At 60.4% G+C, this 114487-nt stretch carries 104 protein-coding genes, 1 other RNA gene, 1 pseudogene and 1 riboswitch (2 of these 107 cut by a window edge); of the genes and pseudogenes, 51 read left to right on the top strand and 55 right to left on the bottom strand.

All coding sequences use genetic code 11. From position 1 onward, the window contains the following. The 6 genes in view from E3O56_RS21795 to cobO are tightly spaced (each overlapping or abutting the next) and all read right to left on the bottom strand, a layout consistent with a single transcriptional unit that may run on beyond the window. Window positions 1-128, bottom strand: the 5' end (the start) of a protein-coding gene (locus E3O56_RS21795; protein ID WP_248128972.1) for a cobyric acid synthase. 1324 nt of this gene lie to the left of the window's left edge; the window shows 128 of its 1452 coding nt (coding positions 1-128); it begins with the start codon at window positions 126-128; its stop codon lies beyond the left edge, outside the window. Further along, a complete protein-coding gene (gene cobD / locus E3O56_RS21800) occupies window positions 125-1114 on the bottom strand; it encodes a threonine-phosphate decarboxylase CobD (RefSeq protein WP_248128973.1) in 990 nt (329 codons plus the stop codon). The genes E3O56_RS21795 and cobD overlap by 4 nt, the downstream gene beginning before the upstream one ends. Further along, window positions 1107-2015, bottom strand: a complete 909-nt coding sequence (cbiB, locus tag E3O56_RS21805) for an adenosylcobinamide-phosphate synthase CbiB (protein ID WP_248128974.1) — start codon at window positions 2013-2015, stop codon at window positions 1107-1109. Before cbiB ends, cobD begins: the two co-directional genes overlap by 8 nt. Then, the gene (gene bluB / locus E3O56_RS21810) at window positions 2012-2662 is read right to left on the bottom strand and encodes a 5,6-dimethylbenzimidazole synthase (RefSeq protein WP_103733668.1); all 651 of its coding nucleotides are present in this window, start codon (window positions 2660-2662) and stop codon (window positions 2012-2014) included. Before bluB ends, cbiB begins: the two co-directional genes overlap by 4 nt. Beyond that, window positions 2659-4050 (bottom strand): cobyrinate a,c-diamide synthase, encoded by a 1392-nt coding sequence (locus E3O56_RS21815; protein ID WP_248128975.1) that lies wholly within the window; start codon window positions 4048-4050, stop codon window positions 2659-2661. The genes bluB and E3O56_RS21815 overlap by 4 nt, the downstream gene beginning before the upstream one ends. Next, entirely contained in the window at window positions 4047-4658 is a 612-nt protein-coding gene (cobO, locus tag E3O56_RS21820; protein WP_005790169.1) for a cob(I)yrinic acid a,c-diamide adenosyltransferase, read from the bottom strand. Before cobO ends, E3O56_RS21815 begins: the two co-directional genes overlap by 4 nt. 78 nt (window positions 4659-4736) lie before the next feature. Further along, window positions 4737-4983: riboswitch (cobalamin riboswitch) on the bottom strand. Between the two features lie 99 nt (window positions 4984-5082). Here cobO and E3O56_RS21825 point away from each other — a divergent pair. Next, complete coding sequence (locus E3O56_RS21825; RefSeq protein ID WP_248128976.1) at window positions 5083-6396, top strand: sorbosone dehydrogenase family protein; 1314 nt, start codon at window positions 5083-5085, stop codon at window positions 6394-6396. Window positions 6397-6527: 131 nt separating this feature from the next. Here E3O56_RS21825 and E3O56_RS21830 read toward each other — a convergent pair whose 3' ends face one another. From E3O56_RS21830 to E3O56_RS21850, 5 genes are all read right to left on the bottom strand, one after another. Further along, window positions 6528-7067 (bottom strand): C40 family peptidase, encoded by a 540-nt coding sequence (locus tag E3O56_RS21830; protein ID WP_005790173.1) that lies wholly within the window; start codon window positions 7065-7067, stop codon window positions 6528-6530. Window positions 7068-7211: 144 nt separating this feature from the next. Continuing rightward, window positions 7212-7841, bottom strand: a complete 630-nt coding sequence (locus E3O56_RS21835) for an NlpC/P60 family protein (RefSeq protein WP_005790175.1) — start codon at window positions 7839-7841, stop codon at window positions 7212-7214. A 209-nt stretch (window positions 7842-8050) separates the two neighbouring features. After that, the gene (gene hda / locus E3O56_RS21840) at window positions 8051-8755 is read right to left on the bottom strand and encodes a DnaA regulatory inactivator Hda (RefSeq protein WP_027603798.1); all 705 of its coding nucleotides are present in this window, start codon (window positions 8753-8755) and stop codon (window positions 8051-8053) included. A 202-nt stretch (window positions 8756-8957) separates the two neighbouring features. Then, window positions 8958-10031 carry an AI-2E family transporter gene (locus E3O56_RS21845; RefSeq protein WP_005790179.1) on the bottom strand — a complete coding sequence of 358 codons (1074 nt, stop codon included), beginning with the start codon at window positions 10029-10031 and terminating at the stop codon, window positions 8958-8960. Between the two features lie 55 nt (window positions 10032-10086). Continuing rightward, the gene (locus E3O56_RS21850) at window positions 10087-11127 is read right to left on the bottom strand and encodes a DUF2066 domain-containing protein (protein WP_103733666.1); all 1041 of its coding nucleotides are present in this window, start codon (window positions 11125-11127) and stop codon (window positions 10087-10089) included. Between the two features lie 355 nt (window positions 11128-11482). On the opposite strand from E3O56_RS21850, the gene purM reads away from it, so the two are divergent. The 7 genes from purM to E3O56_RS21885 all read left to right on the top strand — a co-directional run bounded on the left by purM (window position 11483) and on the right by E3O56_RS21885 (window position 19912). Next, window positions 11483-12541: a phosphoribosylformylglycinamidine cyclo-ligase gene (gene purM, locus E3O56_RS21855; protein ID WP_005790182.1), complete on the top strand. Its 1059-nt coding sequence runs from the start codon at window positions 11483-11485 to the stop codon at window positions 12539-12541. Next, on the top strand, window positions 12541-13191 hold the full coding sequence (gene purN / locus E3O56_RS21860) for a phosphoribosylglycinamide formyltransferase (RefSeq protein WP_032880020.1): 651 nt from the start codon (window positions 12541-12543) through the stop codon (window positions 13189-13191). The genes purM and purN overlap by 1 nt, the downstream gene beginning before the upstream one ends. Window positions 13192-13199: 8 nt before the next feature. Further along, window positions 13200-13913, top strand: a complete 714-nt coding sequence (locus E3O56_RS21865) for a DUF3108 domain-containing protein (protein ID WP_032880017.1) — start codon at window positions 13200-13202, stop codon at window positions 13911-13913. 378 nt (window positions 13914-14291) lie between these two features. Beyond that, window positions 14292-14480: a hypothetical protein gene (locus E3O56_RS21870; RefSeq protein WP_003193064.1), complete on the top strand. Its 189-nt coding sequence runs from the start codon at window positions 14292-14294 to the stop codon at window positions 14478-14480. 188 nt (window positions 14481-14668) lie between these two features. Beyond that, window positions 14669-16594, top strand: coding sequence for an IucA/IucC family protein (locus E3O56_RS21875; RefSeq protein WP_248128977.1), 1926 nt, complete (start codon window positions 14669-14671; stop codon window positions 16592-16594). Then, entirely contained in the window at window positions 16584-17810 is a 1227-nt protein-coding gene (locus E3O56_RS21880) for an MFS transporter (RefSeq protein ID WP_078821993.1), read from the top strand. The genes E3O56_RS21875 and E3O56_RS21880 overlap by 11 nt, the downstream gene beginning before the upstream one ends. Next, the gene (locus E3O56_RS21885; protein ID WP_078821994.1) at window positions 17807-19912 is read left to right on the top strand and encodes a TonB-dependent receptor; all 2106 of its coding nucleotides are present in this window, start codon (window positions 17807-17809) and stop codon (window positions 19910-19912) included. The genes E3O56_RS21880 and E3O56_RS21885 overlap by 4 nt, the downstream gene beginning before the upstream one ends. Window positions 19913-19978: 66 nt before the next feature. On the opposite strand, the gene E3O56_RS21890 is transcribed toward E3O56_RS21885, so the two are convergent. From E3O56_RS21890 to E3O56_RS21920, 7 genes are all read right to left on the bottom strand, one after another. Then, window positions 19979-20524 carry a DUF2058 domain-containing protein gene (locus tag E3O56_RS21890; RefSeq protein ID WP_014719402.1) on the bottom strand — a complete coding sequence of 182 codons (546 nt, stop codon included), beginning with the start codon at window positions 20522-20524 and terminating at the stop codon, window positions 19979-19981. A 25-nt stretch (window positions 20525-20549) separates the two neighbouring features. After that, window positions 20550-21383, bottom strand: a complete 834-nt coding sequence (mazG, locus tag E3O56_RS21895; RefSeq protein WP_032880011.1) for a nucleoside triphosphate pyrophosphohydrolase — start codon at window positions 21381-21383, stop codon at window positions 20550-20552. Window positions 21384-21537: 154 nt separating this feature from the next. Next, on the bottom strand, window positions 21538-23781 hold the full coding sequence (gene relA, locus E3O56_RS21900; RefSeq protein ID WP_032880009.1) for a GTP diphosphokinase: 2244 nt from the start codon (window positions 23779-23781) through the stop codon (window positions 21538-21540). A 121-nt stretch (window positions 23782-23902) separates the two neighbouring features. After that, complete coding sequence (gene rlmD, locus E3O56_RS21905; RefSeq protein ID WP_032880008.1) at window positions 23903-25255, bottom strand: 23S rRNA (uracil(1939)-C(5))-methyltransferase RlmD; 1353 nt, start codon at window positions 25253-25255, stop codon at window positions 23903-23905. Further along, window positions 25255-26157, bottom strand: coding sequence for a cysteine synthase CysM (gene cysM / locus E3O56_RS21910; protein WP_003193080.1), 903 nt, complete (start codon window positions 26155-26157; stop codon window positions 25255-25257). The genes rlmD and cysM overlap by 1 nt, the downstream gene beginning before the upstream one ends. 154 nt (window positions 26158-26311) lie before the next feature. After that, entirely contained in the window at window positions 26312-26917 is a 606-nt protein-coding gene (locus E3O56_RS21915) for a DTW domain-containing protein (protein ID WP_032880007.1), read from the bottom strand. 7 nt (window positions 26918-26924) lie between these two features. Next, a complete protein-coding gene (locus E3O56_RS21920; protein ID WP_005790200.1) occupies window positions 26925-27818 on the bottom strand; it encodes a LysR family transcriptional regulator in 894 nt (297 codons plus the stop codon). A 149-nt stretch (window positions 27819-27967) separates the two neighbouring features. Between E3O56_RS21920 and speB the strand changes: the two genes are divergently transcribed. Together speB and E3O56_RS21930 are read left to right on the top strand one after the other, a co-directional pair. After that, entirely contained in the window at window positions 27968-28918 is a 951-nt protein-coding gene (gene speB / locus E3O56_RS21925; RefSeq protein ID WP_032880005.1) for an agmatinase, read from the top strand. Between the two features lie 131 nt (window positions 28919-29049). Beyond that, window positions 29050-30432: a sodium:solute symporter gene (locus tag E3O56_RS21930; protein WP_103733661.1), complete on the top strand. Its 1383-nt coding sequence runs from the start codon at window positions 29050-29052 to the stop codon at window positions 30430-30432. A gap of 187 nt (window positions 30433-30619) precedes the next feature. Here E3O56_RS21930 and E3O56_RS26820 read toward each other — a convergent pair whose 3' ends face one another. Continuing rightward, window positions 30620-30742 carry a PA1414 family protein gene (locus E3O56_RS26820; RefSeq protein WP_003193089.1) on the bottom strand — a complete coding sequence of 41 codons (123 nt, stop codon included), beginning with the start codon at window positions 30740-30742 and terminating at the stop codon, window positions 30620-30622. 142 nt (window positions 30743-30884) lie between these two features. Beyond that, window positions 30885-31778, bottom strand: coding sequence for a LysR family transcriptional regulator (locus tag E3O56_RS21935; protein WP_032880001.1), 894 nt, complete (start codon window positions 31776-31778; stop codon window positions 30885-30887). A 104-nt stretch (window positions 31779-31882) separates the two neighbouring features. Here E3O56_RS21935 and E3O56_RS21940 point away from each other — a divergent pair, with 104 nt between their 5' ends. Next, window positions 31883-33061 carry an MFS transporter gene (locus tag E3O56_RS21940; protein ID WP_148852754.1) on the top strand — a complete coding sequence of 393 codons (1179 nt, stop codon included), beginning with the start codon at window positions 31883-31885 and terminating at the stop codon, window positions 33059-33061. On the opposite strand, the gene E3O56_RS21945 is transcribed toward E3O56_RS21940, so the two are convergent. Together E3O56_RS21945 and E3O56_RS21950 are read right to left on the bottom strand one after the other, a co-directional pair. Next, window positions 33005-33403, bottom strand: a complete 399-nt coding sequence (locus E3O56_RS21945; RefSeq protein ID WP_032879998.1) for a DUF2177 family protein — start codon at window positions 33401-33403, stop codon at window positions 33005-33007. The genes E3O56_RS21940 and E3O56_RS21945 overlap by 57 nt on opposite strands. A gap of 112 nt (window positions 33404-33515) precedes the next feature. Next, on the bottom strand, window positions 33516-34352 hold the full coding sequence (locus E3O56_RS21950) for a S1-like domain-containing RNA-binding protein (protein ID WP_019820451.1): 837 nt from the start codon (window positions 34350-34352) through the stop codon (window positions 33516-33518). Window positions 34353-34674: 322 nt separating this feature from the next. On the opposite strand from E3O56_RS21950, the gene E3O56_RS21955 reads away from it, so the two are divergent. From E3O56_RS21955 to E3O56_RS21965, 3 genes are all read left to right on the top strand, one after another. Continuing rightward, window positions 34675-34854 carry a hypothetical protein gene (locus E3O56_RS21955; RefSeq protein ID WP_003193095.1) on the top strand — a complete coding sequence of 60 codons (180 nt, stop codon included), beginning with the start codon at window positions 34675-34677 and terminating at the stop codon, window positions 34852-34854. A 213-nt stretch (window positions 34855-35067) separates the two neighbouring features. After that, window positions 35068-35790, top strand: a complete 723-nt coding sequence (locus E3O56_RS21960; protein ID WP_248128978.1) for a TorF family putative porin — start codon at window positions 35068-35070, stop codon at window positions 35788-35790. A 66-nt stretch (window positions 35791-35856) separates the two neighbouring features. Next, window positions 35857-36726 carry a DUF6279 family lipoprotein gene (locus E3O56_RS21965; protein ID WP_078822002.1) on the top strand — a complete coding sequence of 290 codons (870 nt, stop codon included), beginning with the start codon at window positions 35857-35859 and terminating at the stop codon, window positions 36724-36726. Between the two features lie 39 nt (window positions 36727-36765). Here the strand turns inward: E3O56_RS21965 and E3O56_RS21970 are convergent, their stop codons facing one another. Then, entirely contained in the window at window positions 36766-37167 is a 402-nt protein-coding gene (locus E3O56_RS21970; protein WP_103733656.1) for a transcriptional regulator, read from the bottom strand. A 154-nt stretch (window positions 37168-37321) separates the two neighbouring features. On the opposite strand from E3O56_RS21970, the gene E3O56_RS21975 reads away from it, so the two are divergent. Continuing rightward, complete coding sequence (locus tag E3O56_RS21975; protein ID WP_032879994.1) at window positions 37322-37597, top strand: hypothetical protein; 276 nt, start codon at window positions 37322-37324, stop codon at window positions 37595-37597. 47 nt (window positions 37598-37644) lie between these two features. On the opposite strand, the gene E3O56_RS21980 is transcribed toward E3O56_RS21975, so the two are convergent. Beyond that, window positions 37645-38991: a DEAD/DEAH box helicase gene (locus E3O56_RS21980; RefSeq protein ID WP_005790219.1), complete on the bottom strand. Its 1347-nt coding sequence runs from the start codon at window positions 38989-38991 to the stop codon at window positions 37645-37647. 192 nt (window positions 38992-39183) lie between these two features. Here E3O56_RS21980 and E3O56_RS21985 point away from each other — a divergent pair, with 192 nt between their 5' ends. Beyond that, entirely contained in the window at window positions 39184-40476 is a 1293-nt protein-coding gene (locus tag E3O56_RS21985) for a mechanosensitive ion channel family protein (RefSeq protein ID WP_103733655.1), read from the top strand. A gap of 16 nt (window positions 40477-40492) precedes the next feature. Here E3O56_RS21985 and E3O56_RS21990 read toward each other — a convergent pair whose 3' ends face one another. Continuing rightward, window positions 40493-41059, bottom strand: coding sequence for a TetR/AcrR family transcriptional regulator (locus E3O56_RS21990; RefSeq protein WP_078822015.1), 567 nt, complete (start codon window positions 41057-41059; stop codon window positions 40493-40495). Window positions 41060-41186: 127 nt separating this feature from the next. Between E3O56_RS21990 and E3O56_RS21995 the strand changes: the two genes are divergently transcribed. Both E3O56_RS21995 and E3O56_RS22000 read left to right on the top strand, forming a co-directional pair. Beyond that, on the top strand, window positions 41187-41975 hold the full coding sequence (locus E3O56_RS21995) for an SDR family oxidoreductase (protein WP_103733654.1): 789 nt from the start codon (window positions 41187-41189) through the stop codon (window positions 41973-41975). Between the two features lie 63 nt (window positions 41976-42038). After that, a complete protein-coding gene (locus E3O56_RS22000; RefSeq protein ID WP_248128979.1) occupies window positions 42039-43070 on the top strand; it encodes an NADP-dependent oxidoreductase in 1032 nt (343 codons plus the stop codon). Here the strand turns inward: E3O56_RS22000 and E3O56_RS22005 are convergent. The 3 genes from E3O56_RS22005 to E3O56_RS22015 all read right to left on the bottom strand — a co-directional run bounded on the left by E3O56_RS22005 (window position 43024) and on the right by E3O56_RS22015 (window position 45165). Beyond that, window positions 43024-43896 (bottom strand): carboxylate/amino acid/amine transporter, encoded by an 873-nt coding sequence (locus E3O56_RS22005; protein ID WP_005790229.1) that lies wholly within the window; start codon window positions 43894-43896, stop codon window positions 43024-43026. The two genes, E3O56_RS22000 and E3O56_RS22005, sit on opposite strands and share 47 nt — an antisense overlap. Before the next feature lie 203 nt (window positions 43897-44099). After that, window positions 44100-44699, bottom strand: coding sequence for an FMN-dependent NADH-azoreductase (locus E3O56_RS22010; protein WP_103733652.1), 600 nt, complete (start codon window positions 44697-44699; stop codon window positions 44100-44102). A gap of 151 nt (window positions 44700-44850) precedes the next feature. Then, the gene (locus tag E3O56_RS22015) at window positions 44851-45165 is read right to left on the bottom strand and encodes a hypothetical protein (RefSeq protein WP_032879985.1); all 315 of its coding nucleotides are present in this window, start codon (window positions 45163-45165) and stop codon (window positions 44851-44853) included. Window positions 45166-45214: 49 nt separating this feature from the next. Between E3O56_RS22015 and E3O56_RS22020 the strand changes: the two genes are divergently transcribed. The 5 genes from E3O56_RS22020 (at window position 45215) to aqpZ (ending at window position 50314) form a co-directional block, all read left to right on the top strand. Continuing rightward, window positions 45215-46138, top strand: coding sequence for a LysR family transcriptional regulator (locus E3O56_RS22020; protein ID WP_005790234.1), 924 nt, complete (start codon window positions 45215-45217; stop codon window positions 46136-46138). Window positions 46139-46152: 14 nt separating this feature from the next. Further along, window positions 46153-46956: an alpha/beta hydrolase gene (locus tag E3O56_RS22025; protein WP_248128980.1), complete on the top strand. Its 804-nt coding sequence runs from the start codon at window positions 46153-46155 to the stop codon at window positions 46954-46956. Between the two features lie 3 nt (window positions 46957-46959). Further along, window positions 46960-47523 carry a peptidylprolyl isomerase gene (locus E3O56_RS22030; RefSeq protein WP_032879982.1) on the top strand — a complete coding sequence of 188 codons (564 nt, stop codon included), beginning with the start codon at window positions 46960-46962 and terminating at the stop codon, window positions 47521-47523. Window positions 47524-47605: 82 nt separating this feature from the next. Continuing rightward, window positions 47606-49438: an ABC transporter ATP-binding protein gene (locus E3O56_RS22035; protein ID WP_032879980.1), complete on the top strand. Its 1833-nt coding sequence runs from the start codon at window positions 47606-47608 to the stop codon at window positions 49436-49438. 174 nt (window positions 49439-49612) lie between these two features. Then, window positions 49613-50314 carry an aquaporin Z gene (gene aqpZ / locus E3O56_RS22040; protein WP_005790241.1) on the top strand — a complete coding sequence of 234 codons (702 nt, stop codon included), beginning with the start codon at window positions 49613-49615 and terminating at the stop codon, window positions 50312-50314. A 118-nt stretch (window positions 50315-50432) separates the two neighbouring features. Here aqpZ and E3O56_RS22045 read toward each other — a convergent pair whose 3' ends face one another. Next, a complete protein-coding gene (locus E3O56_RS22045) occupies window positions 50433-51566 on the bottom strand; it encodes a GNAT family N-acetyltransferase (RefSeq protein ID WP_103733650.1) in 1134 nt (377 codons plus the stop codon). A 284-nt stretch (window positions 51567-51850) separates the two neighbouring features. Here E3O56_RS22045 and E3O56_RS22050 point away from each other — a divergent pair, with 284 nt between their 5' ends. Then, window positions 51851-53173, top strand: a complete 1323-nt coding sequence (locus E3O56_RS22050; RefSeq protein WP_005790244.1) for a putative porin — start codon at window positions 51851-51853, stop codon at window positions 53171-53173. A gap of 35 nt (window positions 53174-53208) precedes the next feature. On the opposite strand, the gene E3O56_RS22055 is transcribed toward E3O56_RS22050, so the two are convergent. From E3O56_RS22055 to aceK, 5 genes are all read right to left on the bottom strand, one after another. Then, a complete protein-coding gene (locus tag E3O56_RS22055) occupies window positions 53209-53442 on the bottom strand; it encodes a zf-HC2 domain-containing protein (protein WP_032879977.1) in 234 nt (77 codons plus the stop codon). Then, entirely contained in the window at window positions 53436-54050 is a 615-nt protein-coding gene (locus E3O56_RS22060; protein ID WP_005790248.1) for an RNA polymerase sigma factor, read from the bottom strand. Before E3O56_RS22060 ends, E3O56_RS22055 begins: the two co-directional genes overlap by 7 nt. 123 nt (window positions 54051-54173) lie before the next feature. Then, window positions 54174-55295 carry a beta-ketoacyl-ACP synthase III gene (locus tag E3O56_RS22065; protein WP_005790250.1) on the bottom strand — a complete coding sequence of 374 codons (1122 nt, stop codon included), beginning with the start codon at window positions 55293-55295 and terminating at the stop codon, window positions 54174-54176. A gap of 252 nt (window positions 55296-55547) precedes the next feature. After that, entirely contained in the window at window positions 55548-59459 is a 3912-nt protein-coding gene (gene hrpA / locus E3O56_RS22070) for an ATP-dependent RNA helicase HrpA (RefSeq protein ID WP_248128981.1), read from the bottom strand. Between the two features lie 178 nt (window positions 59460-59637). Then, entirely contained in the window at window positions 59638-61347 is a 1710-nt protein-coding gene (gene aceK / locus E3O56_RS22075) for a bifunctional isocitrate dehydrogenase kinase/phosphatase (protein ID WP_248128982.1), read from the bottom strand. Window positions 61348-61500: 153 nt separating this feature from the next. Between aceK and E3O56_RS22080 the strand changes: the two genes are divergently transcribed. After that, window positions 61501-62385, top strand: a complete 885-nt coding sequence (locus E3O56_RS22080) for a DMT family transporter (protein WP_032879973.1) — start codon at window positions 61501-61503, stop codon at window positions 62383-62385. A gap of 89 nt (window positions 62386-62474) precedes the next feature. On the opposite strand, the gene E3O56_RS22085 is transcribed toward E3O56_RS22080, so the two are convergent. Then, the gene (locus tag E3O56_RS22085; RefSeq protein ID WP_248128983.1) at window positions 62475-63335 is read right to left on the bottom strand and encodes a DMT family transporter; all 861 of its coding nucleotides are present in this window, start codon (window positions 63333-63335) and stop codon (window positions 62475-62477) included. Between the two features lie 421 nt (window positions 63336-63756). Here E3O56_RS22085 and E3O56_RS22090 point away from each other — a divergent pair, with 421 nt between their 5' ends. Both E3O56_RS22090 and E3O56_RS22095 read left to right on the top strand, forming a co-directional pair. Beyond that, the gene (locus E3O56_RS22090) at window positions 63757-64548 is read left to right on the top strand and encodes a CPBP family intramembrane glutamic endopeptidase (protein ID WP_078822027.1); all 792 of its coding nucleotides are present in this window, start codon (window positions 63757-63759) and stop codon (window positions 64546-64548) included. 151 nt (window positions 64549-64699) lie between these two features. Further along, window positions 64700-66265 (top strand): PAS domain-containing methyl-accepting chemotaxis protein, encoded by a 1566-nt coding sequence (locus E3O56_RS22095; RefSeq protein ID WP_032879969.1) that lies wholly within the window; start codon window positions 64700-64702, stop codon window positions 66263-66265. Window positions 66266-66367: 102 nt separating this feature from the next. On the opposite strand, the gene E3O56_RS22100 is transcribed toward E3O56_RS22095, so the two are convergent. Next, window positions 66368-67060 (bottom strand): alpha/beta family hydrolase, encoded by a 693-nt coding sequence (locus E3O56_RS22100; protein WP_248128984.1) that lies wholly within the window; start codon window positions 67058-67060, stop codon window positions 66368-66370. Between the two features lie 79 nt (window positions 67061-67139). On the opposite strand from E3O56_RS22100, the gene ccoN (E3O56_RS22105) reads away from it, so the two are divergent. From ccoN (E3O56_RS22105) to E3O56_RS22145, 9 genes and pseudogenes are all read left to right on the top strand, one after another. Continuing rightward, window positions 67140-68564: a cytochrome-c oxidase, cbb3-type subunit I gene (gene ccoN, locus E3O56_RS22105; protein ID WP_005790268.1), complete on the top strand. Its 1425-nt coding sequence runs from the start codon at window positions 67140-67142 to the stop codon at window positions 68562-68564. Window positions 68565-68574: 10 nt separating this feature from the next. Then, window positions 68575-69183 carry a cytochrome-c oxidase, cbb3-type subunit II gene (gene ccoO, locus E3O56_RS22110; RefSeq protein ID WP_003193159.1) on the top strand — a complete coding sequence of 203 codons (609 nt, stop codon included), beginning with the start codon at window positions 68575-68577 and terminating at the stop codon, window positions 69181-69183. A 3-nt stretch (window positions 69184-69186) separates the two neighbouring features. Then, a complete protein-coding gene (locus tag E3O56_RS22115; RefSeq protein ID WP_032879966.1) occupies window positions 69187-69387 on the top strand; it encodes a CcoQ/FixQ family Cbb3-type cytochrome c oxidase assembly chaperone in 201 nt (66 codons plus the stop codon). Beyond that, complete coding sequence (gene ccoP, locus E3O56_RS22120; protein ID WP_248091999.1) at window positions 69384-70331, top strand: cytochrome-c oxidase, cbb3-type subunit III; 948 nt, start codon at window positions 69384-69386, stop codon at window positions 70329-70331. The genes E3O56_RS22115 and ccoP (E3O56_RS22120) overlap by 4 nt, the downstream gene beginning before the upstream one ends. Before the next feature lie 417 nt (window positions 70332-70748). Beyond that, window positions 70749-72191, top strand: a complete 1443-nt coding sequence (ccoN, locus tag E3O56_RS22125) for a cytochrome-c oxidase, cbb3-type subunit I (RefSeq protein ID WP_078822029.1) — start codon at window positions 70749-70751, stop codon at window positions 72189-72191. Then, the gene (gene ccoO / locus E3O56_RS22130) at window positions 72191-72799 is read left to right on the top strand and encodes a cytochrome-c oxidase, cbb3-type subunit II (RefSeq protein WP_003193167.1); all 609 of its coding nucleotides are present in this window, start codon (window positions 72191-72193) and stop codon (window positions 72797-72799) included. The genes ccoN (E3O56_RS22125) and ccoO (E3O56_RS22130) overlap by 1 nt, the downstream gene beginning before the upstream one ends. A gap of 5 nt (window positions 72800-72804) precedes the next feature. Continuing rightward, entirely contained in the window at window positions 72805-72990 is a 186-nt protein-coding gene (locus tag E3O56_RS22135) for a CcoQ/FixQ family Cbb3-type cytochrome c oxidase assembly chaperone (protein WP_005790274.1), read from the top strand. Then, complete coding sequence (gene ccoP, locus E3O56_RS22140; RefSeq protein ID WP_005790276.1) at window positions 72987-73964, top strand: cytochrome-c oxidase, cbb3-type subunit III; 978 nt, start codon at window positions 72987-72989, stop codon at window positions 73962-73964. Before E3O56_RS22135 ends, ccoP (E3O56_RS22140) begins: the two co-directional genes overlap by 4 nt. A 65-nt stretch (window positions 73965-74029) precedes the next feature. Then, a pseudogene (locus E3O56_RS22145) lies at window positions 74030-74143 on the top strand (VapC toxin family PIN domain ribonuclease); the annotation flags it as partial. Between the two features lie 95 nt (window positions 74144-74238). On the opposite strand, the gene E3O56_RS22150 reads toward E3O56_RS22145, so the two are convergent. Beyond that, a complete protein-coding gene (locus tag E3O56_RS22150) occupies window positions 74239-74736 on the bottom strand; it encodes a hypothetical protein (protein ID WP_146097863.1) in 498 nt (165 codons plus the stop codon). A 569-nt stretch (window positions 74737-75305) separates the two neighbouring features. On the opposite strand from E3O56_RS22150, the gene ccoG reads away from it, so the two are divergent. From ccoG to hemN, 6 genes are all read left to right on the top strand, one after another. Next, window positions 75306-76721 carry a cytochrome c oxidase accessory protein CcoG gene (ccoG, locus tag E3O56_RS22155; RefSeq protein WP_032879961.1) on the top strand — a complete coding sequence of 472 codons (1416 nt, stop codon included), beginning with the start codon at window positions 75306-75308 and terminating at the stop codon, window positions 76719-76721. Between the two features lie 15 nt (window positions 76722-76736). Beyond that, window positions 76737-77276 (top strand): FixH family protein, encoded by a 540-nt coding sequence (locus E3O56_RS22160; protein WP_032879960.1) that lies wholly within the window; start codon window positions 76737-76739, stop codon window positions 77274-77276. An 8-nt stretch (window positions 77277-77284) separates the two neighbouring features. Beyond that, window positions 77285-79735 (top strand): heavy metal translocating P-type ATPase, encoded by a 2451-nt coding sequence (locus tag E3O56_RS22165; RefSeq protein WP_248128985.1) that lies wholly within the window; start codon window positions 77285-77287, stop codon window positions 79733-79735. Between the two features lie 22 nt (window positions 79736-79757). After that, window positions 79758-79970 (top strand): cbb3-type cytochrome oxidase assembly protein CcoS, encoded by a 213-nt coding sequence (gene ccoS, locus E3O56_RS22170; protein ID WP_248128986.1) that lies wholly within the window; start codon window positions 79758-79760, stop codon window positions 79968-79970. After that, entirely contained in the window at window positions 79963-80646 is a 684-nt protein-coding gene (locus E3O56_RS22175; protein WP_248128987.1) for a sulfite exporter TauE/SafE family protein, read from the top strand. The genes ccoS and E3O56_RS22175 overlap by 8 nt, the downstream gene beginning before the upstream one ends. 103 nt (window positions 80647-80749) lie before the next feature. Next, window positions 80750-82132 (top strand): oxygen-independent coproporphyrinogen III oxidase, encoded by a 1383-nt coding sequence (gene hemN / locus E3O56_RS22180; RefSeq protein ID WP_032879955.1) that lies wholly within the window; start codon window positions 80750-80752, stop codon window positions 82130-82132. 6 nt (window positions 82133-82138) lie between these two features. On the opposite strand, the gene E3O56_RS22185 is transcribed toward hemN, so the two are convergent. Beyond that, on the bottom strand, window positions 82139-82600 hold the full coding sequence (locus tag E3O56_RS22185) for a hypothetical protein (protein WP_032879954.1): 462 nt from the start codon (window positions 82598-82600) through the stop codon (window positions 82139-82141). A 155-nt stretch (window positions 82601-82755) separates the two neighbouring features. Here E3O56_RS22185 and fnr point away from each other — a divergent pair, with 155 nt between their 5' ends. Both fnr and E3O56_RS22195 read left to right on the top strand, forming a co-directional pair. Beyond that, window positions 82756-83490, top strand: coding sequence for a fumarate/nitrate reduction transcriptional regulator Fnr (fnr, locus tag E3O56_RS22190; RefSeq protein WP_005790290.1), 735 nt, complete (start codon window positions 82756-82758; stop codon window positions 83488-83490). Between the two features lie 78 nt (window positions 83491-83568). Beyond that, entirely contained in the window at window positions 83569-84117 is a 549-nt protein-coding gene (locus E3O56_RS22195) for an adenine phosphoribosyltransferase (RefSeq protein ID WP_005790291.1), read from the top strand. A 109-nt stretch (window positions 84118-84226) separates the two neighbouring features. Here E3O56_RS22195 and E3O56_RS22200 read toward each other — a convergent pair whose 3' ends face one another. The 6 genes from E3O56_RS22200 to E3O56_RS22225 all read right to left on the bottom strand — a co-directional run bounded on the left by E3O56_RS22200 (window position 84227) and on the right by E3O56_RS22225 (window position 90884). Continuing rightward, window positions 84227-85375, bottom strand: coding sequence for an acyl-CoA dehydrogenase family protein (locus E3O56_RS22200; RefSeq protein ID WP_228308824.1), 1149 nt, complete (start codon window positions 85373-85375; stop codon window positions 84227-84229). Window positions 85376-85573: 198 nt separating this feature from the next. Then, window positions 85574-86176: a recombination mediator RecR gene (gene recR / locus E3O56_RS22205; protein ID WP_005790294.1), complete on the bottom strand. Its 603-nt coding sequence runs from the start codon at window positions 86174-86176 to the stop codon at window positions 85574-85576. Between the two features lie 66 nt (window positions 86177-86242). Further along, on the bottom strand, window positions 86243-87277 hold the full coding sequence (locus E3O56_RS22210; protein ID WP_032879952.1) for an NADP-dependent oxidoreductase: 1035 nt from the start codon (window positions 87275-87277) through the stop codon (window positions 86243-86245). Window positions 87278-87416: 139 nt separating this feature from the next. Further along, on the bottom strand, window positions 87417-87755 hold the full coding sequence (locus E3O56_RS22215; protein ID WP_003193199.1) for a YbaB/EbfC family nucleoid-associated protein: 339 nt from the start codon (window positions 87753-87755) through the stop codon (window positions 87417-87419). 43 nt (window positions 87756-87798) lie between these two features. Then, a complete protein-coding gene (gene dnaX, locus E3O56_RS22220) occupies window positions 87799-89865 on the bottom strand; it encodes a DNA polymerase III subunit gamma/tau (protein ID WP_032879951.1) in 2067 nt (688 codons plus the stop codon). A gap of 77 nt (window positions 89866-89942) precedes the next feature. Further along, window positions 89943-90884: a DMT family transporter gene (locus tag E3O56_RS22225; RefSeq protein WP_103733639.1), complete on the bottom strand. Its 942-nt coding sequence runs from the start codon at window positions 90882-90884 to the stop codon at window positions 89943-89945. Window positions 90885-90983: 99 nt separating this feature from the next. On the opposite strand from E3O56_RS22225, the gene E3O56_RS22230 reads away from it, so the two are divergent. Next, window positions 90984-91847 carry a LysR substrate-binding domain-containing protein gene (locus E3O56_RS22230; RefSeq protein ID WP_223018109.1) on the top strand — a complete coding sequence of 288 codons (864 nt, stop codon included), beginning with the start codon at window positions 90984-90986 and terminating at the stop codon, window positions 91845-91847. 113 nt (window positions 91848-91960) lie between these two features. On the opposite strand, the gene E3O56_RS22235 is transcribed toward E3O56_RS22230, so the two are convergent. From E3O56_RS22235 to E3O56_RS22275, 9 genes are all read right to left on the bottom strand, one after another. Next, on the bottom strand, window positions 91961-92551 hold the full coding sequence (locus tag E3O56_RS22235) for a hypothetical protein (RefSeq protein ID WP_078822042.1): 591 nt from the start codon (window positions 92549-92551) through the stop codon (window positions 91961-91963). 1 nt (window position 92552) lies between these two features. Continuing rightward, entirely contained in the window at window positions 92553-93599 is a 1047-nt protein-coding gene (locus tag E3O56_RS22240; RefSeq protein ID WP_032879947.1) for an N-acetylmuramidase family protein, read from the bottom strand. 158 nt (window positions 93600-93757) lie between these two features. Next, window positions 93758-95719 carry an AAA family ATPase gene (locus E3O56_RS22245; RefSeq protein WP_223018107.1) on the bottom strand — a complete coding sequence of 654 codons (1962 nt, stop codon included), beginning with the start codon at window positions 95717-95719 and terminating at the stop codon, window positions 93758-93760. A gap of 150 nt (window positions 95720-95869) precedes the next feature. After that, window positions 95870-95966, bottom strand: an RNA gene (ffs, locus tag E3O56_RS22250) — signal recognition particle sRNA small type. Between the two features lie 135 nt (window positions 95967-96101). Continuing rightward, a complete protein-coding gene (locus E3O56_RS22255; protein ID WP_248128988.1) occupies window positions 96102-97268 on the bottom strand; it encodes a putative zinc-binding metallopeptidase in 1167 nt (388 codons plus the stop codon). A gap of 117 nt (window positions 97269-97385) precedes the next feature. Next, the gene (gene ligA / locus E3O56_RS22260) at window positions 97386-99752 is read right to left on the bottom strand and encodes an NAD-dependent DNA ligase LigA (RefSeq protein WP_248128989.1); all 2367 of its coding nucleotides are present in this window, start codon (window positions 99750-99752) and stop codon (window positions 97386-97388) included. Between the two features lie 87 nt (window positions 99753-99839). Beyond that, the gene (zipA, locus tag E3O56_RS22265; RefSeq protein WP_005790323.1) at window positions 99840-100703 is read right to left on the bottom strand and encodes a cell division protein ZipA; all 864 of its coding nucleotides are present in this window, start codon (window positions 100701-100703) and stop codon (window positions 99840-99842) included. Between the two features lie 259 nt (window positions 100704-100962). Beyond that, window positions 100963-104451 (bottom strand): chromosome segregation protein SMC, encoded by a 3489-nt coding sequence (gene smc, locus E3O56_RS22270; RefSeq protein ID WP_248128990.1) that lies wholly within the window; start codon window positions 104449-104451, stop codon window positions 100963-100965. Between the two features lie 2 nt (window positions 104452-104453). Continuing rightward, window positions 104454-105113: a GntR family transcriptional regulator gene (locus tag E3O56_RS22275; protein ID WP_005790326.1), complete on the bottom strand. Its 660-nt coding sequence runs from the start codon at window positions 105111-105113 to the stop codon at window positions 104454-104456. Between the two features lie 280 nt (window positions 105114-105393). On the opposite strand from E3O56_RS22275, the gene xdhA reads away from it, so the two are divergent. The 4 genes from xdhA to guaD all read left to right on the top strand — a co-directional run bounded on the left by xdhA (window position 105394) and on the right by guaD (window position 111512). Then, window positions 105394-106842: a xanthine dehydrogenase small subunit gene (xdhA, locus tag E3O56_RS22280; protein WP_248128991.1), complete on the top strand. Its 1449-nt coding sequence runs from the start codon at window positions 105394-105396 to the stop codon at window positions 106840-106842. Beyond that, window positions 106835-109234: a xanthine dehydrogenase molybdopterin binding subunit gene (xdhB, locus tag E3O56_RS22285; RefSeq protein WP_248128992.1), complete on the top strand. Its 2400-nt coding sequence runs from the start codon at window positions 106835-106837 to the stop codon at window positions 109232-109234. Before xdhA ends, xdhB begins: the two co-directional genes overlap by 8 nt. Window positions 109235-109357: 123 nt before the next feature. Next, complete coding sequence (xdhC, locus tag E3O56_RS22290) at window positions 109358-110200, top strand: xanthine dehydrogenase accessory protein XdhC (RefSeq protein WP_103733630.1); 843 nt, start codon at window positions 109358-109360, stop codon at window positions 110198-110200. Between the two features lie 7 nt (window positions 110201-110207). Continuing rightward, the gene (gene guaD, locus E3O56_RS22295; RefSeq protein WP_248128993.1) at window positions 110208-111512 is read left to right on the top strand and encodes a guanine deaminase; all 1305 of its coding nucleotides are present in this window, start codon (window positions 110208-110210) and stop codon (window positions 111510-111512) included. Between the two features lie 153 nt (window positions 111513-111665). Here guaD and E3O56_RS22300 read toward each other — a convergent pair whose 3' ends face one another. Beyond that, a complete protein-coding gene (locus E3O56_RS22300) occupies window positions 111666-112430 on the bottom strand; it encodes a GntR family transcriptional regulator (protein ID WP_005790335.1) in 765 nt (254 codons plus the stop codon). A gap of 244 nt (window positions 112431-112674) precedes the next feature. Here E3O56_RS22300 and E3O56_RS22305 point away from each other — a divergent pair, with 244 nt between their 5' ends. Then, complete coding sequence (locus tag E3O56_RS22305) at window positions 112675-113865, top strand: benzoate/H(+) symporter BenE family transporter (RefSeq protein WP_032879937.1); 1191 nt, start codon at window positions 112675-112677, stop codon at window positions 113863-113865. A gap of 37 nt (window positions 113866-113902) precedes the next feature. On the opposite strand, the gene E3O56_RS22310 is transcribed toward E3O56_RS22305, so the two are convergent. Beyond that, the gene (locus E3O56_RS22310; protein WP_003193255.1) at window positions 113903-114247 is read right to left on the bottom strand and encodes a YggL family protein; all 345 of its coding nucleotides are present in this window, start codon (window positions 114245-114247) and stop codon (window positions 113903-113905) included. Window positions 114248-114483: 236 nt separating this feature from the next. Between E3O56_RS22310 and dacB the strand changes: the two genes are divergently transcribed. After that, window positions 114484-114487, top strand: partial view of a D-alanyl-D-alanine carboxypeptidase/D-alanyl-D-alanine-endopeptidase gene (gene dacB / locus E3O56_RS22315; RefSeq protein ID WP_005790339.1) — the start only. The gene runs 1457 nt beyond the window's last position; only the first 4 of its 1461 coding nucleotides appear in the window; its start codon is at window positions 114484-114486; the stop codon falls past the right edge of the window.

Genomic DNA, 114487 nt, shown 5'->3' on the forward strand with positions numbered 1-114487 from the left:
AGCGCCATGTTCTGCGGCTTGAACGGCACCACCGCAACACCCTGGCGCACCAGCCAACGGCATAGCGCGGTCACCAGGGTACTCTTGCCGGCGTCGGAGGTTGTGCCCTGCACCATCAGTGTACTCATGTGGCTTCCTTGTATGCGGCCAAAGCCTCGTCCAGCCGCAACCAGTCGGCTTCGGTGTCGGGCAAGCCGAAACGTACGCTGCTGTCGTGCACAAACAGGCGCAGCAGGATGCCGCGCTGGGCCATGAATTCGTGCAGGCGCTCGGCATGAGGCGTGATCAACCACTGGAACAATGCGCAGCCGCCGTGAGGTTGAAAGCCTCTGCGCTCAAGCAGTTCGAACAAGCGCTGGCCCGCTTCGACGCATCGATTGCGCTGGCGGGTGTGCCCATCCGTATCGCGCAGGCACACTTGGCCCAATACCCGCGTCGGCCCGCTGACTGCCCAGGGCCCGACCTGTTCGGCCAGCAACTTGAGCAACTTGCGTTCGGCCAGCACAAAGCCCAGGCGTACACCCGCCAGGCCGAAAAACTTGCCGAACGAGCGCAGTACGATCAGACCGACCTGATCTGCATGGCTCGCCAGGCTTGAATCAGGGGTCACGTCCATAAACGCTTCGTCCACCACCAGCCAGCCACCGCGCTGGACCAGCCGCGCGTGCCAGTCCAGCAAGCGTTGCGGGGGCAGGCTCAGGCCCGTGGGGTTGTTGGGGTTGACCACCACCAGCACATCGAGGCTGTCGAGAAAGAAGTCGACCTCCTGCTCCTGCACTTCACGCACCACATAACCGGCGCGGCGCCAGGCTTCGGCGTGCTCGGCATAGCAAGGCGAAAGCACGCCGACCTTGCCGGAGCGGCGCAGGCGCGGCAGTAACTGGATCGCGGCCTGGGAGCCCGGCACCGGTAACAACTGGGCGGCGCCGTAATACTCGCAGGCGGCCTTCTCCAGGCCGTCATCGGTTTCCGGCAAGCGGGCCCAGGCACGCAGCGGGATCTCGGGAATCGGCCACGGCCAGGGCGCCAGGCCACTGGACAGATCAAGCCAATCCGCTTCGGCAATCCCGTACTCAATCGCGGCCTTTCGCAGCCGACCACCGTGTTCAAGCATAGATTTGCGCCCCTACGCACAAGACCAGCAGCCACAACCATACGCCGCGCTGCACCAAGTGCCAGCCACGATCAATGGAGTCGGCATCGGCCGGCGGGCCTTCGCCCAACTGCGGGCGCTGATGCACCTCGCCGTGATAAATCGCTGCGCCACCGAGTTCGACGCCCAACGCACCGGCACCGGCAGCCATCACCGGACCGGCGTTAGGGCTGTCCCACGTCGGGCCCTGGGTTCGCCAGCATTTGAGAGACCGGCGGGTTTTGCCCAATAGCGCGTAGGTCAAGGCCACCAGCCGCGCAGGAATGTAGTTGAGCACATCGTCGATCTTTGCAGCCGCCCAGCCAAAACGCTTAAAGCGCTCGTTGCGATAGCCCCACATGGCGTCGAGGGTGTTGCTCAGGCGATAAAGCACCACGCCTGGCACGCCCGCCACCACAAACCAGAACAATGCGGCGAATACCGCATCGCTGCCGTTCTCCAGCACCGACTCGGTTGCGGCGCGCGCAACTTCGGTGCGGTCCAGTTCGCTGGTCTGGCGACTGACCAGGTAACTCACGCGTTTGCGTGCCTCATCCAGATCATCGCTGCGCAGGGCCTGGGCCACCGGCGTCACATGCTCGCCCAGGCTGCGCATGCCCAAGGCGCAGTACAACGCCAGGATTTCCAGGAGCCAGCCGATATATGGCGCCCACGATAACGCGGTGGCCAGCAAGGTCAGGGGCACTACTGCGATAAACCACGCGGTCACGCCATGGCTGCGCCAGCCACGCCCACCGCTATTGAAACGCTGCTCGATGCGCCCGGCGAAGTTGCCGAACGCCACCAGCGGATGCCAGCGCCTGGGTTCACCCAGCAGCGCATCCAGCGCCACCGCAGCGACACACAGCAAGGCCACACTCATTGACTCACTCCCCACTTGTTTTCATACAGCATGTCACTCAGCGGCCGCGGCTCGGTCCAGCCTTCGAGCTGCAACATCGGTGCCGGGTAGAACTCAGCCACCGGCCCCAGGCACAGTACGGCCAGGGGTTTCGCGCCGGCTGGCAAGCCCAGCAGTTCGGCCAACGCCAGGGGTTCGAACAGCGACACCCAGCCCATGCCCAGGCCTTCCACGCGCGCCGCCAGCCACAGGTTCTGGATTGCGCAAGATAGAGACGCCATGTCCATTTCCGGCAAGGTGCGGCGCCCGAAGATGTGGCGCTCGCGATCATCCATCAGTGCAGCCACCAGCACCTCGGCGCAGTCGCTGATGCCTTCGACCTTGAGCTTCATGAAGTCATCGGAGCGCTCGCCCAGGGCCTGCGCGGTGCGCGCGCGCTCTTCTTCCACCAACTGTTGAATCTGCCTGCGCAATGAACGGTCGCTGATGCGGATAAAACGCCACGGTTGCATCAGGCCTACACTGGGTGCCTGGTGCGCAGCCTGGAGCAGGCGGTGCAACAGTTCCGGGGCGACGCTGCCGCCGGTGAAGTGGCGCATGTCGCGGCGTTCGGCGATGGCGCGGTAAACGGCCTGGCGGTCGGCCTCGGGGAAGGCGTTGTCAGTCATGGCCTCATCGGGGGCAAGCCCCCTCCCACATTGGATTGGGTTTCAACTCGGTCAACTGTGGGAGCTGGCTTGCCTGCGATAGCGGTCTCAAGGTCTGGCGCGAACAACGCGGCCACCGCGCCAGGATTCGACGGAAAATAAAAGTGCACGTAGGAAGCGGTCAGCCGCCCTTGTCGGTAAACCGCTTCAGCCCCGCGCCCGCCGTTGGGGCTCAGGCCACGGGCGATCGGCGCCAATGCGGTGCTGGTCAAGGAGTGGTGATAAGTGTGCCCGCGCAACGTGCCTTCCGGCAATTCGACACTTTGCAGGGCCAGTGCCGCGAGTTTCTTTTGCATCACCGCATCGCCTGGCAGCACGCCAACCAGTTCGGCTCGGGCGCCCTCTACATCCGTCAGCGAATCGAGCAGATAGAGCATGCCGCCACATTCGGCGAGCAGTGGCTTGCCGGCGGCGTGATGAGCACGGATGGCCTCCAGCATCGAGGTGTTTGCCGACAGCGCCTGGTGGTGCAGTTCCGGATACCCGCCTGGCAGGTAAAGGCTGTCTGCCTGCGGCAGTTGGCGATCATGGATAGGTGAAAAAAACTCAAGCTCGGCCCCCATGGCCCGCAGCAAATCCAGGCTGGCGCCATAGGTAAATGCAAAGGCTTCGTCACGGGCGACGGCGATACGCACACCGGCAAGTAACGGTTCGGCCTTGATCACTTCGGGCGCGGCAAAGGTCACGGGCGGCGGCAGGGCCACTTCGCAGCTACTGCCCAATGCCTGGGCGGCAGCATCCAGGCGTACATCGAGGTCATTGAGTTCGCTGGCTTGCACCAGGCCCAGGTGGCGACTAGGCAGTTCGATACCGGTCTCGCGGGATAACGCGCCGTACCAACGCAAGCCCTCCGTGAGGCTGCCTTCGAGCAACTGGGCATGGCGCAAGGTGCCGACACGGTTGGCCAGCACGCCGGCGAACGGCAGGTCGGGCTGATAGCGCGCAAGGCCCAGGGCCAGGGCACCAAAGGTCTGGGCCATGGCAGTCCCGTCGATCACCCCCAGCACTGGCACGCCGAAGTGCCGCGCCAGGTCGGCGCTGGAGGGGGTACCGTCGAACAGCCCCATCACGCCTTCGATCAGGATCAAGTCGGCCTCCCCCGCCGCTTCCCACAGCAGACGACGACTTTCCTGCTCGCCCACCATCCACATGTCCAATTGATACACCGGCGCACCGCTGGCGCGCTCGTGGATCATCGGGTCGAGAAAGTCCGGCCCGCATTTGAACACGCGCACCTTGCGCCCCAGGTTGCGATGCAAACGGGCCAGCGCAGCGGTGACCGTGGTTTTGCCTTGGCCGGACGCCGGAGCGGCGATCAAGAAGGCTGGGCATTGGCGGGGCTGATTCAAAGTTCAACGCCCTTCTGTGCCTTGATACCGGCCTGGAACGCGTGCTTGAGCATGCCCATTTCGGTGACGGTGTCGCCCATTTCGATCAATTCAGGCTTGGCACCACGGCCAGTGACCACCACATGCTGCATCGGCGGGCGGGCTTGCAGGTCGCTTAGCACCTGGTCCAGGTCGAGGTAGCCGTGCTTGAGAGCGATGTTCAGTTCATCCAGCACCACCAGGCCAATGGAAGGGTCATTGAGCATTGCCCGGGACACCGCCCAGGCTGCTTCGGCGGCGGCGATATCGCGTTGACGATCCTGGGTTTCCCAGGTGAAGCCTTCGCCCATGACGTGGAAGCGAACTTGCTCGGGGAAGCGCCGGAAGAACAGCTCTTCACCTGTGCTGTTGCGGCCCTTGATGAACTGCACCACACCGCACTGCATGCCATGGCCCATGGCGCGGGCCAACATGCCGAAGGCCGAACTGCTCTTGCCTTTGCCGTTGCCGGTCAATACCAGCAACAAGCCGCACTCATTCGGCGAATTGGCGATGCGCTCGTCGATCACGGCTTTTTTGCGCAACATGCGCGCCAGGTGGCGTTCGTCGCGGTCGGGGGAATCGGTCATGGCAGCTCTCCGTTGGGGCTGGACAAAAACGGCGGGCAGGAAAAAGAAAAAACAGACAGCCAAGCATCGCCCACCGTGATGCTGTTGAATGTTCAAGGCCGGTCTCCGGACTCATGAGTGGCGCGTCTTGTCGAAGCAGCCGAGGGCGCGCCTTCCCATATCGCGGGCGATACAGTGGCAAACAGCACCGTCTTGACTCATTTACCGTTGCGGGGGCAGCGCCGGAATCGCGGCAGCACTGTGTACAAGTGCGCTCGCTCACCGGCTTCCCTGTTTCACCCTGTCGACGCGCACGCCACAGAGCACCTGGAACAAGCCGCGAAGGTTAGTGGGTTGGGGGTGGAGCGTCAATTAAAGCTGGCCTTGTACTTGAACCATCCGTACAGCGTGCTTCTCTACCCTTACAGGTATCAAGGAGAAAACCATGCCTAAAACCCGACTGGCCTTACTGATCATGCTCACCGGCAGCCTCGCCGCCTGCGGCGAAAGCTCCACCTTGCAAGTCTCCGATGGCACCGGGCCCTCGCCCAAACTGCCGGAGCCGAACAAGACGCTGATTCCCACCGTCAACATCGCCCCGGCGATCGGTTGGCCTGAAGGCGCCAAGCCAACGGCTGCCGCCGGCACCCAAGTGGCCGCATTCGCCGAGGGCCTGGAGCATCCACGCTGGCTCTACGTACTGCCCAACGGCGACGTGTTGGTGGCCGAGACCAATGCGCCACCCAAGCCAGACGACACCAAAGGCGTGCGGGGTTGGGTGATGGAAAAAGTCATGGGCCGCGCCGGTGCCGGTGTGCCGAGCCCGAACCGCATTACGTTGTTGCGCGATGCCGATCATGACGGCGTGGCCGAAACGCGTACAGTATTTCTGCAAAATCTGAATTCGCCGTTTGGCATGACACTGGTGGGCAACGACCTGTACGTGGCGGACTCGGACAAGTTGCTGCGTTTTCCTTATCAGCCAGGTGAAACTGCAATCACATCCCAAGGCACCACAGTCGTGGATTTGCCAGGCGGCCCCTTGAACCACCACTGGACGAAAAACGTGGTGGCCAGCAAGGATGGCAGCAAGCTGTATGTAAGCGTCGGCTCCAACAGCAACGTTGGCGAAAACGGCCTGGACGTCGAGCAAGGCCGAGCTGCAATCTGGGAAGTCGATCGCGCCACCGGCCAACACCGCATTTTTGCCTCCGGTCTGCGTAACCCCAATGGCATGGCCTGGGAACCACAGAGCGGCAAGCTGTGGACGGCGGTCAATGAGCGCGATGAAATCGGCAGCGACCTGGTGCCGGACTACATCACCTCGGTCAAGGATGGCGGCTTCTATGGCTGGCCCTTCAGCTATTACGGCCAGCATGTGGATGTTCGCGTCACGCCGCAAAACCTGGACTTGGTTGCCAAAGCCATCGCGCCAGACTACGCGGTAGGCCCGCACACCGCTTCACTGGGGCTGACCTTCGCCGAGGGCAGCAAGTTGCCTGCGCAATTCAGCAACGGCGCGTTTATCGGCCAGCATGGTTCGTGGAATCGCAAGCCGCACAGTGGCTACAAGGTGATTTTTGTGCCGTTTGAAGGGGGCCAGCCGAAAGGACAGCCGGTGGATGTGCTGACGGGGTTTCTCAACAGCGACGAGAAAGCCATGGGCCGGCCGGTGGGCGTGGTGATTGATCAGCAGGGTGATTTGCTGGTGGCTGATGATGTGGGCAATAAGGTGTGGCGGGTTTCTGCAGCCAAGTAACCCATCTCAAGAGCATTGCAAATAATGTGGGAGGGGGCTTGCCCCCGATTGCGGTCTGTCAGCTGAGTATGTGCCGACTGTTACACCACTATCGGGGGCAAGCCCCCTCCCACACTGGATCTATGTACGACTCAAGGGTTGCGTGCCAGATTCCCCGGTAAAACCCGCTTGGCACTCAGGTAGGCATTCTGCCAATACGCTTTGGATAGCGTGTCGAGCTTAACCGTACCGCCGGTTTGCGGCGCATGCACAAAGCGCCCTTCCCCGACATAGATTCCCGCATGGCTGACCCGTGAACCACCGCCTGTGGCGAAGAACAGCAAGTCACCGGTTTGCAGGTTCTGCTCGCTGACGTCCTGGCCACGCATCACGATCAGTTCGCGGGTGGTGCGCGGCAGGGAAATGCCGGCGGCGTCGCGGAACACAAAGCCGATCAGGCCACTGCAATCAAACCCCGAATCCGGTGTGTTGCCGCCCCAGCGATAAGGCGTGCCGACCAGGCCCAGCGCACGGAAGAGCACGTCTTCGGCAGCAGGCGAAAAATTCTGGGTGGCGTAGTTGAATACCGGCTTGGGCTTGACCGCTACAGGCGCGGGCGGCGGTGGACGGCTGGCGCAGGCGCTGAGCAGCGCGGCGCAAACAATGAGCATCAGGCGGGCCGAGGTCGACATGTGCAGAACAATCCTGGTCTGGATGCGGCTTTCGCTGCCGAACGTTGAAAACCAGAACGCGCAAGCAAAGCTCGCGCGAACGGATAACAACAATGTCCAGGGATTCTAGCGCTTACACGTCAAACTTCAAGTATCACTTTAACTTTACTTACTAGCGGTAACCGTAGTCGGGGCCATGGCGAGTGCGCGCTTGGCTTCGATGAAGGTTTTGCTCCAGTAGCTGTCGCCCAGGTTATCGACCCGAACACCACCGCTGCGGCGGCTGCTGGAGTGGATAAACTGGTTATCGCCCAGGTAGATACCGGCGTGGCTGACACGACCACGACCACTGGTACTAAAGAAAAGCAGATCGCCCGGCTTGAGGTTGTTGCGTGCGACCAACGGTGCATCCACGTTGATCATTTCGCGGGTGGAGCGAGGCAGGTTCATGCCAGCTTCTTCACGAAACAGATAACCGATGAAACCGCTGCAATCGAAACCGGCTTCAGAGGTGCCGCCAAAACGGTAACGAGTACCGATCAGGGACTTGCCGCGTTCAAGAATGCTGTCGGCCAGAAGGGGCAGCTGGTAAGGCTTGCTGTCTGAAAACTCGGCGAGTTCTTTTTCGGTTGCCATCTCTTCTTCATAAACAGAAGCAGACTGTGCAGCAACGAACTTGGCCTGATTTTGAACCTGTGGTTTGGGCTGTTCTGCCACCTGTTGAGGGTGGGAGGCGCAACCAAACAATAGGGTAACGAGTGCGAGAGGCACGAGGGGTGCGAAGCGATTTAGCATGGGCACGACCGTGGCTGATGTGTAAAGAAGCCGAGACTATGCCCTCTATCACATCGATTTGCAAATTCAATCGTGATCTATGTGACTTATTGTTTGGACTATGCCATCTAAGCCGTAATTCCATTTATCACTGCACTTGCGTGGCCCGCTGGGCTCAAACGCAGGTTTTCTGGCGCCCGTAAAATGCCGATTAGTGGCAAATCAACGCCTTACCAACCCAGCGTTTCTTTCAGAAAAGGAATCGTCAATTTTCTTTGCGCCTGCAACGAAGCCTGGTCAAGCTGCTCAAGCAAATCGAACAGCGCGCTCATGCTGCGGGTGCCACGAGTCAGGATAAAGTGCCCGACTTCGTCGGTCAGGTGCAGGCCACGTCGGGAAGCACGCAGCTGCAGGGCACGCAACTTGTCCTCATCGGACAACGGGCGCATCTGGAAGATCAACGCCAGGGTCAGGCGCGACTTGAGGTCGGCCAGCTTCACCGGCAGCTCACGAGGCGATGTGGAAGCGGCGATCAGCAAACGACGACCGCTGTCGCGCAGGCGGTTGAACAGGTGAAACAGCGCTTCTTCCCAATCCGCCTTGCCGGCCACCGCCTGCAAGTCGTCTAGGCACACCAGTTCGTATTGCTCAAGGTTGTCGAAGATGCCGATGCCGCGGTCCATCAACTCGGCCAGGGGCAAATACACTGCCGGCTCGCCCATCTGTTCGAAACGCAGGCACGCGGCCTGCAACAGGTGGGTACGCCCCACGCCATGCTTGCCCCACAGATAGATCAGGCTTTCAGTCCACCCGGCGTCGGCTTCGCAAAGCCGCTCCACATAGCCGAGTGCAGCGGCATTGGCGCCTGGGTAGTAATTGATAAAGGTAGCGTCATCACGCAGACGCACACCTAGGGGCAGCTGAATCGGTTTCATGCTGACTGAACGGCTCCCATCGAACCGTTAGTGGCCTCTGTGTAAAGTTTGCAAAGTTTATACCCGTGACGCCGGGTGCACAATGCAGCAGACCACAAGCAAAATCAAAGGTTTGCGTTAACTTGGCGGTTTCACGCGGATTGTTTGACGCACCACCGCCAGAAACAACAAACCCGGCCTTGGCCGGGTTGTGACATTGCGATTACAACTCGGGCTCATCAACGCCCGTATACACGTCCGAATCCTTGTACAAGTCGTGAACATGACGCACCAGCACCATGATCACCGCCGCCACCGGCAGCGCCAGCAGAATGCCGGTAAACCCGAACAACTCGCCACCCGCCAGGATCGCAAAGATCACCGCCACCGGGTGCAGGCCAATCCGATCGCCTACCAGCAACGGCGTAAGTACCATGCCTTCCAATGCCTGGCCGACCATGAACACCGCGACAATCCCCAGCATTGGGTAGAGGTCGCCGCCAAACTGGAACAGTCCGGCCACCAGCGCCGCACCGATACCAATCACAAAGCCCATATACGGCACGATGGCTGCCAGGCCTGCGATCAAGCCGATCAACAGCCCCAGCTCCAGACCGATGGCCATCAAGCCAGCTGCGTAGATCACCCCCAACGCCAGCATCACCAGCAACTGACCGCGAACGAATGCCCCCAGTACTTCATGGCATTCTGCAGCAAGGGAGACGATGCGTTCTTCACGGTCACGGGGCAGCAGGCTGCGGATCTTGGCCATCATGATGTCCCAATCACGCAGCAGGTAAAACGCCACCACCGGGATCAGCACCAGGTTGGTCAACCAGCCGATCAGCGCCAGGCTCGAAGCGGTTGCCTGGCTGAGCACCACCGTGACGATATCGGTGGTCTTGTCCATATGCTCGCTGATGGCCGCCTTGACCTTGTCGAACTTCCAGAACCCATCCGCCAACCCGAACTTGGACTGGGCCCACGGCATTGCCGTGTGCTGCAACCAGTCGAGCATCTGCGGCGCCAGCTCGTAGAGGCGAAACAGCTGCTTGGCCAGCATCGGCACCAGTATCAACACCAGCGCCGTGATAATCAGCGTGAACAGTGCGAACACCGTGACCACGCCCAAAGTACGCGACATACCGGCTTTTTCCAGGCGATCCACCACGGGATCGAACAGATAGGCGAGCAACAGCGCCACCAGAAACGGCGTCAGGATCGAATGCAGCAAGAACACAAAACCGCACAGCAGGACTATCCCGCCAAGCCACACCCAACGACGCGTATCCGCCATAAACCACTCCATCTATTATCGACGCCCTTCTTCTATATAGAAGAAGGAGCACTATTTACCAACGAAACCGCAGTTGCGCCTGAGGCTCAGGTACAGCAGCCGGTTGCGTGCCATCGACCACAGGTTGCTGGGCCGGGGTTTCACCTGCGGGAATTTCCTGCAACTTGGCCAGGCTCAATTGGGTACGCAGCTGCTCGGCACTGCCGTTGACGCGATACACAATGCGATTGCCGTCCACTAACTGCGGCTGACCGCCAAAGGGCTCCAGCAACCGGCCCAGGGCGGCGTAGCGCTCCAGGTTCATGCCTTGCACTTCCAGCAACTGCTCGCTGCTCACGCCAGGCTTGACCGCAAAGCGCGGCGCCAGCTTTTGGCTGACCTCCAGCAATACAGCATCTGCCAGTGCGGCAGTATCAGCGCCTTGGACGGTACCTTGCTCAGACTTATCGCCCAGCCACAGACGCCATTTGGCCTGCCACTGACTACCTTCCTGGCGCGCATGCACAGCCAGCAACGCATCGGCTCCGTAGCGCTCGGAGGCTGCACGCAAGGGCGCAGCGTCCGCGCTTTCCAGATTCGGTGCAGTGGCAACCACTTGCTCATCCAGGTCGCCCAGCGGCAGGCGCAACGGCAAGCCACGGTGTTGCGCGGCGCGGCGCAGTGTCTGGGCAACCGCCTGGCCATCGCCGACCAGGCTGCTGCCTTCGGTGGAATCGTTCAGCCACCAACCGAGAATCGACGGCCGATTACTGCCCCAGATCGACAGGCCGGCATCACGCAAGGCGCGGTCGGTGCTGACCGGGTCGAAGTCCACTTGCAGGCTCTCGGGCGGGCCCGCGTCGTAGCCATATTGGGTGATGATTTGTTGCGGGTCCTTGCGGATTGCCGCCAGGCCCGGGCCATCGGCGGCCTTGGCGTCGCCGGTGAGGCGAATCACCAGAGTCTGCACGGCGCGCTGGGTGGCCTGGTCACGCTCCTGGGGCGACTGGCTGCTGACCGGTTCGAGCACTTGATAGAGGCCATTGAGGGTTTCGGCATGACTCGCCAGGCTGACCAACGACAAACAGCCCACAAAGAAGAATTTACACAGACGCATGGAAGATTCCCGAACGACAAATTTAGCGGCTGGAACAGACCGCGTGAATCGGTTTAGCCAGGCTGTGACCACAGCACCCGGCAAAACATTCACAGGGCCTCGGTAAGTTTTTGTACTGTCATAAAGATAGCGGGTTCAAGGCTATACCTTAATACGCCGCTTGGCAGAGCCGATCAGCATTTTTTAACCGGCTTTTTTAATCTATATGGCCCTGCCCGTCGGCCCGAGGATGGCCGCTGCCCTTCAAGCCTGATAAAATCGCGCGCCTTCGCAGACCGTCAACGGCAGCGGCCTTTTTAAAAAGCGCCCGCCCGCTCGGTCGTTACCCCTGAATCCCCCCCTAAAGGCCTGGATCATGAGCAAGCAACCCTCCCTGAGCTACAAGGACGCCGGTGTAGACATCGACGCCGGTGAAGCATTGGTCGAACGCATCAAGAGCGTCGCCAAGCGCACTGCGCGCCCTGAAGTCATGGGCGGCCTGGGCGGTTTTGGCGCCCTCTGCGAAATCCCGGCCGGCTACAAGCAGCCTGTACTGGTGTCCGGCACCGACGGCGTAGGCACCAAGCTGCGCCTGGCCCTGAACCTGAACAAGCACGACAGCATCGGCATCGACCTGGTTGCCATGTGCGTCAACGACCTGGTGGTGTGCGGCGCCGAGCCGTTGTTCTTCCTCGACTACTACGCCACCGGCAAGCTCAATGTCGAAACCGCAACCCAGGTGGTCACCGGCATCGGCGCCGGCTGCGAACTGTCGGGGTGCTCGCTGGTCGGCGGCGAAACCGCTGAAATGCCAGGCATGTACGAAGGCGAAGACTACGACCTGGCCGGTTTCTGCGTCGGCGTCGTGGAAAAAGCCGAGATCATCGACGGCTCCAAAGTGGCTGCCGGCGACGCCCTGCTCGCCCTGCCATCGTCCGGCCCGCACTCCAACGGTTACTCGCTGATCCGCAAGATCATCGAAGTGTCCGGCGCCGACATCGAGAACATCCAGCTCGACGGCAAGCCTCTGACCGACCTGCTGATGGCCCCGACCCGCATTTACGTCAAGCCACTGCTCAAGCTGATCAAGGACACCGGCGCCGTCAAGGCCATGGCCCACATCACCGGCGGCGGTCTGCTGGACAACATCCCGCGCGTCCTGCCAAAAGGCGCCCAGGCGATTGTCGACGTGGCCAGCTGGCAGCGCCCGGCAGTCTTCGATTGGCTGCAAGAGAAAGGCAACGTCAACGAAACCGAGATGCACCGCGTGCTGAACTGCGGCGTGGGCATGGTCATCTGCGTGGCGCAAGAGCACGTTGAAACCGCGCTGAACGTATTGCGTGAAGCCGGCGAGCAACCTTGGGTCATCGGCCAGATCGCCACTGCTCCAGAAGGCGCAGCCCAGGTTGAACTGAAGAACCTTAAGGCGCACTGATGCCTGCAACCTGTGATGTCGTGGTGCTGCTCTCCGGCACCGGCAGTAACTTGCAGGCCCTGATCGATAGCACGCGCAGCGGCGACAGCCCGGTGCGCATCGCTGCGGTGATTTCCAACCGCAGCGACGCCTACGGCCTGCAACGCGCCAGGGACGCGGGTATCGACACCCGCTCGCTGGATCACAAGGCGTTCGACGGCCGCGAGGCCTTCGACCGCGCCCTGGTCGAACTGATCGACGCCTTCAAACCCAAGCTCGTCGTGCTTGCCGGCTTCATGCGCATCCTCAGTGCTGATTTCGTGCGGCACTACGAAGGGCGCCTGCTCAATATCCACCCTTCCCTGCTGCCCAAGTACAAAGGCATGCACACCCATCAGCGCGCCCTCGACGCCGGCGACAGCGAGCATGGCTGCAGCGTGCACTTTGTCACCGAGGAACTCGATGGCGGGCCTCTGGTCGTACAGGCAGTGGTTCCGGTAGAGTCAGGCGACTCGGCGCAGACGCTTGCGCAACGGGTTCATACCCAGGAACACAGGATTTACCCGCTGGCTGTTCGCTGGTTTGCCGAGGGACGGTTGATTCTTGGTGACCAGGGTGCATTATTGGACGGTCAGTTACTCGCGGCCAGCGGCCACTTGATTCGAACCTAGGAGATTTTATGCGTCGCGCCCTGCTCTTCGCTTTTGCGCTGTTCGCTTTGCCTGCCGTACAAGCGGCAGACCTTCACCCTTTCTCCGTCAGCTACACCGCCGACTGGAAGCAACTGCCCATGAGTGGTTCGGCTGAACGCAGCCTGACCAAAAACGGCGACGGCACCTGGACCTTGAACTTCAAGGCCTCGATGATGATTGCCAGCCTGACTGAAACCAGCGTGATCCTGTTCGACAAGGACACCCTGCAACCCAAGAGCTACAGCTTCGAGCGCGGCGGTTTGGGCAAGGCTAAGAAGATCAACCTGGATTTCGACCAGGCGAACAAGAAAATCACCGGCTTTGAAAACAAGGATCCGGTCAACGTCACCCTCGAAAGCGGCATGCTCGACAAGTCCACGTATCAGCTCGCCCTTCAGCGCGACGTGGCTGCCGGCAAGAAGAGCATGAGCTACCGAGTGGCCGAAGGTACTGATGTCGATACCTATGACTTCCGTGTGATTGGCCCGGAAAAGGTTCAGACCAAGGTAGGCTCCATTGACGCGATCAAGGTTGAACGCGTACGTGATCCCTCCCAGAGCAAGCGCATCACGCAGATGTGGTTTGCCAAGGACCAGGGCGGCATTCTGGTTGCCCTGCGCCAGGTTGAGACCGACGGCAAGGAATACAACATCATGCTGCAGGATGGCACCGTTGACGGTAAGGCCGTCAAAGGCAGCTGATTGCGCTGATGAGCTGGAAGAGAGCCTCGCTGAATGCGGGGCTTTTTTTTGCCTGGAAATTTTACTGTGAAGCTTATGACGCTATCGGGAGCACGCCCCCTCCCACAGTGGAATGCATTTCAAATGTGGGAGGGGGCTTGCTCCCGATAGCGGTGGTAGGGCCGACAAAGGTCTTATTGCTAGAAGCAAACATGAAACTTTTGTCATAAAACTCATGCCCCTGCGACCGAATGCCACGGGTTTAGCGGCCTGCGCGATTGTTGCGTTTTCTGCAATGAATTATTGCGCGCAAAATCAGTTTACTTAGCAAGCTAACAAATAATATAACAGAGGCCTGCGACGACTTGCCGCAGATCAACCAGAGATTGGAGCAAGCAGATGACTGTAAAAGTAACTGAACGCGACGATGAGCATATGTCCCACGAGGCGGTAGGCCACGGGATTCACATCTGGGATGTCCATCAGCAAGACGTATTGGTCGGCATGTTTCACAACGAGAGCGATGCCCACAATTATAAAAACGAGCTTGAAACTCTCGAATTGCAACGCCAGGCGAAAAGCTCCTGAAACTCTGAAATCAAGTCGACGCCCGGCCCACGCAGCCGGGCCGTCTACATCAAAAACCGCGCTTTTCGAGCGCGGTTTTTTTGTCAAAAATTCGATATGAATTAATGTAACAAAAGCACACACAAATAATGATTCTCGATATCATTCATGCGCCTTTCATTCAGGCTCACGATCAGGGAATCAATTAGATGCACGGAAATAGCAGGAAGCCGGAAAACGCGTTACTGGAACGCTGGAGCGAAGCGCTTGCCACTGCGCAATTCCAGGCCAGCCACATCAGCCTCGACGACTTGGTCAATACGCTGGCACCTGCCGCTGAACGTAGCTTCCAACGCCTGATCCAAGCATTGTTTCGTGAAAGCCTGCTGGACCCCAGCACCCTCATTTACGACGAACATGGGCAATGCTCGCTGACACTGCCTTGTCAGGCTCGCCTGCGCTTTGATCATTTGCGTCCTGGCCGCATGGCCAGCTGGGACCTGCGTGGCAAAGTCATCCTGTTGCGCGAAGGTCAGCCCGACCAGAAGATCCAGTTCCCATCACAGTTGTTGACGTTGCTTAACGCCAGCCTCACGTCACCTGCCGACCTGGAAGTGCTCAACCGCCTCAATGCCGAGATCGACGACAGCTTCATCAACGACACCTTGTGCCTCGCTTTCCATGAGCAATGGACGCTCAAGCTGCATGCGTCCATGGACCCAGTACATCAAGGCAACCTGCTGAGTCATCTCAAGCACGGTGCAGGCACGATCAATCCGACATCCATACTTGAGCAGTGGGGAACATTGGGGCACCCGTGGCACCCCAACTACAAGACCAAGCTGGGCCTGGGTACCAGCCAAGTCATCGACTATTCGCCGGAGTTCGAAGCACGCTTCCCCGTGCTGCTGTGCGCGCTGCATCGCCAGTTTGCCCATGTCGAAACGTTGGCCGGGACGGCGGATTACTGGCAGTGGTGGAGCAGTCACTTTCCACACGCGGCGCAGCAATTAACCGCGACACTTCAAGCACAAGGCCTTGAAGCAGGCGATTATCTGCCGGTGCCTGCCCATCCCTGGCAGGCACGTCAGGAGCTGCCCCAGCTGTTCGCCGATGCAATCGGCGACAAGCTGCTGGTGCTGACCGATATCGTCGCGTTTACCGCCCACCCCACCATGTCATTCAGGACCGTATTGCCTGACGGGCGTTGCGATGCGCCCATGGTCAAACTGCCGGTGTCGCTGCGCCTGACCAGCGTGCAGCGCACCGTCTCACCGCGCTCGGCGCGCATGGGCCCACGGATCAGTCACCTGCTGCTGACCATCCTGGAGCGCGAGCCTGCGATTCAGAAAATCCTCAGCATCGTTCCCGAGCGTATCGGTGTGCATTTCAAGCCCCAACCGGCCAATGACGAGCACTCCCGCCACCTGGCGGTGCTCTATCGCGACAATCCCCAGAGCCAGCTCAAGCCCGGGGAAATGGCCGTACCGGTGGGCAGCCTGTTTGCCATTGATCAACACGGCCAGCCGCTGCTGCGCCAATGGGTGCGCCTGAGCCAAGGCAAAGACGATGCGGCGGCCATGCTCGCGTTCTTCCATGAGTACGCGGCGATCAGTGTGCCGGCGCTGCTGGGCATGTATTTGCGTTACGGCGTCGCTTTCGAGGCCCATCAGCAGAACTCCTTCATGGTCATGACTGCAGATGGGCAATTGAGCCGCCTGCTGTTGCGCGATTTCGGCGATATCCGTATCGACCGCAAGACCTTGCACGCCCACGGCCTGGACGTCGAACTACACGACCCGAAGATGACGCTGTACGACGACGCAGGTTTCGTACGGGACAAACTGCTGCACACCGTATTCATGTGCCATCTGGGTGAGTTGATCCTGCTTGCTGCGCGCCACTTCGACATCCCCCAGGCGCTGCTCTGGAATGAACTGTCGGCACAGGTCAGCCAGTGTTTCGACAACCTGCGCTCACAGGTTGAACCGCAACGCTGGGCAGCCGAGCGCGAAGCACTGCTGGAGCAACCGTGGCCGGCCAAGTCGTTCATGCGCATGCGCCTGCTGGAGAGTCATGCCGATATCGTCGGACGCCTGCCCAACCCGTTGAGCGCGGCCGCCAATGCCGACTAACAACACAGCGCTGCGGCTGCTGGTGGTGATTCAGTTGGTGTCGATGGGGGCGATGGAGATGAGCGGGCCGTTTTGGCCGCTGCAAATCCAGAAGCTGCTGGGCGTCGCCAATGCCCAGTACACCGGCCTGCTGTCTTCGCTGGTATATGCTGGGCCGATGATGGCAGCGATGATCCTCACACCCATGTGGGGGAAACTGGGCGACCGTACCGGCCATAAGCCGATGATCATCCGGGCGTTGCTGGCATTGGCGGTGTGCCAGGCGCTGGCTGCGATGACGCCCGATCCGTGGTGGCTGGTGGTCATCCGCGTGGTGCAAGGTGCATTGGCCGGTTTCATTGCAGCTGCCCAAGCCTACGCGCTGGCCTGCTGCGGTGAGAGTGGACGCGGGCACATTCTTGCGCGGCTGCAATCAGCCACCGCCGTAGGCTCCCTGGCCGGGCCGGTATTGGGCGGCTGGCTGATGGACATATCCGGTTTCGCATTGCTGTGCTACAGCGCCACCGCCGTCTGCCTGTTGTGCGCGATAATCAGCGCGTTCTTGCCCAGCGATTCACCACGATCCAGACCTGCCCGCCCATCGAAGCCTGTCGCACTGCCCAAAGGCTGGCTGGGCGCAATGTTGGGAATCATCGTATTGATCCAGGCGGCCAGGATGATGCCGCAACCGTTTTACGCCTTATATGTTGCCGAGGTTTTGCAGGCACCCGCGTGGCTGATCGGCGCCAGCTATGGCGCCAGCGCCTTGACCCTGGCACTGTCCGCGCCGTTATGGGGCCGCCTGTTCGATCGACATCAACCAGCGCATACGCTGCGCATCATCGAGTGGGTCACCTGGGCGTGCGCGCTCACACTGGCCGGCACGGCGCTGGCCAGTGAGTGGTTGGGGTTCATCGCCAGCCGGCTGCTATGGGGCGTGTGGCAGGGTGCTTTATTGCCCGTGGCCTACACGCTGATCGCCAATACCGTAGCGTCCAGCCAGCAGGGTTTCGCCCTGGGCATGGGCAACAGCGCCGCCAAAGCAGGTGCGCTGTGCGGCGCATTGATAGGCGGTATCGGCATGGGATGGGTGGGCCTGGCGCACAGCTTCTGGCTGGTCGCACTGACCTACGCATTGGCCGCCGTGAGTATCCGCGCCATCCGTTCATGTACGCGAGCGCCTGAGACATCCGATTTTTCTGTCAATACTTCTAATAACTCTGAGACAAATCCATGAACACATCGCAATTGGCCGTTCTGCTGCCGCTTCTCGGCTCGATCAGTGCCCCCGCCTGGGCCGAACAGACAGAGCCGACCAGCCTGCAGTTGCAAGCGACCGTGGTGTCGGCGACGCGCAATGAAACCAGCATCGCGCAGATTCCAGGCTCCGTGCAGGTCATCAACGAAGAACAGATCCGCCAGCAAACGGGCGCGGGGCGTCGGGTCGCAGATATCCTCGGCCAACTGGTGCCTGGCATTGCGCCTTCCAGCGGCGGCATGAGCAACTTCGGCCAAACGCTTCGCGGGCGTAATACCCTGATCCTGATCGATGGGGTTTCACAAAACGCCACGCGCGATAACTTCCGCCAGCTCAACAGCGTGGCACCGGAAAGCATCGAGCGCATCGAAGTGATCTCCGGCGCCAGCAGCGTCTACGGCGCAGGCGCATCGGGCGGCATCATCAACATCATCACCAAGCGCAACAAGGGTGAGGACCTGGCCTTCAGCAGCAAGATCGGCATGACCGCCGGCAATAACTTCAGCCACAAGGGGTTCGCTTACGAGGCGTTCCAAAGCGCTACCGGGCGCAAGGGTCCAGTGGACTGGTATCTGTCGGGCAATACCGTGCAGCGCAACGACCAGTTCGACGGTAACGGCAAGCGCATTCCCCAGGATACGTCCCAGGGCAGCAACATGGACACCGACACCTACGACCTGCAAGGTCGCTTCGGCTACGAGCTCGATGACGACAAGAAGATCAGCCTGTCGCTGCAAGACTATAAAGACGAACAAGACACCCGCTACACCAAGAACCCGCGCATCACCAGCAACGCAGTCGCGGTAAAAGGCCTGGACCTGGGCGACCAGCCCTACACCCATAACCAGGCGGTCAACCTTAACTACGCCGATAAGGATTTCTACGGCCAGGGCCTGCAGGTCGAAAGTTACTGGCGGCGGGCCGACGCCCTGTTCTTCCCGGACCTGTCCCGGGGTCGGGCAGGCGTGTCCGACAACAACAGCGTGCAGGATGTCTATGGCCTGCGTGCGGCGATCGATACGCAGATGCCGGACATCGGCCCGGCAACCGGCAACCTGGTGTGGGGGGCTGACTATGATCATGAAACCTCACGCCAGCGTGGCGACCAATACCGGGTCAATGGCCTGAGCTACAGCAAAACCGGGACCACGTTCGAACTGGGCCCGGATATTGAGACCACCACCAAAGCCATCTTTGGTCAGCTGTCCTACGACATCGATGACTGGACCTTACGCGGTGGAATACGTCGCGAGTGGATTGAGAGCAAAGTCTCCGACAGCATCGCCTACGGCGAAATCGTCCAGACCGGCAACCGCGCCACACTGCCCGGCGGCACGCTCAAATACGATGACACGCTGTATAACCTCGGGGCGGTGTATCACCTGACCGAAAACCAGGACGTGTTCGTCAACTTCAGCCAGGGCTTTTCCCTGCCGGATATCCAGCGCTTCCTGCGTGACGTGAACAGCAAATACGATATTCAGGACCTCAATGCCCAGGCTCTGAAAGTCGACAGTTACGAGCTGGGCTGGCGTGGCGACTGGGACAAGTGGCAGGCCAGTGTCACCGCGTATGAAAACACCTCGGATGTCACGCAGTTCTACGATGCCAACGACCGTGTATTGCGCCTGATCAATCAGAAAGAACGCGTGCGCGGTGCCGAAACCAGCCTGACTTATAACGTCAACGACCAGTGGTCCGTCGGCGGTACTTACGCTTACGCCAAGGGCGAGACCCAGCAGAACGGCAAATGGATCGACCTGCCCGCCACGCGTATTTCCCCCGCCAAGACCACCGCTTTTGTCGGCTATCAGCGTGACGACTACAGCCTGCGCTTGCAGGGGATGCGCCTGGCCGACTATGACGCGGCGGCCAAGGACAACAACGGTCGCGATATCCAGGGCTATACCTTGGTTGACCTGCTGGGCTCGGTAAGGCTACCGGTAGGTCGCCTCGAAGGTGCGGTGTACAACCTTACCAACCGCAACTACCAGAACATGTTCGCCCAGGCCAATGCCCGCGCACCGTACCCGAATGCCGAGGGCCGTACCTTCAGCCTGAGTTACGCAGTGGATTGGTAACCGGCTGACGCTGCACGCTTAAAACACAAACCCCGCCTTTTGGCGGGGTTTGTCGTTTCTAGCGGCTTACCACATCAGATCGTCAGGGATCTGGTAGGCAGCGTACGGATCATCCTCATCCGGCACCTGGCTTTCGGTGAGGATGTTGAGCTGCACGATGCGCTCCGGTGCACGTTCCTGGATCTTGAGCGCCGCTTCACGCGGGATCACCTCGTAGCCGCCACCGTGGTGCACGATCGCCAGAGAGCCGTTGCTCAGCTTGTTGCGCATCAAGGTGTTGACCGAGAGGCGCTTGACCTTCTTGTCATCGACAAAGTTGTAGTAGTCCTCGGTGGTCAACTTGGGCAGGCGCGAGGTTTCGATCAACTGCTTGACCTGGGCGGTACGCGCCTTGGCTTCGGCTTTTTCCTGCTGCTGGCGGTTGAGCTCCTGGTCACGCTTGACCTTCTCGGCGTGTGCCTCAGCGGCCAGGCGTGCCTGGGTATCATCGACTTCGGCCTGGCCCTTGTGGACCAGACGCTGCTGCTTCTGCTTCTCTTTGCCGACCTGCTTGGCCTGCTTTTGGTTGACCAGACCTGCTTTGAGCAACTGGTCGCGAAGGGAAAGGCTCATGGTGCTTACTCACTTAGGCAGCTGCTCAACCGCAGCTGGACACATTCTTTTCCTGGCGTTTGGCTTCGCCCCACAGGGCGTCCAACTCTTCGAGGGTGCAATCTTCTATGGGTTGGTGCGTATCGCGCAATGCCTGTTCGATAAATCGGAAACGTCGTTCGAACTTGGCATTGGCACCGCGCAGTGCGGTTTCCGGGTCAACCTTGAGGTGACGGGCCAGGTTGACGGCGGCAAACAGCAGGTCACCGACTTCATCGGCAATGGCCTGCGGATCGTTATCGGCCATGGCTTCGAGCACTTCATCCAACTCTTCACGCACGTTGTCCACCACCGGCAAGGCGGCCGGCCAGTCGAAACCGACCTGGCTGGCGCGCTTTTGCAATTTGGCCGCACGGGACAACGAAGGTAAGGCGGTGGGCACATCATCGAGCAGGGAGAGTTGCTCGGGAGCGTCGGACTTTTCTGCGCGCTCCTCAGCTTTGATCTGCTCCCAGCGCTCCTTGACCTGTTCTTCGCTCAACTGCGGGATATCCAGCGGTGCGTACAGGTCGCCGGTTGGGAACACGTGAGGATGCCGGCGAATCAACTTACGGGTGATGCTGTCGATCACGCCGGCAAATTCGAAGCGCCCTTCTTCCCGCGCCAGTTGGCTGTAATACACCACTTGGAACAGCAGGTCGCCCAGCTCACCTTGCAGGTGATCGAAATCGCCGCGCTCGATGGCGTCGGCCACTTCATAGGCCTCCTCCAGCGTGTGCGGGACGATGGTCGCGTAGGTTTGCTTGATGTCCCACGGGCAGCCGTATTGCGGGTCGCGCAGGCGGTTCATCAGGTGCAGCAGGTCTTCGAGTGAATACATCGTATCTCTTTCCGCTGAAAATCCAATGTGGGAGCTGGCTTGCCTGCGATGCTCGCGACTCGGTGCTTCAGTTAAACCGAGGTGGTGCTATCGCAGGCAAGCCAGCTCCCACATGAAGCAGCTAACACAATTCAGTTCGCGTTCATCCAGCTATTCATGGGGTACGGTTGCGCCGCGTCTCGATGATGTTCGGCAACTGGGAAATCCTCCCAAGCAACCGTCCCAGTGCGTCCAACCCCGGAATCTCGATGGTCAGGGACATCAACGCCGTGTTGTCCTCTTTGTTCGAGCGGGTGTTGACCGCCAGCACGTTGATCCGCTCGTTGAGCAGCACTTGCGAGACGTCACGCAGCAAGCCGGAACGATCGTAGGCACGGATGATGATGTCCACCGGGTAAGTGAGCACCGGCACCGGCCCCCAACTGACCTGGATGATCCGCTCCGGCTCGCGCCCGCCCAGTTGCAGCACCGAGGCGCAGTCCTGGCGGTGAATGCTCACGCCACGGCCCTGGGTGATGTAGCCGACAATGGCGTCGCCCGGCAACGGCTGGCAGCAGCCGGCCATTTGCGTCATCAGGTTGCCCACGCCCTGGATCTGGATATCGCCACGCTTGCCCGGTTTGTAACCCGTGGCCTTGCGTGGGATGAGTTCCAGCTGTTCGTTGCCGCGCTCGGGCTCGACCAGTTGCTGGGCCAGGTTGACCAGTTGCGCCAGGCGCAGGTCACCGGCACCGAGGGCGGCGAACATGTCTTCGGCGATCTTCATGTTGGCCTTTTCGGCCAGCTTGTCGAAGTCCACCTGAGGCAGACCCAGGCGCGCCAGTTCGCGTTCGAGCAGGGTCTTGCCGGCGGCGACGTTCTGGTCGCGCGCTTGAAGTTTGAACCAGTGAACGATCTTCGCCCGCGCCCGCGAGGTGGTGATATAGCCCAGGTTCGGGTTCAGCCAGTCGCGGCTCGGCGTGCCGTGCTTGCTGGTGATGATCTCGACCTGTTCACCGGTTTGCAGGCTGTAGTTGAGCGGCACGATGCGCCCGTTGATCTTGGCGCCCCGGCAGTTATGGCCGATTTCGGTGTGCACGCGGTAGGCAAAATCCAGCGGCGTGGCGCCCTTGGGCAAGTCGATGGCATGGCCGTCGGGGGTGAAGATATAGACCCGGTCCGGCTCGATATCCACCCGCAGCTGTTCGGCCAGCCCGCCGATGTCGCCGAGTTCTTCGTGCCATTCCAGCACTTGGCGCAGCCAGGAGATTTTCTCTTCGTACTGGTTGGACCCGGCCTTGACGTCGGTGCCCTTGTAGCGCCAGTGCGCGCACACGCCCAGCTCGGCCTCCTCGTGCATCGCGTGGGTGCGGATCTGCACTTCCAGCACCTTGCCTTCAGGGCCGATCACCGCGGTGTGCAGCGAGCGGTAGCCGTTTTCCTTGGGGTTGGCGATGTAGTCGTCGAACTCCTTGGGGATGTGGCGCCACAGAGTGTGAACGATCCCCAGCGCGGTGTAGCAATCGCGCATTTCCGGCACCAGCACGCGCACCGCCCGCACGTCATAGATCTGGCTGAAGGCCAGGCCCTTGCGCTGCATTTTGCGCCAGATCGAGTAGATGTGCTTGGCGCGGCCGCTGATGTCGGCGTCTACGCCAGTTGCCTGCAGCTCGGAACGCAGCTGGCCCATCACGTCGCTGATAAAGCGCTCGCGATCCAGGCGCCGCTCGTGCAGCAACGTGGCGATCTGTTTGTATTGGTCCGGCTCCAGGTAGCGAAAGGACAGGTCCTCCAGCTCCCACTTGATGTGGCCGATGCCCAGGCGGTGGGCCAGCGGCGCGTAGATGTCGAAGACTTCGCGGGCGACGCGGTTGCGCTTTTCGTCGTCGGCGGTCTTCACCGCACGGATCGCGCAGGTACGCTCGGCCAGCTTGATCAGGGCGACGCGCACGTCGTCGACCATCGCCACCAGCATCTTGCGCAGGTTTTCCACCTGGCCCTGGGTGCCCAGCACCATCGACTGGCGCGGGCTGAGGCTGGCACTGATGGCCGCCATGCGCAGCACGCCGTCGATCAGCTTGGTCACCACCGAGCCGAAGCGCTGTCCAACGGTCGCCAACGGAATATGCCCCTCGCGCACGCCGCGATACAGCACGGCGGCGATCAGCGAATCCTGATCCAGCTTGAGATCGGCGAGGATCTCGGCGATTTCCAACCCGGTGCGAAAGCTTGAAGTGCCTTCGGCCCACAGGTTCTTGGCCGCATTGTCTTGCTGCTCAGACTCACGAGCGAACTCGCAGGCTGCTTTCAAGGCTTCACGGTCCAGTGCCGGGTCGACACTGACGGCATGATCCAGCCATGCCTCGAGATTGATACTGCCGTCGGTGTTGATCGGCTGGTGTGCTCTCACCTGTACCATCTTGCTTACCTTCCCTACGACGCACCTTTGATGCGCCAAAATCATCGCCGACTTTTACTGCGAGCTCCGTAGCAGTACCAAGGCCTTGGAGAACGCAGGCCAGTCGGATTAAACGGGCATCCTAGCCCGCTTCAAATAACGCCATGGCCTCGACATGCGCAGTCTGCGGAAACATGTCGAGAATCCCGGCACGCTTTAGCCGGTAGCCTTGCTTGACCAACTCAACCGTGTCCCGCGCCAGCGTAGCTGGGTTACAGGACACATACACCAGGCGCTTGGCTCCAAGGGTGGCGAGCTTGCGCACAACCTCTTGGGCACCATCGCGGGGTGGGTCCAAGAGTACCGCAGAAAAGCCCTGTTTGGCCCATGGCGCGTCAGTCAAAGGCTGAGACAGGTCGGCCTGAAAGAACTGCACGTTAGGCAAATGGTTGCTCGCGGCATTGAGTGCCGCACGGTCCACCATGGTCTGCACACCCTCTACCGCCACCACTTCGCGCACCTGGCGCGCCAGCGGCAAGGCGAAGTTGCCAAGGCCGCAAAACAGGTCCAGCACCCGTTCGTCGGCTTGTGGCGCCAGCCACTCCAATGCCTGGGCAACCATCGCCTGATTGACCCCGGCGTTGACCTGCACAAAATCTCCCGGCCGGTAAGCCAGTTCCAGATTCCACGCATCCAGGCGAAACCCCAGGGCCTGGTCGGGCTCGGCAGGTTCCGGCTGGCCCTCGCCATGCAGCCACAATTGGGCCTCATGGAAGGTACAGAATTCTTTAAGGATCAGCAGGTCTGCTTCGGACAGCGGTGCCATATGCCGCAGCAAAACGGCGGTGGACGAACCACTGAACAGCTCCACATGCCCCAGCGCCTGCGGTTTGCTCAGGCGACGCAGCATATTCGGCAAGCGCTGCATGATCGGTTGCAAGGCTTGTACCAGCACCGGGCAATCGTCGATAGCGACGATGTCCTGACTGGCCACGGCGCGAAAACCCACTTCGAGTTTCTTCGCCTTGGCGTCCCAACGTACGGCCACACGGGCGCGACGCCGGTAACCGAACTCCGGCCCGCTCAACGGCGGCGCCCACTCTTGCGGTTCGACACCTGCCACCCGCGACAACTGCTCGGCGAGCATGCGCTGTTTCAGGGCAAGTTGCTGATCATGGGGCAGATGCTGCACGCTGCAACCGCCGCAGCGGCCAACGTGGGCGCAGGGTGCCGGGCGCCGTAGCTCACTGGCCTTGAACACCCGCTCGGTGCGGGCCTCAACCACTTTGCCGTGGGCGCCCAACACCCGTGCTTCGACTTCTTCGCCGGCCAGCGCACCATTCACAAACCAGGTGCGGCCTTCAAAGAACACAATGCCACGGCCATCATTGGCCAGGCGCTCGATGGTCAGGCGCTGTTTCTTGCCCACCGGGATCTGCGGGGCCCGGCTGCCGCCTGTCGGCTGGAAGCGCAGGCCTCTCTCGTGCTTGGCCATCAGTTGGGTTCGTCGAAGATGCCGGTCGACAGGTAGCGGTCGCCTCGGTCACAGATGATCGCGACGATCACCGCGTTTTCCACTTCTTTGGACAAGCGCAACATACCGGCCACAGCGCCGCCGGAGGACACGCCGCAGAAGATGCCTTCTTCACGGGCCAGACGGCGCGTAGTGTCTTCGGCTTCGCGCTGGGCCATGTCGATGATGCGGTCTACTCGCGTCGCGTTGTAGATCTTCGGCAAGTACTCTTCGGGCCAGCGGCGGATACCGGGGATGGCCGCGCCTTCCATCGGTTGCAGACCGACGATCTGGATCGCAGGGTTCTGCTCCTTCAGGTAGCGCGAGTTGCCCATGATGGTGCCGGTGGTGCCCATGGAACTGACGAAATGGGTAATGGTGCCCTGGGTCTGGCGCCAGATTTCCGGGCCGGTGCTGGTGTAGTGCGCCTCGGGATTGTCACCGTTGGCGAACTGGTCCAGCACCACGCCACGGCCTTCGGCGGCCATACGCTCGGCGAGGTCACGGGCGCCTTCCATGCCTTCTTCCTGGGTGACCAGGATCAGCTGGGCACCGTAAGCGGTCATCGCCGCCTTGCGCTCGGCACTGCCGTTGTCGGGCATGATCAGCACCATCTTGTAGCCTTTGATCGCGGCGGCCATGGCCAGGGCGATCCCGGTGTTACCCGAGGTGGCTTCAATCAGGGTGTCGCCTGGCTTGATCTGCCCGCGCAACTCGGCGCGGGCGATCATCGACAGCGCCGGGCGGTCCTTGACGGAGCCGGCCGGGTTGTTGCCTTCGAGTTTGAGCAACAGGGTATTGCTGGTTTCACCCGCCATGCGTTGCAAGCGGACCAGGGGCGTGTTGCCGACGCAATCGGCGATTGTGGGGTACTGCAAGGTCATGGCGTATTCGCAATCCAGACTGCGGGGGCGGACATCATACCGGGAAAGGCCGGCGGGCCATATCACGCAAAGTGCGGTGCTTATGGCTTAAAGGCATAAGCCATTAAAGTGTTGACTGTGAGGGCTCCATCGGGGGCAAGCCTCGTCAAACCTGCTAATCCTTCTGCCCTTCACCATGATTTCTCTGGAATACCTCATCCCCCATCGCAGCAATCTGCCCTTCGATCAGCGCTTCAAAGGGTTTGAGCAGCGGCTCGAACGATAGTGGAGCTTCCAATACCTGCAACGCTTGCGTGATTGCTTCAACCGTCGACAAGGCACCAGGCCCCGGCGCCTTGCGCAAGCGATAGCGGGAAACGCCGCCTAGGGCCAATGTCACCCGGGGCAACGCCGCCAGCAAAGGATTGAGGTGCAACAGCTTGCGCGCCTTGCGCCAGGTGCCATCGGGAACCACCAATAACAATGGCTGATCGTCAGGTGCATAAGCGCGCAGCGGCTCGGCGTCATCCGCCGGAAACAACAGCCGCGCCCGATAACCAGGCGGGTTTAATAACGTCGCCAGATCATCAAACACCTCCCCCACCACCAACTGCGCATTATTCAAGCCCAACGCCGCCAACCTCGCGGTATTGAGCGCATGGCCGACCTCGCTCGGGTGCTGCAACAGCAACACGCGAGTGCGGCTGTCGAGGGTCGGGATCAGTGCACAGAGGCAATGAGTGGTCGGCCGCAAGCATTGCGGGCATTGGGGTCTGGACATGGTTTTTTCAGGCCTGGTTAAGCTGGGTCTTGAGCAAGTCGCGGAAGGTCTGGATCAGCGGTTCACGGCTACGACCACGGCGCATGATCATCGAGAACGGCGCCTGGTAGCCGAAGGTCGCCGGCAGTAACACGCGCAGGTCACCCTTGTCGGCCCAGGCCTGGGCGTAGTGTTCGGGCAGGTAACCGATGTAGGCGCCGGACAATACCAGGATCAACTGCGCTTCCATACTTTCCACGGTCGCGGCGCTGTGTTTGAAGCCGTGGCGCGCCAGTTCGGCCTGGCTCCAGTAGCCGCGGCCGACCATACGTTGCTGAGTGATGACCTGTTCGGGAATACGCCGCTCGCTGAACAGCGGGTGCCGGTTGCTGCAATACAGCCAGTGCTGTTCGCGGTACAGCGGCATATAGATCAGCCCGCTCATACGGTTGGAGAACGCACCGATTGCCAGGTCCAGGCGGTTGTCCTGTACGCCCAGTTGCAGTTCGTAGGGGCTCATCACCGACAGATTCAGGTGAACCGCCGGATGTTCCAGGCTGTAGGCGCCAATCACTTCGGCGAATGGCAGGGCCTTGTCGCTGACGGTGGAATCAAGCACGCCCAGCTTGAGCGTGCCGCGCAACTCGCCTTTGAGCGCGGCGGCGTATTGCTCGAAGCCCTCGAGCTCGCCCAACAGGCGCAGGGTTTCCTGATGAAACAGCTCGCCTTTGCTGGTCAGGCTGAAGCCGCCACGTCCTCGATGGCACAGCACCAGGCCCAGCGCGGATTCGAGTTGGCTCATATACGTGCTGATGGCCGACGTCGACAGGTTGAGTTCGTGCTGGGCATTGGCGAACCCCTGGTGGCGCACGACGCTGACGAAGATGCGCAGGAGTTTCAGGTCGGGCAAGGCGTTGGCCATGGTCGGTTCCGGACAGGGATGCATGCAGTCTACCTCCCTGCATTAGTTTAGAAAAATCTGAACTAAGTATTTGCCCCTGCCGATTCTTCCTGCCCCGGGCTTTTCGCAGAATCGGCCATCAATAAACAAAACAACGATGAGGCAATCCCGTGGACAAGATTTTCCACCAACCACTGGGCGGCAACGAAATGCCGCGCTTCGCCGGCATCGCCACCATGATGCGTCTTCCCCACCTGCAAACGGCCAAGGGTCTGGACGCTGCCTTTATCGGCGTGCCCCTGGATATTGGCACCTCGCTGCGCGCCGGCACACGCTTCGGGCCTCGGGAAATCCGCGCCGAGTCGGTGATGATCCGCCCCTACAACATGGCCACCGGGGCGGCACCGTTCGACTCACTGTCAGTGGCCGACATCGGCGACGTGGCGATCAACACCTTCAACCTGCTCGACGCCGTGCGCATCATCGAAGAGGCCTACGATGAAATCCTCGAGCACGACGTGATCCCCCTGACCCTGGGCGGCGACCACACCATCACCCTGCCGATCCTGCGGGCGATCCACAAGAAACACGGCAAGGTCGGGCTGGTGCACATCGATGCCCATGCCGACGTCAACGACCATATGTTCGGCGAAAAAATCGCCCACGGCACCACCTTCCGCCGCGCCGTGGAAGAAGGGTTGCTCGATTGCGACCGCGTGGTGCAGATCGGCCTGCGTGCCCAGGGCTACACCGCCGAAGACTTCAACTGGAGCCGCAAGCAAGGCTTTCGCGTGGTCCAGGCCGAAGAATGCTGGCACCACTCCCTGGCCCCGTTGATGGCCCAAGTGCGGGAGAAAGTCGGCGGCGGCCCGGTGTACCTCAGCTTCGATATCGACGGCATCGATCCCGCCTGGGCACCCGGCACCGGCACCCCGGAAATCGGCGGGCTGACCACCATCCAGGCGATCGAGATCATCCGTGGCTGCCAGGGCCTGGACCTGATTGGTTGTGATCTGGTGGAAGTTTCGCCGCCCTATGACACCACCGGCAACACCTCGCTGCTGGGCGCCAACTTGCTGTACGAGATGCTCTGCGTATTGCCTGGCGTCGCGCATCGCTGATGCCTTCACGATAACAATCAAGGGGATCGCGCAGATCCCCGTCCAACGATATACCTGACCTTCGCTCGCGTGTTGACCGAGCCGGCTGCCGCTTGATCGCCCATAAAAAAGATAATCGGAGAATCACCGTCATGGCTTTGGATTTATTCGTCGTACTCATCTACGCCGCCGGTATGCTCGTGCTTGGCTACTACGGTATGCGCCGCGCCAAAACCCACGAAGACTATCTGGTGGCGGGCCGTAACCTCGGCCCATCGCTGTACATGGGCACCATGGCCGCCACGGTATTGGGCGGCGCCTCCACCGTCGGCACCGTGCGCTTGGGTTATGTGCACGGCATTTCAGGTTTCTGGCTGTGCGCCGCGCTGGGCGCCGGGATCATTGCGCTGAACCTGTTCCTGGCCAAGCCGCTGCTGAAGCTGAAAATCTTCACCGTGACCCAGGTCCTGGAAAAACGCTACAACCCCATGGCGCGCCAGGCCAGCGCTGTGATCATGCTGGCCTATGCACTGATGATCGGCGTGACCTCGATCCTGGCAATCGGCACCGTATTGCAAGTGCTGTTCGACTTGCCGTTCTGGATGTCGGTGCTGGTAGGCGGCGGTGTGGTGGTGGTGTATTCAACCATCGGTGGCATGTGGTCGCTGACCCTGACCGATATCGTGCAATTTGTGATCAAGACCGTCGGCCTGATGTTCATCCTGCTGCCGATCTGCCTGTACCGCGTCGGCGGCTGGGATGAACTGGTGGCCAAGCTGCCGGCGTCGAACTTCAGCTTTACCGCGATCGGTTGGGACACGATCATCACTTACTTCATGATCTACTTCTTCGGCATCCTGATCGGCCAGGATATCTGGCAGCGAGTATTCACCGCCCGTGATGAAAAGGTCGCCCAGTACGCGGGCACTTTCGCCGGTTTCTACTGCATTCTCTACGGCCTGGCGTGCGCCCTGATTGGCATGGCGGCTCACGTGCTGATCCCGGACCTGGATAACGTCAACAATGCCTTTGCCGCCATCGTCAAAGCCTCGTTACCGGACGGTATTCGTGGCCTGGTGATTGCGGCTGCCCTGGCGGCGATGATGTCCACCGCCAGCGCCGGCCTGCTCGCTGCGTCCACCGTGTTGACCGAAGACCTGCTGCCACGGCTGCGCGGTGGCAAGCAATCGAGCCTGGGCATCAACCGCGTGTTCACCCTGATGACCGGTGTTGCCGTATTGGGCATCGCACTGGTGGTGAATGACGTGATCAGCGCGCTGACCCTGGCCTATAACCTGTTGGTGGGCGGTATGTTGGTACCTCTGATTGGCGCGATATTCTGGAAGCGAGCCACCACCTCGGGCGCGATCACGTCCATGGCGCTGGGTTTCGTAACCGCGCTGGTGTTTATGTTCAAGGATGGGTTGGATGCAAACACACCGATTTACTGCAGCCTGGCGGTAGCCCTGGTGAGTTTTGTGCTGGTGAGTATGTTGTCGCGCAAACCGGATACCGTGGCGGCTCGGGCGGCTTGAGCTATTAGGATAATTTCTTCAGCGGGTGCGACGTCGGTGTTCGCACCCGTTTTTTGCGCTGCACAAAATAATTGTGGGAGCGGGCTTGCTCGCGAAGGCGGTGTGTCATTCAACCATTTACTGGCTGATGCACCGTATTCGCGAGCAAGTCCGCTCCCACATTTCCCATATTGTTTGGGCCTGATACTCAGCGGCGACGGGGCCGGCGCTGCTCATCGTCCGTGCGGATCGGCACCGGTTGCAGCGGGGGCTCGATCAAGCCCAGCGCAACGCCAAGATCGTGGAGCCAGTTCTGGATTTTCTCTTTCATGGTTGCCCCCTTTGAGGGTAGTGCTGGTCGGCGTGAGTTTTGTCGCCGTTTCCTACAGAGATAGTAGCCCTAAGTCCTAGGTAATGCTTGAACGAAACCACAACTAACTATTACTGGATTGATCCAAATCCTGACGAATCGCTCAAGCGATGGCGCGCGTATCTGCCAAGCTTGCCGGGCTGCCTTCGTGCTGCAGGTCGATCCATGCATTGAGGTTAGCGCCGAGCATACCCTTTCGCCACATCAGCCAGGTGGTCGCAGTGGCAAAAGGCCCGGTCAGCGGATGAACGGACACGCTGTCCTTGCCTGGCAGGCTGTCGAGCATCGATTGCGACATCAACGCCACCCCCGAACCGGCGATCACACACGCGAGCATCCCTTGATAGGACTCGATCTCGATAGCCCGCCCCATGGCCACATGCTCGTGGGAAAACCAGGTTTCCAGGCGCGTGCGATAGGCGCAGCTGCGTCGGAACGTGAACACAGATCGCCCGGCAACGTCCTGGGGACCGCGCACCGGTGGGTGATCGGCTTCGCAAATCAATACCAGGCGCTCTTCGCACAACGGTACGCCATCCAGGGTCGCGATGGTCAGCGGACCGTCCACAAACGCTGCGTCCAGCCGTCCGGTAATCAAACCTTCCAGCAGCTCCCCGCTGGGCGCCGACTGCACTTGCAGGTTCACCATGGGGTAAGTCCTGTGATAGCGCGCCAGCAGCTTGGGCAAATGCACCGCGGCGGTGCTGTACATGCTGCCCAGCACAAAATCACCAGCCGGTTGCCCGCCTTGTACGGCGCTGTGAGCTTCGTCATGCAGCGCCAGCAGCCGAGTGCTGTAGTCCAGCAGCACTTTACCCGCAGGAGAAAGCTGCAACCGCTGGCGCTCACGCACAAACAGCTCGACTCCCAGTTGCTCCTCCATCTGCTTGAGGCGGGTCGACAAGTTCGATGGCACGCGGTGCAAACGTTCAGCGGCGCGGGTGATGGAGCCCTCTTCCGCCACGGCCTGGAAAATCCGCAATTGACTGAACTCCATACCTTTCTCCAAAACTGAACAAGTTACTCACTATTATTCAATTTTACAGAAAGTCAATCCGCCTTAGCCTACAAGTCATTCGCTTTCCTGTAGGAAACCTAAGCATGTCACCGCAGATTCGTTTACTCGCCAGCTTTATCGCCCTGATGATGGCCATGGGCATTGGCCGCTTCGCCCTGACCCCGCAAATGCCGCATTTACTCAGCGAAGGTCAGGTCGACCTGGCGGATGCCGGGCTGATCGCGGCCGCCAATTACTTGGGCTACTTTGTGGGCGCGGTGGATTCGATCTTTGCTCGCAGCCATCATCATGTACGCGGCCGCCTTTATGGCGGGTTGTGGCTCTGCGTCCTGCTGACGCTGGCGTCGTACTGGGCCCATGGGTTCTGGCCGCACTTGCTGTTGCGCTTCGGAACCGGCGTGGCCAGCGCCTGGGCTCTGGTGATGATTACCAGCCTGAGCCAGCCGCTGGCGATCGCCGCCGGCCGGCCGCGTCTGGGTGCGCTGGTATTTGCCGGGCCGGGACTTGGGATTGCGCTGACGGGGCTGCTGGCGCTGGGCTCGAACTTGCTGGGGCAAGGCTCCGCCATGCTGTGGCTGGTCTACGGCATCGTTGCCCTGGTGATGCTGCTGGCGATCCTGCCCTTTTTACCCAAGCCAACCCTCACGGCGCCTGCTGAAACCCGTGCAAGCAACAACGGCAGCATCGCGCATCTGTGCTGGATCTATTTCCTGTTCGGCCTGGGCTACATCATCCCCGCGACCTTTCTGTCGCAGATGGCCAACGCACAGTTCAACGGAGCCTGGCAGGCCGATCTGTTCTGGCCCTGCTTCGGCCTGGCTGCCGCTGTAGGTGTGGTGGTGGCAAGTCTGCGCCGCAAGAGCCCGGACACCACGCGCCGATGGCTGATGGTGACCTTGTGGCTGCAAGCGGCCGGGGTCTTCGCCTGCCTGCTCGGTAACAGTTGGGGCCTTGCGCTGGGCGTGTTGTTGTGCGGCGCGCCCTTCCTGGCCTGCATGCAACTGGTAATGGCGCGCCTGCGCGAGGTTGCACCCAACGGCTACCAACGCAGCACAGGGCTACTGACCGCCAGCTTTGCCATCGGCCAACTGAGCGGTCCGCTACTGGCCTCGATGAGCAGTCACCTCAGTGGTGGTCTGCACCCGGCGTTGATCGTCGCCGGTGCCGGGTTGTTGGTGGCAGGCTCGGTCTTGATCAACCGCCAACTACCGATGCACACGCCGTGCACACAGGTGGCCGACGGTGCAGCACAGGGCGGTTAAACAGGTGCCCCACGCCATGTCCATCACCGCGAGCCCGGCGGACCAGCCCTGAAGCGTGGCCCAATTGCTCAGATCATAAGTGCCATAGGCCACCAGGCCCAGCAGTGCGCCCAACCGCGCAGCACGTTGCCAACTGGCACTGGGCAAGACCACGAACACCACACAACCGAGGACATACAGCAGATAGAACAACACCGCAGGCAACAGGCGCGGCTGATCAAGCATCAGCGGGCCGAGCAGGGATTTGTAGGTGGGGCCCATCAGCACGCCGAGCCAGAGGCCGTCGAGGACCAGGAAGGCGAGCAAGGTGCCGAGGTAGGCGAAGAGCGGTCTCTTGGACATGACACGAGCCTTTGTAGGAGCGAGCTTGCTCGCGAAAAACGTACATCCGACGCCACACTGCGCGTGGAATATTTTCGCGAGCAAGCTCGCTCCTACAAAGAGCCAGGCGCGATCAGCTTAGTTCAATGCGGTCGGCGTGAATCACGATCTGGCCTTGCTTGTAGAGCGCACCAATGGCCTTTTTAAAGTTGCCTTTGCTGACGCCGAACAAGTTGCTGATCACCGCCGGATCGCTTTTGTCGCTGACCGGCAGGGTGCCGTTGTTGTCACGCAACTTGGCGAGGATCTTGGAGTTGAGGCTGGAGGCCGCTTCCTGGCCGACCGGTTGCAGGCTCAGGCTGATGTTGCCATCGGCGCGAATCTCCTTGATGAAGCCTTTTTCTTCCTTGCCCGGGCGCAGGAACTTGAACACTTCGTTCTTGTGGATCAGGCCCCAGTGCTTGTTGTTGATGATTGCCTTGAAGCCCATGTCCGTGGCTTCAGCCACCAACAGATCGACTTCCTGGCCCACCTGGTAGTTGGCTGGCGTCTTGTCCAGGTAACGGTCAAGACGTGCGGTGGCGGTGATGCGCTTGGTGTGCTTGTCGAGGTAGACGTGCACCACGCAATATTCACCCGCCGTCAGCTGGCGCTTTTCTTCCGAATACGGCAGCAGCAGATCCTTTGGCAGGCCCCAGTCGAGGAACACCCCGATACTGTTGACTTCCACAACTTTCAAACTGGCAAATTCGCCGACTTGAACTTTGGGTTTTTCAGTGGTGGCGATAAGTTTGTCATCGCTGTCCAAGTAAATGAAAACATTGAGCCAGTCTTCATCTTCACTGGGAATATCTTTAGGGATATACCGATTAGGCAAGAGGATTTCCCCATCTTGCGCACCATCGAGGTACAAACCAAAGTTAGTGTGCTTGACCACTTGCAAGCTGTTGTAGCGCCCGACTAAAGCCATTTCCAATACCCTCATTGCGTGGGCGGCATTCTACCCGAGTTGGGCCCTGCACGCGCGCGCGCCTGAAAAATCGCGGGCTGGCATGGCGTTCTATTGGCATCGCCCCGCTCGTCTGATCAATCGGTTGAATTTTTCCGGGCCGCCAACCTCGCACACGCCCATGGTTTCGAGCTAAAACAGTAAGTTAGCGGCTTATTTCATCATTAAACCTGGGCTCTTTCCCAGCCTGGCCTATATTCTCAGGGGATATTTGCCAAGCAATTGTCAAGTATTTCCTGTACGATGCCTGGCCAAGTTAATTCTCTACAGGTTAGTGGCCGCCATGCGTGTAAAAGCATCCAACAGCAAAGCAAAGCCAGCTCCCGCCGTTGAAACCAGCGAATCGATCAACAGCCAGATTGCTGCTTTCCTCAAGTCCGGCGGCGAAATCCAGCAAATTGCCAAGGGCGTGAGCGGCCAGACTTTCGGCCCGTCCAAGCAGATCAGCCTGGGCAAGAAGTAATCGTCCTACCTGCGCACTGCATCTGGTCCCTAAGCGTCTTGCCTTCAAGGCGCTAGGACTAGAGTTGGAAACACCCTCGTACACCCTTCAATACCAAGCTAATCGACGAACGGGCCTCAATGCCTGGCATTCGCCGGTATCCTTGCACACGTCTAGCACGGGCATCTGCTCGAACCCATCCGTTACTGCTCCTCGCTTTTCATGGAGTGAAGCATGCTTAAACGCTGTATTTTCCTGGTCAGCATTCTGATCGCCAGCCCTTTGGCCGAAGCGCAGATTTTTCAGCGTGAACTGGGCGACTTCGACCTGAAATTGGGCACTACCCCCAGCCGTAGCATGGCCCAGGGCCTGGTCAAGCCCACCTCCCCTGGCAGTGACTCGTTCCACGGAGGCCTGGACCTTACCCACGACAGCGGCCTGTATTTCGGCCAGTTTTCACCGAATATGGGCCTGTCGTCGGCCAACAATCTCGAAGTTGACTCCTACCTGGGTTTCAAACGCCCTTTCGACCAGACCCTGGGCTATGAAGTGGGCTTGATTCACTACAGCTACCCCAAGGTCAGCCCCCTCGACAGCCAGGAGTTCTACGGCGGCCTGAATCTGTTGGGCAACCGCTTCGGCGTGTCCTTCAGCAACGACCCCGACCGTCAGGACAGCACCCTGTTCGCCGACCTCGGCGGCACCCAGCCGTTCGGTATCGGCGTCAGCATGAAATACACCACCCATCAATTGGGCACACCGGTGTCGGTGGAAAACGGCGCCATCAGCAGTTTCAGCGACTGGTCGGTGCAATTCTCCCGGGCCTGGAAAGGCATCGACCTGGATCTGATCTACAGCGACTCCAGCCTCAGCGGCGGAGAGTGCTCGGCCTACTCCGGACACAACTCGCAATGCGACGGCCTGTTGACCTTGAAGGCCGTCCGGCCGTTTTATTGATGGGCTGAACTGTCGCACCCCGCGCAGGTTCACATGCATTAACCCCATCCGTGCAAGGACTCGCCCATGTTGCGCCGGCTCAAACTCCTGATGGTACTGCTGACCCTGAGCCTGGTGCTCGCCGGCTGCAATCGCGTGGGCCTGGCCTACCGTAATCTCGACGTGATCATCCCCTGGACCCTCAACGACTACCTGGACATGAATGCCGGGCAGAAGAGCTGGTTCAACGACACCCTCAAGGAACACCTGGCCTGGCATTGCACCACGCAATTGCCGGGCTACCTGGACTGGCTCGACCGCCTGCAGCAGATGGTCGACAGCCAGCAGATCACTGACGCCGCGCTGCAAACCCGAACCGTGGAAGCCAAGCAGGCGATTGCCGAGATCGCGCGGGAGATCACCCCGTCCGCCGTGCAGTTGCTGCAGGGTCTGGATGATCAACAGGTCAAGGACATGAGCGACGCCCTGGCCAAAGACCTGCGCAAACGCCAGGATGAATACCTCAAACCGCCGCTGGCCCAGCAGATCAAGGAACGCGCCCAGCGCATGAGCAAGCGCCTGGATGCCTGGATCGGCCCGCTAAGCGCTAGCCAGCAAAACCGTGTAACGGCGTGGTCCAACGCTTTGGGCGAACAGAACCAGGCGTGGATCGGCAACCGCGCCCATTGGCAGGCGCAGTTTATCGAGGCCGTTGAACACCGCCACGACGCCGACTTCCCGCAGAAAATGCAACGTTTGCTGGTGGACAGGGAGAGCCTATGGACGCCTGAATACCGCGCTGCCTATGCCCAGACCGAAGCGGCGGCGCGCAGTCTGATCGTGGACCTGATGGCTGAGAGCACCGAGCAACAACGTCAGAAGCTGAGGCAAAAAATCGACGGCGTACGAGGCGATTTCAAAGCGCTTAAATGCCTCAAGGCCGGCGCAAATCAATAGGGAGGGGAGCAGGGCTCCCACCCACATTGGATTCAGGGGTTAGATAGAGCCACCGGCAATCGCAGCTTTGGAAGAGACTTGATCGAAGGTCGCCTCCTCCAGCGCGTCCTCCTGCTCGTCCATCACTTGACGGGGGTGCTCATTGCCAGGAATCGAGCTGTCGATCAACGCCAGCAGACTTGCACCCCGCTCAGTCAAGATGAAGTTTTCACCATTGCCGCCTTCCTCTTCGGGACGCGACTCAATAAACCCGCGCTTGAACAACAACGCCTCGTAATCCGCAGCGGTTTTTTTCAGCGCATCCAGGTTCCCGGTGTCCTCGCCAGCCGCAGCCTTATCAGCGGCTTCCTGCTCGGCGTATTTACGCGGGGCGAAGCTGCCCTCGCCGTTCTGCACTTCGTGCAGCAGACGTTCGATCAGATCCCAGTTGTAAGTCGTCATCCTGATTCCTCCTGCAGGCCGATGAAAAATTAGCCCGTCATAGGTAGTGACACGTGGGGGCACTGGCCGTTCACCCGGATAGACGGGCGTCATTTCTCTGAACTTTCCAGACGTTCGCCGCCTCAACTGCCTATACCGCCAAGGAGGTCCGACCATGAAAACCCTGATGAACCTGGCGATTGCCGCCACATTGTTAAGCGCCCTGCCCGCCTGGGCTTGCACGCCTGAAGAGGCCACGGCCAAACGCGAAGAACTGGCCAAGCAAGTGACCCAGCTAACGGAGCAGAATCCCCAGAAAGCCAAGGAGATGAATGCCCAGTTGCAGAAAATGGACCTGGACACCGAAAGCGCCGAGTTTCCCGACAAATGCCAACTGATCGACGCCCGGCTCAAAGAACTGAAAGAAGCCGCCTCCAAAGCCAAAAACTGATGGCGAAAAAAAACCGGACATTGTCCGGTTTTTTTCTGCCTGGCTGCTTATTCGGCAGCCGGTGCTTCTGGCTTGCGGCGCTTGAGCGGCGCCATGCCATCCTTGCTGACGAGCGACAGGTTGTCGGTCTTCGGCCGGTTGGCGATCTTGCGCTTGGTCGGCGATTTGGCGCCGGTTTTCTTTTTGTCGCCCTTGGCGTCAGTCTTTTTCTTCTTCACGCCAACGGCCTTGCCCGACGCCTTGACCTTCTTCGGCCCGGTGTAAGTGCCTTTGACTTCCTTGATGGTACGGCGCTCGAACGACTGCTTGAGGTAGCGTTCAATGCTCGACATCAGGTTCCAGTCGCCGTGGCAGATCAGCGAGATGGCCAGGCCATCGTTGCCGGCACGCCCGGTACGGCCGATACGGTGCACGTATTCGTCGCCGCTGCGGGGCATGTCGAAGTTGATCACCAGATCCAGGCCATCAACGTCCAGGCCACGCGCAGCGACGTCGGTGGCTACCAGGATCTTCACGCCGCCAGCCTTGAGGCGGTCGATGGCCAGCTTGCGGTCCTTCTGGTCTTTCTCGCCGTGCAGCACGAACGCCTTGTATTCCTGCGCGACCAGACGCCCGTAGATACGGTCGGCGGCGGCACGGGTGTTGGTGAACACGATGGCCTTCTGGTAGGTCTCGTTGGCCAGCAACCAGTTGAGGATCTGTTCTTTGTGCACGTTATGGTCAGCGGTCACGATCTGCTGACGCGTGGTGGCGTTCAGGTCACTGACGTTGTTGACCTGCAAGTGCTCAGGGTTGTTCAGCACCTTGGCAACCATGTCGCGCAGGGTTGAACCGCCGGTGGTGGCGGAGAACAACATGGTCTGCTGGCGATTGACGCATTCAGCAACCAGGCGCTGCACGTCATCGGCAAAGCCCATGTCGAGCATACGGTCGGCTTCGTCGAGCACCAGTACTTCGACTTCCTTGAGGTCGAGGTTGCCGGCGTTGAGTTGCTCGATCATGCGCCCCGGGGTACCGATCAGGATGTCCGGCACCTTGCGCAGCATGGCAGCCTGGACCTTGAAGTCTTCGCCGCCGGTAATGATGCCGGACTTGATGAAGGTGAATTGCGAGAAGCGCTCGACTTCCTTGAGGGTCTGCTGGGCCAGCTCACGGGTCGGCAGCAGGATCAGGGTCTTGATGCTGACGCGGACCTTGGCCGGGCCAATCAGACGATTCAGAACCGGCAAGACGAAAGCGGCGGTCTTGCCGCTGCCGGTTTGAGCCGTCACCCGCAGGTCACGCCCTTGGAGCGCGAGCGGGATGGCCGCTGCTTGCACAGGCGTAGGCTCGACAAATTTAAGCTCGGCCACGGCTTTGAGCAGGCGTTCGTGCAGGGCGAATTGGGAAAACACGGGTGCTACCTCGAAGAAATACAAAATATCAGCGCCATAGGTTACCGGTTTCGGGCGGCCAAACCGAGTTTCTTTACGCGAACAGGGCTAATCAGCTGCTTTTTTGTGAGCGATTTTGTCCAGAGCGTCAACTTTGTTGCACTTAAATGCTCTAATCGCCCCGTGTTGTCTTACAGAAGAATCGGTTCACTCATGGATATCAAACAGCTCTGGCTCAACGTCCAAGACCTTTGGGGCGCCCTCGATGAACACCCGGTCCTGCATTCCAGCCTCGGCTTGCTGGTGCTGCTGGTGGTGGCATTGCTGGTTGGACGGGTAGCGCGTTACCTCATCCTGCACGCGGTCAAATTGCTTGGCCGGCAACCGGCCCTGCACTGGCTGAACGATCTGCGACATAACAAAGTCTTCCATCGGCTGGCGCAAATGACGCCGTCCCTGGTGATCCAGTTCGGCCTGTACCTGGTACCTGACCTGAGCAAGACCGCCATTCTGTTTATCGGCAATGTGGCCCTGGCGATCACCATTCTGTTTATGGTGCTGGCCATGAGTGCCCTGCTCAATGCGCTGCTGGATATCTACGCACGCACCGAACACGCACGCACCCGCTCGATCAAGGGTTATGTGCAGTTGGCAAAAATGGTGTTGTTCGTGTTTGGCGCAATCATCATCGTCGCCACCCTGATCGACCGTTCGCCGCTACTGCTGCTGTCGGGCCTGGGTGCGATGTCGGCGGTGATTCTGTTGGTGTACAAGGACACGCTGCTGTCGTTCGTCGCCAGTGTGCAATTGACCAGCAACGACATGCTGCGGGTCGGCGACTGGATCGAAATGCCCCAGGTCGGCGCCGACGGCGATGTGGTGGACATCACCCTGCATACGGTCAAGGTGCAGAATTTCGACAAAACCATCGTTTCCATCCCGACCTGGCGCCTGATGTCCGAGTCGTTCAAGAACTGGCGCGGTATGCAGGCCTCCGGCGGGCGGCGCATCAAGCGCAGCCTGTATATCGATGCCAGCGGCGTGCGCTTTTTGCGCGATGACGAAGAAGTGCGCATGACCCAGGTGCACCTGCTCACCGGCTACATCGGTCGCAAACAGGCCGAACTCAAGGCCTGGAACGAGGCCCAGGGCCACAGCGCGCAACTGTCGGCCAACCGCCGGCGCATGACCAACCTCGGCACGTTCCGCGCCTATGCCCTGGCGTATCTGCAAAGCCACCCGGACATCCAGCCGAACATGACCTGCATGGTGCGCCAGATGCAAACCACCGCCCAGGGCGTGCCGCTGGAGATCTACTGCTTTACCCGCACCACCGCGTGGGCGGATTACGAGCGGATCCAGGGGGATATTTTCGATTATCTACTGGCAGTGTTGCCGGAGTTCGGGCTGAGCCTGTATCAGCAGCCGAGTGGCAACGACCTCCGCGCCGGCGTATTGCCGGCGTTGGCCGGGGCCGCGCAACTACCCGCCATCGAAACGGCGTGAAGTGATCCGAACGGGATTACGGCAGTGATGCCGTAATCTCCTGGCGGCAAACCTCAAGCACTTCATCAGCCAAAGCGGAATCATCCGGGCACGCCCGCGATAACATGATTGCGCCAATGGCATGGGCCATCCTGTTGAGCATTTTCGCGCGCACGTCTTGCTGTGGCTCGTCCTGCGTCGTGTTGTACTTTGCCTCCAGGGCTTGCAGCGTGTTTTCCAGCCCGTTGGCGAAAGTCTCCTTAAGCGTGTCCGATTGACGCGCAGCGTCTGCACACAACGCCGCCAACGTGCACCCGCCGCCGCGATGATCGCGGTGCTGCCTGGACAGGTAAACCTCGAAAAACTCCCCCGCCTCCATCTCCACGCTGCTGGCGAGCGACTGCGCCAGGCCATTGGCGGCCGCTTCTGCCATCAAATCCGCCTTGGAGCCGAAGTGCTTGTAGAAGCCGCCCTGGGTAAAACCAGCGGCAGCCATCAATTCGGCCACACCCACCCCATCGAAACCACGTTCACGAAACAGCGCGGAAGCCGTTGCGACGATATGCGCTCGATTGTTCTGTGATTGCGTCTTGGTGATCTTCATTTCTATGCGCTCCTGCTGCCCTGCGATAGAGGGATCTTACTATGATGTCGATCATAATCAAAACCGTTGACAGCTTTGATTATGATCGACATCATAAAACCTCCCTGCACTCACTGAGCATCACACCATGAGCACTTCCAAGACCGTTCTCATCACTGGCGCCTCGACCGGCATTGGTGCCGCCTACGCCGAACGTTTTGCCCAGCGTGGTCACGACCTGGTTCTGGTCGCCCGCGATACCAAGCGCCTGGAAGCGCTCGCTGCACGTCTGCGTGAAGAGCACGCCATCACGGTTGATATCCTCCCCGCTGACCTGACCCAGATCGCTGACCTGGCAGCGGTCGAAGCACGTCTGCGCGAAGATTCCAGCATCGGTACGCTGGTCAACAATGCCGGTGCCGCACAGTCCGGCAGCTTCATCGAACAGTCCACCGACAGCGTCGCTCAATTGGTCGCGCTCAACACCACGGCGCTGGTACGGCTTGCCAGCGCCATTGCCCCACGCCTGGCGGCAGCCGGGAATGGCGCTATCATCAACATTGGCTCGGTGGTGGGCCTGGCGCCGGAGTTCGGCATGACCGTATATGGCGCGACCAAAGCATTCGTACTGTTCCTGTCCCAGGGCATGAGCCTGGAGTTGGGCGCCAAAGGTGTCTATGTACAAGCCGTGCTACCGGCCGCTACGCGTACCGAGATCTGGGACCGGGCAGGCATTGACATCAACACCCTCACGGACGTGATGGAAGTAGGTGACCTGGTGGATGCGGCGCTGGTCGGTTTCGACCGTCGTGAGCCCGTGACCATCCCGCCCTTGCAGGACGGCGCACGCTGGGATGCCTTGCAGGCAGCCCGACAAGGCTTGCTGTCGCAGATCAAGCAGTCCGAGGTTGCCGAGCGGTACCTGACCCAAGCCTGATCAACCTGTTGCAGGCGCGCTCTATGCGCCTGCCCTTCCTCTCGAAGCGATGAGCGTTGAACCATGAAGGCATTTTCCATCGAACGTTACGGCAAACAGACCGGTCGCATCACCGAAGCGCCAACACCAGTGGTGGGTGAGCATGACGTGCTGGTTCAAGTACATGCCAGCAGCGTCAACGTTCTGGATGCAAAAATCGCCAAGGGCGAATTCAAACTGATTCTGCCGTATGCATTGCCGTTGATACTGGGCAATGACCTGGCTGGCGTGGTACTCAGCGTCGGGGCCGCGGTGCGACGCTTCAAGCCGGGTGACGAAGTGTATGGCCGCCCTCCACAGCAGCGTATCGGCACGTTCGCCGAGCTGATTGCGGTACGCGAGGACGCACTGGCACGCAAACCTGCAAACATCACGATGGAGCAAGCCGCCGCCCTGCCTCCGGTCGCATTGACGGCATGGCAAGTACTGGTTGAAACAGCGAGGCTGAAAAAAGGCCAGAAGGTCTTCATTCATGCCGGTTCCGGCGGAGTCGGCAGTATCGCCATCCAGCTTGCCAAGCATTTGGGCGCATTTGTCGCAACGACGACCAGCACCGCCAATGTCGAGTGGGTCAAGGCACTGGGTGCCGATCTAGTGATCGACTACAAGCAGCAAAACTTCGAAACCCTGCTCAATGATTATGACGTCGTCTTGAACAGTCTCGGTCCGGACGCACTGGCAAAGTCACTCGACATTCTCAAACCGGGCGGTCAACTCATCTCCATCTCCGGGCCACCGACGCAGGCGTTTGCTCGCGAGCAGCAGCTGTCGTGGCTATTGGGCCTGGTCATGGGTGTGTTGAGCAGCGATATACGCCGCAAAGCGCGCAAACAAGGCGTGCGTTATGACTTCCTCTTCATGCGCGCCAGCGGCGCCCAATTGGATGAACTGACCGCGCTGGTGGAAGCCGGCATTATCAAGCCGGTGATCGACCGCACCTTCCCTTTCGAGTCCACAGCCCAAGCCCTGAGCTATGTCGAACAAGGCCGCGCCAAAGGCAAAGTGGTGATCACGATGACAGCGCCGCCCGCGCCTGGCGTGCGCCGAGCCGACTGATCCACACCGCGCCCAGAATCACCAGGCCGCCCAGGGCCAGTCGGCCCAGCGGCTCATGCTGATTCCAGATCAGCAGGTTCAACAGCAGCCCCACCGGTACATGCAGGTTGTTCATCACCGCCAGGGTACCGCCATTGACCAGACAGGCGCCCTTGTTCCACCAGTACATGCCCAGCGCGGTGCTGACCAAACCAAGGAACACCAGCACGCCCCATTGCAGCGGCGCTTGCGGCAAGAAGTCAGCCTTGCCGAACAGCAGGAACGCCGGCAACACCACCAGCAAGGCGCCCAGGTAGAAATAACCGAAACGCCGGAAGTGCGGTTGGTCACTGGGATAACGCGCCACCAGATGCTTGTACATGACTTGCCCGGCGGCGTAGGTGAAGTTGGCCAATTGCAGCAGCAAGAATCCCATCAGGAAGTGCGGGGTGATCTGATCGAAACGAATCACCGCCGCACCGCCCACCGCCACCAGGGCCGCGACCAGTGCCCAAGGATTGAAGCGCCGATTAAGCGCGTCCTCGATCAGGGTCACATGCAGCGGTGTGAGGATGGTGAACAGCAGCACTTCCGGCACCGTCAGCACGCGAAAGCTCAAGTACAGGCATACGTAGGTCACACCGAACTGCAATGCACCGATCACCAACATGCCGCGCATGAACGCAGGCTCCACCGAGCGCCAGCGCGTCAGCGGGATAAAGATCAGCCCGGCCAGCACCACGCGCACCAGCACTGCGAAGTAGCTGTCGACGTGACCGGCGAGGTATTCGCCGATCAAGCTGAAGGAAAATGCCTGAATCAGGGTGACAACCAGTAAATAGCCCATGCGCGCCTCGTTTCGAATGGGCGCGACATTAAAGCTTTTCCAGCCTTGAAGAAACTCAAGGCAAAAAAAACCCGACCTCGCTAAAGCGGCAGTCGGGCAGGAGCACTCAGGAGCAACAAGTGCAAAGGGAGGTTCGATACGCGTACTTGAAGGGTTGGCGTGGCGTTATATAAACAGCCCGCGATTATCTGGCGATTAACGGATCACGCCACCTGTGCGAGCAGGGCTTTGGCATGGTTGATGCCTTTTTCCTGAAAATCGCTGCTCAGGTTCACCCCTTCGGCGTGAATGAAGGTCACGTCGTGAATGCCGATAAAGGCCATCACCTGGCGCAGGTAGGGTTCCTGGTGGTCCGAGGTGGCCCCGGTGTGAATGCCGCCACGGGCGGTCAGCACAATGGCACGTTTGCCGGTCAGCAAGCCCTGCGGCCCGGTGGCGGTGTACTTGAACGTTACGCCGGCGCGCAGGACGTGATCCAGCCAGGCTTTGAGGGTGCTGGGGATGGCGAAGTTGTACATCGGTGCAGCCATTACCAACACATCGGCGGCGAGCAATTCGTCGGTCAATGCGTTGGAACGCTCCAGGGATACCTGCTCGCTGTCGTTACGCTGATCTTCAGGTTTCATCCAGCCGCCAAGGAGGTTGGCGTCCAGGTGTGGAACCGGGTTGAGTGCCACGTCGCGCACGGTGATCTGATCGGCTGGGTGGGCAGCCCGCCATTGGCTGATGAACTGTTGCGTGAGCTGGCGAGAGATAGAATCCTGCTGGCGCGCACTGCTTTCGATGATCAGAACGTTGGACATGGCTATGTAGGCTCCATCGGTGAATGTTGTAAGTCGATGGAGAAAAGATTAACCAGGGCTCATTCGATAAAAAAGCGCAAAAAACTGCTATAACCCATCTATAAATTTGTTTATAAGCGGAGTACTCCTGTAGAAAGGCTCCGCTATCGCTTTATTTGGGGCTGCAGTCCAAGGCAATGCGCATCTTGATGATGGAGCGGTTGAACTTGACCGTGGTGTTGGTGCTTTTGCCTGCTGGCACGCTCACGGTGCGACGGCGCGGCGATTCCGGGCCGTTGGTGAAGATTACCGAACACACAGCATCCTGGGTGCCGTAGTTGTTCAGCTGAATCGAGCTGATGTCTGCGTCCACGTCGGAGGCGGTGTAATCAATGCTGACGCCATCGATCTTTTTCGTCACGTCGATAGGGTAGGCAAATACGCTCATCGGCAGCAGCGCCAGCAACACACAACACAATTTTCTCATTCGGCAGTCTCCAATAAGGACCGCCAGCTTAGGACAAGAGGAGCTCATGTTGAAAGCGCCCCGCGTTACCCTCGATCAATGGCGCACGTTGCAGGCCGTGGTTGACCATGGCGGCTTCGCCCAGGCGGCTGAAGCGCTGCACCGTTCGCAATCCTCGGTGAGCTACACCGTGGCTCGTATGCAGGATCAACTCGGCGTGCCGCTGCTGCGCATCGACGGGCGCAAGGCGGTGCTGACCGAGGCCGGTGAAGTGCTGCTGCGTCGCTCCCGGCAGTTGGTGAAGAACGCCAGTCAACTTGAGGATCTTGCCCATCATATGGAACAGGGATGGGAGGCCGAAGTGCGCCTGGTAGTGGATGCGGCCTATCCCAATGCGCGCCTGGTGCGCGCCCTGACTGCGTTTATGCCGCAAAGTCGCGGCTGCCGCGTGCGCTTGCGTGAAGAGGTGTTGTCCGGCGTCGAAGAACTGCTGATCGAAGGCGTAGCCGACCTGGCAATTTGCGGTTTCAGTATCCCCGGTTACCTGGGCACCGAAATGAGCGATGTGGAATTTATCGCCGTGGCCCACCCCGAACATGCGTTGCACCGCATGAATCGCGAGCTGAGTTTCCAGGACCTGGAAAGCCAGATGCAGGTGGTCATCCGCGACTCCGGCCGCCAGCAACCGCGCGACGTGGGTTGGCTGGGCGCCGAACAGCGCTGGACCGTCGGCAGCCTGGCTACCGCCGCCGCCTTCGTGGGCAGCGGCCTGGGCTTTGCCTGGCTGCCACGGCACATGATCGAGCGCGAACTGGCCGAAGGTGTACTCAAGCAACTGCCCCTGGAACAAGGTGGCAGCCGTCACCCGACGTTCTATCTCTACTCCAACAAAGACAAACCCCTGGGGCCGGCGACGCAGATTCTCGTGGAGCTGCTGCGCACGTTTGACACCGCTCCCCTGGACGCGCCTTTCGCCGCTCCCCGACAAGCCTGAAACGGAGTTCATCCATGGCCTGGTTCGACCACGAAGGCTGCAGCCTGCACTACGAGGAATACGGCCACGGCGCGCCGCTGATCCTGATCCACGGCCTGGGCTCCAGTAGCCAGGATTGGGAGCTGCAAGTGCCGGTACTGGCTCGGCACTATCGCCTGATCGTGGTCGACGTGCGTGGGCATGGCCGCTCCGATAAGCCCCGCGAGCGCTACAGCATCCAGGGCTTCACGTTCGACCTGCTCGCCCTGATCGAGCACCTGGACCTGCCGCCAGCCCACGTTGTGGGTTTATCCATGGGCGGCATGATCGCCTTCCAACTGGCGGTGGACGACCCCGCGCGAGTCAGAAGCCTGTGCATCGTCAACAGCGCGCCCGAAGTCAAGGTGCGCAGCGCAGGTGACTATTGGCAGTGGGCCAAACGCTGGACCCTGGCCCGCGTACTCAACCTGCGCACCATCGGCAACGCCCTGGGCGAACGACTGTTTCCCAAACCTGCCCAGGCAGACCTGCGCCGCAAGATGGCCGAACGCTGGGCAAGCAACGACAAACGTGCTTATCTCGCCAGCTTCGACGCGATTGTGGGCTGGGGCGTGCAGGAACAACTTTCGCGAATTACCTGTCCAACCCTGGTCATCAGCGCCGACCACGACTACACCCCCGTGGCGCAGAAAGAAATCTATGTAAAACTGCTGCCCGATGCGCGACTGGTGGTGATCGAAGATTCCCGCCATGCCACGCCCTTGGATCAACCCGAAGTCTTTAACGCAACCTTGCTCGATTTTCTAAAGACAGTCGAAACCACTACCCAGGATCACTGACCCATGCTGAAAAAAATCGCCTTCTTTGCCGGTTCTGTTCTGTTCGCTGCCAACCTGATGGCGGCCGAACCGGCCAAGGCGCCCCACGTATTGATCTCCACCACCAATGGCGACATTGAAATCGAACTGGACCCGGTCAAGGCGCCGATCAGCACCAAGAACTTCCTCGCCTATGTCGACAAGGGTTTCTACACCAACACGATTTTCCACCGCGTGATCCCGGGCTTCATGGTCCAGGGCGGCGGGTTCACCCAGCAGATGTCGCAAAAACCGACTGAAGCACCGATCAAGAACGAAGCCAGTAATGGCCTGCATAACGTGCGCGGCACGCTGTCCATGGCCCGCACCAATGACCCGAACTCGGCCACCAGCCAGTTCTTCATCAACGTAGCCGACAATGCCTTCCTCGACCCGGGCCGCGATGCCGGTTACGCCGTGTTCGCCAAAGTGGTCAAGGGCATGGATGTGGTCGACATCATCGTCAACTCCCAGACCACCACCAAACAAGGCATGCAGAACGTGCCAATCGATCCTGTGTTGATCAAGTCGGCCAAGCGCATCGACTGAGGTCTGCAGGTAGCTTCGCGTGGTGCCCACACGGCACCGCGCGCATTTGAAAGGAGAGCCCGCCCGGCGGGCGTCAAACCCAATGCTCTATCGTCGCTTTGAACAACTGATCGATATTTTCCGCGACGCTCCCAGCGCGGCCCCTCCCGAAAAAGTCCTGCCCTTCTATCTCTATTACCTGCGCCAGGTCTGGCCCTGCTTCGCCGCACTGTTGGTGGTGGGGCTGGTCGGTGCGCTTATCGAAGTGGCGCTGTTCAGCTATCTGAGCCGCATCATCGACCTGGCCCAGGGCACACCACCGGCGAATTTCTTCCAGATCCACAGCGCCGAGCTGATCTGGATGGCCGTGGTCGCCCTGCTGCTGCGCCCGGTTTTCAACGGCCTGCATGACTTGCTGGTGCACCAGACCATCAACCCAGGCATGACCAGCCTGATTCGCTGGCAGAACCACAGCTACGTGCTCAAGCAGAGCCTGAACTTTTTCCAGAACGATTTCGCCGGGCGCATCGCCCAGCGGATCATGCAAACCGGCAACTCCTTGCGTGATTCGGCAGTGGCGACGGCAGAAGCCATCTGGCACGTGTCGATCTATGCCATCAGTGCCCTGGTGCTGTTTGCCGAGGCCGACTGGCGGCTGATGATCCCGCTGATCACCTGGATCATCTGCTACAGCCTGGCCCTGCGTTACTTCGTACCGCGCGTGAAGGAGCGCTCGGTGATTTCCTCGGAGGCGCGCTCCAAATTGATGGGCCGAATTGTCGACGGCTATACCAATATCACCACCTTGAAACTGTTCGCCCATACGCAGAATGAACAGGAATACGCCAAGCAAGCGATCATCGAGCAGACCGAAAAAACCCAACTGGCCGCCCGTGTGCTCACCAGCATGGACACCGTGATCTGTATCTTGAACGGCCTGCTGATTGTGACCACCACCGGCCTGGCCCTGTGGTTGTGGACGCAGTCGCTGATTTCCGTCGGTGCGATTGCCTTGGCCACTGGCTTGGTTATCCGCATCGTCAACATGTCCGGTTGGATCATGTGGGTGGTCAATGGCATCTTCGAAAATATCGGCATCGTGCAGGACGGCCTGAAAACCATCGCCCAGCCACTGGCCGTGACCGACCGTGAAAACGCCCCGCGCCTGAAAGTCCCCAATGCCCAAGTGCACTTTGAGCAGGTGGATTTCCACTACGGCAAGAAGAGCGGGATCATTGGCGGCCTCAACCTCAACATCAAGGCCGGGGAAAAGATCGGTTTGATCGGCCCGTCCGGCGCGGGCAAGTCGACCCTGGTCAACCTGCTGCTGCGCCTCTACGACCTGCAAGGCGGCCGCATCCTGATCGACGGCCAGAACATCGCCGAAGTGGCCCAGGAAAGCCTGCGTGCACAGATCGGCATGATCACCCAGGACACATCGCTTCTGCACCGTTCGATCCGTGACAACCTGCTGTATGGCAAGCCCGACGCAACTGAGGAAGAACTCTGGGCTGCGGTGCACAAGGCTCGCGCCGATGAGTTCATCCCGCTGTTGTCGGATTCCGAGGGCCGCACCGGGCTGGACGCCCATGTTGGTGAGCGCGGGGTGAAACTCTCTGGCGGTCAACGTCAACGTATCGCCATCGCCCGCGTGCTGCTCAAGGACGCACCGATCCTGATCATGGACGAAGCCACCTCGGCATTGGACTCGGAAGTGGAAGCGGCAATCCAGGAGAGCCTGGAAACTCTGATGCAGGGCAAGACCGTGATTGCGATCGCCCACCGGTTGTCGACCATCGCACGAATGGACCGCTTGGTAGTGCTGGAGAAAGGCCAGATTGCCGAAAGCGGCAGCCATGCCGAGTTGCTGGCGCAGGGCGGGCTTTATTCGCGGTTATGGCAGCACCAGACCGGTGGATTCGTCGGAATAGACTGATTTCATTGGATAGGTGCCCGGGCAATTCCGAACAATTCTGACAGTTTTCTCTATCGAACTGGTCTTGCGACACAATCCTGCTGTACTGCAATCAGGCCCCAGGAGGGCCCTGATTTAGGCGGCAGGGAAGCTTCACAGACCGTTAATCAGATAGAGCAATCTAAGGAAGTGTTCATGTCACTGTTCAAACGTTCCGTAACGGAAGGGCTGGGTACGTTTTGGCTGGTGTTGGGCGGTTGCGGGAGTGCGGTGCTGGCCGCAGCGTTCCCCAATGTCGGAATCGGCCTGCTCGGCGTGGCCCTGGCCTTCGGGCTCACAGTGCTGACCATGGCGTTTGCCATCGGGCACATCAGCGGCTGTCACCTCAACCCGGCCGTTTCGGTGGGGCTGGTAGTGGGCGGAAGATTTCCGGCCAGAGAGTTGCCAGCCTACATCGTGTCTCAGGTGATCGGTGCCACCATCGCCGCTGCGCTGCTGTACTTTATTGCCAGCGGCAAACCCGGCTTTGAACTGGCGAGTGGCCTGGCCTCCAACGGCTATGGAGAACACTCACCCGGTGGTTACTCGATGGCAGCAGGATTGGTCTGTGAGCTGGTGATGACGGCGATGTTCGTGCTGATCATCCTGGGCGCTACCGACCGCCGTGCCCCCGCGGGCTTTGCCCCCATCGCCATTGGCCTGGGGCTGACGCTGATCCACCTGATCTCGATCCCGGTCACCAACACCTCGGTCAACCCGGCCCGCAGCACGGGGCCCGCGTTGATTGTCGGCGGCTGGGCGCTCGAACAGTTGTGGCTGTTCTGGCTTGCGCCGATCCTGGGCGCGGTGATCGGTGGCATTACGTACCGATGGTTGGGCGCAGAAAAGCCTGCCTGACCAAACCCCTCTAGGAGCGAGCTTGCTCGCGAAAAACGTCAACGATGACGCAGGCTTCCAGATGCAGCCCGCTTCGCCTAAGCGTTCTTCGCGAGCAAGCTCGCTCCTACAAGGTGTTTCACTTGCTGTCAGGTTGCCGATAAGGCAAAGCCGCCCTCGCCTCTTCGGCATACGCCAGAATCCCCACCCGTTCACGTTCAAGAAAGTCGTGCACGGCACTCTTGAGCCCCGGATGGCGCAGGTAGTGCCAGGACCGCGTGATCACCGGCTCAAACCCGCGAATCAATTTGTGCTCGCCCTGGGCCCCCGCATCGAAGCGTTGCAGGCCGTGGGCGATGGCGTAGTCCATGCCCTGGTAGAAACAGGTTTCGAAATGCAGCCGGTCGAACTCCCCCAGGCAGCCCCAGTAGCGGCCGTAGAAGCTGTCGCCACCGATCAAGCTGAACGCCATGGCCACCGGACGCGGGCCTTGCTTGGCCAGCACCACGCGGATCGCCTCGGGCATACGTTCGGCCAACAGGCTGAAAAACGCCCGTGTCAGATAGGGCGCTTGGCGGCGCACCGCATAGGTGTTGGCATAGCAGGCATAAACAAAATCCCATTGGGCCTCGCTCAATTGATGACCTTGCAGCCACTCGAACTCGATGCCCTGCCCGGCCACTTGTTCACGCTCTTTGCGCATCTGCTTGCGCTTGCGTGAACTCAAGGCATCAAGGAAGTCCTGGAAGTCGCGATAGCCACGGTTCTGCCAATGAAACTGGCAGCCCAGGCGTTGCATCCAGTCGGGCTGCCGGGCCAAGGCGTCGTCGGCCAAAGCGTCGGTGAAATTGATATGGGCGCTGGAGAGCCCTTCGATTTCCAGGTAACCCGGCAAACTTTTGAGCAACTCAAAGCCGTCTTCGGCACTGGCGGCCAATAAACGCGGCCCGCTGACCGGACTGAACGGCACGGCTGTCAGCAGCTTCGGGTAGTAATCAATGCCGGCACGCTCGCAGGCGTCGGCCCAGCCATGGTCGAACACGTACTCGCCATAAGAGTGCCACTTGCGGTAACTGGGTAATGCCGCCACCAAACGGGGGCCTTCCCAATGCAGCAGATGTTCCGGCTGCCAGCCTGTTTGCGGGCCCAGGCTGGCGCTGTCTTCCAGCGCGCTCAAAAACCCATGCCGCACAAAAGGCTGGGCCTGCGGCACCAGGGCATCCCAAGTGTGAGCAGCGATTGCGGACAGGCTGTCCAGGCGTTGCAGTGGCATCGACATCCTCATTGTTTCGCGGCATGAAAGCCTGGGCAGTATCGCTTATCGCAGCCTGGCGTACATCTGCAAAACGCGCCGACAGAACGCCCAAGCGTTAGTTCCTTCCCGTTACAAGCTGTCATCTACATGAAATCACTTAGCCACTACTCCGTCATAAACGGCCGCGATACTGACGCCAGTTTTTAGAGCGTCCGGATCTACCGGGCGACATTTTTTCCGTCCGTCATGGGTCGGTTGTGTCCTGGATGGTTTGCCATCCCTCCTCACTTTCGGAGATTGATATGCGTCTTGCTTCCACTAAAACTGCGGCGCTCCTGTGTGGCGGCCTGTTGCTGGCCCTGAGCGTACCGGCCAGCGCTGCAGTCGACGCTAAATTGCTCGACATGCTCAAGGCCAACGGCCAGATCACCGCGTCGCAGTACACAGAACTGCAAGCGGAACTGGCCAAGGACCAGAAAGAACAGCAGATCGCACGCCAAGCTCAGCAAGAGACCAACGAGCAGATCGCAGCCACTGCGAAAAAAACCAACGAGCTGAGCAGCTTCGACCAAAAGCTGGCCTGGGCCGCCAAGACTCAATTCAAGGGTGATGTACGCTTCCGCCAGGAAACCATCAAGATCGATGGCGAACCCAACAACGGTGGGCGTGACAAAGACCGTCAACGTATCCGCGCCCGCCTGGGTGCCTACACCGAAATCAACCCGCAGGTGGACACCGGTATCCGTATCGCCACCGGCGGTGGTGACGATGCGCGTTCTACCAACCAGGATCAGGACGGCTACTTCGATAAAAAATCGATCTGGCTGGACCTCGGTTACATCGACTACCACCCGGACCAGATCAAGAACCTGCACGTGATCGGCGGCAAGATGCTTCAGCCTTGGGTAAACATGGGCGACGTGATCTGGGATAGCGATATCAACCCTGAAGGCCTGGCCGTCACCTACAAATACCCACTGGGCAGCAGCGCCGAACTGTTCGGCAGCCTGGGTAACTACAACCTCAAGGACAACGTCGACGGCGACGGCGTGCAGTTCCGCCACGACCTGCGCCTGACGTCCGGCCAGTTGGGTACGCGTTTCTCGGTCACCGACAACCTGAAAATGACCCTGGGCGGCAGCGTCTACGCCTACAAAAATGACGAGGACAGCCGCTGCACAACCACTACCACACCTTGCGCGTTGGCGGTCAACGGCAACTCAGCCAACAACGAGTTCCGCCTGTACGAAGGCTTTGCCCAGGCAGACATCGGCGGCTTGGCAGTGCCACTGTCGTTCTACGGCCAATACGTGAAAAACAACGATGCCGTGACCGACCAGGACACCGCGTGGTTGCTGGGTGCCAAGTCCAAGGTGTTCGGTTTCAACCTGGACTACAACTACCGCGATGTTCAGCGTAATGCCGTCGTAGGCGCGTTCACCGATTCGGACTTCGCCAACGGTACCACCGGTTCGCGCGGCCACAAGATGAAGGTCAGCTACGACATCGACAAGAACTTCGCCCTGGGCGCCACCTACTTCCTGACCAAGGCGGACTACGCCAGCCGTACCCAGCGGGATGCCAACACCAACACCCTGCAGCTGGATGCTGAAGCCAAGTTCTAAGCGTTACTGTAGGAGCGAGCTTGGTGAGCTCGCTCTTACATATCCTTACGGCGCTCGGCTGCCATCTGTTCAGCCAGCGCATCAGCACCGTCCACCGGCTCCTGCGGCATACGCTTGAGCGTCGCCTGCAACAGGCGCATCTGCCGGATAAACCGTCGGCAGTTCGGGCAGAACATCAAGTGATGACGCACCATCAGACGTTCACGGAAGGTCAATTGACCATCCAGATAGTCACTGGAGCGCGCTACTTGCTCTTTACAGGTCAACATTCGCCCGTCTCCTCAAAATGCTCCACCGTAGCAAAGACTTTAAGCCGTGCTCGATGCAGGAGCACACGAACGTTGGAGAGCGAAAGGCTCAGAAGATTACAGATTTCCTCCAGTTCCAGACCCTGGCGTTCACGCAACACCAGCACGCTGCTTTGCAGTTCGGACAAACTCAGAATCGTATGCTCCAGGCATTTGCGCAGTTCATCTTCGGTCAGCAGCGCTTCAGGGGTGTCCTGGTGCCAGGCATACGGGGCGACAGCCCAATGGCCATCATCCGGGCTGAAGCGATCATCACCAATGGTGCCGTGGGGCGAAGGCAAATCGTCGAGCAGCACTTCCCGACGATTCTGTTTGTAACGTCCCTTGGCGGCGTTGGCGGTAATGGTCAATAACCATGTCTTGAGGCTCGATCGCCCTTCGAATCTGGCCAGGTTGCGTACGACCGAAACCCAGGCGTCTTGCACGATTTCGTCGGCGTGGCGCTGACCGACGATGGCGTAGGCCACCGCCCGCATTGCGCTCTGGTAAGTGGTGACCAATTCCTTGTAGGCCCGCTGCTCACCCTTGAGCAGGCGTTCAAGCAGGTGCGCGTCGTCCGCTGCTGCCATTCAAACCTCTATTTAAAAGTGCACACCCGGTCCTGTGGGAGCTGGCTTGCCTGCGATGCAGACACCTCGGTGTATCAGTCACACCACAGTGATGCCATCGCAGGCAAGCCAGCTCCCACACAATCAGCGTTTGCGCAGGATCACACTGCCAATCGAATACCCGGCGCCAAAGGAGCTGAGTACGGCAACCGAGCCCTTGGGCAAGTCATCCTGGTAAGTGTGAAACGCAATCACCGAGCCGGCCGAGCTGGTATTGGCGTAAGTATCGAGGATCACTGGCGCTTCTTCCACCGACGCGTCGCGCCCCAGCAGCTTTTTCACGATCAGGTGGTTCATGCTCAGGTTGGCCTGGTGCAGCCAGAAGCGCTTCACATCGGTCACACTCAACTGATTTTCCGCCAGGTGCGCGCCGATCAATTCGGCCACCATCGGGCAGACATCGCGAAACACCTTGCGGCCTTCCTGCACGAACAGCTTGTCGGGGGCACCGACACCTTCTTCCGCCGTGCGGTTGAGGAAGCCGAAATTGTTGCGGATGTTGTTGGAGAACTTGGTCAGCAGCTTTGTACTCACCACATCGAACTGGTGCTCGGACGTCGCCAGGTCAGCGCGTTCCAGGATCACCGCAGTGGCGGCGTCACCGAAGATGAAGTGGCTGTCGCGATCGCGGAAGTTCAGGTGGCCGGTGCAGACTTCCGGGTTGACCATCAGGATCGCCCGGGCCTGGCCCAACTGGATGCTGTTGGCCGCGTTCTGGATGCCGAAGGTGGCCGAAGAACACGCCACGTTCATGTCAAAACCGAAGCCCTGGATACCCAAGGCTTCCTGGACTTCAATGGCAATCGCCGGGTAGGCACGTTGCAGGTTGGAACAGGCAACGATCACGCCATCAATGTCGGCGGCGGTCTTGCCGGCGCGTTGCAGGGCTTGTTCGGCGGCACCGACCGCCATCTGGCAGAGCACCGACCATTCGTCGTTGCTACGCTCGGGCAGGCGTGGCGCCATGCGCTGCGGATCGAGGATGCCGTCCTTGTCCATCACAAAACGGCTCTTGATGCCGGATGCCTTTTCGATGAATGCCGCGCTCGACTCCGTCAGCGCCTGCACCTCGCCACGCTCGATGGCGGCGGCGTTGTCTGCGTTGAACTGTTGCACATAGGCATTGAAAGACTGCACCAGCTCTTCGTTGGAGATGCTGTTGGCCGGGGTGTACAGGCCAGTGCCGCTGATGACGACGTTATGCACGGTCGTTCCTCTAAATCTGTCAGGCAGAAGATATTGGTACCGTCGTACCAAACTTAAAGTCGTTTGATTCCGTCCAGCAGGCATCAAACTGGCGACGCTTTATTCAATCTTGTAACCGCGAAGTTTGCCACAACCCTGGAGATTTGGCGCTATAGGCCAGACAAACACCTTGAATGTGGGAGGGGCGGTGCGACGATTCGACTTGCTCCCTCCCACATTTGGCCCTGCCCGGATCGGGAAACCGGGAAAGGTTCAGGGCTCTACCTGGCTCCACTGCTTGCTCAAGCGTTTATCGGAAATCGGTACCTTGGTGCCCAACTGCTGGGCAAACAACGACACCCGGTATTCCTCCAGCCACCAGCGGTACAGCTCCAACTGTGGGTCACGCTTGCCTTCCTGGGCGTGTTTGTTCAAGCGGTTCTGGTATTGAGCCCACAGGCCGCCCAATTCGCTGCTCCACACGCGGTCCTTTTGCACCTGGCTCGGCAGTTTTTCCAGGCGCAGTTCAATAGCCTTGAGATAGCGCGGCAGCTCCTTGAACCATTGCGCCGGGGTTTCGCGCACAAAACCTGGGTACACCAGGTTGCTCAGTTGCTGCTTGATATCATTCAAGGCCACCGCCTGGGCCAGGTCGATCTTGCCTTTGAAGCGCTTTTGCAGGCCGTGCCAGAGTTTCAGCACCTCCAGGGTCAGGCGTGCCAGGCGCTCGGCGTGTTCGGTCCAACCGCCACGCTTGCGCTCGGCCAGGGCAGCCAGGCCCGCGCCATCACGCGGCAGGCTGTCTTCGCCCTCAAGTACACAGGTGTCGAGGCTGGCCAGCAGAATGTCTTCCACCAACGCGTCGATACGCCCCAGTTCGCGGTACATCAAGCCCAGCTCGGTCAGGCCCGGCAATTTGCCGCGCAGGAATTTCGCCGGTTCCGCCAGTTGTTGCATCAGCAGGCGCTGCAACGCGCGGCGATGCTGGAACTCGGCTTCGGCGGCGGTGGAGAAACGCCCTTCCTTGACCGTGCCGTTCTCTTCCACCAGCGCCGGGTACACCGTCATCGACAGGCCGGCGATGTTTTGCTGGGTCTTTTCAGCCACCGCCGCGAACACCTTGGCTTCTACCGGCTGTTGGCTTTTCGCGGTTTGCGGTACGGCCAACGCGGCCTGGCTGGCCTCTGCAAAACGTGCGGTCAGTTCGGCCAGGTCGCGACCTTCGCCAAGGAACTTGCCTTGGCCGTCGACCACTTCCAGGTTCATCTTCAGGTGGCTTTCTACCTGCTGCGCCGCTTCAGCCCAGGCTTCATCGCTGACCCGCGCACCGGTCATGCGCAGCAACTCGCGCCCCAGCGCCTGGGGCAGCGAGCCCTGGCCGAATTCGATGCGTTGCAGCGCCGCCTTGACGAAGTCCGGCACCGGCACGAAGTTCTTGCGCAATGCCTTGGGCAGGTTGCGTACCAACGCGATGCATTTGGCTTCGATCACGCCCGGCACCAGCCACTCCAGGCGCTCGGCCGGCAACGCCGGCAGCAACGGCGCAGGTACACGCAGGGTGACGCCATCGCGAGGGTGGTTGGGTTCGAAGTGGTAGCTCAAGGCCAACGCCAGGTCACCCAGGTGCAAGGTGTCCGGATAATGCGCAGCGGTAACCTCACTGGCCTCGCGGGCCAGCACATCTTCTTCGCGCATGATCAGCAGTTGCGGGTCTTTCTGGCTGTTGACCTTGTACCAGCTGTCGAACGTGGCGGTCTGGTGAATCTCCGCTGGCAGGCGCGCATCGTAGAACGCGTAGAGGGTTTCTTCGTCGGCGAGGATGTCGCGACGGCGCGCCTTGGCTTCCAGTTCGTCAAGTTGCTCCAGCAGTTGCTGGTTAGCCGTCAGACACTTGGCCCGGGACTGAATCTCGCCGCGTACCAGGCCCTCACGAATAAACAACTCGCGAGACACCACCGGGTCAATCGGCCCGTAATGCACCGGCCGGCGCCCGACCACAATCAGCCCGAACAGGGTGATCTGCTCAAACGCCACCACCTGGCCGCGCTTCTTCTCCCAATGGGGCTCGAAGTGGTTTTTCTTGATCAGGTGCCCGGCCAGCGGCTCGATCCAGTCGGCATCGATCTTCGCCACCATGCGCGCATAGAGCTTGGTGGTTTCCACCAGCTCGGCAGTCATCAGCCATTGCGGGCGCTTCTTGCCGATACCGGACGAGGGGTGGATCCAGAAACGCCGCTGCCGCGCACCGAGGTAATCGCCGTCTTCGGTCTTCTGGCCGATCTGGCTGAGCAGGCCGGACAGCACCGCCTTGTGCAGTTTGGGGAAGTCCGCAGGCTCTTTATTGATGTTCAGCTGCATGTCGCGGCAGATCAGGCTCAACTGGCGATGGGAGTCGCGCCACTCGCGCAGGCGCAGGTAGTTGAGGAAGTTCTTGCGACACCAGTTGCGCAGCGGGCTGGCGGTCAGTTCCTGGCGCTGCTCTTCAAAGCCACGCCACAGGTTGACCAGCCCGGCGAAGTCCGAATCCGGATCTTTCCACTGAGCGTGGGCCTGGTCGGCGGCTTGTTGACGCTCCGGTGGCCGCTCGCGCGGGTCCTGGATAGACATGGCGCTGGCCACGATCAACACTTCCTGCAAGCTGCCCAGCTTGGCCGCTTCGAGCAACATGCGGCCCATGCGCGGGTCCACCGGCAAGCGTGCAAGCTGGCGGCCCAACGGCGTGAGCTGGCTGTTACGGTCCACCGCCGAGAGTTCCTGCAGCAGGTTGAAACCGTCGCTGATCGCCTTGCCATCTGGCGGTTCGATAAACGGGAAATCGGTGATTTCGCCCAGGCGCAGGTGCAGCATCTGCAGGATTACGGCGGCGAGGTTGGTACGCAGGATTTCCGGGTCGGTGAATTCCGGGCGCCCGATAAAATCTTCTTCGCTGTACAGGCGCACGCAAATGCCCGGCTCAACCCGGCCGCAACGGCCTTTACGCTGGTTGGCGCTGGCCTGGGAGATCGCCTCGATCGGCAGGCGCTGCACCTTGGCGCGGTAGCTGTAGCGGCTGATGCGCGCCGTGCCGCTGTCGATCACATAGCGAATGCCCGGCACCGTCAGCGAGGTTTCCGCAACGTTGGTCGCCAGTACCACGCGCCGGCCTGGGTGGGATTGGAAAATGCGCTGTTGCTCGGCCGGTGACAGCCGTGCGTACAACGGCAAAATCTCGGTGTGCTTGAGCTGGGCCTTGCGCAGCATGTCGGCGGCATCACGAATCTCGCGCTCTCCGGGCAGAAACACCAGCACATCGCCGGGGCTGCGTCGCTCGCTGCGCTCATAGGCGGCGATTTCATCGAGGGTGGCGAGGATCGCCTGGTCGACGGTCAAGTCATCCTCGACGCGGTTGCCCTCTTCGTCCTGTTCCAGGGTCAGTGGGCGATACCAGGTGTCCACCGGGAAAGTACGGCCCGAGACCTCGACAATCGGCGCATCGTCGAAGTGCTTGGAAAAGCGCTCCAGGTCGATGGTCGCCGAGGTGATGATGACTTTCAGGTCAGGGCGACGCGGCAGCAGGGTCTTGAGGTAGCCGAGCAGGAAGTCGATGTTCAGGCTGCGTTCATGGGCTTCGTCGACGATGATCGTGTCGTAGCGTTCCAGATAACGGTCGTTCTGGGTTTCGGCCAGCAGGATGCCGTCGGTCATCAGTTTGATCAGGGTGTTGGAATCACTCTGGTCTTCGAAACGCACCTGATAGCCGACCAAGGCGCCCAATGGCGTGGCCAGCTCTTCAGCGACACGGCTGGCGACGCTGCGCGCTGCGATCCGGCGCGGCTGGGTGTGGCCGATCAGGCCGTACTGGCCGCGGCCGATTTCCAGGCAGATTTTCGGCAACTGGGTGGTCTTGCCCGAGCCGGTCTCGCCGGCAATGATCAACACCTGGTGTTTGAGCAGCGCGTCCTTGATCTCATCGCGCTTGGCGGCAATCGGCAGGCTGTCGTCGTAGCGAATCACCGGCAGGCTGGCGCGCCGCGCCGTGACCTGGGCACAGGATGCCTGCATCCGCGCCACCCACTGCGCCAGCTTGTCCTCATCGGGTTTCTTGCGCAGCTCAAGCAACTGCCGGCGCAAGCGGTGGCGGTCGGCGAGCATGGCGTGGTCGAGGGTTTTGAGCAGTTGGTCGATGGTGGGTGCTTGGTCAGTCATCAGCTACTTCGACGGTCATCTATGTTATGCGCGGCCGGCAAGTGTGGCAGAAAATCGACTTATCTGGCAGGTCAAACATGTGGGAGGGGGCTTGCTCCCGATGAAGGTGGGTCAGCCAATGAAGGTGTTGACTGATTCACCGTCATCGGGAGCAAGCCCCCTCCCACAAGAGAAAGCGTTATAGCGGGTCTTTTCGGCGATAGGGGAATACGTCGATAACCTTGCCGGCGCGAATCGCGTCCTGCAGGCCCTTCCAGTAATCGGCGTTGTACAGCTCGCCATGCAGCTCGTCGAACAACTTGCGCTGGCCAGCGTCGGCAAACAGGAACGGCGGGAACTCTTCGGGGAATACGTCCAGCGGGCCGATTGAGTACCAGGGCTCTGAGGCCATTTCGTCCTCGGGGGTGCGCGGTGCGGGAATATGGCGGAAGTTGGCTTCGGTCAGAAAGCAGATTTCATCGTAGTCGTAGAACACCACGCGGCCATGACGGGTGACGCCGAAGTTTTTCAGCAGCATGTCGCCGGGGAAGATATTCGCCGCCGCCAGTTGCTTGATTGCCAGGCCGTAGTCTTCCAGGGCTTCGCGCACCTGGGCGGGATTGGCGTTGTCGAGGTAGAGGTTGAGCGGGGTCATGCGCCGCTCGGTCCAGCAGTGGCGGATCAGCACGCTGTCGCCTTCCACTTCGACCGTGCCGGCCGCGACTTCCAGCAGCTCGGCCAGGCACTCGGGCTCGAACTTGCTCAAGGGGAAACGAAAGTCGGCGAATTCCTGGGTGTCAGCCATGCGCCCTACCCGGTCGACACTCTTAACCAGCCGGTACTTCTCGATCACCGTGGCGCGGTTGACGTTTTTCGACGGTGAAAAACGGTCCTTGATGATCTTGAACACGGTGTTGAATCCCGGCAGCGTGAACACGCTCATGACCATGCCGCGCACGCCGGGGGCCATGATGAACTGGTCGTCGGTGGTGGCCAGGTGGTTGATGAGTGCGCGGTAGAATTCGGACTTGCCGTGCTTGTAGAAACCAATGGAGGTGTACAGCTCGGCAATGTGCTTGCCCGGCAGGATGCGCTTGAGAAAACCGATGAATTCGGCAGGCACCGGTACGTCGACCATGAAATAGGAGCGGGTGAACGAAAAGATGATCGACACGTCGGCTTCGTCGGTGATCAACGCATCGATCTGGATGCCGCGCCCTTCGCGGTGCAGCAACGGGATGACCAACGGCCACTGTTCGTCGCGGGTATAAATGCGCCCTACGAGATAGGCGCCTTTGTTGCGGTAGAGCACGGAGGAAAACAGCTCGACCTTGAGGTCCGGGTCCTTGCACACCCAATCCGGCAGGTTTTCCCGCAGCTGGGCTTGGAGGCGACGCAGGTCGGCAGGAAGGTCGGCGTAAGGCTCGCTGAAGCTGTAGTCAGAGAAAATCTGCGCCAGCATGTCTGATATTTTACCGGCCGGCGTGTAGACCCGGGTCTGCGCCGCCCGCGCCCGGCGCAGGCTCGGCCGGGTGGTGTGGATGAACATGCAGCCGTCGCTGATCAGGTCATGGCTGAACAGGCCGCAGAAGATCGAGTTGTACCAGGTCTCGGACAATTCATCGTCAAAGCGCAGGTCGATCAGGCCGATATAAGCGCTTTTCACCAGGGGCCACAGCTCGATGTCCTGCAACGCACTCGCTTCGAAACCGGCGCGCAGGCGGGCAGTGACCTCGGCAACTTTCTCTTCATACAGGTTGATGCGTGCCGCAGACGCCGCCTGCCCTTGCTGCCACTGGGCCTTCTCGAAACGCTCGCGGGCCCCATCGGTGATCTGGCGAAAGTGCTCACGGTAATCGTCGAAACCGTCGAGGATCATCCGGGCGATAGCAAGGGCGGGCTGCGACATGCGGGAAACCTCGAACGGGTAGCGGGAAGCTCAGAGCTTAGCCAGTGAACGCTGGCAGGAGAAGGAGGATTTTCAAGGGGCGGCCGTACTTAGCGATTGTGTCGGCCTGAGCACTGGGCAACACTCCCCGCCTGATTGGCGTAGGAGTTTTCCGTGAGACCTGTTGACACCCTCTACTTGCTGGGACTGGCTGCCATCTGGGGCGCGAGTTTCCTGTTCATGCGCATCATAGCGCCGGAAATCGGCACAGTGCCGACTGCGTTTTTCCGCGTGTCGATTGCCGCCGCCGGGTTGCTGGTGATTCTGGCGATGCTGCGCGTGAGCTGGGATTTCCAGGGCAAGTTCAAGACCGTTTTGCTGTTGGGGGTGATCAACTCCGGGATTCCGGCGACCATGTATTCAGTGGCAGCGCAGGTACTGCCGGCGGGTTATTCGGCGATTTTCAACGCCACCACGCCGCTGATGGGCGTGCTGATTGGCGGGTTGTTTTTCAGCGAGCGTCTGACACCGTCAAAAATAGCGGGGGTTGCCTTGGGGCTGTTTGGCGTCGCCGTGCTCACGCGCGCGGGGCCGGTGGCCTTTGATCTGCAATTGTTGATGGGCGCGCTGGCGTGCCTGCTGGCGACCACCTGCTACGGTTTTGCCGGTTTCCTGGCCCGACGCTGGCTGGATCAGCGCGGCGGGCTGGACAGTCGCCTGTCGGCCTTGGGCAGTATGCTCGGCGCTACCTTGTTTCTATTGCCGCTCTTTGCCTACAGCGCCATCAGCCATCCACCGGCAAGTTGGGGCGGCTGGCAGGTGTGGGCGTCGCTGCTGGGCTTGGGGCTGGTGTGTACGGCGTTCGCCTACATTTTGTACTTCCGCCTGCTGTCATCCATTGGCCCGGTCAAGTCGATGACCGTGACCTTTATGATTCCGCCGTTCGGCGTGCTGTGGGGGGCGTTGCTGTTGGATGAGCCGCTGTCCATGGCTCACCTGTATGGCGGGGTGCTGATTGCCGGGGCGTTGTGGTTGGTACTGCGCCCGCAAAAACTATAGGAGCGCGCCCTTGCTCCTGGGGGTGCTTCGCCCCCCAGCGCAAGCAAGCTTGCTCGCCACAGCAAGCTTTGCTCCTACAGGGATAGGTTTTAGTGTTTACGGAATACAAACACCAAGCCGACGATGATCAACGCCATTCCCAGCACGCTTAACAGCGCAAGGCGATTGCCGAAGATCAGGTAGTCCATTACCGCCGTCACCGCTGGCACCAGATAGAACAAACTGGTGACATTCACCAGGTTGCCGCGGGCGATCAGCCTATACAGCAACAGCGTCGCCAGCACTGACACCACCAATCCCATCCACAGCACCGGCAGGTAAAAGCCCCAACTGTGCTCGAAATGGAAGGGCTGGAACGGCACGAACACCGCACACAACAGCATCCCGGCCAGGTATTGCAACGGCAACGTGCCCAAGGGGTTGTCGGTGATGCGCTTTTGCATGATCGAGCCAAACGTCATGCTCGCCAGCGCCAGCAGCCCGAACAGCATCCCGGCCAGGGACATGCCCGCCAGCCCGATGCCCTGGTACACCACCATGATCAACCCGGCCAGGCCCAACCCCAGGCCGAACAACCGGCGTAACGAGCGCTGACGCTCCATCAGCACCACGGTGAGGATCGGCTGGACGCCCATGATGGTCGCCATCACCCCGGGGGTGACTTTGAGGTCCAGGGCCAGCAGATAGAAAATCTGGTAGGCCCCCAACAACACCATGCCCGTCGCCGCCGCATACAGCATGGGCTTGCCGGGACGTGGCAGCTTCAACTTGAGGATCGGCACCAGCACCACCAACCCCACCAGGGCGATGGCAAAGCGGATCAGCAGAAAGGCAAAGGGCGAAGCATGGGCCAGGCCCAACTTGGAGAAGATCGCCCCGCTGCTCCACAGCAAGACAAACAAGCTCGTCGAGGCCGCCGCGGCCACGGATTGTTTCGAAAGAACAGACATGAGTTACCACCTGTTATCAGGCAAAAAAGCCGATTCAGTAAGGACTGAATTTCAGTAGGTTTTTTTCAGGCAGGCACAGGGCAACAGCAAACAGCTGATCAGCCCGAAATGCCAACGCCCGGCGGTGATACGACTGCGTACACCGGCGTGCTACTGACAGGTGGGGGGTAGTGACTGATCTGCGCAGGCTGCTTTGCGCCGCACGGCACGACCACAGCGTTGACCGCTGAATCGACTACCGCTATGCGCTGGGAAGCTGGCATGTGCTGATCTTTTTGAAGGGAGAAAGACGCGACGACTATAACCAGCCGCAAACATACTTTGCAATCCTTTCCCCCTTACCTTGTACGTAGAGGCGTTTTCATGCCCCCGAACCAGACCTCTCGCTATAATGCCGCCCGGTTTTTGTTAAGGATTTCACATGATTGCTCTGCCCTGGCTGTACCTCACACTACTTTGCATTGGCTATGTCACGGCCTTGATCTACGGCCAACTGGGCATACTGGCGGCGGTGTCAGTGGCGCTGTTGCTGGTGGCCGGCTACGCCGTACGCCAGCAACGCACTCCTTGGGCACGCTACCTGGGCCACGGCTTGTTTATCGTCCTGGCCCTGGGGCTAGCGATGCACTGGCTGCCGGGTTTCTACAATGGCCGAGGTATTGCACCCCAGCGTTTTACCCCGGACTCAGTGCCCTTCTCGATGTACCTGAACCAGGACAAACCCCTGATCGGCTTCTGGCTGTTGCTGGCCTGCCCGTGGATTGTGGCGCGACGTTCATTGCGCCTGTCGATCTGCGTCACCGCCCTGGCACTGACCCTGACCGCCATCGCTGCCCTGGGTGGCGCGGCCCTGATGGGGATGATCAGTTGGGCCCCCAAATGGCCGGACCAGGCATGGCTGTGGGTACTCAATAACCTGCTGCTGGTGACGCTGGTGGAAGAAGCGCTGTTTCGTGGCTATGTTCAGGGCGGCCTGAGCCAGCGCTTCAAACACCTGCCCTACGGCGAGAACCTCGCGCTGCTGCTGGCCTCGCTGTTATTCGGCCTGGCGCATTTTGGTGCGGGTTGGCAATGGGTAATGCTGGCGAGTATTGCCGGGGTCGGTTACGGCCTGGCGTATCGCTTTGGCGGGCTCGGCGCAGCGATTGCCACGCACTTTGGCTTGAATCTGCTGCACTTCGGGCTGTTCACCTACCCGATGCTGGCCGGCTGAGCCTTTCTTGCTGTAGGAGCGAGTTGTTGTGGCGAGGGAGCTTGCTCCCTCACCACAGCCAGCCCACTGCTCCCAGGATTGTTGCAAAAATAAGTTAAATAAATGCCCGCCATGGCCGATACCCCCTGAAAGCCTTGCGGATTGAACAATCATGCGTAATAACCAACCCGTTACCCAGCGCGAACGTACCTTCCCCGCTCAGCAACGGTTGATCTCCACCACAGATGCCAAGGGTGTCATTACCTACTGCAACGACGCGTTTGTCGAAATCAGTGGGTTCACCCGCGACGAACTGATCCGTGCCCCGCACAACCTGGTGCGCCACCCGGATGTGCCCTCGGCCGTGTTCGCGCACATGTGGTCCACGCTCAAACAAGGCTTGCCATGGATGGGCATTGTCAAGAATCGCTGCAAGACCGGTGACCATTACTGGGTTAACGCCTATGTGACTCCGGTGTTCGACGGCAACCAGGTGATCGGCTACGAATCGGTGCGCATCAAGCCCACCGCCGAGCAGATCCGCCGGGCCGAGGCGCTCTATCAACGCATCAACCAGGGCAAGTCGGCCATCCCCCAGCGCGACAAATGGCTGCCGGTGCTACAGGACTGGCTGCCGTTTATCCTGGTCAGCCAACTGAGCTTCATGATCGGCGCCACCCTCACCTCCCAGTGGGGCTTTGCCCTGGCGGCAGCGCTGTCGGTGCCGTTGGGCCTGCTGGGCCTGAGCTGGCAGCAGCGCGGCCTCAAGCGCTTGCTGCGGCTGGCCGAGCAGACCACCTCCGATCCGTTGATCGCGCAGATGTACACCGACAGCCGTGGCGCCCAGGCCCGACTGGAAATGTCGATCCTCAGCCAGGAAGCGCGCCTGAAGACCTGCCTGACCCGTCTGCAGGACACCGCCGAGCACCTCAACGACCAAGCGGCGCAGTCCAACACCCTGGCGCACAGCAGCTCCAGCGGCCTGGAACGTCAGCGCGTGGAAACCGAACAGGTAGCCACCGCCGTCAACCAGATGGCCGCGACCACCCAGGAAGTCGCCAGCCATGTGCAGCGCACCGCCGATGCCACCCAGGAAGCCAACCGCCTGACCGGTCGCGGCCGCGATATCGCCGGGGAAACCCGCGAGGCGATCCAGCGACTGTCGGTGGCCGTGGGCGAGACGGGTGTGACCGTCACTCAACTTGCCAAGGACAGCGATGAAATCGGCGGCGTGGTCGATGTGATCAAAGGCATCGCCGACCAGACCAACCTGCTGGCGCTCAATGCCGCTATCGAAGCCGCGCGTGCCGGTGAGATGGGCCGTGGATTTGCGGTGGTCGCCGATGAAGTGCGCCAACTGGCGCAGCGTACGGCCGAATCCACCGGGCAGATCCATACCCTGATCGCCAAGCTGCAACACACGGCGGCTGCGGCTGTGCAAACCATGGACGCCGGGCATCGCCAGGCTGAAGAGGGTGTAGCGCGGGTGATGGAAGCGGATCAGGCGTTGGTGGGCATCAGTGAGGCGGTGGCCAATATCACCGACATGACCACCCAGATTGCCGCTGCTACCGAAGAGCAAAGCGCCGTGGCCGAGGAGATCAGCCGCAATATCAGCACCATCGCGCTGTTGGCGGATCAGACTTCAGAGCAGGCGATGAACTCGGCGCAGTTGAGTGAGGAGTTGACGCATACCGCCAATACCCAGTACTCGCTGGTGGAGCGTTTTAACCGATAAACCGCTATCGCAGGCAAGCCAGCTCCCACACTGGACGGTATTCACCGATAGAAATAGGTGAACCCAGTCCAATGTGGGAGCTGGCTTGCCCCCGATAGGGCCCTAACAGGCCCTGAGAAACTCAGCCACCTGCACCGCCGCCGCCTCCAAGTGCTGCTCATGGCTGAACCCCGAAGCCTTCAACGGCTTCAAGTCATGATCGCCCGCCACCAACCACATCACTTCAATACTCTCTGACAACTCATACTCCTGCACCGCTGCCCGATTGCCCAAGGCATCACGCTCGCCCTGCACAATTAACGTTGGCGTCGTAAGCGCAGCCAAGTGCTCCACCCGGGGTTTCTCTGGCTTGCCCACCGCATAGAACGGATAGCCCAGGCACACCAACCCATCGGCGCCCAGTTCATCGGCCAGTAAACTGGCCATCCGCCCACCCATGGACTTGCCGCCAACTGCCAGTTTCCCAGCGACATGACGTCGCACCTCGCCATACACCTCGCGCCAGCACTCCAGCAGTTTCGGCGCCGGATTCGGCGGGCGCTTGCCGCCATCCATACGGCGCTGGGCCATGTACGGGAACTCGAAGCGCACCACGTTCACGCCATGCCCGGCAAGGCGTGCCGCCATGTCGTTCATGAACGCCGAGTCCATCGGTGCCCCGGCGCCGTGGGCCAGGATCAGCGTGACCGGCTCGCCCGAAGCCGTGCCCGTGGCGACATCCCACAGCCAGCCGCGTTCGCGCACACACTGCGCCCATTGATCCCCGTCAATACTGGCCTTGTGCTCTTTGCCCATGCTTGCCTCGCTTTTTAGTCTGCCTATAACTCCAGCCCAAGTGCCGCACTTGCTTGGGTTGAACCGTGGATGGGGAACCATGAACACTACTTTAAGTACCGCCTATAACTACAAGGTGGTCCGCCAATTCGCCATTATGACGGTGGTGTGGGGCATCGTCGGCATGGGGCTCGGGGTTTTTCTCGCCGCCCAATTGGTTTGGCCTGCGCTCAACTTCGATTTACCCTGGACCAGCTTCGGCCGCCTGCGCCCGTTGCACACCAATGCGGTGATTTTCGCCTTCGGTGGCTGCGCGCTGTTCGCCAGCTCCTTCTACTCGGTACAACGTACCTGCCAGACTCAGCTGTTCGCGCCAAAAGTGGCCGCGTTCTGCTTCTGGGGCTGGCAGCTGGTGATTTTGCTGGCCGCAATTAGCCTGCCGCTGGGCTACACCAGTTCCAAGGAATACGCCGAGCTGGAATGGCCGATCGATATCCTGATCACCATCGTCTGGGTCGCCTATGCCATCGTGTTCTTCGGCACGATCATGAAGCGCAAGACCAAGCACATCTACGTCGGTAACTGGTTCTTCGGTGCGTTCATCATCACCGTGGCCATCCTGCATATCGTCAATAACCTGGAAATCCCGGTCAGCCTGACCAAGTCCTACTCGCTGTACGGCGGTGCGACGGATGCCATGGTGCAATGGTGGTATGGGCACAACGCGGTAGGCTTTTTCCTCACCGCAGGCTTCCTGGGGATGATGTACTACTTCGTACCCAAGCAGGCCGAGCGTCCGGTGTATTCCTATCGCTTGTCGATCGTGCACTTCTGGGCGCTGATCACCCTGTACATCTGGGCCGGCCCTCACCACTTGCACTACACCGCCTTGCCGGACTGGGCGCAGTCCCTGGGCATGGTGATGTCACTGGTGCTGCTGGCGCCAAGCTGGGGCGGCATGATCAACGGCATGATGACCCTCTCGGGTGCCTGGCATAAGTTGCGCAGCGACCCGATCCTGCGCTTCCTCGTTGTGTCCCTGGCCTTCTACGGCATGTCGACATTCGAAGGTCCGATGATGGCGATCAAGACCGTCAACGCTCTCTCCCACTACACCGACTGGACCATCGGCCACGTACACGCCGGGGCGCTGGGCTGGGTGGCGATGATCTCCATCGGCGCGCTGTACCACATGATCCCGAAAGTCTTCGGTCGCGAGCAGATGTACAGCCTCGGCCTGATCAACGCGCACTTCTGGCTGGCCACCATCGGCACCGTGCTCTACATCGCCTCGATGTGGGTCAACGGCATCGCCCAGGGCCTGATGTGGCGTGCGGTCAACGAAGACGGCACCTTGACCTACTCCTTCGTCGAAACCCTGGTGGCCAGCCACCCTGGCTTCATCGTGCGGCTGGTGGGCGGTGCGATCTTCCTCACCGGCATGTTGCTGATGGCTTACAACACGTGGCGCACCGTGCGTTCGGCGCAGCCAGCCGAAATCAGCGCCGCAGCGCAGATGGCCTGAGGAGTCGATGATGAAACACGAAACGATTGAAAAAAACGTCGGCCTGCTGATGCTGCTGATGGTGCTCGCCGTGAGCATCGGCGGCCTGACCCAGATCGTCCCGCTGTTCTTCCAGGACGTGACCAACAAGCCGGTGGAAGGCATGAAGCCCTACACCGCGCTGCAGCTGGAGGGCCGCGACATCTACATCCGCGAAGGCTGCGTGCAGTGCCACTCGCAGATGATCCGCCCGTTCCGCGCCGAGACCGAGCGCTACGGTCACTACTCGGTGGCCGGCGAAAGCGTGTGGGACCACCCGTTTCTGTGGGGCTCCAAGCGCACCGGGCCGGACCTGGCCCGCGTCGGCGCGCGCTACTCGGACGACTGGCACCGCGCGCATTTGTACAACCCGCGCAACGTGGTGCCGGAGTCGAAAATGCCGGCCTATCCGTGGTTGGTCACCGCCGCCGTGGACAGCAGCCACACCGAGACCAAATTGAAAGTGATGCGCACCCTCGGCGTGCCGTACACCGACGACGACATCAACGGCGCGGTCGCCAGCCTCAAGGGCAAGACCGAGATGGACGCGCTGGTTTCCTACTTGCAAGTGCTCGGCACTGCCATCAAGAGCAAGAGGTGAGCCATGGGATTTGAATTCGATGCAGGCACCATCCGCGGCCTCGGCACGCTGGTGGTCGCCATCGCCTTTATCGGCCTGTCGCTGTGGGTGTTCAGCCCACGGCGCAAGTCGGAGTTTGACGATGCGACCATGCTGCCGTTTGCCGATGAACCCTCCCCAACCGACGCTCAAGCAGAGCCAGTAACAAGGAGCACTCGGCCATGACTACTTTTTGGAGTACATGGATCTGCGTATTGACCCTCGGCAGCCTGATCGGCCTGACCTGGCTGTTGGTCGGCACCCGCAAGGGCGAAACCAAGGGCAGCGTCGACCAGACCATGGGCCATGCCTTCGACGGTATCGAGGAGTACGACAACCCGCTGCCCCAGTGGTGGTTCATGCTGTTCGCCGGCACGCTGGTATTTGCCGTCGGCTACCTGATTCTCTACCCGGGCCTGGGCAACTGGAAAGGCGTGCTGCCGGGCTATGAAGATGGCTGGACCCAGACCAAGGAATGGGACAAGGAAATGGCCAAGGCCGACGCCAGGTTCGGGCCGATCTTCGCCAAGTTCGCGGCGATGCCCGTGGAAGAAGTCGCCAAGGACCCACAAGCGTTGAAGATGGGCGGTCGCCTGTTCGCCTCCAACTGCGCGGTGTGCCACGGCTCGGATGCCAAGGGCGCCTATGGCTTCCCGAACCTGGCAGACAGCAACTGGCGCTGGGGTGGTTCGGCCGAAGCGATCAAGGCTACCATCATGGCCGGTCGCCACGCGGCCATGCCGGCCTGGGGTGAAGTGCTGGGCGAGGACGGGGTGAAAAACGTCGCCGCCTATGTGCGCCACGACCTGGCCAAGCTGCCCTTGCCGGCGGACAACACCGCTGACCTGGCCGCGGGCCAAGCCGCATTCAGCACCACCTGCGTGGCTTGCCATGGCCCACAAGGCCACGGCGTGGAAGCCATGGGCGCGCCGAACCTGACCGAACCAAGCGGGTTTATCTACGGCACCAGCCTGGCGCAGTTGCAGCAGACCATCCGCCATGGTCGCCAGGGCCAGATGCCGGCCCAGGAAGTGCTGCAGGGTAATGACAAGGTGCATCTGCTGGCGGCGTACGTGTATAGCCTGTCCCATAATACTGATGGTGCAACGCCAGACAGCCAACCGCAGTAAAAGCTCTACCTGTGGCGAGGGAGCTTGCTCCCGCTGGAGTGCGAAGCGCTCCCAAGATTTTGGGGCCGCTGCGAAGCCCAGCGGGAGCAAGCTCCCTCGCCACAGGCATAAGTCGCGACCAAGTGTCGCACCCTCGCAACACCCAACTTTCCCCCCCTCCCATTCGGGTCTACGCTTGTTCCCACAGTGGAGCAATTCTGGCGTAGGCGACGGTATCCGTTGCGCCCCCTAAAATTCCTGTCCACTTGATCAGCTTTCTATTTCGGATTTAATCCTTACGCCAAACATGGAAAGGGCGCAGAATCTGGCGTGGAACGCATTGATACAGGTCAGCCATTGCGTTGCAATGGCCCCTCGCTTTCTACATACTTGCGACCGATTTTACCTATAAAAAAACCTAAACCGTGGAACCTTAGAATGAGCACAGCAATCAGTCCGACTGCTTATAACTATAAGGTAGTCCGCCAGTTCGCCATCATGACGGTGGTCTGGGGGATCCTTGGCATGGGGCTCGGGGTGTTCATCGCCTCGCAACTGGTCTGGCCGCAATTGAATTTCGACCTGCCCTGGACGACCTTCGGTCGTTTGCGCCCGCTGCACACCAACCTGGTGATCTTCGCCTTCGGTGGCTGTGCACTGTTTGCCACCTCCTACTACGTGGTGCAACGCACCTGCCAGACGCGATTGATCTCGGATAGCCTGGCCGCGTTCACTTTCTGGGGCTGGCAGGCGGTTATCGTCGGCGCCATCATCAGCCTGCCGCTGGGCTACACCACCACCAAGGAATACGCCGAGCTGGAATGGCCGATCGCGATTCTGCTCGCCATCGTCTGGGTGACCTACGCGGTGGTGTTCTTCGGCACCATCGTAAAGCGCAAGACCAAGCACATTTATGTGGGCAACTGGTTCTACGGGGCGTTCATCCTGGTCACGGCGATGCTGCACATCGTCAACCACGCGTCCTTGCCGGTCAGCCTGTTCAAGTCCTACTCGGCCTACTCTGGCGCGACGGACGCGATGATTCAATGGTGGTACGGCCACAACGCCGTAGGCTTTTTCCTCACCACCGGCTTCCTGGGGATGATGTATTACTTCGTGCCCAAGCAGGCCGAGCGCCCGATCTACTCCTATCGCCTGTCCATCGTGCACTTCTGGGCGCTGATCACCCTTTACATCTGGGCCGGCCCCCACCACCTGCACTACACCGCCTTGCCGGATTGGGCACAGTCCCTGGGCATGGCGATGTCGATCATCCTGCTGGCACCAAGCTGGGGCGGCATGATCAACGGCATGATGACCCTGTCGGGCGCCTGGCATAAGCTGCGCACCGACCCGATCCTGCGCTTTCTGGTGGTGTCGCTGGCGTTCTACGGCATGTCGACCTTTGAAGGGCCGATGATGGCGATCAAGACCGTCAACTCGCTGTCCCACTACACCGACTGGACCATCGGCCACGTACATGCCGGCGCACTGGGCTGGGTAGCGATGATCTCCATCGGCGCGCTGTACCACATGATCCCCAAACTGTTCGGCCGCGCTCAGATGCACAGCGTCGGGCTGATCAATGCGCACTTCTGGCTGGCGACCATCGGCACCGTGCTCTACATCGCTTCGATGTGGGTCAACGGCATCACCCAGGGCCTGATGTGGCGGGCGATCAATGATGACGGCACCCTCACCTACTCCTTCGTCGAAGCGCTGCAAGCCAGCCACCCGGGCTTTATCGTGCGTGCCCTGGGCGGTGCATTCTTTGCCAGCGGCATGTTGTTGATGGCCTACAACGTCTGGCGCACCGTACGTGCCTCCGACCCGGCGCAAGCTGAAGCCGCCGCCAAGATCGCCGTTGTGGGAGCTCACTGATGAAGCATGAAGTAGTCGAGAAGAATATCGGCCTGCTGGCCTTCTTCATGGTCATTGCCGTGAGTATCGGCGGCCTGACCCAGATCGTGCCGCTGTTTTTCCAGGACGTGACCAACAAGCCGGTCGAAGGCATGAAGCCGCGTACCGCCCTTGAACTGGAAGGCCGCGACGTCTACATCGCCAACGGTTGCGTGGGCTGCCACTCGCAGATGATTCGCCCGTTCCGTGCCGAAACCGAACGCTACGGCCACTATTCGGTCGCCGGTGAAAGCGTGTGGGACCACCCGTTCCTGTGGGGCTCCAAGCGCACCGGCCCGGACCTGGCCCGGGTCGGCGGGCGTTACTCCGATGACTGGCAGCGTGCGCACTTGTACAACCCGCGCAACGTGGTGCCGGAGTCGAAAATGCCGGCGTACCCGTTCCTCGTGGAAAACAAGCTCGACGGCAAGGACACCGCGAAGAAGATGGAAGTCTTGCGCACCCTGGGCGTGCCCTACACCGACGAAGACATCGCCGGTGCAGCGGCCGCTGTGAAGGGCAAGACCGAAATGGACGCACTGGTGGCCTACCTGCAGGGCCTTGGCACCATCATCAAAAGCAAACGGTGACCTACATGGATATCGGGATGATTCGTGGCCTGGGCACCGTTGTGGTGATGGTGGCCTTTGTCGGCCTGGCGCTGTGGGTGTTCAGCCCGCGGCGCAAGTCGGAGTTTGACGACGCGACCATGCTGCCCTTTGCAGATGATCCCGAAGCCATCAAGCACGTCGAGCAAGCTTCTAGGAGTAACAAAGAATGACTACGTTCTGGAGTCTGTACGTCACAGTCCTCAGTCTGGGTACCATCTTCGCCCTGACCTGGCTGCTGCTGTCGACCCGCAAGGGCCAGCGCACCGAGCAGACGGACGAGACCGTCGGCCACTCCTTCGATGGCATCGAGGAGTACGACAACCCACTGCCCAAATGGTGGTTCATGCTGTTTGTCGGCACCATCGTCTTCGCCCTCGGCTACCTGGTGCTCTACCCCGGCCTGGGTAACTGGAAGGGCCTGCTGCCGGGCTATAACTACCTGGACAACGACAAGCAAACCGCCTTTGCCAACGGCCAGACCGGCTGGACCGGCGTGCACGAATGGGAAAAGGAAATGGCCAGATCGGAAGCCAAGTTCGGGCCGATCTTCGCCAAATTCGCATCGATGCCCATTGAAGAGGTGGCCAAGGACCCGCAAGCCCTGAAGATGGGCGGCCGGCTGTTTGCCTCCAACTGCTCGGTGTGCCACGGCTCCGACGCCAAGGGCGCCTACGGTTTCCCTAACCTGACCGACGCTGACTGGCGCTGGGGCGGCGAGCCGGAGACCATCAAGCAAACCATCATGCAAGGCCGCCACGCAGTAATGCCAGGCTGGGCCGAAGTCATCGGCGAGCAAGGCGTGGCTGACGTAGCAGGCTTTGTGGTGACCAACCTCGATGGCCGCAAGCTGCCCGAAGGCGCCAAGGCAGATGTAGCCAACGGCGAGAAACTCTTCGCCGCCAACTGCGTGGCGTGCCACGGCCCGGCCGGTAAAGGCACGCCAGCCATGGGCGCCCCCGACCTGACGCACCCGGGCGCATTCATCTACGGCTCAAGCTTCGCGCAATTGCAACAGACCATTCGTTATGGCCGCCAAGGTCAGATGCCAGCGCAGGAGTTGCTGCAAGGCAATGACAAAGTGCACTTGCTGGCGGCGTACGTGTACAGCCTGTCCCATGGGGATAAGAAGGCAGAAGAGCAATAAATCCTCGCACACAAAAAAGCCCCGCCCAGCGAAAACTGGCGGGGCTATTTTGTTTCTGGCTTGCGAGTGACTCGTCGATTGCCGCAACCGCTCTGGTTCATGGGCTTACCGTGGTCACACGCAACGTCAGCGACTTCAAGTCCAGCGGCGTTGCGCTGATCAATCCATGGGGCGAATGACCGTCTTGCGAGCAAAAACCGTCCGTACTTCACAAGTCAATTGATCCAGACAAAGTCCCCCAACTGCAACAGATCATTCGCTCTGGTCGCTGAGATTAATACTTAAACATCTTATTAAATTCCCGTCGGCGATTACGCAACGGCGCATGAAAATTATCCAGCCGTTCCAAATCAAACTTATCAATACTGCCCTCCGATGAGGGAGCACCTACTTTATCAACACCATGGGCACTACAAAGTTTATTCAAAAGTCCGGGCATTAGAAAAATCATCTTAACCAACTCGACGTTCCTTTCCGACACCTCAGGCTTAAACCCGCAAAGCACTTCAACCAAACTCCCAACCGTAATGCGTCCTGGAGAACCTGGATCTTCAAACACGTTGAAGTTTTGCAGCAGTCGTTCCACCACCTCGCCCTCTATCACCTTCGAGTCATCAGGCACTCGATTGCCAGAAAAGGATGGTTGAACGGCAAAACTACGCAACGTCATCGCGCTCGCGGGTACAGCATGATCTGAAGGTGGCAGACCCAAGATAGAGCGCAGATTAAAAACCTCGAAATCTGAAGCATTAAAAACATTATCACTTATCATCTAACACCTCGAAAAAATAGATAAGACCAGCAAAAAAAACCACACACCCATTAGTGAATACCACTTACCAAACAGTTCAATCCGCAGAGCAAAAACATGTAAATGCATGTATACATACTTGGCGACTGGCCACCAGTGAAAACTTCATGCGCAGCAAGTAGTAAACAACCAATCGCACTTGATGCTTGCCTATATATTTACAGCTTATGCCATGGCTATAAAACAGCCGAGCCAGCCTGACACGGCAATATAAAAATATCGCCAAACTTGAATCTGCGCTTTTCCGTGACTCACCCTGCTCACGCCACATCAGCGACTTCTGGCCCAGCGGCGCGCCACTGATTGACCCGAGGGACGAATGACCGGCACACCCACCAAAACCGTCCATACTTCACAAGTCAATTGATCCAGGTCACGTACACCATCATTTGATTTCTCCCAACGCGACCAAAGGTCGCACCCTTTGCACAACATCGGGGGCGTATCATTAGGCCACTGCAACACCCCCCATTTGACCCTGGCTGGCACGTACTGGCCGAGGCAAATCTCCACCGCCGTGGGATGCAATGATGAGCAACCAGATACCGGTACATGACGTTACCCCGCCTGCCAAAAACGCGAGCAATAGCGTCGACCTCTACGCCTCGCGAGAGAAAATCTATACCCGTGCCTTCACCGGCCTGTTCCGCAATTTGCGCATGCTCGGTGGCGCCGGCCTGTTCCTGCTTTACTTCGGCACCGTGTGGCTGAACTGGGGCGGCCACCAGGCGGTGTGGTGGAACCTGCCGGAGCGTAAGTTCTTCATTTTTGGCGCCACCTTCTGGCCCCAGGATTTCATCCTGCTCTCGGGCATTCTCATTGTTGCGGCCTTTGGCCTGTTCTTTATCACCGTGTACGCCGGACGGGTGTGGTGCGGCTATACCTGCCCGCAAAGCGTGTGGACGTGGATCTTCATGTGGTGCGAAAAGGTCACCGAAGGCGACCGCAACCAGCGCATCAAGCTGGACAAGGCGCCCATGGGCGCCAACAAGTTCCTGCGCAAGTTCAGCAAACACACGCTGTGGCTGTTGATCGGTTTCGCCACCGGCATGACCTTCGTCGGCTACTTTTCGCCGATCCGCGAGCTGGTGTTCGATTTCTTCACCGGCCAGGCCGACGGCTGGTCGTATTTCTGGGTCGGCTTCTTCACCCTCGCCACCTACGGCAACGCCGGCTGGCTGCGCGAGCAGGTGTGTATCTACATGTGCCCTTACGCGCGCTTCCAGAGCGTAATGTTCGACAAAGACACCCTGATCGTTTCCTATGACCCGCGCCGTGGCGAAGTGCGCGGCCCGCGTAAAAAGGGCGTCGACTACAAGGCCCAGGGCCTGGGAGACTGCATCGATTGCACCATGTGCGTGCAGGTGTGCCCGACCGGCATCGATATCCGCGACGGCCTGCAAATCGAGTGCATCGGCTGCGCCGCCTGTATCGATGCCTGCGATAACATCATGGACAAGATGGACTACCCACGCGGCCTGATCAGCTATACCACCGAGCACAATCTGTCCGGTCAGAAGACCCATAAGTTACGCCCACGGCTGATCGGCTATGCGCTGGTGCTGCTGACCATGATCGGCTTGCTGGTCGGCGCATTCTTCATGCGCTCGCTGGTGGGTTTCGATGTCAGCAAGGACCGCGTGCTGTACCGGGAAAACGCCGAAGGGCGCATCGAAAACGTCTACAGCCTGAAGATCATGAACAAGGACCAGCACGACCACACCTACGTGCTCGACGCCGCCGGCCTGCCGGACCTCAAGTTGCAGGGGCGACGCGAAATCAAGGTGGCCGCCGGCGATATCGTCAGTATGCCGGTGGAGTTGTCGAGTGCGCCGGAGCAACTGCCGTCGAGCACCAACGAGGTGACTTTCATCCTCAAAGATGCCGATGACACCAGCGTTCATATTGAAGCCAAGAGCCGATTCATCGGCCCACAAGTTCGTTAAACAGGGAACACAAGAATGCCCGCAACCACTGCTGCAAGCCCTTGGTACAAGCACCTCTGGCCCTGGATCATCATCGCGATCCTGGCCTGCTCGGTGACGCTGACCCTGTCCATGGTGACCATCGCGGTCAACAACCCGGACAACCTGGTCAACGACAATTACTACGAGGCCGGCAAAGGCATCAACCGCTCCCTGGACCGTGAACGCCTGGCCCAGACCCTGCAACTGCGTGCCAAGTTGCACCTGGATGAACTGACCGGCGAAGTCGAGTTGCACCTGACCGGTAACAGCGGCCCTGCAACCCTGGAACTGAACCTGATTTCCCCGACCCAGCCGGAGAAGGATCGCAAGATCGTCCTGGCCCGCAGTGATAGCGAGCAGGGCCGCTACATCGGCCAGGTCACCGACAAGGTTGAAGGCCGGCGTTTCGTGGAACTGCTTGGCGTGGAAGGCAGCAACACCTGGAGGATGTTCGAGGAAGAAGAGGTCAGCCACGACAAAGACTTGCTGTTGGGTGACGAACCATTGCAGGGTGCCGAAGACCTGAAAAAATAGCAGCGCCCATGACCAGCCCAATCCCCTGCTACCACTGCGCCCTGCCCGTCCCATCCGGCAGCCGGTTCACCGCCCGGATCCTCGGCGAACGCCGCGAACTCTGCTGCCCCGGCTGTCAGGCCGTGGCCGAAGCGATTGTGGCCGGTGGGCTGGAAAGCTATTACCAGCACCGCAGCGAAGCCTCGGCCAACCCTGAGGCGCTCCCGGTGCAACTGGTGGATGAGCTGGCGCTGTACGACCGCGCCGATGTGCAAAAACCCTTTGTGCGCCATCAAGGCGACTTGGCCGAAACCACCCTGTTGATGGAAGGCATCAGCTGCGCCGCCTGCGGCTGGTTGATCGAGAAACACCTGCGCAGCCTGCCCGCGGTGGCCGAGGCGCGGCTGAACCTGTCCAACCATCGCTTGCACGTGCGCTGGGCCGATGGGCAACTGCCGTTGAGCCAACTGCTCAGCGAACTGCGCCATATCGGCTACGCCGCCCACCCCTACCAGGCCGACCGCGCCGCCGAACAATTGGCCAGCGAAAATCGCCTGGCCCTGCGTCAACTGGGGGTTGCCGGCTTGCTGTGGTTCCAGGCGATGATGGCAACCATGGCGACCTGGCCGGAATTCAATATCGACCTGAGCCCGGAGTTGCACGTGATCCTGCGCTGGGTTGCGATGTTTCTCACCACACCCATCGTGTTCTATAGCTGCGCGCCGTTCTTCAAAGGGGCGCTGCGTGACATACGCACGCGACACCTGACCATGGACGTATCGGTATCCCTGGCAATTGGCGGTGCGTACCTGGCGGGCATCTGGACCGCGATCACTGGCGTGGGCGAATTGTATTTCGATGCCGTGGGCATGTTTGCGCTGTTCCTGCTGGCCGGGCGTTACCTTGAGCGCCGCGCCCGGGAGCGCACCGCAGCGGCCACCGCTCAATTGGTCAACCTGTTGCCCGCCTCCTGCTTGCGCCTCCAAGGTGATGGTCAGAGCGAACGCATCCTGCTCAGTGAACTGGCATTGGGTGATCGTGTCCTGGTGCATCCCGGCGCGGTGCTGCCGGCGGATGGCGTGATCCTCGACGGCCAATCCAGCATCGATGAATCCCTGCTGACCGGCGAGTACCTGCCACAGCCGCGGCGGATCGGCGACAGCGTTACGGCTGGCACGCTGAATGTCGAGGGCGCACTGACGGTCGAGGTGCGCGCCCTGGGCCACGACACGCGTCTGTCCGCCATTGTGCGCCTGCTGGAGCGCGCCCAGGCCGAGAAACCACGCCTGGCGCAAATCGCCGACCGTGCCGCGCAGTGGTTCCTGCTCTGCTCGCTGATCGCCGCCGTGCTGATCGGCCTGCTGTGGTGGGAACTGGACCCGTCACGCGCATTCTGGATTGTGTTGGCGATGCTGGTGGCGACTTGCCCGTGTGCACTGTCCTTGGCCACCCCAACCGCCCTGACCGCTGCCACCGGCACCTTGCACACCCTGGGGTTGCTACTGACCCGCGGCCATGTGCTTGAAGGCCTGAACCAGATCGACACGGTGATTTTCGACAAGACCGGCACCCTCACCGAAGGACGCCTGGCGTTGCGCGCCATCCAGCCCCTGGGCGCGCTGGACAGCGACCAGTGCCTGGGCCTCGCCGCCGCCCTGGAGAACCGCTCGGAACACCCGATTGCTCGTGCCTTTGGGCGTGCGCCACTGGCCGCTGATGAAGTGTTGAGCACCCCTGGCCTGGGCCTGGAGGGTCGGGTGGGGGACCGCCTGTTGCGTATTGGCCAACCGGGTTTTGTCTGCGAACTCAGTGGCTGCGCGATTCCCGCCTCACCGGACGAAGCCGGGCAATGGCTGCTGTTGGGTGACAACAGCGGCGCCCTCGCCTGGTTCGTACTCGACGACCGCCTGCGCAGCGACGCCCCTGCCCTGCTCGCAGCGTGCAAGGCACGCGGCTGGCGTACGCTGCTGCTCTCGGGCGACAGCTCACCGATGGTCGCCAGTGTGGCCCTTGAGCTGGGCATCGACGAAGCCCACGGCGGCCTGCGCCCTGATGACAAGTTGCAGGTGCTGCAAAACCTGCACAGGCAAGGCCGCAAGGTGCTGATGTTGGGCGATGGCGTCAATGATGTGCCGGTGCTGGCCGCCGCCGATATCAGCGTGGCCATGGGCTCGGCCACTGACCTGGCGAAAACCAGCGCCGACGCGGTGCTGTTGTCCAACCGCCTGGATGCCTTGGTGCAGGCCTTCAGCCTGGCGCGGCGCACCCGTCGAGTGATCATTGAAAACCTGCTGTGGGCCGGGCTGTACAATGGCCTTATGCTGCCGTTTGCCGCCCTGGGCTGGATCACACCAATCTGGGCAGCCATCGGTATGTCCCTCAGTTCGTTGACCGTGGTCCTTAACGCATTGCGCCTGACTCGCCTGCCGAGCGCGCACGCTAAAGGTACCGCCCCAGTAACCCGCCCGCTGCCGGCCTGAGCCGCGTGGGCATGGAGTGCAGATGCCAGCTCTATACGTGATGATTCCGGCGGCGCTGCTGTTAGTGGGTGTGGCGATCTACATCTTCTTCTGGGCCGTGGACAGCGGCCAGTACGAGGATCTCGATGGCCCGGCCCACAGCGTGTTGTTCGACGATCAGGATCCGAATCACCTGGCCGCCGTCGACGAAGCCAACAGCCCCGAACAACCGCCCAAAGATCCACCCCATGCTTGAGCTGGCGCCCCTGCTGGTCTCGGCGCTGATCCTCGGCCTGCTGGGCGGCGGCCATTGCCTGGGCATGTGTGGCGGACTGATGGGCGCCCTGACCCTGGCGATCCCCAAGGAGCAACGCAGCCGCCGCTTTCGCCTGCTGCTGGCGTACAACCTGGGGCGCATCCTCAGCTATGCCACGGCAGGGCTGCTGATCGGCCTGGCCGGCTGGGCGGTGGCCAACAGCCCGGCGGCGATGTTCATGCGCGTGCTCGCCGGGCTGCTGCTGATCTGCATGGGCCTGTACCTGGCCGGTTGGTGGAGCGGCCTGACCCGCATCGAAAGTCTCGGACGCGGCCTGTGGCGGCAAATACAGCCTGTTGCCAACCGTTTGCTGCCGGTGTCGAGCCTGCCGCGCGCCTTGCTGCTGGGCGCGCTGTGGGGCTGGTTGCCGTGCGGGTTGGTCTACAGCACCCTGCTGTGGGCCGCGAGCCAGGGCAATGCGCTGGACAGCGCGTTGCTGATGCTCGCATTCGGCCTCGGCACCTGGCCGGTGCTGCTGGCCACCGGGCTGGCGGCGGAGCGTGTCACCGCGCTCTTGCGTAAACGCAGCGTGCGCATGGCCGGCGGCCTGTTGGTGATCATCTTCGGTATCTGGACCTTGCCGGGCCCGCATCAGCACTGGCTCATGGGTCATTGAAAGCCCCTGTGGCATAGCGCCGCTCCCCGTTGATGCAAATCAACATGCCTTGCCAGCCCTGCCCCTAGACTCGGCCCACTAGCCAATCCGGGGGACCGCCCGCATGCTCGACGCCATTCGTTGGGACACAGATCTGATTCACCGCTACGACTTGGCGGGGCCGCGCTACACGTCCTACCCTACCGCCGTCCAATTGGACAGCCAGGTCGGCACCTTCGACCTGCTCCATGCCCTGCGCGAAAGCCGCAAGGCGGTACGGCCGTTATCGGTGTATGTGCACGTACCGTTCTGCGCAAACATTTGCTACTACTGCGCCTGCAACAAGGTGGTCACCAAGGACCGTGGTCGCGCCCAGGCCTACTTGCAGCGCCTGCAGCAGGAAATCCAGCTGGTGGCCTGCCACCTCGATCCGAAGCAGCCAGTGGAGCAATTGCACTTTGGCGGCGGCACACCGACTTTTCTCAGCCACGACGAACTGCGCCAGGTGATGAATTGCCTGCGCCAGCATTTCAATTTGCTCGATGATGATTCGGGCGACTATGGCATCGAAATCGACCCTCGCGAAGCCGACTGGGCCACCATGGGCCTGCTGCGCGAGCTGGGTTTCAACCGCGTAAGCATCGGCCTGCAAGACCTTGACCCCGAGGTGCAACGAGCGGTCAATCGCCTGCAAAGCCTGGAAGAGACCCGCGCAGTGATCGATGCGGCACGTACCCTGCAATTTCGCTCGATCAATATCGATTTGATCTACGGCTTGCCCAAGCAATCACCGCTGAACTTTGCGCGCACTGTGGAAGAAGTCATCCGCTTGCAGCCGGACCGCTTGTCCGTATTCAACTACGCCCATCTGCCGGAACGTTTCATGCCCCAACGGCGGATCAACACCGACGAGCTGCCCTCGCCGGCCGAAAAACTGCTGATGCTGCAAACCACCATTGAACAACTGACCCAGGCCGGCTACCGCTATATCGGCATGGATCACTTCGCCCTGCCGGACGACGAACTGGCCATCGCCCAGGAGGAAGGCAAGCTGCAGCGCAACTTCCAGGGCTATACCACCCACGGGCATTGCGATCTGATTGGGTTGGGCGTTTCGGCGATCAGCCAGATTGGCGACTTGTATTGCCAGAACAGCAGCGACCTCACCCACTACCAGAACGCCTTGGCGGGCGCACAACTGGCAACCAGCCGTGGTTTGGTCTGCACCACTGACGATCGTCTGCGACGGGAAGTGATCCAGCAGTTGATCTGCAATTTCAGCCTGGGGTTCGAGGCGATCGAACAGGCGTACAACATCGACTTTCGCGGCTACTTCGCCGAGCTATGGCCGCAATTGGAGACGATGGCCACCGATGGCCTGATCGAGTTGGACGCCCGGGGCATTCGTGTGCTGCCGGCCGGGCGCTTGCTGGTGCGTTCAGTGTGCATGGTGTTCGATGCCTATCTGGAGCACCAGAACAGGCAACGATTTTCGCGGGTCATCTAGACGTTCTTACTTCATGGCCAGGCTCGCGGCCTTGACCGCATCACCCGCGCTCATGTCTTTCATCGCCTTGGTCAGGGATGCCTGGGCGCTGGTCAAGCTGGCTTGCAGCGCGCTCAACGCTGACTGCAGCCCGGAGAGCCGGGCACGGGCCTGTTCAGGGCTGAGACTTCTGTCGGCCATTACCGCTGCCATCTCAGCCTGTTTCTCGGCAATCTGCTTTTTGATCTCACGAATCATCTTGAGCAGATTCTTGACGTTGTCCGCCAGGCCGCTTTCGTCGATGTCACTGTTTGAGGTTTTTTCCGCCGCGGCAGCTTTCATCGCGGCGCCGGAAATGGTCACCGAAACGGCAGGCTTGGCTTCATCCGCTGTCGGAATCGCGGCAACATCGGAATCGGCAGCTTTCTTGGTTTCGGGCTGTGCCTGGATCTGAGTACGCGAAGCGAGTTGAGTACTGAGGGCTAACATGTTTTGAGTCGCCGTGTTTGTAGTCGATAGCAGTACTATCGGCGGTTTTAGCCAGATCTTTATATACCGACAGGTTTTTTGTACACGCTGGCCTCCATACCCCCCAGTGCGTTACCCTTACGTCTTATGTGTGTTTTCCCACAAGGATTTAAGAAATGTCCGAGCCAGTTAAACTGCGCGCTCACAGCCAGGCCCATTGCAAGGATTGCAGCCTGGCTCCCCTCTGCCTGCCACTTTCGTTGAATCTGGAAGACATGGATGCGCTGGACGACATCGTCAAACGCGGCCGCCCATTGAAAAAAGGCGAATTTTTGTTTCGCCAGGGCGACAAGTTTGATTCCGTCTATGCAGTACGTTCGGGCGCATTGAAGACGTTCAGCCTCAGCGACGGCGGCGAAGAACAAATCACCGGCTTCCACCTGCCCAGCGAGTTGGTCGGGCTGTCGGGAATGGACACCGAGATTCACCCGGTGTCGGCCCAGGCCCTGGAGACGACGTCGGTGTGCGAAATTCCTTTCGAGCGCCTGGACGAATTGGCCCTGCAACTGCCGCAACTGCGCCGCCAATTGATGCGTGTGATGAGCCGCGAGATTCGTGACGATCAACAAATGATGCTGCTGCTGTCGAAGAAAACCGCCGACGAGCGCATCGCGACGTTCCTGGTCAACCTGTCGGCGCGCTTCCGTGCCCGTGGTTTCTCGGCCAACCAGTTCCGCCTGAGCATGTCGCGTAATGAAATCGGCAATTACCTGGGCCTGGCAGTTGAGACCGTGTCCCGCGTGTTTACCCGCTTCCAGCAGAACCAGTTGATTGCTGCCGAGGGCAAGGAAGTGCATATCCTCGACCCGATCCAGCTTTGCGCATTGGCCGGGGGCTCACTGGAGGTCTGATCCAGACACTGCGGCCGCGCCAATCGGCAAGGCCGCAGGTATACTTCGAGTCCGTTTTCCGCCCAGGACTCTGCGACGATGACCTTCGATTCGTTCGACATCAAATCCCTGATTCGCCCTGTCATCGACTTCCCCAAGCCTGGGGTTATCTTTCGTGACATCACCCCGCTGTTCCAATCACCCCGCGCCCTGCGCCTGGTAGCCGACAGCTTTGCCCAGCGCTATGTCGAAGCCGATTTCACGCATATCGGTGCGATGGATGCCCGCGGTTTCCTGATCGGTTCGATCATCGCCTACCAGCTCAACAAGCCGCTGATCCTGTTTCGCAAGCAAGGCAAGCTGCCGGCGGATGTGCTGGCCGAGGGTTACCAGACCGAGTACGGCGAAGCCTTCCTGGAAGTACACGCCGACAGCCTGTGCGAAGGTGATTCGGTGCTGATATTCGATGACCTGATCGCCACGGGTGGCACCCTGATTGCTGCGGCCAACCTGGTACGGCGCATGGGCGCGCAGATCTTTGAAGCGGCGGCGATTATTGATTTACCGGAACTGGGTGGTTCGCAGCGGTTGGAAGACATGGGGATTCCCACGTTTTGCCTGACGCAGTTTGGGCTGACTGAAAGGTAAGGGTCGTCAGTACTGCAGTCATCGCGGGCAAGCCCGGCTCCCACCTTGGAATGCATTCCCCTGTGGGAGCCGGGCTTGCCCGCGATGAGGCCCGAAAGAACACCGCAGGTCAAAGCCCCATCTGCTTGCTGATGATTTCGTTCATCACCTCCCGCGTTCCCCCACCAATCGACAGAATCCGGTTATCGCGATACAGCCGCTCCACCAGGCTACCCCGCATGTACCCCTGCCCGCCCAACATCTGCACCGCGTCATAGGTCACCCGGTCAGCTGTATCCGTGGCCAGGTTCTTGGCCATGGAAATCTCCTTGATCACGCTCTTGCCGGCGGCCATCTTCGCCGCCTGACGGTAAGTGAACTCGCGGGACACTTCCACGGCAGTGGCCATTTCCGCCAGGCGGTGCTTGAGCACCTGGAACTTGCCGATGGGTTTACCGAACGCTTCGCGCTGGGCGGCCCACTTGAGGCTTTCTTCCAGGGCCAGTTGCGCGGTCATGTTGGCCATCAGCGCCAGCGCCAGGCGCTCGCTCTGGAAGTTGCCCATGATGCAGGCAAACCCCATGTTTTCAGCGCCGATGAGGTTGCCGACGGGCACGTGGCAGTCGTCGAAAAATAACTCGGCCGTGTCCGACGCCCACCAGCCCATCTTCTTCAGCGGCTGGCCAACGGTGAAACCGGGGGTGTCTTTTTCAATCAGCAACAGGCTGATACCGCCGAAGCCCGGCCCGCCGGTGCGCACCGCCACGGTATAGAAATCCGCCCGAATGCCGCTGGTGATAAAGGTCTTGGCACCGCTCACACGGTAGTGCTCACCGTCACGCACGGCGCGGGTGTGCAGGTTGGCGACATCAGAGCCGCCACTCGGTTCGGTAACCGCCAGGGCGATGATCTTCTCGCCGGCCAGCACCAGGGGCGCTATACGCTCCCGCACGTCAGGCCGGGCCCATTTGACGATGGGCGGCAGGCCGATATCCAGGGAGCCGAGCCCGGCCACCACACCACCGGAACCGCAACGCATCAGTTCTTCGCTGGCGGCGACCTTGGCGAACAGATCGCCTTCGTGGCTTCCACCCAATGCCTCGGGGTAGCCGATCCCAAGAATGCCCGCCGCTCCGGCTTTGAGGTAAAGCTCACGAGGAAAGCTCTCAGCCTCCTCCCAGTGCTCGATCCCCGGCAACATCTCGCGCTCGACAAACCGGCGCACGCTATCGCGGACCAATTGGTGGCTGGGGTCGAAGTATTCCTGATAGGCAGACATCGGCAAGCTCCATGGCGAGATGGAACGAACTTACCAAGCGCTTGCTTGGTTATCAAGCCGTACACGATTTTCACCGACACCACAAAACCAATGTGGGAGCCGGGCTTGCCCGCGATGCAAGCGTCTCGGTTTTTCAGTTACACCGTGGTGATGCTATCGCAGGCAAGCCAGCTCCCACATTGGGGGCTGCAATGGGCGTTAGAGGGCGATCGGCTTGCGGCCTGCGAACGAGTGCGCCAAGGTACCGCCATCCACCAACTCCAACTCGCCCCCCAACGGCACGCCATGGGCAATCCGAGAAGTGATCAAGCCCTTGTTGGTCAGCAGTTGGGCGATGTAATGCGCCGTGGCTTCACCTTCCACCGTCGGGTTGGTCGCCAGGATCACTTCGCTAAAGGTGCCCTGCTCTTCAATGCGCGCGACCAGTTGCGGGATACCGATGGCTTCCGGCCCCAAACCGTCGAGCGGCGACAGGTGGCCCTTGAGCACAAAGTAGCGGCCGCGATAACCGGTCTGCTCCACTGCATACACATCCATCGGCCCCTCCACCACGCAGAGCAACGTGTCGTCGCGTCGAGGGTCGGCGCATTGCGGGCAAAGTTCTTCTTCGGTGAGGGTGCGGCACTGACGGCAGTGGCCCACGCCTTCCATGGCCTGGCTCAGAGCCTGGGCCAGGCGGGTGCCGCCACTGCGATCACGCTCCAGCAGTTGCAGCGCCATGCGCTGGGCAGTTTTCTGGCCAACACCTGGCAAGGTGCGCAGAGCGTCGATCAGTTGGCGAATCAGGGGGCTGAAGCTCATGGGCGAAAGGTCCGACAAAACAACGAGACGCGGTTTATACCCGCGCCCCGGATTAGCGTCAAATACTCAATCTTGCGCGACGCGCACCACCAACTTGCCGAAGTTGCGTCCCTCCAGCAAGCCGATAAAGGCTTCAGGCGCTTGCTCCAGGCCATCGACCACATCCTCGCGGAACTTGATCTTGCCATCGCGCACCCACGGCGCCATGGCGCTGAGGAATTCCGGCTGGCGGTCGCCATAGTCGTCGAACACGATAAAGCCCTGGATACGCACACGCTTGGTCAGCAAGGTGCGTTGCAGTGCCGGCAGGCGATCAGGGCCGCTGGGGGTTTCATGGGCGTTATAGCCGGCGATCAACCCGCACAGCGGCACGCGCGCCTTGGCATTGAGCAGCGGCAGCACCGCATCGAAGACCTTACCGCCGACGTTTTCGAAATAAATGTCCACGCCTTTGAAACAGGCCAGGGCCAACTCATGGGCGAAGTCTGCGCTCTTGTGATCGATACAGGCGTCAAAGCCCAGCTCATCCACCACATAGCGGCACTTGTCGGCACCGCCAGCAACCCCCACCACGCGCAAGCCCTTGAGCTTGGCCACCTGCCCCACCACCGAGCCCACCGCGCCGGACGCAGCCGCCACCACCAGGGTTTCCCCGGCCTTCGGCTGGCCGATATCCATCAGGCCCATGTAAGCGGTCATGCCTGGCATACCCAACACGCCCAGAGCCATCGACGGGCTCGCAAGCCCCTTGGGCAATGGCATCAGGTTCTTGCCGTCGCAGATACTGTGGCTCTGCCAGCCGGTGGCACCGACCACCAGATCACCTACCTCGAATTTCGGGTTGCGTGATTGCTCGACACGGCTGACAGCACCGCCGGTCATCACTTCGCCGATTTCCACGGGTGCGGCGTAGGACGGCGCGTCACTCATGCGTCCACGCATGTAGGGGTCCAAAGACAGGTACAGCGTCTTGAGCAGCACCTGACCGTCTGCCAGATCCGGCAGGCTTACACGTTCCAGGCGGAAGTTTTCCGGCGTGGGTGCGCCTTGAGGGCGTGAGACCAGAACGATGCGTTGGTTGAGCGTCATTTCTTGAGGCATCAGCGGGGCTCCTTTTATCGATGAGAATTCAGCGGTATAGGGTGCAGACCATAGGCAACGGGCCGGGGTTCGATGTTTCGTGCGCGCAAAAAAAATGCCAGGCGCAATGCCCGGCATTTGAGTCTAGCCAACGTTTGTATCAGAACGGCAGTTTCATGCCCGGTGGCAGCTGCATGCCAGCCGTCACGCCGGACATTTTGTCCTGGCTATTGGCTTCGATCTTGCGCACAGCATCGTTGACGGCTGCGGCGAACAACGCTTCGAGCATTTCCAGGTCATCTTCGCCCACGCCAGGCAACACGCTCGGGTCGATGCTGACACGCTTGATGTCGTGACGACCGGTCATCACCACGCTGACCATATCGCCACCGGCTTTACCGGTGACTTCGGCGTTGGCCAGTTCTTCCTGCATCTTGGCCATTTTTTCCTGCATCTGCTGTGCCTGCTTCATCAGGCCGGCCATGCCACCTTTCATCATGGGAATCACCTCAAAAGTACGTGGATCAATAAATAGCCCGGTGTCATGACGCTTGGGGCACCGGGGCTTCGACAGGTTCAATAGTATCGTGGCGGACGACCGCACCGAACTGTTGCATCATTTGTTGGATAAGCGGATCAGCGTGGATCGAATCCTCAGCCTCGCGCTGGCGGTTCAGACGCCGACGGGTCGCGGCCTGGGCCGGGGTTTCCTGCTCGGGCTTGATCAGTTCGATGGCGATGGTCAGCGTGCGCCCATGGTATTGGTTGAGCGCATCGTTGAGCCGACGCTGCTGGGTCGCATTGAACAAGGCGCTGTGGGCCGGATCCAGGTGCAGCAGCCAATGGTCGCCCTCGATGGAGATCAGTGTGCAGTTGGCGGCGATACTCCCGGTCATGCCGGAGATCGGCAATTTCGGAAACAATTCCAGCCATTGCAGGGCCAGGCCGGTGGCCGGGGCCGCAGCCGGTTCTGCCTCGGGCTCGGGCGCTGGCTCGGCGGTGTGCTCGCTGGCCAATTCGTCCAGGTAGCTGTAGGCCGAATCCATGTCCGGCTCGATGTAGTCTTCGTCCAGCGGCGGTTCGTCGTCCAGGTCGATGCCGGGGGTCGCGGCCTCGACCTGGGCTACCGTCGGCTCGGGAACCGGCGCCGATACCCACTCAGGGGCATCCGGCACCACGCTGTCCGGGGTCGGCGCAGGCATCGGCGTCAGCTCCGGCTGCTCGCCGGCAGTTTCCAGTACGGGTTCTACGGCGGGCTGTTGCTCAGCCTCGGGCTCAGTCTCTGCTTCGACCGGATCGTTCCAGGGCAGGTCGACCACGGGGGCGGGCTCGATAACCGGCTCGGGCTCAACCACAGGTGCCACTGCAGCCGGCGCAGGTTCGGGCTCAGGTGCCGGCGCCACCGGCGCAGGCGCAGCCACTACTGGCGCGACAACGGCCGCGCCAGCCACTGGTTTGGCGGAATCAACTGTGGCCTGGCTGATCCCCACTGGCTTTAGCGGCTGTCTCGGCGCGTCTGCCGAATCCGCCGGCCGGAACGCCAGCATCCGCAGCAGCACCATTTCAAAGCCACCTCGCGGGTCCGGCGCCAGGGGCAGGTCGCGGCGGCCGATCAGGCCCATCTGGTAGTAAAACTGCACATCCTCGGCCGGTAATGCCTGGGCCAGGGCCAACACGCGGTCGCGATCGCCATGGCCGTTATCCACGCCTTCCGGCAGGGCCTGGGCGATAGCGACGCGGTGCAGCACATTGAGGATTTCCGAGAGTACGCCATTCCAGTCCGGGCCTTGCTCCGACAGGTGGCGCACGGCCTCAAGCAATGCCTTGGCGTCGCCCTCGATCAGCGCGTGCAGCACGTCGAAGACCTGGCCGTGGTCCAGGGTACCGAGCATGGCGCGCACATCGGCAGCCATCACCTTGCCTTCGCCAAAAGCGATGGCCTGGTCGGTGAGGCTCATGGCGTCGCGCATCGAACCGTCGGCAGCGCGGCCCAGCAACCACAGGGCGTCGTCTTCGAACGGTACGTTCTCGACACCCAGCACATGGGTCAAATGCTCGACCACGCGCTCGGGCGTCATGTTCTTCAGCGAGAACTGCAGGCACCGCGACAAAATGGTTGCAGGAAGTTTCTGCGGGTCGGTGGTGGCCAGGATGAACTTAACGTAGGGCGGCGGCTCTTCCAGGGTTTTCAACAGCGCATTGAAGGAGTGGCTGGACAGCATGTGCACTTCGTCGATCAGGTAGACCTTGAAGCGCCCACGGCTCGGCGCGTACTGCACGTTGTCGAGCAGCTCGCGGGTATCTTCGACCTTGGTGCGGCTTGCGGCGTCGATCTCGATCAGGTCGACGAAACGCCCTTCGTCGATCTCGCGGCAGACCGAACAGGTGCCGCAAGGCGTTGACGTGATACCGGTCTCACAGTTCAGGCACTTGGCGATGATGCGCGCAATCGTGGTCTTGCCCACCCCGCGAGTACCGGTGAACAGATAGGCGTGGTGCAGCCGCTGGCTGTCCAAGGCATTGATCAGAGCCTTGAGCACATGGGTCTGGCCGACCATTTCGCGGAACGAGCGCGGGCGCCATTTACGTGCAAGAACCTGATAACTCATCGAAAACCGTCGCAACTGGGAAGCGGAAGCCGGTAATGCTAGCGGAGCAGGGGGGAAATTGCATCCGGCACGCTCGTCTAATCTGACGAAGCTGGCTTGATTGCCCGTCCAGATGGCGTCTGCGGGTGTGCCGGCCGCACGATTGAGCGCCAGCGTCCCTCCAGGCTGATAGCGGCGACGCTGGTCAGCACGATCACCGCACCCAGCATCACCTGCAGGGTCACCTGTTCACCGAGCAGCGTGGCGGCCATCACCATGGCAACCGGCGGAATCAGGTACATCGCCACCGAAGCGCGGCTGACTTCGACGTGCTTGAGCACATAACCCCAGGCCAGATAGGCCAACGCACTGGGAAAAATACCCAACACCAGCACCGCGAGGTTCTCCCGCAACGGCGCCTGCACGATAGCGGCAGGCAGGCCCGGCAGGTTCACGCACAGCATCAAGGTGCCGGACCAGACCATGTAGCACGCCATCGTCAACGGACTGTAGCGATGGGCGTAATGCCTCTGGATGGCGAAGTACACGCTCCATGAGCAGGCCGCCAGCAGGATCAACAAGCCGCGCGGGTCGATATCGCCTACACCATGATCGCCCCAGATCACCACCAGCACGCCGGCCAACCCCAACAGTACACAGCTCCAACGCCAGATGCTGACGCGCTCCTGCAAACAGAAAAAAGCGATCAACACACTGAACAGCGGCGCCGACTGTGCCAACACACTCGACGCCGCCGCTGTCACCCATTGCTGCCCGTGATTGAGGCTGGTGTGGTGCAGGAACACCCCGAAGAAACCCAGCACCAGCAGCCACGGCAGGTCGCGCACCTGGGGCCGGCCAATGCCGACTACCCAGGCCACAGCCGCCATGAATAGCGACGCAATCAAGAAACGCAGCAACGCCAATTGGCCAGGGCTGTAGCTGTGCAGCCCCATATGCACGCCTATGGGTGAATAAGCCCAACAGAGGATGACGCTGGCAATGACTAGCGTAAGCTTGAGCGGTGACGGGGTACTCATCGATGGCATCCATAAAAGAAGGAGTGCCGTCAGTCTTGGCCCGGGCCAGGCGTAGGACAATTAAGCGTTTCTGACTTCTGAAATCACTGGAACTGAGCAATGGAACTGGCCCAACTGAAAATGGTGCGAGCCGTGGCGCAAACCGGCAGCGTGGCCCAGGCCGCCCTGCAACTGCACTGTGTGCCGTCCAACATCACCACCCGCATCAAGCAGCTGGAAAGCGAGTTGGGCACACCGTTGTTTATCCGCGCCGGCCGCGGGTTGGCGATCAGTGCTGCGGGTGAGATCTTCCTGGATTACTGCGAGCGCATCCTGGCGTTGGTGGATGAGTCCAAGCGTGCGGTGGATGCCAGCGCGATTCCCCGTGGCACCTTGCGCATCGGCGCGGTGGAATCCAGCGCCAGCGGCCGCCTGCCGCCGCTGTTGGCGGAGTATCACCGGCGTTATCCCGAGGTCAGCCTGGAGTTGGTGACCGGCGCCTGGGCGCAACTATTGGACGACCTGCAACACCATCGTCTGGATGTGGCCCTCGTGGCCGCCAGTGGCAAACACACGAAGCTGGAGCACAGCGTGGTCTACAGCGAACGCCTGGTACTGATCGCCAGCGCGTCCAGCGCGCCCATCCACAGCCCCGAAGACCTGGCTGGCCGCACATTATTGGTGTGGCCGCCCGGCTGCCCCTACCGCGCAACACTGGAAAACTGGCTCAAGCCCCAGGACTTCAAGCCGGCGATTGCCAGCTATACCAGTTGGGGCACGATCATCGGCTGCGTCAGCGCGGGGATTGGCGTGGCTTTGGCGCCGGAGGGCATCCTGGCGCGTTATGAGCAGGCCAATCAGCTGGCATCGTATCGGTTCGACGAACTGGCAGCGGTAGACAACTTGCTGTTCTGGCACAAAGATACCCAGCGGCATCTTGCACGGGATGCATTCTCCGGGCTACTGCGCGAAACCTTCGGCTAACACCGCCAAAATGTGGGAGGGGGCTTGCTCCCGATAGCGGCGGGTCAATCAATATAGGTGCTAGCTGACCCTTCCTCATCGGGAGCAAGCCCCCTCCCACATTTCAGAGCTTCTCAGAGCTTCGGTGCAGCCAACCGTGTGTACTGGCCCTGGCTGATCCAGCCCGTGAAGGAACGGTCGTGCGCATTGATGAACTCCACCTGCGCCCAGCCGTCCTTGAACGCCAGCACACCCACTACATCACCCTTGACGATATAGGGACGCTTGACCGCCTTGGCCCCCGGAGTTTTCAGAAGGTAAGCCTTGTCGGCAGACACCGTCACCAGCCCGATCCACTTTTTGCTGGCGGTCTGGGTCAGGTCCAGGCCCGTGGCAATTTCCGGCATCAACACGTTGATGCAGCCGGGGTGTTGACGGCCCTGCTCCACTGTCAGGACCACACCGTCGGACGCCACTGCCACACTCCCAGGGTAGGCAGCATCCAGCCAGGTGGTAAGCGTCTCTGGCTTGCCTTGCAGGTAGAAGGTGCAACGGCGGCTAACGCCCTCGCCCATCGCTTCGGAATAAAAGCCTTCAACCTGGTTACCGGGCGTCACCGCCAGCATCAACCCTTCGTACTTGCCTGAATGCAAAGCGGCCGAACCAGCAAACGCGGGGGCCACGGCGCACAACGACAGCATTCCCATCGCCAGAAAACGAATCATCTTATTTCTTCCCTTCAAAGGCTTCGTAGGCTTGTTTCATCAGCACGTCATAGTTGCCGTAGTCCTCGCCGTTATAGTTACGAGCCATGGCTGTGAAATCCTTGTTTTTCATCGCACTCATCAGCGCCGTGCTCTTGCTGCAAAAACTGAGGTAGGCCTTGAGTTGATTACCGGCGTTTACTTTTAACGCCGCTGCAAACTCGAACACCGTCTTGAACCCGCACGACGCGAAGTTGAACCCCATGACCTGAAACATCCCCCAGGACGCCGACATCAGTGCCGCTTCCTGGTCGAGAGCAAAAGCGGTGGCCATGGTTTCCCAGGCCTTGACCTGGTCCTTGTTGTTGGTCTGCCACTGCGGCCCGGCTTTTTTCTTGTAGACGTACGACAGCAGCGGGTGCGACTGGTCGTAGATATGCTTGGTGTACTTGCGAAAGTGATGACCTTCGAAGGCGATGATCGGCAGCTTGGCCGGCCCGAACCCCACCTTCCCGCCCGACTCGATGGTGGCGAACGCCTTGACCACATTCACCGAGATGCCGTTGCCCAATTGCTTGGCAGCATTCTGGAAGTCCGTATCGCTCAGCGTCGTGCCGCCGTCGCAGGTGGCCTGCAGCATTAATTGGCGGTTGCGCCGCTCGGCCTCGATCACCGCACGCACCTGGTTCAGGTAGACATTGACCGTGGCTTGCACCGCATCGACGTTGTTATTGCCCAATGCGTTGAGAAAGCTCGGAATACGCATGGTCGGGAAGGCCCGTACGGGTACTTTCACCGCTTCCTCGATCAAGCTGTTGAACGTACGCCCCGTGGGGTCGATCACCCCATCGGGATGAGCATATTTGAGATGGCGGAACTGATACTGGCTGATGCACTGCACCAACTGGCCATCGCACTTGCCGTTTTCCAGCAAGGCAAAGCCCATTTTGGGAATGATCAGGTTGAATAAATATTGGATGCACTGCACATCGGCGGGCAAGTTGCGGGCTTTGCCGGGAGCGCCGACTGAGGCACTGATAAGTCGAGGCAACCCTTGCAGGCTTTTCATGACAGACATCCTTGTAAGTTAGAGAAGCGATAGCACTTCAATATCAAGTCCATGCCCTTGTCATGCTCTGAAACAAGTGGCCGGCGCAAGCTAACAAGGCGGTCTGGGGGTTGTCCAGAGGGCTTTTCCAAAGTTGTGAAACAGCTGGATTAAATCCTTCAGTAACCGTGTAATTCGCGGGTTTTCTGATACTTGTGATAGTCGAGCCACTCAACCACATCGTAGGGCAGATAGAGCTGCTGGGTTGCTCGCGAAATTGCGATATACACCGCACACAGTCGCTGGTCGAACGCGTAGGCATCCTGGAACTTTACGTTGGTCAACAACGCTGGTGTGAGCAACACCCGGTTGAACTCCATGCCACCGGCGTCTTGCGCCAACATCAAGAGGCAGCGCTCATCCGGATGGCCGCTTTGCCTGTTCAAGCGCGTGACATCCGCCAGATTAAAGCCTTTTTGCAGCTCAGCTTCGACCCAGAGAAACGCCTCATCGAACTGGCAGGCCTCGCGTACTTGCTGCCAATCGGCCATATCGCTGAAAAACGGGTGGGGCCCGCTGTCATTGAACTCGCTGCTGTAGAAGTCAGGCTTGAACAACGCGACCACGGTGTCCATAAAATACTTGAGCGACTGCTGCGCTTCTTTACCGGCCAGGCTGAACGCACAACGGGCTTCGCTCAACTGGATGGCCCACTTCATTGTGTCCCAGTGGGATGCGGTCAATACCACGCAGCCTTGCGGCGGTACAAAGCCCAGCGGATAAAACTCGATACCGACGTCGGCATCCCGAGCCCCCTCGAAAAGCACTTTGCTCTTATCCGAATGCTGGCTGATCAAGGGATTGACCAGGCGCTCGACATTGCGTCCGGAGCGCACGGAGTAACACACATCCGTATGGCGCACCTCACGGGCGCGCCTGACCATGACTCCACTGGCCTGCTGATACTCATCCCCCAGGGTTATCAGCACCTGCCGGCCCCGCTCGATGATTTGCAGCAGCGGCGCCGGAATATCCTGGCTCTCGTCGATAAGGACGTGGGTATAACGCTCGGGCACCACGCAGCCGGCGAGGCTGGCGCGCTTGATCATCAGCAAGGCTTCAAACCCAGTCTGGCTGCCCCAGGCCGGATTCGCTTCGAGATAGCTCCATAGCCGGCTGGCATATTCGAGCAGTGCCCTGGCATCAACGCTGGACAGCGGCTGTTTGAAATGCGGCAAGTGCTTCGCCGACAGGCTGTATTCCCAGGAGCGGCAGTAGGCTTGCAATACGTTGAGGCAAACGTCGACCACAGCCTGCCCTTGCAGGCCACGAAAGCCGAAGATATTCAGCTCCTGAGCCAGTGCCTGCTTGCTCGGCGCCCTCACCTGCGCAGTCAGCGGCTTGGGCCTGGGCCCCTGCATCAAGGCGTGGGCGAATGCATGGAAGGTGTGCCCGGCCTTTCGCTCGCGTACGCCCACCATACGGGCACGCAGGGTTTCCAGCTTTGCCGGGGTACGCGCCAGCAACAAAGTCTTTTCCGGACGCAAGTGCTCCATCAAGGCCACCAGCAGGTGACTCTTGCCGATACCTGCATAGCCCTGAACATGCAGGTCTTCGTTCAAGTTGGCGCGGAAGGTTCTGACCAACTTGTCTTGCTCGGCACTCAACCAGCGCTCGCGATGCCTGGGCGTGACCATCTGCTTGCTGAAGGGATCATTGGTCTTGAGATGGCGGACTTTGTACTCTACGTCCCACTTGCCGCTGGGCAACAGATAGTCGCGCGCCTGCACTTCCTCCGCTAACAGAAAACGCAGCTTCAGGCTTTTGACCACATTGAGGCCGAAGTACAGCTTCCTTTGGTCGAACAGCCGCTGCGCCTCGGAGAGTAGGGAGACGCTTGCCGAATGGCTGGCCTCTACCGCCCAGTCAATCAGCTTGGCCAACACTTTTTCGGCACCATTGGCGCTCAGGTCGCTTTCGGGCACCTGCGCCAGGTTCTGGATCACCAGCACCGCCGCCAACTCCGGTTCACTCAGGGCTACGAGCGCATCGAAACCCTCACCGCTCAACAACCCCACACAGGTTTGCTCGGTGATCGGCAAGAACACAGGGCTGGACAAATCAAAATGTTCCGAGTGCATACAGCCTCGTAGCCAGGGGAAAGACACGCTTGGGAGTATGCCACTAGTCGTGGAGTGGCCGTCGTGCACTGTGCGATAAGGGTCACAGATGACTGGCTGACTATATGGATTCAGGAATAGGTAAAACAGAAGGGAGCGTTATGGAGGCAACCCCACCAGCCACACCCCGGCACACAATGTTCCCGCTGTGGCTGCTGCCTTCCGGCTCTGACCAGGTTCACGGGTAATCGTTGCGGGGGGACCGATGGGGTCACCATAACGACGCAAGCCTCTCGGCAAGCCGCGCCATTGTACCGATCTGATCGGAAGTTACAACCGTAAAAAATGAGAAGCTTCAAGTACTTGCCATGGCCCTCTGCAATTACCCCTCCCACAGGGGCAATCACTGAGCCTGCAGAACCTCGTCCGCTCTGCCACCCTCTTCCTGGATGACCAGGTGGATAAAGTGCAACTTGGCTATCACCCCCGGCGGCAGCACGAAGGGGTAGAAATCCGGCTGGCCCATGGCGCGGGACAGTTCGTTGAGCATACCGGCCAGCTCGATCCAGGCATTGACGAACGAGAGGAACGCCGGGCCGCCGGGGTGTGCCGGGTCATACAGCGTTGTCAGCGGGAACGGCTGGTAGTCCAGGTCCATCTCGCGGGCGCTCATGCCAAAGCCCAACGCGGTGTCCACCGCGTCCATCATGTGCAGGTAATGGGCCCAGGTTTCAGCCCAGTCTTCCCAGGGATGCATGGTGGCATAGGCGCTGACGCAGGTTTGCTGCCAGTCCGGGCGCGGGCCGTTCTGATAGTGCTGGTCGAGCGCTTTGGCGTAACTGGCGCGCTCATCGCCGAACAAGGTGCGAAAAGCGTCAAGCCAGTGGCTGTTGGCAATCAGCCGATCCCAGTAATAGTGGCCGACTTCATGGCGAAAATGACCGAGCAAGGTGCGGTAAGGCTCACGCATCTGTACGCGGACTTTTTCGCGGTGAGCATCGTCGGCTTCCTTGATATCGAGGGTGATCAGGCCGTTGGCATGGCCAGTGGTCGGCGCATTGCCTGCCAGGTCAGTCCCGATGAAGTCGAAGGCCAGCCCGGTGTCTTCGTCAACGCTCTTGGGCACCACCTGCAGGCCCAGGCTGATCAGTTGTGCCACTAGCCGACGCTTGGCAGTTTCGACCTTGCGCCAGCGTTCGGGGTTTTCCGGGATGGATAGATCAGGAATAGTGCGATTCAGGCTACAGGCCACGCACAGCGACGCAGTGGTGTGGGCGGGGATCAGCCAGTTGCACGCGGCCGGTGAGTCGAGGTTGGCACAGCGACGCCAGGCCCCGGCATCGAGTGCGTCATCCGCCAGCCAAGTGTCAACGACAGGGCCGGGTTGCAGGGAAGACAGACGGCTTTGCTGCGGCAGATAACCCAGCACCGCCTGGCAGGCCAGGCATTGGCTGTTGCGAAAGAATAAAGACTGGCCGCAGCGGCATTGCCACACCTTGCTGTTGCGCGAGGTTTGAGCCATGAACGGGGCGGCGATGCGCGAACTGAGTTGCTCGAAGTAACGGAACATGGCGGGCTCTCCCTGGGGTGACAGAGACTAGATCATTTCTCGCTCGAGATCGTTCCGCTTTCTTGAGGGGCTGCTGCGCAGCCCGACAGGAGCAAGCTCCCTCGCCACAGGAAGAGGTCAGACGCTGATGTTGTGGCTGGCCAGGAAGGCGACGAAGGCCTCCTCATCCAGCACTTTAAGGCCCAGCTCGCTGGCCTTGGCCAATTTGGAACCGGCTCCCGGCCCGGCGACCACGCAGTGGGTTTTCGCCGAGACGGAACCGGCCACCTTGGCGCCCAGGCTTTCGAGCTTGTCCTTGGCGACGTCGCGGCTCATCAACTCCAGGGAGCCGGTGAGTACCCAGGTGTGCCCGGCTTCGGGCAAGCCTTCAACGACCTTTTTCTCGCTCTGCCAGTGCATGCCGAAGTCCTTGAGCTGCTGCTCGATGGCCAGGGCATGATGGGCGTTGTCAGGGTTGTCGAAGAATTCGCGCACGGCCTTGGCTTGCTTCTCGGGCAGGGCCTGGCGCATATCCAGCCAATCGGCCTTGATCACGCCTTCCAGCGAACCGAACTTGTCTGCCAGTTTCTGCGCAGCTCCCGGCCCGACGGAAGGTACATGCAGCTTGTCGAGCAAGCCGCCCAAGGTGGTGCTGGCGGCGAATTCTGCGCTGAGTTCGCCTTGCTCCTGCAATTGCAGGCCGCATTCGTCCGGCGACAACAGTGCACCGATCACATCCTGGTTATGGCTGTCTTCAAAGAAGCTATGAATCTCGTGCGCCACTTCCAGGCCGACGTCGGGCAAGTAGGTCAGCACTTCAGGCAAAGCCTTCTGCACACGCTCCAGGGACGCCAGCGAGCGTGCCAGCACCTTGGCGGTCTCTTCGCCCACATCGGGAATACCCAGGGCGTAGATAAAACGCGCCAGGGTCGGGGTCTTGCTGTTTTCGATGGCGCTGATCAGCTTCTTGCTGGAGATATCGGCAAAGCCTTCCAGGTCGATGATCTGTTCGTACTTGAGCTTGTAGAGGTCTGCCGGCGAACCGATGAGTTTCTCATCCACCAATTGCTCGATGGTCTTGTCGCCCAGGCCGTCGATGTCCATGGCACGCCGCGAGACGAAATGGATGATCGCCTGCTTGAGCTGCGCGCCACAGGCCAGGCGCCCGACGCAACGGTACACCGCGCCTTCGCTGACGGTTTCCTTGCCTTTGCTGCGCTTGACCAGTTGCGTGCGCTCCACATGGGAGCCGCACACCGGGCAGTTCTCGGGGATCTGCACCGCACGGGCGTGCTCCGGGCGACGCTCGGTGACCACCGAGACCACCTGCGGAATCACATCACCGGCGCGGCGGATGATCACCGTGTCACCGATCATCAGCCCCAGGCGCGCCACTTCGTCCATGTTGTGCAGGGTCGCGTTGGACACCGTCACGCCAGCCACCTTGACCGGCTTCAAGCGCGCCACCGGGGTCACAGCACCGGTACGGCCGACCTGGAATTCCACGTCGAGCAACTCGGTCAGCTCTTCCATCGCCGGAAATTTATGCGCAATCGCCCAACGCGGCTCGCGGGCGCGGAAGCCCAGTTCACGCTGGGACGCGATGCTGTTGACTTTGAACACCACGCCGTCGATTTCATAGCCCAGCGCATTACGGCGCTCGCCGATGTCGCGGTAGTACTCCAGGCACTCCTGGATACCCTTGGCCAACTTCAGTTCGTGGCTGATCGGCATGCCCCACTTCTGCAACTGCTTGAGGTTGCCGATATGGGTATCGCTGATATCCGCGGTCACTTGGCCGATGCCATAGCAGCAGAATTCCAGCGGGCGGCTGGCAGTGATCTTCGAGTCCAGTTGGCGCAGGCTGCCCGCCGCGGCGTTGCGCGGGTTGGCGAAGGTCTTGCCGCCAACTTCCAGCTGCGAGGCATTCAGGCGTTCGAACCCGGCCTTGGACATGAACACTTCGCCACGGACTTCCAGAGTAGCCGGCCAGCCGCTGCCGTGCAGCTTGAGCGGAATATTGCGCACGGTGCGCACGTTGACGCTGATGTCCTCACCGGTAGTGCCGTCACCCCGGGTGGCGCCGCGTACCAGTTCGCCGTCCTGATACAGCAGGCTGACCGCCAGGCCATCGAGCTTTGGCTCGCAGCTGTACTCCACTGCCGCACCCGCGCCAAACAGATCGCCTACCGGCAGGTCGAGGCCCTCGGTCACCCGGCGATCAAACTCCAGCATGGTGGTTTCATCAAAGGCGTTGCCCAGGCTGAGCATCGGGATCTCATGCTTGACCTGGGTGAATGCCGACAGCGCCGCACTGCCGACCCGCTGTGTCGGTGAATCACGCGTCACCAGCTCGGGATGCTCGGCTTCCAGGGCCTTGAGCTCGTGGAACAAGCGATCGTACTCGGCGTCCGGAATGCTCGGCTCGTCAAGCACGTAGTAGCGATAGTTGTGCTGATCCAGTTCAGCGCGCAGTTCGAGAATGCGGGTAGGGGCGGCGGTCATGGGTGTTCTCTCATAAAGCAAAAGAGCAGCCGAAGCTGCTCAATATGTTAGTGCATGGATTCTACAGACAACGCTTATGATCGAACCTCAGCGTTTCTGTGTCAGGGCACGACGCTCGAACTCGACGATGCGCTGACGATAATGCTCGATGGTCTGGGCGGTCAGGACGCTGCGTTGGTCGTCCTTGAGCTCGCCGTTCAATTCCTGGGACAGCTTGCGAGCTGCGGCCACCATCACATCAAACGCTTGCTTGGGGTGACGCGGGCCTGGCAAACCGAGGAAGAAACTCACCGCCGGGGTGCTGAACAGGTCGATATCGTCCAGATCGAAAGTGCCGGGTTTGACCGCATTGGCCATGGAGAACAGCACTTCGCCATTACCGGCCATGCTCTCGTGACGGTGGAATATATCCATCTCGCCAAAGCGCAGGCCGCTCTCAAGGATGTTCTGCAACAGCGCAGGGCCCTTGAAGCCACCGGCATCGCGGCAGATCACACTGATAACCAGGACTTCCTCGGCGGCCGGCTGATCGTTTACCGATTGGCGTGGCGCGCTTTTGGTCGGAGTCTCGTCGGGGAAGTCGTCATCACGGCTGCTGAAGCTCGGGCCGTCATCGACGTCGAGGTTCAGGTCACCTTGATGCGGCTCGGCAACCGCCGCGCCACCACGCTTGCCGCGCTTGGAGGACGGCTCGCGGGCTTCCCGCAACGGCGCGCTCATTGACGGCAAATCATGCTCGTCCAGTTGCGGCTCTTTGTGGGTATCCAGCACACGGGGCGGCCCCAGCAGCTCGGCGGCGCCGTCGTCGTCAGGCAAGTTGGACAGGTTTCGGTCCAAGCGGAACTTGAGCTTGCCCTTGCCACCGCGCATGCGGCGCCAGCCATCGAAAAGAATACCGGCAATGACAATGATGCCGATGACGATCAGCCACTCGCGCAGACCGATTTCCATGTAATCCCGTGCCTCTAATAAAAAATGCTGAAAAATAAGGGGTTTAGCACCGTGCAAACCGCTTTAAAACGTGGCGCCAACTCTATGTTCTGACTGACGTTTTGCCCACGCATACGAAAAATTGACATTAAACTAGCACGACCAAAGATAACTTTACACCGTCTGTCAAAATGCCTTGAACAAATATGTCCATTTGCCACTTTCGCCAGACCGGTAAATCGCCCTACGACGTGCCGTAAATTCTCTCTCCTGGCATGGTTCAGGATTCCACCATTGCCATCGCCTCTTCCACATCCACTGCGACCAAACGCGAACAGCCCGGCTCGTGCATCGTGACCCCCATCAACTGGTCCGCCATTTCCATGGCGATCTTGTTGTGGGTGATGTAGATGAACTGCACAGTCTGGGACATCTCTTTGACCAACCGAGCGTAGCGTCCAACGTTAGCGTCATCCAGCGGCGCGTCAACTTCGTCGAGCATACAGAACGGCGCCGGGTTCAACTTGAAGATGGCAAATACCAGGGCCAATGCGGTCAGGGCTTTTTCGCCACCGGACAACAAATGGATGGTGCTGTTCTTCTTGCCCGGAGGCCGCGCCATGATCGTTACCCCTGTATCGAGTAGATCTTCGCCCGTCAGTTCCAAGTAGGCACTGCCACCACCGAAAACTTTTGGAAATAACGCCTGTAAACCGCCATTAATCTGATCAAAGGTATCTTTGAAGCGGTTGCGGGTTTCCTTGTCGATCTTGCGGATCACGTTTTCCAGGGTGTCCAGGGCTTCGACCAGATCGGCATCCTGAGCATCCAGATAACGTTTGCGCTCGGACTGCTGCTGGTACTCATCGATCGCCGCAAGGTTGATGGCGCCAAGGCGTTGAATGCGCGCGGCAATCCGCTCAAGTTCTTCTTCGGCGTCCTTCTCGTTGGCCTGGGCGGTCAGGGTGTTGAGCACGCCATGCAGGTCATAACCGTCTTCGAGCAACTGGTCCTGCAAGGTCTTGCGGCGCACGGTGAGGGCTTGCCACTCCATGCGCTGTTGTTCGAGTTGGCCGCGGATCAATTGGGATTGCTGCTCGGCCATGGTACGGCGCTTTTCAGCGTCACGCAGTTCGCGGTCGGCATCTTCCAGGGCGATCTGCGCGGTCTTGAGCTCTACGTCGACGGTCATGCGCTTGTCGAGCAGTTCCTCAAGCTTGAGGCGCAGCTCTTCCAACGGCGCCTCGCCCTCCTCCAGGTTGAGGCTCAGTTGCTCACGTTTTTCGGTGAGGCGTTCGGACTGCATCTCCAGGCGCTCAAGGGCCTGGCGCGTGGAATCATGCTGGGCCCGCAGAGAGCCCAGGCGCACCGCCAACTGGTGAGCGTGATCCTTGTGCTGGCGAGCTTCCTGGCGCACGCGGTCGAGGCGTTCGCGCAGGCTGTCACGCTGGGCCAGCAGCAACTCGCGCTGCTCGGTATCCAGCGCCATGCTGTCGAGGGCTTCCTGCAATTGCAGGCGCGCTTCGCCAACCTGCTCATGTTCAAGGGCGCGCTGTTCGCCCATCTCGGCCACTTCTTCGTCAAGGCGGGTGCGGCGCAGGGTCAGTTGTTCGACCTTGGCTTTGCTCGCCGACAGTTGGGCTTTCAATTCGCCTTGCTGGCGCGCTTCGTCTTGCAACAAGCGGCGCAGGTGTTCGCGGCCGGTCTCTTGCTGGCGCTGGGTGGCGCGCAGGGTTTGCAGTTCGGTTTCCAGGCTTTCGAGGGTGGCTTCGCGCTCTTCGCGTTCGGCGATCAGGTTGACGATTTCCTGGCCGCGGGCCAATACGCCACTTTCCGCTTCGCTGGCACGGCGCACGCGCAGGAAATGTCGGCCGATCCAATAACCGTCGCGACTGATCAGGCTTTCGCCGGCGCTCAGTTGACCGCGCTGGGCCAGGGCCTGTTCAAGTGACTCAACCGGCTTGACCTGGCCCAGCCATGGCGACAAATCAATCGCCGCCTCGACCTTGTCCAGCAGGCTGCCCGGTACCCGCGTGCCGTCGGCCGCCGGGCTGAGCAAACGCAAATCGCCCTGGGCGAAACCGGCCAGGTCGAAGCAGCCAAAATCGTCCACCAGCACCGCTTGCAGATCGGCGCCGAGCACGGTTTCCACCGCCAGCTCCCAACCGGCTTCTACCTTCAAGCCTTCGGCCAGGCGCGGGCGCTCGGCCAGATGCTGGTCGCGCAGCCACTCGGCGGTGCCGGTGCCAGGGTCCAGCGCAGCTTGCTGCAAGGCTTCAAGAGATGCCAGGCGCCCATTGAGCCGTTGCAGATCGCCCTGGGCCTGCTGCTGCGCCTGGGTTGCCGTATGCAGTTGCTGACGCAATTGCTCCAGGCGTTCCACCTGTTGTTCCTCGCTGGCTTCCAACTCTTCCAGCGTCATTTCGCTTTCGGCCAGTTGCTCGCTCAGCGCCATGATCGCCGCGTCTTCGGGGTCGGCGGCGAGCAATACACGTTCTTCCTGCAGGCGACGCTGGCGTTCGGCCAGGCGCTCCATGCTGGTTTCCAGTTGCTGAATGCGCGACTGCTGCACCTCGGCCTGGCGACGCGGCTCGGCCGATTGCAGGTTGAAGGTATCCCACTGCTCCTGCCAGGCGTGCATTGTGGTTTCGGATTCTTCCAGCGCGGCGGCGGCCTCTTCGGCGGCGGCGTTGGTGATTTCCTGCTCGGGGGTGAGCATGTCCAGCTCTTCGCCGAGGGTCAGCAGCAAGGTGCGGTCATGACCCAGGTGCGACTCGGTTTCCAGGCGAGCGCGCTCGGCCTCCTTCAAGTCATCCTGCAACTGGCGCAAACGCTGCTGGCCGTGCTGGATGCTCTGCTCGACCCGAGCGATATCGCCCCCCACCGAATAGAAGCGGCCCTGCACCAGATTGAAGCGTTCGGACAGTTCATGGTGCCCGTCACGCAAGCGTTCGATGCTGGCGTCAGCATTGCGTTGCTCGGCCACCAGCGCCTCAAAGCTGACCTCCTGGGTGCCAATGATCGCTTCGCGCTGGCCCACTTGATCGTTTAGTGCCTGCCAACGCAGGGCCGACAGTTGCGCCTTGAGCTGGCGCTCTTCGCCCTTGTATTCCTGATACTTCTCGGCGGCCTGGGCCTGGCGGTGCAGACGCTCCAACTGGCGCTCCAGCTCTTCGCGCAGGTCGGTCAGGCGGGCGAGGTTTTCATGGGTACGGCGGATGCGGTTTTCAGTTTCGCGGCGGCGCTCCTTGTACTTGGAAATGCCGGCTGCTTCTTCGATAAAGTTACGCAGGTCTTCGGGCTTGGCTTCGATCAGCTTGGAGATCATGCCCTGTTCGATGATCGAATAGCTGCGCGGGCCCAAGCCGGTGCCAAGGAAAATATCGGTGATGTCCCGACGGCGACACTTGGTGCCGTTGAGGAAGTAACTGTTCTGGCTGTCGCGCGTGACTTTGCGGCGAATGGAGATCTCTGCGTAGGCGGCGTATTCGCCGACCAGGGTACCATCAGAGTTGTCGAACACCAGTTCGATGCTGGCCTGGCTCACCGGCTTGCGGCTGGTGGAGCCGTTGAAGATGACATCGGTCATCGACTCGCCACGCAGGTTCTTCGCCGAGCTCTCGCCCATCACCCAGCGTACGGCGTCGATGATGTTCGACTTGCCGCAGCCATTGGGTCCCACTACCGCTGCCATGTTGCTGGGGAAGTTCACGGTAGTCGGGTCGACGAAGGATTTGAACCCCGCCAACTTGATGCACTTGAGCCGCACGCTTAGGCGTCCGCCAACGCAGCGATGACCAGCGAGCTACTGCGCTGGCAGTAGGCCGACAGCACCAGGCGAATCTGCACCAGATCACGGGCGAGCACCGCGGCGAGCAATTGCTCGAACAGTGCCTGGAACTCGCTCATGGACGCCTTGCGCTGATCCAGGGCCAGGTAATAAGCGCGGTTCATCGCCGGCTGCAGGTTTTCAACGGTTTCCTGCAAATACGGGTTGTTGGCGAAGGGATACGCGGCGCGCATCACGCTGAAGCTTTCTTCGACGAAGGCGCGGATGTCCTCGCGCTCCAAGCTCAGCTGCAGGCGTTGCTGGATCTGCAGGAACGGCGCCATATCGGCCTGGGTCTGCCAGCCTTCGGCCACTGCATTGCCGAGCAGGATGTACATCTCGCCCATCAACGTACACAGGCTCTGCACCTTGTGCGCGGTGAGCTCGGTAACGTGGGCGCCACGGCGCGGCAGGATCGCGATCAGATGGCGGCGTTCGAGGATCAGCAAGGCTTCGCGCACGGAACCGCGACTGACGTTGAGCGCCAGCGTGACCTTCTGTTCCTGGATCCGCTCCCCAGGCTTGAGTTCGCCGCGAATGATACGTTCGGCGAGGTGGTGAGCGATTTGCTCGGCGAGACTGTCCGGCGCCTTGAACGTCATGTTTTCCCTTCAAAATCTTCTATCGGTACAAGCGCGGCAGTGTAGCGCATTGGCCCGCTGATGGCGCTACGCCCACCGTGGCGAATTTGGCATGAAATAAGCAACGTTAACAGCCCACACGCCGCCAAAAACACCGGTTCCAGAAGACTGAACCATAATTGAAAGTGTTGCGATCGCATTTTCTTGACCCTTAGGTCAGAAAACCATTGACCGAAAAGTCAGACATGACTAGATTCGGCGCAAAGCGGTTAACAACAATAATGAGTCTGCGAGGCCTTCCGTGATCCAGTTTTTACTCAACCAGGAACTCCGTAGCGAGCACGCCCTGGACCCCAACCTGACCGTGCTCAACTATCTGCGTGAGCATGTGGGCAAATCCGGTACCAAGGAAGGCTGCGCCAGCGGCGACTGCGGTGCGTGCACGGTGGTGGTCGGTGAGCTGCATACCGATGACCAAGGCGCCGAGCAGATTCGTTATCGCAGCCTCAATTCCTGCCTGACGTTCGTGTCGTCCCTGCACGGCAAACAACTGATCAGCGTTGAAGACCTCAAGCACCAGGGCCAACTGCACAGCGTGCAACAGGCCATGGTCGAGTGCCATGGCTCGCAGTGCGGCTTTTGCACCCCGGGTTTCGTGATGTCGTTGTTTGCCCTGCAAAAAAACAGTGACGCCCCCGACAGCCACAGAGCCCATGAAGCCCTGGCCGGCAACCTGTGCCGCTGCACAGGTTATCGCCCGATCCTGGCCGCCGCCGAACAAGCCTGCTGCAACAAGTCTCAGGATCAGTTCGACAGCCGCGAGGCCGACACCATCGCCCGCCTTAAAAGCATCGCGCCCACCCAGACCGGCGAGCTCAACAGCGGTGACAAACGCTGCCTGGTGCCCTTGACCGTCGCCGACCTGGCCGACCTCTACGACGCCTATCCGCAAGCCCGCCTGCTGGCCGGCGGCACCGACCTGGCGCTGGAAGTGACCCAGTTCCACCGCACCCTGCCAGTGATGATCTACGTCGGCAACATTGAAGACATGAAGCGCATCGAGCATTTCGACGACCGCCTGGAGATCGGCGCGGCCACCGTTCTCTCCGATTGCTACACCGCGCTACACCATGAATACCCGGACTTCGGCGAACTGCTGCAGCGCTTCGCCTCCCTGCAAATCCGCAACCAGGGCACCCTGGGCGGCAATATCGGCAACGCCTCACCGATTGGGGATTCGCCGCCACTGTTGATTGCGCTCGGCGCCCAGATCGTACTGTGCAAAGGCAACACCCGCCGCACGCTGGCGCTGGAAGACTATTTCATCGATTACCGTGTCACCGCCCGCCAGGACAGCGAGTTCATCGAGAAGATCATCGTGCCCAAAGGCCACGCACTGTTCCGTGCCTATAAGGTGTCCAAGCGCCTGGACGATGATATTTCAGCCGTGTGCGCGGCGTTCAACCTGAACATCGACAACGGTGTGATCAGCGCGGCGCGCGTTGCCTTCGGCGGCATGGCTGCCACACCAAAACGCGCAAAAAGTTGCGAGGCCGCGCTGGTGGGCGCCATCTGGAACTCGGCCACGGTCGAGAAAGCCTGCGCCGCCCTGGCACAGGACTTCACCCCGCTGTCGGACTTCCGCGCCAGCAAGGAGTATCGCCTGCTCAGCGCGCAGAACCTGCTGCGCAAATACTTCATCGAACTGCAAACGCCGCACATCGAGACTCGGGTGACCGCTTATGTCTAACCATCACGCCGTCGTAAAGACCCAGGCCGAACTTGCCGAACTGTTTGCCCGGGATCTCACCTCCGGGGTCGGGCGCAGCGTCAAGCATGACAGCGCCGCCAAGCACGTCAGCGGCGAAGCGCAGTACATCGATGACCGCCTGGAATTTCCCAACCAGTTGCACCTGTATGCGCGCCTGTCCGACCGTGCCCACGCCCGCATTCTCAGTATCGACACTGCGCCCTGCTACGCCTTCGACGGCGTGCGCATTGCGATTACCCACGAAGATGTACCGGGCCTGAAAGACATCGGGCCGTTGATGCCCGGCGACCCATTGCTGGCCATCGACACTGTGCAGTTCGTCGGCCAGGTGGTGCTGGCCGTGGCGGCCCGTGACCTGGAGACCGCACGCAAGGCAGCGATGGCGGCAGTGATCGAATACGAAGACCTGGAGCCAGTGCTGGATGTGGTCGAGGCCTTTCGCAACAAGCATTTCGTGCTCGACAGCCACACGCACCAACGCGGCGATTCGGCGTCTGCGCTGGCGAGTGCCAAGCACCGTATCCAGGGGACCCTGCATATCGGCGGCCAGGAACACTTCTATCTGGAAACCCAGATCTCTTCGGTAATGCCCACCGAAGACGGCGGCATGATCGTCTATTGCTCTACGCAAAACCCCACCGAAGTGCAGAAGCTGGTGGCCGAAGTGCTTGACGTGTCAATGAACAAGATTGTCGTGGACATGCGTCGCATGGGCGGCGGGTTCGGCGGCAAGGAAACCCAGGCCGCCAGCCCCGCCTGCCTGTGCGCGGTGGTAGCACGCTTGACCGGCCAGCCGACCAAGATGCGTTTGCCGCGGGTTGAGGACATGCTGATGACGGGCAAGCGTCACCCGTTCTATATCGAGTACGACGTGGGCTTCGACGACAACGGTCGCCTGCACGGGATCAACCTGGAACTGGCGGGTAACTGCGGCTGTTCGCCAGACCTGTCCAACTCGATTGTCGACCGCGCCATGTTCCACGCCGACAATTCGTATTACCTGGGCGATGCGACGGTCAACGGCCATCGCTGCAAGACCAACACGGCCTCCAACACCGCCTATCGCGGCTTCGGCGGCCCCCAAGGCATGGTCGCCATCGAGGAAGTGATGGACGCCATCGCCCGCCATTTAGGCCAAGACCCACTGGCGGTACGCAAGGCCAACTACTACGGCAAGACCGAGCGCAACGTCACCCACTACTACCAGACCGTCGAGCACAACATGCTCGAAGAGATGACCGCCGAACTCGAAGCCAGCAGCCAATATGCCGAACGCCGCGAAGCGATCCGCCTGTATAACGCCCACAGCCCGATCCTGAAAAAGGGCCTGGCGCTGACCCCGGTGAAATTCGGCATTTCTTTCACCGCAAGCTTCCTGAATCAGGCCGGCGCGCTGATTCATATCTACACAGACGGCAGCATCCACCTGAACCACGGTGGCACCGAGATGGGCCAGGGCCTGAATACCAAGGTCGCGCAAGTAGTGGCGGAAGTGTTCCAGGTGGACATCGACCGCGTGCAGATCACCGCCACCAACACCGACAAGGTGCCCAACACCTCGCCCACTGCGGCTTCCAGCGGTGCCGACCTGAACGGCAAGGCGGCACAGAATGCCGCCGAGACCATCAAGCAGCGCCTGGTGGAGTTCGCTGCGCGCAAGTACGACGTCAGTGAAGCGGACGTAGAGTTCCGCAACGGCCATGTGCGTGTACGCGAGCAGATCCTGACGTTCGAAGCGTTGATCCAGCAGGCGTATTTCGGCCAGGTCTCGCTGTCGAGCACCGGTTTCTACAAGACCCCGAAAATCTTTTACGACCGCAGCCAGTCGCGCGGACGACCGTTCTACTACTACGCGTTCGGCGCCGCGTGTTGCGAAGTGATCGTCGACACCCTGACCGGCGAATACAAGATGCTGCGCACCGACATCCTCCACGACGTAGGCGCCTCGCTGAACCCGGCCATCGACATCGGCCAGGTCGAAGGCGGCTTTATCCAGGGCATGGGTTGGCTGACCATGGAAGAACTGGTGTGGAACAACAAAGGCAAGCTTATGACTAACGGCCCGGCCAGCTACAAGATCCCGGCGGTGGCGGACATGCCGCTGGACCTGCGGGTGAAGCTGGTAGAGAACCGCAAGAACCCGGAGGACACGGTGTTCCACTCCAAGGCCGTGGGTGAGCCGCCGTTCATGCTCGGGATTGCTTCGTGGTGCGCGATCAAGGATGCGGTGGCGAGTTTGGCCGATTACCGCCAGCAACCAAAGATTGATGCGCCGGCCACGCCCGAGCGGGTGTTGTGGGGGTGTGAGCAGATGCGGCAGGTGCGGGCGGCGAAAGCTATCGAGGCTGACACTGAATTGGCTTCGCTCTAGACCCAGGCGCTGCCATCGCGGGCAAGCCCGGCTCCCACATTTTAAGGTGCGAACCCAATCAAATGTGGGAGCTGGCTTGCCTGCGATAGTGGCCGAACTAACAGCAGAAATGTTGAGGTAGACATGGACAACTGGATCAGCGCCCTCGCCACCCTGCAAAACCAGGGCGAACCCTGCGTACTGGTGACCATCATCGAAGAGCTGGGCTCCACGCCACGTAATGCCGGTTCCAAGATGGTGATCAGTGCCGCGCGCACCTTCGACACCATCGGCGGCGGGCACCTGGAATACAAGGCAATGCAGCTCGCTCGCGACATGCTCGTGCGCGGCCAGCAAACCACTCATCTGGAGCGCTTCAGCCTCGGCGCGAGCCTGGGCCAGTGCTGCGGTGGCGTGGCGGTATTGCTGTTCGAACCCATGGGCCAGGTGCAGGCGCAGATCGCGGTGTTTGGCGCCGGCCATGTCGGGCGTGCGCTGGTGCCGTTACTGGCAAGCTTGCCCTGCCGCGTACGCTGGATCGATTCCCGTGAGCAGGAGTTTCCGGAGCACATCCCGCAAGGCGTGCGTAAAATCGTCAGTGAAGAACCGGTCGATGAAATTGCCGACCTGCCCGCGGGCAGTTACTGCATCGTCATGACCCACAATCACGCGCTGGACCTGGAACTCACCGCCGCCCTGCTCAAGCGCAATGACTTCGCCTACTTCGGCCTGATCGGCTCGAAAACCAAACGCGTCAAATTCGAACACCGCCTGCGTGACCGCGGCTTCGACACCGCACGGTTGCAACGCATGCGCTGCCCCATGGGCCTCACCGAGGTGAAGGGCAAGTTGCCGGTAGAGATCGCCATCTCCATCGCCGGCGAAATCATCGCCACCTATAACGCCAATTTCGGCCAGCACACTGCCGGCGCCGAACCCATTGCCAAACTGCTGCCGGCTTCGCGCCGCAGCCAAGCTATCAATTGAGATAACCATGCCTTTGACTCGCAAAGCCTACCGCGCCGCCATCCTGCACAGCATCGACGACCCTGCCATCGTTGGCATCGACGCCTCCTACGAGTATTTCGAAGACGGCCTGCTGGTGATCGATAACGGCCAGATCAGTGCGCTCGGCCACGCCAGCGACCTGCTGCCGACGCTGCCCGCCGACATCGACATCACGCACTACCAGGACGCATTGATCACCCCCGGCCTGATCGACACCCATATCCATCTGCCGCAAACCGGCATGGTCGGCGCCTACGGCGAGCAATTGCTGGATTGGCTCAACACCTACACCTTCCCCTGTGAAAGCCAGTTCGCCGACAAGGCCCACGCCGATAACGTCGCGGATATCTTCATCAAGGAGCTGCTGCGCAACGGCACCACCACCGCACTGGTCTTCGGCAGCGTACACCCGCAATCGGTGAATTCGTTCTTTGAAGCTGCGGAAAAACTCGACCTGCGCATGATCGCCGGCAAAGTGATGATGGACCGCAACGCGCCGGACTACCTGACTGACACCGCACAAAGCGGCTATGAAGAAAGCAAAGCGTTGATCGAGCGCTGGCACGGCAAAGGCCGCCTGCATTATGCCGTTACGCCACGCTTCGCCCCCACCAGCACGCCTGAGCAACTGGCGCTGGCCGGGCAATTGCTGGGCGAATACCCAGATCTGTACATGCAGACCCACATCAGTGAGAACAAGCAGGAAGTCGAATGGGTAAACGAGCTGTTTCCCGAGCGCAACGGCTACCTGGACGTGTACGACCATTACAAACTGCTCGGCGAGCGCTCGGTGTTTGCCCACGGCGTGCACCTGTGTGACGACGAATGCGCACGGCTGGCGGAGACCGGCTCGGCGGTGGCGTTCTGCCCAACGTCGAACTTCTTCCTCGGCAGTGGGTTGTTCAACTTGCCCATGGCCGAGAAACACAAATTGAACGTAGGCCTGGGCACCGACGTGGGCGGCGGCACCAGCTTCTCGCTCCTGCAAACACTGAATGAAGCCTATAAGGTCATGCAGTTGCAGGGAGCGCGGTTGAGCCCGTTCAAGTCGCTCTATCTGGCGACCCTGGGCGGTGCGCGCGCGTTGCGTCTGGAAGACAGGATCGGCACATTGCAGCCGGGGACGGATGCGGACTTCCTGGTGCTGGACTACAACGCCACGCCACTGCTCAACTATCGCTTGAAGCAGGCCAATAACATTGCCGAGACGTTGTTTGTGCTGATGACGCTGGGGGATGATCGGGCAGTGTTGCAAACCTATGCAGCCGGCCAGTTGGTGCACCAGCGCTGATCTCAGAGACACCACAAAACCAATGTGGGAGGGGCTTGTGTGGGAGCCGGGCTTGCCCGCGATGCAGGCACCGCGGTATGTCAGTTACACTGCGGTGATGCTATCGCAGGCAAGCCAGCTCCCACACAAGCTCGCTCCCACATTTGATTGGGTTTACAACTTTACAGACGTGCGCCCAGGTTTTTTAGTCTGTAGAAGGTGCGAAAACACCGCATGCAAATCATCCGACGCGCTCTCTTCATCGAGGTTGAGCTTGCTGTCGATATGATCCATATGATGCATCATCAAGTTCACCGCCAGCACCGCATCGCGGGCTTCGATCGCGTCGATCAACTGGGTGTGCTCATCGTAGGAACAGTGCGAGCGGTTGCCGCTTTCGTACTGGGCGATGATCAATGAGGTCTGGGACACCAGGCTGCGCTGGAAGCTGATCAACGGCGCGTTCTTGGCCGCTTCGGCCAGTTTCAGGTGGAACTCGCCCGAAAGACGGATACCGGCACCGCGATCACCGCGGGAGAAACTGTCGCGCTCGTCATTGACCATCTGGCGCAACTCGGCCAATTGCTCAGCGGTAGCGTGCTGCACCGCCAACTCCGTGATCGCTCGCTCCACCAGACGCCGGGCCATGAACACCTGGCGCGCTTCTTCCACACTGGGGCTGGCAACCACTGCGCCGCGATTGGGCCGCAGCAGTACCACGCCTTCATGGGCCAGGCGCGACAGTGCGCGGCGAATGATGGTGCGGCTAACGCCAAAGATCTCGCCCAGTGCCTCTTCACTCAATTTGGTTCCGGGTGCCAGGCGTTGTTCGAGGATCGCCTCGAAGATATGCGCGTAGACGATATCGTCCTGGGTTCCGCTGCGACCGGTCTTGCCGGCTCGCGGTTGTTTCTTGAGAGGTTGCAACTGTTCGTTCATGGGCACTCGGGTAGGGAGAACGGCGGCGAATTAACGGTAATACGGCAAATTCAAGGTAATACGGCAACTACGGGTCGCTGGCAAGTATCACCTAAAAACAGCGCACATTGTACACAACCCAATGCGCCAACACACTGTACGGCTGTTTGCGGCCCCGGCTGTATTGCAATGACTCGTTACGTTTGAGTTTAGGCTTGAATCTGCGCCGTCACCGGCAAATCCCAGGTAAAAGGAACACCCTTCCATGACCGACGCCACCCAAGCGCCCTTGCGCCCGCTGGCCGACACCTCCCCCTCGGCCATCGTCGCCGGTTTTATCGCCATGATGACCGGCTACACCAGCTCCCTGGTGCTGATGTTCCAGGCCGGCCAAGCCGCCGGTTTGACCACCGCACAGATTTCTTCGTGGATCTGGGCGATTTCCATCGGCATGGCGGTGTGCAGCATCGGCCTGTCCCTGCGCTATCGCACACCCATCACCATCGCCTGGTCCACACCCGGCGCGGCGCTGTTGATCACCAGTTTAGGCGGCGTGAGTTATGGCGAAGCCATCGGCGCCTACATCACCTGCGCAGTGCTGGTGACCCTATGCGGGATGACCGGCAGCTTTGAAAAACTGGTCAAGCGCATCCCTGCATCGCTGGCGGCGGCGTTGCTGGCGGGGATCCTGTTCAAGATCGGCAGCGAAATCTTCGTCGCTGCGCAGCATCGCACCGGTCTGGTACTGGGGATGTTTTTCACCTACCTGATCATCAAGCGCCTGTCGCCGCGCTATGCCGTGCTTGCCGCGCTACTGATAGGCACCGCGCTGTCGGGGCTGATGGGGTTGCTGGACTTCAGCGGTTTTCATCTGGAAGTGGCGACGCCCGTATGGACCACGCCGCATTTCTCACTGGCGGCGACCATCAGCATCGGTATCCCGCTGTTTGTGGTGGCCATGACCTCGCAGAACATGCCCGGGGTCGCCGTGCTGCGGGCCGACGGCTACACCGTGCCGGCTTCGCCGCTGATCACCACCACCGGCCTGGCCTCGCTGGTGTTGGCACCGTTCGGCTCCCACGGCATCAACCTGGCGGCGATCAGCGCGGCGATCTGCACCGGGCCGCACGCCCATGAAGACCGCAACAAGCGCTACACCGCTGCGGTGTGGTGTGGGGTGTTCTATGGGATTGCCGGGGTATTCGGCGCCACGCTGGCAGCATTGTTCGCAGCCCTGCCCAAGGAACTGGTGCTATCGATTGCGGCGCTGGCGTTGTTTGGCTCGATCATCAACGGCCTGAGCATTGCCATGAATGAGCCGAAGGAGCGGGAAGCGGCGCTGATCACCTTTATGGTCACCGCGTCAGGCTTGACGTTGTTTTCCATCGGGTCGGCGTTCTGGGGGATTGTGGCGGGGGTGTTGACGCTGTTGATTCTGAATTGGCGCAAGGCATAAAAAAACGGCGACCCTCAGGTCGCCGTTTTGTTTAGTATCACTTAGCCGCGTTGATCGGCTTTTCCGGATACCACACGTCCAGCAACGGGCTGACTTCAGCCTTGGTCAGCTCGGAACGGGTTTTCAGCCAGGCTTCGACAGCAGCGCGCTGCTCTTCGGACACCGAGCCACGCTTCTGCAGGCAAACCAGACCGTAGTCATCGCCGCCGACATAGCCCAGACCATTGGCTTCCATGGCTTCTTTGATGAATGCTTCGAGGAAAGCGTCGATAGCTTCTTCACTCAGGCCTTCGTTGAAGTCCAGGTTCAGTTCGAAACCCAGCTCTTGAAATTCATCAACGCACAGTTTTTTGCGCAGACGCTGGGAACGGTTAGTCGCCATTGGAACAATCCTCATAAGTAATAACGGGCGGCACTTTAGCAGTTTAAGGCGGCAATTGCCCGACTCTCTGGGACGGGCGGCGCATCGGCCGTTAAAAAAACCTGATTAGCGGCTATCGTTCAGCTACAAGTGAAGCCACCTTGGGGCATAATGCCGACACTTTCGTGACCATTGAGGGATTTTCTTATATACCCCTCGCCTTTTTCACCCTTCTCAGCAGTAGGGTTTTATTTCTTATGA

The organism is Pseudomonas sp. W2Aug9, from assembly GCF_023127755.1.
Classification (GTDB): Bacteria; Pseudomonadota; Gammaproteobacteria; order Pseudomonadales; family Pseudomonadaceae; genus Aquipseudomonas; species Aquipseudomonas synxantha_A.

Excerpts from the sequence above, each read along its gene's own strand:
- cobD (WP_248128973.1), bottom strand. The coding sequence starts at position 1,114 with ATGCTTGAACACGGTGGTCGGCTGCGAAAGGCCGCGATTGAGTACGGG.
- cbiB (WP_248128974.1), bottom strand. The coding sequence starts at position 2,015 with ATGAGTGTGGCCTTGCTGTGTGTCGCTGCGGTGGCGCTGGATGCGCTG.
- bluB (WP_103733668.1), bottom strand. The coding sequence starts at position 2,662 with ATGACTGACAACGCCTTCCCCGAGGCCGACCGCCAGGCCGTTTACCGC.
- cobO (WP_005790169.1), bottom strand. The coding sequence starts at position 4,658 with ATGACCGATTCCCCCGACCGCGACGAACGCCACCTGGCGCGCATGTTG.
- E3O56_RS21825 (WP_248128976.1), top strand. The coding sequence starts at position 5,083 with ATGCCTAAAACCCGACTGGCCTTACTGATCATGCTCACCGGCAGCCTC.
- E3O56_RS21830 (WP_005790173.1), bottom strand. The coding sequence starts at position 7,067 with ATGTCGACCTCGGCCCGCCTGATGCTCATTGTTTGCGCCGCGCTGCTC.
- E3O56_RS21835 (WP_005790175.1), bottom strand. The coding sequence starts at position 7,841 with ATGCTAAATCGCTTCGCACCCCTCGTGCCTCTCGCACTCGTTACCCTA.
- hda (WP_027603798.1), bottom strand. The coding sequence starts at position 8,755 with ATGAAACCGATTCAGCTGCCCCTAGGTGTGCGTCTGCGTGATGACGCT.
- E3O56_RS21845 (WP_005790179.1), bottom strand. The coding sequence starts at position 10,031 with ATGGCGGATACGCGTCGTTGGGTGTGGCTTGGCGGGATAGTCCTGCTG.
- E3O56_RS21850 (WP_103733666.1), bottom strand. The coding sequence starts at position 11,127 with ATGCGTCTGTGTAAATTCTTCTTTGTGGGCTGTTTGTCGTTGGTCAGC.
- purM (WP_005790182.1), top strand. The coding sequence starts at position 11,483 with ATGAGCAAGCAACCCTCCCTGAGCTACAAGGACGCCGGTGTAGACATC.
- purN (WP_032880020.1), top strand. The coding sequence starts at position 12,541 with ATGCCTGCAACCTGTGATGTCGTGGTGCTGCTCTCCGGCACCGGCAGT.
- E3O56_RS21865 (WP_032880017.1), top strand. The coding sequence starts at position 13,200 with ATGCGTCGCGCCCTGCTCTTCGCTTTTGCGCTGTTCGCTTTGCCTGCC.
- E3O56_RS21870 (WP_003193064.1), top strand. The coding sequence starts at position 14,292 with ATGACTGTAAAAGTAACTGAACGCGACGATGAGCATATGTCCCACGAG.
- E3O56_RS21875 (WP_248128977.1), top strand. The coding sequence starts at position 14,669 with ATGCACGGAAATAGCAGGAAGCCGGAAAACGCGTTACTGGAACGCTGG.
- E3O56_RS21880 (WP_078821993.1), top strand. The coding sequence starts at position 16,584 with ATGCCGACTAACAACACAGCGCTGCGGCTGCTGGTGGTGATTCAGTTG.
- E3O56_RS21885 (WP_078821994.1), top strand. The coding sequence starts at position 17,807 with ATGAACACATCGCAATTGGCCGTTCTGCTGCCGCTTCTCGGCTCGATC.
- E3O56_RS21890 (WP_014719402.1), bottom strand. The coding sequence starts at position 20,524 with ATGAGCCTTTCCCTTCGCGACCAGTTGCTCAAAGCAGGTCTGGTCAAC.
- mazG (WP_032880011.1), bottom strand. The coding sequence starts at position 21,383 with ATGTATTCACTCGAAGACCTGCTGCACCTGATGAACCGCCTGCGCGAC.
- relA (WP_032880009.1), bottom strand. The coding sequence starts at position 23,781 with ATGGTACAGGTGAGAGCACACCAGCCGATCAACACCGACGGCAGTATC.
- rlmD (WP_032880008.1), bottom strand. The coding sequence starts at position 25,255 with ATGGCCAAGCACGAGAGAGGCCTGCGCTTCCAGCCGACAGGCGGCAGC.
- cysM (WP_003193080.1), bottom strand. The coding sequence starts at position 26,157 with ATGACCTTGCAGTACCCCACAATCGCCGATTGCGTCGGCAACACGCCC.
- E3O56_RS21915 (WP_032880007.1), bottom strand. The coding sequence starts at position 26,917 with ATGTCCAGACCCCAATGCCCGCAATGCTTGCGGCCGACCACTCATTGC.
- E3O56_RS21920 (WP_005790200.1), bottom strand. The coding sequence starts at position 27,818 with ATGGCCAACGCCTTGCCCGACCTGAAACTCCTGCGCATCTTCGTCAGC.
- E3O56_RS21930 (WP_103733661.1), top strand. The coding sequence starts at position 29,050 with ATGGCTTTGGATTTATTCGTCGTACTCATCTACGCCGCCGGTATGCTC.
- E3O56_RS26820 (WP_003193089.1), bottom strand. The coding sequence starts at position 30,742 with ATGAAAGAGAAAATCCAGAACTGGCTCCACGATCTTGGCGTTGCGCTG.
- E3O56_RS21935 (WP_032880001.1), bottom strand. The coding sequence starts at position 31,778 with ATGGAGTTCAGTCAATTGCGGATTTTCCAGGCCGTGGCGGAAGAGGGC.
- E3O56_RS21940 (WP_148852754.1), top strand. The coding sequence starts at position 31,883 with ATGTCACCGCAGATTCGTTTACTCGCCAGCTTTATCGCCCTGATGATG.
- E3O56_RS21945 (WP_032879998.1), bottom strand. The coding sequence starts at position 33,403 with ATGTCCAAGAGACCGCTCTTCGCCTACCTCGGCACCTTGCTCGCCTTC.
- E3O56_RS21950 (WP_019820451.1), bottom strand. The coding sequence starts at position 34,352 with ATGGCTTTAGTCGGGCGCTACAACAGCTTGCAAGTGGTCAAGCACACT.
- E3O56_RS21955 (WP_003193095.1), top strand. The coding sequence starts at position 34,675 with ATGCGTGTAAAAGCATCCAACAGCAAAGCAAAGCCAGCTCCCGCCGTT.
- E3O56_RS21960 (WP_248128978.1), top strand. The coding sequence starts at position 35,068 with ATGCTTAAACGCTGTATTTTCCTGGTCAGCATTCTGATCGCCAGCCCT.
- E3O56_RS21965 (WP_078822002.1), top strand. The coding sequence starts at position 35,857 with ATGTTGCGCCGGCTCAAACTCCTGATGGTACTGCTGACCCTGAGCCTG.
- E3O56_RS21970 (WP_103733656.1), bottom strand. The coding sequence starts at position 37,167 with ATGACGACTTACAACTGGGATCTGATCGAACGTCTGCTGCACGAAGTG.
- E3O56_RS21975 (WP_032879994.1), top strand. The coding sequence starts at position 37,322 with ATGAAAACCCTGATGAACCTGGCGATTGCCGCCACATTGTTAAGCGCC.
- E3O56_RS21985 (WP_103733655.1), top strand. The coding sequence starts at position 39,184 with ATGGATATCAAACAGCTCTGGCTCAACGTCCAAGACCTTTGGGGCGCC.
- E3O56_RS21990 (WP_078822015.1), bottom strand. The coding sequence starts at position 41,059 with ATGAAGATCACCAAGACGCAATCACAGAACAATCGAGCGCATATCGTC.
- E3O56_RS21995 (WP_103733654.1), top strand. The coding sequence starts at position 41,187 with ATGAGCACTTCCAAGACCGTTCTCATCACTGGCGCCTCGACCGGCATT.
- E3O56_RS22000 (WP_248128979.1), top strand. The coding sequence starts at position 42,039 with ATGAAGGCATTTTCCATCGAACGTTACGGCAAACAGACCGGTCGCATC.
- E3O56_RS22005 (WP_005790229.1), bottom strand. The coding sequence starts at position 43,896 with ATGGGCTATTTACTGGTTGTCACCCTGATTCAGGCATTTTCCTTCAGC.
- E3O56_RS22010 (WP_103733652.1), bottom strand. The coding sequence starts at position 44,699 with ATGTCCAACGTTCTGATCATCGAAAGCAGTGCGCGCCAGCAGGATTCT.
- E3O56_RS22015 (WP_032879985.1), bottom strand. The coding sequence starts at position 45,165 with ATGAGAAAATTGTGTTGTGTGTTGCTGGCGCTGCTGCCGATGAGCGTA.
- E3O56_RS22025 (WP_248128980.1), top strand. The coding sequence starts at position 46,153 with ATGGCCTGGTTCGACCACGAAGGCTGCAGCCTGCACTACGAGGAATAC.
- E3O56_RS22030 (WP_032879982.1), top strand. The coding sequence starts at position 46,960 with ATGCTGAAAAAAATCGCCTTCTTTGCCGGTTCTGTTCTGTTCGCTGCC.
- E3O56_RS22035 (WP_032879980.1), top strand. The coding sequence starts at position 47,606 with ATGCTCTATCGTCGCTTTGAACAACTGATCGATATTTTCCGCGACGCT.
- aqpZ (WP_005790241.1), top strand. The coding sequence starts at position 49,613 with ATGTCACTGTTCAAACGTTCCGTAACGGAAGGGCTGGGTACGTTTTGG.
- E3O56_RS22045 (WP_103733650.1), bottom strand. The coding sequence starts at position 51,566 with ATGCCACTGCAACGCCTGGACAGCCTGTCCGCAATCGCTGCTCACACT.
- E3O56_RS22050 (WP_005790244.1), top strand. The coding sequence starts at position 51,851 with ATGCGTCTTGCTTCCACTAAAACTGCGGCGCTCCTGTGTGGCGGCCTG.
- E3O56_RS22055 (WP_032879977.1), bottom strand. The coding sequence starts at position 53,442 with ATGTTGACCTGTAAAGAGCAAGTAGCGCGCTCCAGTGACTATCTGGAT.
- E3O56_RS22060 (WP_005790248.1), bottom strand. The coding sequence starts at position 54,050 with ATGGCAGCAGCGGACGACGCGCACCTGCTTGAACGCCTGCTCAAGGGT.
- hrpA (WP_248128981.1), bottom strand. The coding sequence starts at position 59,459 with ATGACTGACCAAGCACCCACCATCGACCAACTGCTCAAAACCCTCGAC.
- aceK (WP_248128982.1), bottom strand. The coding sequence starts at position 61,347 with ATGTCGCAGCCCGCCCTTGCTATCGCCCGGATGATCCTCGACGGTTTC.
- E3O56_RS22085 (WP_248128983.1), bottom strand. The coding sequence starts at position 63,335 with ATGTCTGTTCTTTCGAAACAATCCGTGGCCGCGGCGGCCTCGACGAGC.
- E3O56_RS22090 (WP_078822027.1), top strand. The coding sequence starts at position 63,757 with ATGATTGCTCTGCCCTGGCTGTACCTCACACTACTTTGCATTGGCTAT.
- E3O56_RS22095 (WP_032879969.1), top strand. The coding sequence starts at position 64,700 with ATGCGTAATAACCAACCCGTTACCCAGCGCGAACGTACCTTCCCCGCT.
- E3O56_RS22100 (WP_248128984.1), bottom strand. The coding sequence starts at position 67,060 with ATGGGCAAAGAGCACAAGGCCAGTATTGACGGGGATCAATGGGCGCAG.
- ccoN (WP_005790268.1), top strand. The coding sequence starts at position 67,140 with ATGAACACTACTTTAAGTACCGCCTATAACTACAAGGTGGTCCGCCAA.
- ccoO (WP_003193159.1), top strand. The coding sequence starts at position 68,575 with ATGAAACACGAAACGATTGAAAAAAACGTCGGCCTGCTGATGCTGCTG.
- E3O56_RS22115 (WP_032879966.1), top strand. The coding sequence starts at position 69,187 with ATGGGATTTGAATTCGATGCAGGCACCATCCGCGGCCTCGGCACGCTG.
- ccoP (WP_248091999.1), top strand. The coding sequence starts at position 69,384 with ATGACTACTTTTTGGAGTACATGGATCTGCGTATTGACCCTCGGCAGC.
- ccoN (WP_078822029.1), top strand. The coding sequence starts at position 70,749 with ATGAGCACAGCAATCAGTCCGACTGCTTATAACTATAAGGTAGTCCGC.
- ccoO (WP_003193167.1), top strand. The coding sequence starts at position 72,191 with ATGAAGCATGAAGTAGTCGAGAAGAATATCGGCCTGCTGGCCTTCTTC.
- E3O56_RS22135 (WP_005790274.1), top strand. The coding sequence starts at position 72,805 with ATGGATATCGGGATGATTCGTGGCCTGGGCACCGTTGTGGTGATGGTG.
- ccoP (WP_005790276.1), top strand. The coding sequence starts at position 72,987 with ATGACTACGTTCTGGAGTCTGTACGTCACAGTCCTCAGTCTGGGTACC.
- E3O56_RS22150 (WP_146097863.1), bottom strand. The coding sequence starts at position 74,736 with ATGATAAGTGATAATGTTTTTAATGCTTCAGATTTCGAGGTTTTTAAT.
- ccoG (WP_032879961.1), top strand. The coding sequence starts at position 75,306 with ATGAGCAACCAGATACCGGTACATGACGTTACCCCGCCTGCCAAAAAC.
- E3O56_RS22160 (WP_032879960.1), top strand. The coding sequence starts at position 76,737 with ATGCCCGCAACCACTGCTGCAAGCCCTTGGTACAAGCACCTCTGGCCC.
- E3O56_RS22165 (WP_248128985.1), top strand. The coding sequence starts at position 77,285 with ATGACCAGCCCAATCCCCTGCTACCACTGCGCCCTGCCCGTCCCATCC.
- ccoS (WP_248128986.1), top strand. The coding sequence starts at position 79,758 with ATGCCAGCTCTATACGTGATGATTCCGGCGGCGCTGCTGTTAGTGGGT.
- E3O56_RS22175 (WP_248128987.1), top strand. The coding sequence starts at position 79,963 with ATGCTTGAGCTGGCGCCCCTGCTGGTCTCGGCGCTGATCCTCGGCCTG.
- hemN (WP_032879955.1), top strand. The coding sequence starts at position 80,750 with ATGCTCGACGCCATTCGTTGGGACACAGATCTGATTCACCGCTACGAC.
- E3O56_RS22185 (WP_032879954.1), bottom strand. The coding sequence starts at position 82,600 with ATGTTAGCCCTCAGTACTCAACTCGCTTCGCGTACTCAGATCCAGGCA.
- fnr (WP_005790290.1), top strand. The coding sequence starts at position 82,756 with ATGTCCGAGCCAGTTAAACTGCGCGCTCACAGCCAGGCCCATTGCAAG.
- E3O56_RS22195 (WP_005790291.1), top strand. The coding sequence starts at position 83,569 with ATGACCTTCGATTCGTTCGACATCAAATCCCTGATTCGCCCTGTCATC.
- E3O56_RS22200 (WP_228308824.1), bottom strand. The coding sequence starts at position 85,375 with ATGTCTGCCTATCAGGAATACTTCGACCCCAGCCACCAATTGGTCCGC.
- recR (WP_005790294.1), bottom strand. The coding sequence starts at position 86,176 with ATGAGCTTCAGCCCCCTGATTCGCCAACTGATCGACGCTCTGCGCACC.
- E3O56_RS22210 (WP_032879952.1), bottom strand. The coding sequence starts at position 87,277 with ATGCCTCAAGAAATGACGCTCAACCAACGCATCGTTCTGGTCTCACGC.
- E3O56_RS22215 (WP_003193199.1), bottom strand. The coding sequence starts at position 87,755 with ATGATGAAAGGTGGCATGGCCGGCCTGATGAAGCAGGCACAGCAGATG.
- dnaX (WP_032879951.1), bottom strand. The coding sequence starts at position 89,865 with ATGAGTTATCAGGTTCTTGCACGTAAATGGCGCCCGCGCTCGTTCCGC.
- E3O56_RS22225 (WP_103733639.1), bottom strand. The coding sequence starts at position 90,884 with ATGAGTACCCCGTCACCGCTCAAGCTTACGCTAGTCATTGCCAGCGTC.
- E3O56_RS22230 (WP_223018109.1), top strand. The coding sequence starts at position 90,984 with ATGGAACTGGCCCAACTGAAAATGGTGCGAGCCGTGGCGCAAACCGGC.
- E3O56_RS22235 (WP_078822042.1), bottom strand. The coding sequence starts at position 92,551 with ATGATTCGTTTTCTGGCGATGGGAATGCTGTCGTTGTGCGCCGTGGCC.
- E3O56_RS22240 (WP_032879947.1), bottom strand. The coding sequence starts at position 93,599 with ATGAAAAGCCTGCAAGGGTTGCCTCGACTTATCAGTGCCTCAGTCGGC.
- E3O56_RS22245 (WP_223018107.1), bottom strand. The coding sequence starts at position 95,719 with ATGCACTCGGAACATTTTGATTTGTCCAGCCCTGTGTTCTTGCCGATC.
- E3O56_RS22255 (WP_248128988.1), bottom strand. The coding sequence starts at position 97,268 with ATGTTCCGTTACTTCGAGCAACTCAGTTCGCGCATCGCCGCCCCGTTC.
- ligA (WP_248128989.1), bottom strand. The coding sequence starts at position 99,752 with ATGACCGCCGCCCCTACCCGCATTCTCGAACTGCGCGCTGAACTGGAT.
- zipA (WP_005790323.1), bottom strand. The coding sequence starts at position 100,703 with ATGGAAATCGGTCTGCGCGAGTGGCTGATCGTCATCGGCATCATTGTC.
- E3O56_RS22275 (WP_005790326.1), bottom strand. The coding sequence starts at position 105,113 with ATGACGTTCAAGGCGCCGGACAGTCTCGCCGAGCAAATCGCTCACCAC.
- xdhB (WP_248128992.1), top strand. The coding sequence starts at position 106,835 with ATGTCTAACCATCACGCCGTCGTAAAGACCCAGGCCGAACTTGCCGAA.
- xdhC (WP_103733630.1), top strand. The coding sequence starts at position 109,358 with ATGGACAACTGGATCAGCGCCCTCGCCACCCTGCAAAACCAGGGCGAA.
- guaD (WP_248128993.1), top strand. The coding sequence starts at position 110,208 with ATGCCTTTGACTCGCAAAGCCTACCGCGCCGCCATCCTGCACAGCATC.
- E3O56_RS22300 (WP_005790335.1), bottom strand. The coding sequence starts at position 112,430 with ATGAACGAACAGTTGCAACCTCTCAAGAAACAACCGCGAGCCGGCAAG.
- E3O56_RS22305 (WP_032879937.1), top strand. The coding sequence starts at position 112,675 with ATGACCGACGCCACCCAAGCGCCCTTGCGCCCGCTGGCCGACACCTCC.
- E3O56_RS22310 (WP_003193255.1), bottom strand. The coding sequence starts at position 114,247 with ATGGCGACTAACCGTTCCCAGCGTCTGCGCAAAAAACTGTGCGTTGAT.